At 71.7% G+C, this 115,017-nt stretch carries 102 protein-coding genes and 1 tRNA gene (1 of these 103 only partly in view); 33 read left to right on the top strand and 70 right to left on the bottom strand.

The genetic code is table 11. The annotated features are described in order from the left end of the window. The 3 genes from infB to nusA form a co-directional block, all read right to left on the bottom strand. Positions 1-1,022: the 5' portion of a translation initiation factor IF-2 gene (gene infB / locus ABIC29_RS16575; RefSeq protein WP_354247185.1), read on the bottom strand. The gene continues 1,801 nt to the left of window position 1, outside the view; 1,022 of the gene's 2,823 nt are visible here — the first part of the coding sequence; it begins with the start codon at positions 1,020-1,022; its stop codon lies off the left edge, out of view. 83 nt (positions 1,023-1,105) lie between these two features. Beyond that, on the bottom strand, positions 1,106-1,369 hold the full coding sequence (locus ABIC29_RS16570; protein ID WP_116082972.1) for a YlxR family protein: 264 nt from the start codon (positions 1,367-1,369) through the stop codon (positions 1,106-1,108). An 85-nt stretch (positions 1,370-1,454) separates the two neighbouring features. Further along, positions 1,455-2,453 (bottom strand): transcription termination factor NusA, encoded by a 999-nt coding sequence (gene nusA, locus ABIC29_RS16565; RefSeq protein ID WP_116082974.1) that lies wholly within the window; start codon positions 2,451-2,453, stop codon positions 1,455-1,457. A 214-nt stretch (positions 2,454-2,667) separates the two neighbouring features. On the opposite strand from nusA, the gene ABIC29_RS16560 reads away from it, so the two are divergent. Then, positions 2,668-3,477: a DUF1206 domain-containing protein gene (locus tag ABIC29_RS16560; protein WP_354247181.1), complete on the top strand. Its 810-nt coding sequence runs from the start codon at positions 2,668-2,670 to the stop codon at positions 3,475-3,477. Positions 3,478-3,562: 85 nt separating this feature from the next. Here the strand turns inward: ABIC29_RS16560 and ABIC29_RS16555 are convergent, their stop codons facing one another. The 3 genes from ABIC29_RS16555 to ABIC29_RS16545 form a co-directional block, all read right to left on the bottom strand. Beyond that, the gene (locus ABIC29_RS16555; protein ID WP_354247178.1) at positions 3,563-5,329 is read right to left on the bottom strand and encodes a proline--tRNA ligase; all 1,767 of its coding nucleotides are present in this window, start codon (positions 5,327-5,329) and stop codon (positions 3,563-3,565) included. Positions 5,330-5,439: 110 nt separating this feature from the next. Beyond that, complete coding sequence (locus ABIC29_RS16550; RefSeq protein ID WP_354247175.1) at positions 5,440-7,035, bottom strand: hypothetical protein; 1,596 nt, start codon at positions 7,033-7,035, stop codon at positions 5,440-5,442. 288 nt (positions 7,036-7,323) lie between these two features. Then, positions 7,324-7,911: a PadR family transcriptional regulator gene (locus tag ABIC29_RS16545; protein WP_116084706.1), complete on the bottom strand. Its 588-nt coding sequence runs from the start codon at positions 7,909-7,911 to the stop codon at positions 7,324-7,326. A 237-nt stretch (positions 7,912-8,148) separates the two neighbouring features. Between ABIC29_RS16545 and ABIC29_RS16540 the strand changes: the two genes are divergently transcribed. Beyond that, positions 8,149-9,408, top strand: a complete 1,260-nt coding sequence (locus tag ABIC29_RS16540) for an FAD-dependent oxidoreductase (RefSeq protein WP_354247169.1) — start codon at positions 8,149-8,151, stop codon at positions 9,406-9,408. A gap of 65 nt (positions 9,409-9,473) precedes the next feature. Here ABIC29_RS16540 and ispG read toward each other — a convergent pair whose 3' ends face one another. The 3 genes from ispG to ABIC29_RS16525 all read right to left on the bottom strand — a co-directional run bounded on the left by ispG (position 9,474) and on the right by ABIC29_RS16525 (position 12,103). Further along, positions 9,474-10,604 (bottom strand): flavodoxin-dependent (E)-4-hydroxy-3-methylbut-2-enyl-diphosphate synthase, encoded by a 1,131-nt coding sequence (gene ispG, locus ABIC29_RS16535; RefSeq protein ID WP_116082988.1) that lies wholly within the window; start codon positions 10,602-10,604, stop codon positions 9,474-9,476. Between the two features lie 94 nt (positions 10,605-10,698). After that, positions 10,699-11,328, bottom strand: coding sequence for a CoA transferase subunit B (locus ABIC29_RS16530; protein WP_354247166.1), 630 nt, complete (start codon positions 11,326-11,328; stop codon positions 10,699-10,701). A 1-nt stretch (position 11,329) separates the two neighbouring features. Then, positions 11,330-12,103: a CoA transferase subunit A gene (locus ABIC29_RS16525; protein ID WP_116082990.1), complete on the bottom strand. Its 774-nt coding sequence runs from the start codon at positions 12,101-12,103 to the stop codon at positions 11,330-11,332. A gap of 128 nt (positions 12,104-12,231) precedes the next feature. Between ABIC29_RS16525 and ABIC29_RS16520 the strand changes: the two genes are divergently transcribed. Further along, on the top strand, positions 12,232-13,416 hold the full coding sequence (locus tag ABIC29_RS16520) for an acetyl-CoA C-acetyltransferase (RefSeq protein WP_116082992.1): 1,185 nt from the start codon (positions 12,232-12,234) through the stop codon (positions 13,414-13,416). A 103-nt stretch (positions 13,417-13,519) separates the two neighbouring features. Next, positions 13,520-14,773: a low temperature requirement protein A gene (locus tag ABIC29_RS16515; protein WP_354247162.1), complete on the top strand. Its 1,254-nt coding sequence runs from the start codon at positions 13,520-13,522 to the stop codon at positions 14,771-14,773. Between the two features lie 82 nt (positions 14,774-14,855). Here the strand turns inward: ABIC29_RS16515 and ABIC29_RS16510 are convergent, their stop codons facing one another. The 6 genes from ABIC29_RS16510 to ABIC29_RS16485 form a co-directional block, all read right to left on the bottom strand. Then, positions 14,856-15,161, bottom strand: a complete 306-nt coding sequence (locus ABIC29_RS16510) for an SHOCT domain-containing protein (RefSeq protein WP_116082997.1) — start codon at positions 15,159-15,161, stop codon at positions 14,856-14,858. Positions 15,162-15,300: 139 nt separating this feature from the next. Further along, a complete protein-coding gene (locus tag ABIC29_RS16505) occupies positions 15,301-15,963 on the bottom strand; it encodes a response regulator (protein WP_354247497.1) in 663 nt (220 codons plus the stop codon). Further along, positions 15,960-17,228, bottom strand: a complete 1,269-nt coding sequence (locus ABIC29_RS16500) for a sensor histidine kinase (RefSeq protein ID WP_354247158.1) — start codon at positions 17,226-17,228, stop codon at positions 15,960-15,962. Before ABIC29_RS16500 ends, ABIC29_RS16505 begins: the two co-directional genes overlap by 4 nt. A 136-nt stretch (positions 17,229-17,364) precedes the next feature. Beyond that, positions 17,365-18,690 carry a M50 family metallopeptidase gene (locus ABIC29_RS16495; RefSeq protein WP_354247155.1) on the bottom strand — a complete coding sequence of 442 codons (1,326 nt, stop codon included), beginning with the start codon at positions 18,688-18,690 and terminating at the stop codon, positions 17,365-17,367. Positions 18,691-18,777: 87 nt separating this feature from the next. Beyond that, positions 18,778-19,863, bottom strand: a complete 1,086-nt coding sequence (gene dxr, locus ABIC29_RS16490) for a 1-deoxy-D-xylulose-5-phosphate reductoisomerase (protein ID WP_116083002.1) — start codon at positions 19,861-19,863, stop codon at positions 18,778-18,780. A gap of 46 nt (positions 19,864-19,909) precedes the next feature. Continuing rightward, positions 19,910-20,548: a 4'-phosphopantetheinyl transferase family protein gene (locus tag ABIC29_RS16485; protein WP_116083005.1), complete on the bottom strand. Its 639-nt coding sequence runs from the start codon at positions 20,546-20,548 to the stop codon at positions 19,910-19,912. A 74-nt stretch (positions 20,549-20,622) separates the two neighbouring features. On the opposite strand from ABIC29_RS16485, the gene ABIC29_RS16480 reads away from it, so the two are divergent. Together ABIC29_RS16480 and ABIC29_RS16475 are read left to right on the top strand one after the other, a co-directional pair. Continuing rightward, positions 20,623-21,390, top strand: a complete 768-nt coding sequence (locus tag ABIC29_RS16480; protein ID WP_116083008.1) for a lysophospholipid acyltransferase family protein — start codon at positions 20,623-20,625, stop codon at positions 21,388-21,390. 75 nt (positions 21,391-21,465) lie between these two features. After that, on the top strand, positions 21,466-22,365 hold the full coding sequence (locus tag ABIC29_RS16475; RefSeq protein WP_354247150.1) for a hypothetical protein: 900 nt from the start codon (positions 21,466-21,468) through the stop codon (positions 22,363-22,365). 48 nt (positions 22,366-22,413) lie between these two features. Here the strand turns inward: ABIC29_RS16475 and ABIC29_RS16470 are convergent, their stop codons facing one another. Then, entirely contained in the window at positions 22,414-22,893 is a 480-nt protein-coding gene (locus ABIC29_RS16470; RefSeq protein ID WP_116083013.1) for an OsmC family protein, read from the bottom strand. A 143-nt stretch (positions 22,894-23,036) separates the two neighbouring features. Between ABIC29_RS16470 and gabT the strand changes: the two genes are divergently transcribed. Both gabT and ABIC29_RS16460 read left to right on the top strand, forming a co-directional pair. Continuing rightward, on the top strand, positions 23,037-24,413 hold the full coding sequence (gene gabT / locus ABIC29_RS16465) for a 4-aminobutyrate--2-oxoglutarate transaminase (protein ID WP_116083015.1): 1,377 nt from the start codon (positions 23,037-23,039) through the stop codon (positions 24,411-24,413). Beyond that, positions 24,410-25,399, top strand: a complete 990-nt coding sequence (locus tag ABIC29_RS16460; protein ID WP_116083018.1) for an asparaginase — start codon at positions 24,410-24,412, stop codon at positions 25,397-25,399. Before gabT ends, ABIC29_RS16460 begins: the two co-directional genes overlap by 4 nt. 116 nt (positions 25,400-25,515) lie before the next feature. Here ABIC29_RS16460 and ABIC29_RS16455 read toward each other — a convergent pair whose 3' ends face one another. The 14 genes from ABIC29_RS16455 to ABIC29_RS16390 all read right to left on the bottom strand — a co-directional run bounded on the left by ABIC29_RS16455 (position 25,516) and on the right by ABIC29_RS16390 (position 49,227). Further along, positions 25,516-26,316, bottom strand: coding sequence for an ABC transporter permease (locus ABIC29_RS16455; protein ID WP_354247495.1), 801 nt, complete (start codon positions 26,314-26,316; stop codon positions 25,516-25,518). A 107-nt stretch (positions 26,317-26,423) separates the two neighbouring features. Then, positions 26,424-27,335 (bottom strand): ABC transporter permease, encoded by a 912-nt coding sequence (locus tag ABIC29_RS16450; protein WP_116083020.1) that lies wholly within the window; start codon positions 27,333-27,335, stop codon positions 26,424-26,426. A 2-nt stretch (positions 27,336-27,337) separates the two neighbouring features. Further along, a complete protein-coding gene (locus ABIC29_RS16445) occupies positions 27,338-28,537 on the bottom strand; it encodes an ABC transporter ATP-binding protein (protein WP_354247145.1) in 1,200 nt (399 codons plus the stop codon). A 14-nt stretch (positions 28,538-28,551) separates the two neighbouring features. Next, the gene (locus ABIC29_RS16440; RefSeq protein ID WP_354247492.1) at positions 28,552-29,736 is read right to left on the bottom strand and encodes an ABC transporter substrate-binding protein; all 1,185 of its coding nucleotides are present in this window, start codon (positions 29,734-29,736) and stop codon (positions 28,552-28,554) included. A 148-nt stretch (positions 29,737-29,884) separates the two neighbouring features. Then, complete coding sequence (locus ABIC29_RS16435; protein WP_354247142.1) at positions 29,885-32,932, bottom strand: FtsK/SpoIIIE domain-containing protein; 3,048 nt, start codon at positions 32,930-32,932, stop codon at positions 29,885-29,887. Positions 32,933-33,033: 101 nt separating this feature from the next. Continuing rightward, on the bottom strand, positions 33,034-33,702 hold the full coding sequence (locus tag ABIC29_RS16430) for a zinc-ribbon domain-containing protein (protein ID WP_116083030.1): 669 nt from the start codon (positions 33,700-33,702) through the stop codon (positions 33,034-33,036). Continuing rightward, a complete protein-coding gene (locus ABIC29_RS16425) occupies positions 33,699-36,026 on the bottom strand; it encodes a transglutaminase-like domain-containing protein (protein WP_116083032.1) in 2,328 nt (775 codons plus the stop codon). Before ABIC29_RS16425 ends, ABIC29_RS16430 begins: the two co-directional genes overlap by 4 nt. Next, a complete protein-coding gene (locus ABIC29_RS16420) occupies positions 36,023-37,471 on the bottom strand; it encodes a DUF58 domain-containing protein (protein ID WP_354247138.1) in 1,449 nt (482 codons plus the stop codon). Before ABIC29_RS16420 ends, ABIC29_RS16425 begins: the two co-directional genes overlap by 4 nt. After that, complete coding sequence (locus ABIC29_RS16415) at positions 37,468-38,439, bottom strand: AAA family ATPase (RefSeq protein WP_116083037.1); 972 nt, start codon at positions 38,437-38,439, stop codon at positions 37,468-37,470. The genes ABIC29_RS16420 and ABIC29_RS16415 overlap by 4 nt, the downstream gene beginning before the upstream one ends. Positions 38,440-38,456: 17 nt before the next feature. Further along, positions 38,457-44,303 carry an Ig-like domain-containing protein gene (locus ABIC29_RS16410; protein ID WP_354247135.1) on the bottom strand — a complete coding sequence of 1,949 codons (5,847 nt, stop codon included), beginning with the start codon at positions 44,301-44,303 and terminating at the stop codon, positions 38,457-38,459. Between the two features lie 17 nt (positions 44,304-44,320). Beyond that, positions 44,321-45,730 carry a serine/threonine-protein kinase gene (locus ABIC29_RS16405; protein ID WP_354247132.1) on the bottom strand — a complete coding sequence of 470 codons (1,410 nt, stop codon included), beginning with the start codon at positions 45,728-45,730 and terminating at the stop codon, positions 44,321-44,323. Between the two features lie 114 nt (positions 45,731-45,844). After that, positions 45,845-46,687: a PP2C family protein-serine/threonine phosphatase gene (locus ABIC29_RS16400; RefSeq protein ID WP_116083045.1), complete on the bottom strand. Its 843-nt coding sequence runs from the start codon at positions 46,685-46,687 to the stop codon at positions 45,845-45,847. After that, positions 46,684-47,769 (bottom strand): FHA domain-containing protein, encoded by a 1,086-nt coding sequence (locus ABIC29_RS16395; protein WP_116083047.1) that lies wholly within the window; start codon positions 47,767-47,769, stop codon positions 46,684-46,686. Before ABIC29_RS16395 ends, ABIC29_RS16400 begins: the two co-directional genes overlap by 4 nt. A gap of 24 nt (positions 47,770-47,793) precedes the next feature. After that, positions 47,794-49,227 carry an aminobutyraldehyde dehydrogenase gene (locus tag ABIC29_RS16390; RefSeq protein ID WP_116083050.1) on the bottom strand — a complete coding sequence of 478 codons (1,434 nt, stop codon included), beginning with the start codon at positions 49,225-49,227 and terminating at the stop codon, positions 47,794-47,796. Between the two features lie 209 nt (positions 49,228-49,436). Here ABIC29_RS16390 and ABIC29_RS16385 point away from each other — a divergent pair, with 209 nt between their 5' ends. Both ABIC29_RS16385 and ABIC29_RS16380 read left to right on the top strand, forming a co-directional pair. Next, on the top strand, positions 49,437-49,919 hold the full coding sequence (locus ABIC29_RS16385; RefSeq protein WP_092968222.1) for an Lrp/AsnC family transcriptional regulator: 483 nt from the start codon (positions 49,437-49,439) through the stop codon (positions 49,917-49,919). Positions 49,920-49,931: 12 nt separating this feature from the next. Continuing rightward, complete coding sequence (locus ABIC29_RS16380; RefSeq protein ID WP_116083052.1) at positions 49,932-51,320, top strand: aspartate aminotransferase family protein; 1,389 nt, start codon at positions 49,932-49,934, stop codon at positions 51,318-51,320. A gap of 134 nt (positions 51,321-51,454) precedes the next feature. Here the strand turns inward: ABIC29_RS16380 and ABIC29_RS16375 are convergent, their stop codons facing one another. After that, positions 51,455-52,639 (bottom strand): DUF4192 family protein, encoded by a 1,185-nt coding sequence (locus ABIC29_RS16375; RefSeq protein ID WP_354247126.1) that lies wholly within the window; start codon positions 52,637-52,639, stop codon positions 51,455-51,457. Positions 52,640-52,837: 198 nt separating this feature from the next. On the opposite strand from ABIC29_RS16375, the gene ABIC29_RS16370 reads away from it, so the two are divergent. Further along, positions 52,838-53,329, top strand: coding sequence for a methylated-DNA--[protein]-cysteine S-methyltransferase (locus tag ABIC29_RS16370; RefSeq protein WP_354247123.1), 492 nt, complete (start codon positions 52,838-52,840; stop codon positions 53,327-53,329). A gap of 5 nt (positions 53,330-53,334) precedes the next feature. Then, a complete protein-coding gene (locus tag ABIC29_RS16365; RefSeq protein ID WP_116084718.1) occupies positions 53,335-53,946 on the top strand; it encodes a DNA-3-methyladenine glycosylase I in 612 nt (203 codons plus the stop codon). Positions 53,947-54,082: 136 nt separating this feature from the next. On the opposite strand, the gene ABIC29_RS16360 is transcribed toward ABIC29_RS16365, so the two are convergent. From ABIC29_RS16360 to ABIC29_RS16290, 15 genes are all read right to left on the bottom strand, one after another. Beyond that, positions 54,083-54,841, bottom strand: coding sequence for a YaaA family protein (locus ABIC29_RS16360; RefSeq protein ID WP_354247120.1), 759 nt, complete (start codon positions 54,839-54,841; stop codon positions 54,083-54,085). After that, on the bottom strand, positions 54,842-55,414 hold the full coding sequence (locus ABIC29_RS16355) for a P-loop nucleotide/nucleoside kinase family protein (protein WP_116083061.1): 573 nt from the start codon (positions 55,412-55,414) through the stop codon (positions 54,842-54,844). 10 nt (positions 55,415-55,424) lie between these two features. Then, the gene (locus ABIC29_RS16350; RefSeq protein WP_116083063.1) at positions 55,425-55,685 is read right to left on the bottom strand and encodes a F0F1 ATP synthase subunit epsilon; all 261 of its coding nucleotides are present in this window, start codon (positions 55,683-55,685) and stop codon (positions 55,425-55,427) included. Between the two features lie 2 nt (positions 55,686-55,687). Next, the gene (gene atpD, locus ABIC29_RS16345) at positions 55,688-57,148 is read right to left on the bottom strand and encodes a F0F1 ATP synthase subunit beta (RefSeq protein ID WP_116083065.1); all 1,461 of its coding nucleotides are present in this window, start codon (positions 57,146-57,148) and stop codon (positions 55,688-55,690) included. 23 nt (positions 57,149-57,171) lie between these two features. Next, positions 57,172-58,065 carry a F0F1 ATP synthase subunit gamma gene (locus tag ABIC29_RS16340; protein ID WP_354247116.1) on the bottom strand — a complete coding sequence of 298 codons (894 nt, stop codon included), beginning with the start codon at positions 58,063-58,065 and terminating at the stop codon, positions 57,172-57,174. A gap of 47 nt (positions 58,066-58,112) precedes the next feature. After that, positions 58,113-59,753, bottom strand: coding sequence for a F0F1 ATP synthase subunit alpha (atpA, locus tag ABIC29_RS16335; protein WP_116083070.1), 1,641 nt, complete (start codon positions 59,751-59,753; stop codon positions 58,113-58,115). 77 nt (positions 59,754-59,830) lie between these two features. Continuing rightward, entirely contained in the window at positions 59,831-60,628 is a 798-nt protein-coding gene (locus tag ABIC29_RS16330; protein WP_116083073.1) for a F0F1 ATP synthase subunit delta, read from the bottom strand. Between the two features lie 3 nt (positions 60,629-60,631). Then, positions 60,632-61,198 (bottom strand): F0F1 ATP synthase subunit B, encoded by a 567-nt coding sequence (locus ABIC29_RS16325; protein ID WP_116083076.1) that lies wholly within the window; start codon positions 61,196-61,198, stop codon positions 60,632-60,634. Positions 61,199-61,226: 28 nt separating this feature from the next. Then, positions 61,227-61,460: an ATP synthase F0 subunit C gene (atpE, locus tag ABIC29_RS16320; protein ID WP_022888426.1), complete on the bottom strand. Its 234-nt coding sequence runs from the start codon at positions 61,458-61,460 to the stop codon at positions 61,227-61,229. A gap of 45 nt (positions 61,461-61,505) precedes the next feature. After that, positions 61,506-62,285, bottom strand: coding sequence for a F0F1 ATP synthase subunit A (gene atpB / locus ABIC29_RS16315; protein ID WP_354247111.1), 780 nt, complete (start codon positions 62,283-62,285; stop codon positions 61,506-61,508). Between the two features lie 213 nt (positions 62,286-62,498). Further along, complete coding sequence (locus tag ABIC29_RS16310) at positions 62,499-62,969, bottom strand: Cg1360 family ATP-synthase-associated protein (RefSeq protein ID WP_116083079.1); 471 nt, start codon at positions 62,967-62,969, stop codon at positions 62,499-62,501. Next, a complete protein-coding gene (locus tag ABIC29_RS16305; protein WP_354247108.1) occupies positions 62,950-64,344 on the bottom strand; it encodes an MraY family glycosyltransferase in 1,395 nt (464 codons plus the stop codon). The genes ABIC29_RS16310 and ABIC29_RS16305 overlap by 20 nt, the downstream gene beginning before the upstream one ends. Then, positions 64,341-65,162: an L-threonylcarbamoyladenylate synthase gene (locus ABIC29_RS16300; RefSeq protein WP_116083084.1), complete on the bottom strand. Its 822-nt coding sequence runs from the start codon at positions 65,160-65,162 to the stop codon at positions 64,341-64,343. The genes ABIC29_RS16305 and ABIC29_RS16300 overlap by 4 nt, the downstream gene beginning before the upstream one ends. A 124-nt stretch (positions 65,163-65,286) precedes the next feature. Beyond that, positions 65,287-66,126 (bottom strand): ABC transporter permease, encoded by an 840-nt coding sequence (locus tag ABIC29_RS16295; RefSeq protein WP_354247105.1) that lies wholly within the window; start codon positions 66,124-66,126, stop codon positions 65,287-65,289. Positions 66,127-66,131: 5 nt separating this feature from the next. Then, positions 66,132-67,082, bottom strand: coding sequence for an ATP-binding cassette domain-containing protein (locus ABIC29_RS16290; protein WP_354247102.1), 951 nt, complete (start codon positions 67,080-67,082; stop codon positions 66,132-66,134). A gap of 112 nt (positions 67,083-67,194) precedes the next feature. Between ABIC29_RS16290 and ABIC29_RS16285 the strand changes: the two genes are divergently transcribed. Then, the gene (locus ABIC29_RS16285) at positions 67,195-68,259 is read left to right on the top strand and encodes a TetR/AcrR family transcriptional regulator C-terminal domain-containing protein (protein WP_116084726.1); all 1,065 of its coding nucleotides are present in this window, start codon (positions 67,195-67,197) and stop codon (positions 68,257-68,259) included. A gap of 73 nt (positions 68,260-68,332) precedes the next feature. On the opposite strand, the gene prmC is transcribed toward ABIC29_RS16285, so the two are convergent. Continuing rightward, positions 68,333-69,205 carry a peptide chain release factor N(5)-glutamine methyltransferase gene (gene prmC / locus ABIC29_RS16280; protein WP_502915501.1) on the bottom strand — a complete coding sequence of 291 codons (873 nt, stop codon included), beginning with the start codon at positions 69,203-69,205 and terminating at the stop codon, positions 68,333-68,335. Between the two features lie 105 nt (positions 69,206-69,310). Here prmC and cysK point away from each other — a divergent pair, with 105 nt between their 5' ends. Further along, entirely contained in the window at positions 69,311-70,246 is a 936-nt protein-coding gene (gene cysK / locus ABIC29_RS16275) for a cysteine synthase A (RefSeq protein WP_116083092.1), read from the top strand. A 4-nt stretch (positions 70,247-70,250) separates the two neighbouring features. Next, on the top strand, positions 70,251-70,829 hold the full coding sequence (gene epsC / locus ABIC29_RS16270) for a serine O-acetyltransferase EpsC (RefSeq protein ID WP_116083094.1): 579 nt from the start codon (positions 70,251-70,253) through the stop codon (positions 70,827-70,829). A gap of 88 nt (positions 70,830-70,917) precedes the next feature. On the opposite strand, the gene prfA is transcribed toward epsC, so the two are convergent. From prfA to ABIC29_RS16230, 8 genes are all read right to left on the bottom strand, one after another. Then, entirely contained in the window at positions 70,918-71,994 is a 1,077-nt protein-coding gene (gene prfA / locus ABIC29_RS16265; protein WP_116084728.1) for a peptide chain release factor 1, read from the bottom strand. A gap of 7 nt (positions 71,995-72,001) precedes the next feature. Continuing rightward, on the bottom strand, positions 72,002-74,209 hold the full coding sequence (gene rho, locus ABIC29_RS16260; RefSeq protein ID WP_354247093.1) for a transcription termination factor Rho: 2,208 nt from the start codon (positions 74,207-74,209) through the stop codon (positions 72,002-72,004). Between the two features lie 258 nt (positions 74,210-74,467). Then, positions 74,468-75,427, bottom strand: coding sequence for a homoserine kinase (gene thrB, locus ABIC29_RS16255; RefSeq protein WP_116083099.1), 960 nt, complete (start codon positions 75,425-75,427; stop codon positions 74,468-74,470). After that, positions 75,424-76,521, bottom strand: a complete 1,098-nt coding sequence (thrC, locus tag ABIC29_RS16250) for a threonine synthase (protein ID WP_116083101.1) — start codon at positions 76,519-76,521, stop codon at positions 75,424-75,426. The genes thrB and thrC overlap by 4 nt, the downstream gene beginning before the upstream one ends. Then, positions 76,518-77,828 carry a homoserine dehydrogenase gene (locus tag ABIC29_RS16245; protein ID WP_116083103.1) on the bottom strand — a complete coding sequence of 437 codons (1,311 nt, stop codon included), beginning with the start codon at positions 77,826-77,828 and terminating at the stop codon, positions 76,518-76,520. Before ABIC29_RS16245 ends, thrC begins: the two co-directional genes overlap by 4 nt. Next, entirely contained in the window at positions 77,825-79,249 is a 1,425-nt protein-coding gene (gene lysA, locus ABIC29_RS16240; protein WP_354247088.1) for a diaminopimelate decarboxylase, read from the bottom strand. The genes ABIC29_RS16245 and lysA overlap by 4 nt, the downstream gene beginning before the upstream one ends. Before the next feature lie 197 nt (positions 79,250-79,446). Further along, positions 79,447-80,505, bottom strand: a complete 1,059-nt coding sequence (locus tag ABIC29_RS16235; RefSeq protein ID WP_116083107.1) for an LmeA family phospholipid-binding protein — start codon at positions 80,503-80,505, stop codon at positions 79,447-79,449. 52 nt (positions 80,506-80,557) lie between these two features. Continuing rightward, positions 80,558-82,231 (bottom strand): arginine--tRNA ligase, encoded by a 1,674-nt coding sequence (locus tag ABIC29_RS16230; protein ID WP_116083110.1) that lies wholly within the window; start codon positions 82,229-82,231, stop codon positions 80,558-80,560. A gap of 37 nt (positions 82,232-82,268) precedes the next feature. Between ABIC29_RS16230 and ABIC29_RS16225 the strand changes: the two genes are divergently transcribed. From ABIC29_RS16225 to ABIC29_RS16180, 10 genes are all read left to right on the top strand, one after another. Then, entirely contained in the window at positions 82,269-82,913 is a 645-nt protein-coding gene (locus ABIC29_RS16225; protein WP_354247084.1) for an iron ABC transporter ATP-binding protein, read from the top strand. A gap of 38 nt (positions 82,914-82,951) precedes the next feature. Next, positions 82,952-84,145: an ROK family transcriptional regulator gene (locus ABIC29_RS16220; RefSeq protein WP_116083114.1), complete on the top strand. Its 1,194-nt coding sequence runs from the start codon at positions 82,952-82,954 to the stop codon at positions 84,143-84,145. 175 nt (positions 84,146-84,320) lie between these two features. Further along, positions 84,321-84,393, top strand: a tRNA-Arg gene (locus tag ABIC29_RS16215). 97 nt (positions 84,394-84,490) lie between these two features. Then, the gene (locus ABIC29_RS16210; RefSeq protein ID WP_116083116.1) at positions 84,491-85,036 is read left to right on the top strand and encodes a sigma-70 family RNA polymerase sigma factor; all 546 of its coding nucleotides are present in this window, start codon (positions 84,491-84,493) and stop codon (positions 85,034-85,036) included. Beyond that, complete coding sequence (locus ABIC29_RS16205) at positions 85,026-85,928, top strand: hypothetical protein (protein ID WP_354247080.1); 903 nt, start codon at positions 85,026-85,028, stop codon at positions 85,926-85,928. Before ABIC29_RS16210 ends, ABIC29_RS16205 begins: the two co-directional genes overlap by 11 nt. A 106-nt stretch (positions 85,929-86,034) precedes the next feature. Further along, positions 86,035-88,071 carry a TPM domain-containing protein gene (locus tag ABIC29_RS16200; protein WP_354247077.1) on the top strand — a complete coding sequence of 679 codons (2,037 nt, stop codon included), beginning with the start codon at positions 86,035-86,037 and terminating at the stop codon, positions 88,069-88,071. 141 nt (positions 88,072-88,212) lie between these two features. Further along, entirely contained in the window at positions 88,213-88,947 is a 735-nt protein-coding gene (locus ABIC29_RS16195; protein ID WP_116083122.1) for a PspA/IM30 family protein, read from the top strand. A 96-nt stretch (positions 88,948-89,043) separates the two neighbouring features. Next, positions 89,044-89,919 carry an arginase family protein gene (locus ABIC29_RS16190; protein ID WP_116083124.1) on the top strand — a complete coding sequence of 292 codons (876 nt, stop codon included), beginning with the start codon at positions 89,044-89,046 and terminating at the stop codon, positions 89,917-89,919. Between the two features lie 87 nt (positions 89,920-90,006). Further along, entirely contained in the window at positions 90,007-91,479 is a 1,473-nt protein-coding gene (locus ABIC29_RS16185; protein WP_116083126.1) for a dihydrolipoyl dehydrogenase family protein, read from the top strand. Beyond that, positions 91,476-91,862, top strand: coding sequence for a Fe-S oxidoreductase (locus ABIC29_RS16180; RefSeq protein WP_354247073.1), 387 nt, complete (start codon positions 91,476-91,478; stop codon positions 91,860-91,862). Before ABIC29_RS16185 ends, ABIC29_RS16180 begins: the two co-directional genes overlap by 4 nt. Positions 91,863-91,920: 58 nt before the next feature. Here the strand turns inward: ABIC29_RS16180 and ABIC29_RS16175 are convergent, their stop codons facing one another. The 6 genes from ABIC29_RS16175 to ABIC29_RS16150 form a co-directional block, all read right to left on the bottom strand. Further along, on the bottom strand, positions 91,921-92,952 hold the full coding sequence (locus tag ABIC29_RS16175; protein ID WP_354247070.1) for an iron-siderophore ABC transporter substrate-binding protein: 1,032 nt from the start codon (positions 92,950-92,952) through the stop codon (positions 91,921-91,923). 84 nt (positions 92,953-93,036) lie between these two features. Continuing rightward, positions 93,037-93,909, bottom strand: coding sequence for an ABC transporter ATP-binding protein (locus ABIC29_RS16170; protein ID WP_116083133.1), 873 nt, complete (start codon positions 93,907-93,909; stop codon positions 93,037-93,039). Next, complete coding sequence (locus ABIC29_RS16165; protein ID WP_354247067.1) at positions 93,906-94,979, bottom strand: FecCD family ABC transporter permease; 1,074 nt, start codon at positions 94,977-94,979, stop codon at positions 93,906-93,908. Before ABIC29_RS16165 ends, ABIC29_RS16170 begins: the two co-directional genes overlap by 4 nt. Further along, positions 94,979-96,061: a FecCD family ABC transporter permease gene (locus ABIC29_RS16160; protein ID WP_354247065.1), complete on the bottom strand. Its 1,083-nt coding sequence runs from the start codon at positions 96,059-96,061 to the stop codon at positions 94,979-94,981. Before ABIC29_RS16160 ends, ABIC29_RS16165 begins: the two co-directional genes overlap by 1 nt. Further along, positions 96,058-97,038 (bottom strand): siderophore-interacting protein, encoded by a 981-nt coding sequence (locus tag ABIC29_RS16155; protein ID WP_354247062.1) that lies wholly within the window; start codon positions 97,036-97,038, stop codon positions 96,058-96,060. Before ABIC29_RS16155 ends, ABIC29_RS16160 begins: the two co-directional genes overlap by 4 nt. A gap of 47 nt (positions 97,039-97,085) precedes the next feature. Continuing rightward, positions 97,086-98,507 (bottom strand): amidase, encoded by a 1,422-nt coding sequence (locus ABIC29_RS16150; protein ID WP_116083140.1) that lies wholly within the window; start codon positions 98,505-98,507, stop codon positions 97,086-97,088. A gap of 97 nt (positions 98,508-98,604) precedes the next feature. Between ABIC29_RS16150 and ABIC29_RS16145 the strand changes: the two genes are divergently transcribed. Continuing rightward, positions 98,605-99,249 carry a hypothetical protein gene (locus ABIC29_RS16145; protein ID WP_147309180.1) on the top strand — a complete coding sequence of 215 codons (645 nt, stop codon included), beginning with the start codon at positions 98,605-98,607 and terminating at the stop codon, positions 99,247-99,249. Between the two features lie 56 nt (positions 99,250-99,305). Here the strand turns inward: ABIC29_RS16145 and ABIC29_RS16140 are convergent, their stop codons facing one another. The 6 genes from ABIC29_RS16140 to ABIC29_RS16115 form a co-directional block, all read right to left on the bottom strand. Beyond that, positions 99,306-99,884, bottom strand: a complete 579-nt coding sequence (locus ABIC29_RS16140; protein ID WP_116084733.1) for a GNAT family N-acetyltransferase — start codon at positions 99,882-99,884, stop codon at positions 99,306-99,308. Positions 99,885-99,971: 87 nt separating this feature from the next. After that, positions 99,972-100,661: a uracil-DNA glycosylase gene (locus ABIC29_RS16135; RefSeq protein WP_116083145.1), complete on the bottom strand. Its 690-nt coding sequence runs from the start codon at positions 100,659-100,661 to the stop codon at positions 99,972-99,974. A 1-nt stretch (position 100,662) separates the two neighbouring features. Continuing rightward, positions 100,663-101,379 carry a Type 1 glutamine amidotransferase-like domain-containing protein gene (locus ABIC29_RS16130; RefSeq protein WP_354247058.1) on the bottom strand — a complete coding sequence of 239 codons (717 nt, stop codon included), beginning with the start codon at positions 101,377-101,379 and terminating at the stop codon, positions 100,663-100,665. Further along, entirely contained in the window at positions 101,376-101,915 is a 540-nt protein-coding gene (locus ABIC29_RS16125) for a phosphoribosyltransferase (protein ID WP_116083150.1), read from the bottom strand. Before ABIC29_RS16125 ends, ABIC29_RS16130 begins: the two co-directional genes overlap by 4 nt. Positions 101,916-101,924: 9 nt before the next feature. Continuing rightward, positions 101,925-102,728, bottom strand: coding sequence for a potassium channel family protein (locus ABIC29_RS16120; RefSeq protein ID WP_116083153.1), 804 nt, complete (start codon positions 102,726-102,728; stop codon positions 101,925-101,927). After that, positions 102,728-103,510 (bottom strand): SDR family NAD(P)-dependent oxidoreductase, encoded by a 783-nt coding sequence (locus tag ABIC29_RS16115; protein ID WP_354247054.1) that lies wholly within the window; start codon positions 103,508-103,510, stop codon positions 102,728-102,730. Before ABIC29_RS16115 ends, ABIC29_RS16120 begins: the two co-directional genes overlap by 1 nt. A 135-nt stretch (positions 103,511-103,645) precedes the next feature. Between ABIC29_RS16115 and ABIC29_RS16110 the strand changes: the two genes are divergently transcribed. The 6 genes from ABIC29_RS16110 (at position 103,646) to ABIC29_RS16085 (ending at position 110,874) form a co-directional block, all read left to right on the top strand. Next, positions 103,646-104,746 (top strand): acyltransferase family protein, encoded by a 1,101-nt coding sequence (locus ABIC29_RS16110; RefSeq protein ID WP_116083156.1) that lies wholly within the window; start codon positions 103,646-103,648, stop codon positions 104,744-104,746. A gap of 123 nt (positions 104,747-104,869) precedes the next feature. Beyond that, entirely contained in the window at positions 104,870-106,195 is a 1,326-nt protein-coding gene (locus ABIC29_RS16105; RefSeq protein ID WP_116083159.1) for a bifunctional o-acetylhomoserine/o-acetylserine sulfhydrylase, read from the top strand. 245 nt (positions 106,196-106,440) lie between these two features. Then, a complete protein-coding gene (gene metX, locus ABIC29_RS16100) occupies positions 106,441-107,646 on the top strand; it encodes a homoserine O-acetyltransferase MetX (RefSeq protein ID WP_354247050.1) in 1,206 nt (401 codons plus the stop codon). Between the two features lie 123 nt (positions 107,647-107,769). Beyond that, entirely contained in the window at positions 107,770-108,930 is a 1,161-nt protein-coding gene (locus ABIC29_RS16095) for a sensor histidine kinase (protein WP_116083164.1), read from the top strand. After that, positions 108,927-110,231 (top strand): hypothetical protein, encoded by a 1,305-nt coding sequence (locus tag ABIC29_RS16090; protein WP_354247046.1) that lies wholly within the window; start codon positions 108,927-108,929, stop codon positions 110,229-110,231. Before ABIC29_RS16095 ends, ABIC29_RS16090 begins: the two co-directional genes overlap by 4 nt. After that, entirely contained in the window at positions 110,224-110,874 is a 651-nt protein-coding gene (locus ABIC29_RS16085; protein WP_116083170.1) for a response regulator, read from the top strand. The genes ABIC29_RS16090 and ABIC29_RS16085 overlap by 8 nt, the downstream gene beginning before the upstream one ends. 27 nt (positions 110,875-110,901) lie before the next feature. Here the strand turns inward: ABIC29_RS16085 and ABIC29_RS16080 are convergent, their stop codons facing one another. The 3 genes from ABIC29_RS16080 to ABIC29_RS16070 form a co-directional block, all read right to left on the bottom strand. Beyond that, positions 110,902-112,176 (bottom strand): MFS transporter, encoded by a 1,275-nt coding sequence (locus ABIC29_RS16080; protein ID WP_116083172.1) that lies wholly within the window; start codon positions 112,174-112,176, stop codon positions 110,902-110,904. A gap of 132 nt (positions 112,177-112,308) precedes the next feature. Then, positions 112,309-112,620, bottom strand: a complete 312-nt coding sequence (locus ABIC29_RS16075; protein ID WP_116083175.1) for a thiamine-binding protein — start codon at positions 112,618-112,620, stop codon at positions 112,309-112,311. 24 nt (positions 112,621-112,644) lie between these two features. After that, complete coding sequence (locus ABIC29_RS16070; protein WP_116083177.1) at positions 112,645-113,904, bottom strand: glycosyltransferase 87 family protein; 1,260 nt, start codon at positions 113,902-113,904, stop codon at positions 112,645-112,647. A gap of 96 nt (positions 113,905-114,000) precedes the next feature. Here ABIC29_RS16070 and ABIC29_RS16065 point away from each other — a divergent pair, with 96 nt between their 5' ends. After that, positions 114,001-114,840, top strand: a complete 840-nt coding sequence (locus tag ABIC29_RS16065; RefSeq protein WP_354247041.1) for an ABC transporter substrate-binding protein — start codon at positions 114,001-114,003, stop codon at positions 114,838-114,840. Positions 114,841-115,017 lie beyond the last annotated feature (177 nt).

The following is a 115,017-nucleotide window of genomic DNA, read 5'->3' as shown; positions in this document are numbered from 1 at the left end:
TTGCCGTCGCCACGGGGAACGCTCACGCCGCCGAGCGACGGGGCCTCCCGCATCTCGAATTCCTGGCGCTTCGTGCGCTTCGACTTGCGGGCCTTGCTCTTGCCGCCACCGCGACCGAAGGCACCTGCCGTGCCGCCGCCGGGGCCGCGACCACGGCCGCCGCCACCGCCCGCGGGACGCGGGCCGCCGAAGCCGCCTGCACCGGGGGCGCCGCCGCCGGGGCGCTGGAAGCCACCGCCGCCGCCGGGACGTGCGCCGGCGCCTGCACCGGCACCACCGGGACGCTGGAAGCCGCCGCCGGGGCGACCGCCTGCACCCGCCGGACGAGGAGCACCCGGACGGGGCGAACCCGGACGGGGCGCCTGCGGGCGCGGGATGTTGCCGGGGCTGGGCCGCTGGCCCATGCCCTGAGCGCTGGCGAAGGGGTTGTTGCCGGGACGCGGGGCAGCGGGCTTCTGGCCCATGCCCTGCGAGCTCGAGAACGGGTTGTTGCCCGGGCGCGGTGCGGGCGCGCCGGGGCGAGGAGCTCCGGGGCGCGGAGCCGAGCCGCCGGGCTTCGCCGCGGAGCCGGGCTTCACGGCGTCGGTCGGCGCAGCTGCCTGGGCGGCGGCGGGCGTCTCCGCGGCAGCCGCCTTCTCGGCAGCGGCCTGCGCGGCGCGCTCTTCAGCCTGGACCTGGCGCTCGGCCACGGTCAGCGGCACCTCGGCGGGTGCAGCGGCGGCGGGCGCCTCGGCCGGAGCCTCGGGCGCGACGACGGGCTTGGGGGCCGGCTTGGGGCCGGGCTTGACCGCGGCCGGACGTGCCGGTGCGGCGGGCGCAGCGGCGGCGGCGGCGGGTGCGGCGTTCTTCGCCGCAGCGCCTGCTGCTTCGAGCGCGGCCTTCAGGCGGCGCGCGACGGGGGGTTCGATGGACGACGAGGGTCCCTTGACGTACTCGCCCATCTCCTTGAGCTTCTCAAGGGCGATCTTGCTGTCGACGCCGAGTTCGGATGCGATCTCGTGTACGCGTGGTTTGGCAGCCACTTCTCTCCTGTTCCGGGTCTGACCCCGGACAGGGGCAGACCATCAATGGCGGACGGGACTCATTTCGAGCCGCTCATTAGTTGTCACTCATTGGTCATCACTTGGGTGTTCAGCCTGTTCTCTACGTTGCCGGTGTCCACTTCGCCGCGAATGCGGAGTGCGCGCCCGAAGGCGCGCTTCCGAACGGCGAGCCGGTAGCACTCGAGTGTCGGATGCAGCCACGCACCCCTCCCTGGAAGCACGGCCGAAGCATCAGCCACGACCTGCGATTGTTGGGAGACGACCCTCAGAAGTGAGGATCGTGGAGCGCGCGAACGGCATCCGATGCACGTTCTGACGGGTTCCATCCTACACCTCCGGGGCTGGGCGCCGCGGACGCCCTGATCTGGCTCGTGCCGACCGGGCCGGTGGAACCGGCCCGGTCGCGCCGACTCAGTTCGACTCGAGGACCGAGTCGGGCTGGATGTCGATCTTCGCGCCCGTGAGCTTGGCGGCGAGTCGGGCGTTCTGGCCCTCCTTGCCGATCGCGAGCGAGAGCTGGTAGTCGGGCACGAGGGCCCTGACGGCCCTGGTCGACTCGTCGATGACGAACGCGCTCGTGACCTTCGCCGGCGAGAGCGCGCTCGCGACGAACGTGGCGAGGTCGTCGGAGTAGTCGACGATGTCGATCTTCTCGGCGCCGAGCTCGGCCGTGACCGCGCGGACGCGCTGCCCCAGCTCGCCGATCGCCGCACCCTTGGCGTTGATGCCGGGCTGGTTGGCGCGCACCGCGATCTTGGTGCGGTGACCGGCCTCGCGGGCGAGCGAGACGATCTCGACGACGCCGTTCGCGATCTCGGGCACCTCGAGTGCGAAGAGCTTGCGCACGAGCGCCGGGTGGGTTCGCGACACCGTGATCGAGGGGCCCTTCGCGCCCTTCGCGACGCTCGTGACGTAGACGCGGATGCGCTGTCCGTGGGGGTACTCCTCGCCGGGCACCTGCTCCTCGGGAGGCAGGATCGCCTCGACCGAGCCGAGGTCGATGTGGATCATGCGGGGATTGGGACCCTGCTGGATCACACCGGCGACGATGTCGCCCTCGCGACCGCGGAACTCACCGAGCACCGCGTCGTCGGCCAGGTCGCGCAGGCGCTGGTTGATGACCTGCTTCGCGGCGAAGGCCGCGATGCGACCGAAGTCGCTCGGGCTGTCTTCAGCCTCGCCGATGACGTTGCCCTCTTCGTCGAGTTCGGGAACGTACACCGACACGTGACCGGTCTTGCGGTCAAGCTCGGCACGCGCGCCATCGGGGTTCGCGTGGCCGTGCTGGCCGGGGTTCGTGTGCTTCAGGTAGGCCATGAGGATGGCCTGCTCGATGATCTGCACCAGTTCATCGAACGGGATCTCTTTCTCGCGCTCCATCATGCGAAGCACGCTGAGGTCGATATCCATCGCCGGCCTCCTCTATTCAGCTCTCGTATTCAGTTGCGCCCGGAATGCCGGGCGATCTTCAAGGGTACCGGATGCCCGGCGCTGTCGAAATACCGAGCGTGGGGATGTCGTGCCGCAGAACGCCTCCGGAGGGGCGCTCAGGGCGCGTTACCCTCACGGGCGGTGCATGCGCAAGGGGGCGTCGGCCGGTCGAGCCCGTCGATACGCTGTGCCGATGACCCCCGACTCCATCAGATCGACCGCGAGCGCCGCCCAACGCTCGAGCACCTTCCGCATCCTGGCCCGCGCGGGCTACGTCGTGCTCGGCATCGTCCACATCATCATCGGCGCCATCGCCGTATCGGTCGCCGTCGGCGCAGGCGGGGGCGAGGCCGACCAGAGCGGCGCGATGGAGCAGATCTCTCGCGTGCCGTTCGGCGTGATCGTGCTCTGGATCATCGCGCTGGGCCTGACAGCGCTCGCGCTGTGGCAGATCGTCGAGGCGTTCCTCGAGCAGGATGCCGACGCCAAGAAGAAGTGGGGTCGTCGTGCGAAGGAGATCGGGACCGCCGGCGCCTACCTCGCGATCGCCTTCACCGCGCTCGTCTACGCGCTCGGCGGATCCTCCGACTCCTCGGAGTCGACGACGACCTTCAGCGCGAACCTGCTCTCGAGCCCCGGCGGCGTGTTCCTGCTCGTCCTGGTCGGGCTCGTCATCCTCGGCGTGGGCGTCGCGTTCGTCATCCGCGGCATCCGCAAGGACTTCGAGCGTCAGCTGTCGCTGCCCGCGGGCAAGCCCGGTCGGGGCATCAGCACGCTCGGCACGGTCGGCTACGTCGCGAAGGGCGTCGCCGTCGCGGTCGTCGGCGTGCTCTTCGTCGTCGCGGCCTTCACCCACGATCCCGAGAAGGCCGGCGGCCTGGACACCGCGCTGAAGAGCCTCGCGGAACTGCCGTTCGGCCAGATCATCCTGTGGCTCGTCGGAGCCGGCGTCATCGTCTACGGCGTCTACTGCTTCTTCCGGGCACGCTACGCCAAGATCTGACGCAGGACGCCGGACATGGCGATCGCCCGGGGGGACCCCCCGGGCGATCGCGCGCGACCCGTCGGCCTGCGCCGTCGAACCCGCGTCAGCCCTTCAGTGCCGCGACCGCGTCGGCCGCGGGGAGCGTCTGGCGCTCACCGGTGCGGCGGTCCCAGAGCTCGACCTCGCCGTCGGCCGCGCCGCGGCCCACGATGAGGATGCGCGGCACACCGATGAGCTCCGCATCGCCGAACTTCACGCCGGGCGAGACCTTGGGGCGGTCGTCGTAGAGCACCTCGAGGCGGGCCTGCTCGAGCTCGCCCGCGAGCTGCTCGGCGAGCTCGAAGGCGACGGCGTCCCGGCCGGTCGCGACGACGTGCACGTCGAACGGCGCGATCGACTCGGGCCACACGAGGCCCTTCTCGTCGTTGTTGCCCTCGGCGATGATCGCGAGGATGCGCGTGACGCCGATGCCGTACGAGCCCATGGTGACGGTCGCGAGCTTGCCGTTCTCGTCGAGCACCCTGAGGCCGAGCACCTCGGCGTACTTGCGGCCGAGCTGGAAGACGTGACCGATCTCCATGCCGCGCGCGAGTTCGACCGGGCCGGAGCCGTCGGGTGCCGGGTCGCCCGCGCGAACATTCGACGCCTCGACGGTGCCGTCGGCGACGAAGTCGCGGCCGGCGACGAGCCCGAAGACGTGCTTCTGGTCGAGGTTGGCGCCCGTGATCCACTCGGTGCCGTCGACGATGCGGGGGTCGACGAGGAAGCGGATGCCGGTGGCCGACGTCTCGCCGAGCACCGCGCCCTCGGGCGACCAGGGGCCGATGTACCCCTTGACGAGGCCCGGGTTCTTGGCGAAGTCGGCCTCGGTCGCGGGTTCGACCTCGGCGGGCGCGAAGGCGACCTCGACGCGCTTCATCTCGACCTCGCGGTCGCCGGGCAGGCCGACGACGACGATCTCCCGGGTGCCGTCGAGGTGGGTCAGCGCGAGCACGACGTTCTTCAGCGTGTCGGCGGCCGTCCACTCCCGACCGTCGGGCCGGGGGTGGTTCGCATTCGCGAGATCGACGAGGGTCGCGATGGTCGGCGTGTTGGGCGAGTCGAAGACCTCGGCCGCGGGCAGGCCCTCGATCGGGGTCGCCTCGGGCACCACGGTCGTGAACGCCTCCACGTTCGCCGCGTATCCGCCTGCGGAGCGCACGAACGTGTCCTCGCCGACGGGGGTCGGGTGCAGGAACTCTTCGCTCTTCGAGCCGCCCATGGCACCGGCATCCGCCTTGACGATGACGTACTCGAGGCCGAGGCGGGTGAAGATGCGCTCGTAGGCGTCGCGCTGGGCCTGGTAGCTGGCGTCGAGGCCCTCGTCGGAGATGTCGAACGAGTAGGCGTCCTTCATGGTGAACTCGCGGCCGCGCAGGAGGCCGGCCCGGGGGCGGGCCTCGTCGCGGTACTTGTCCTGGATCTGGTAGATCGAGAGCGGCAGGTCCTTGTACGAGTTGTAGAGGTCCTTCACGAGCAGCGTGAAGACCTCCTCGTGCGTGGGCGCGAGCAGGTAGTCGCCGCCCTTGCGGTCCTGCAGGCGGAACAGCCCGTCGCCGTACTCGGTCCAGCGGTTCGTGGCCTCGTAGGGCTCGCGCGGCAGCAGGGCCGGGAAGTGCACCTCGTGGGCGCCCGCGTTCGTCATCTCGTCGCGGACGACGGCCTCGATCTTGGCCTTGACGCGGAGCCCGAGCGGCAGCCACGCGAACACGCCCGGAGCCTGTCGGCGGATGTACCCCGCGCGCACGAGCAGGCGGTGGCTGGTCACCTCGGCGTCGGCGGGGTCTTCGCGGAGCGTGCGGAGGAAGTAGTTGGAAAGGCGTGTGGGCACCCGACGATTCTAGTGAGCGTCGGATGCCGCCATCGAAACCGCCTTCTGGACGGGCCGCGCGGCGAGGAGCGGGCGGGGCGCTCGGCCCCACCCGCTCCCCCGGTGTCGGATCAGGCGCTCCGGCGTCGCGCCATCGCGCCGGCCGCGACGGCGATGCCGCCGAGCAGGAGCGCGGAGAGCGCGAGCAGGCCGGGCAGCACGGGCTCCGTGCCCGTCGACGCGAGCACCGGCGCCGCGATCGTGTCGTCCGCGACGACGACGACCGCCGGCACCGCAGCGGGCACCGCGGCCGGTGCCGCGACCGGGCCGGCCTGAGTGGGCACCCCCTCGGGCGTGAACAACGGCACGCCGCCCACCTTGCCGAAGGCGAAGATGAACGTGTTCGGCGTGCCGGTCGCGGCATCGAGCGAGCTCTGGCCGAAGGAGTACGCCTCGGCCCCGACCGCGCCGAGCGCGAGCTGCGCCTCGGCCTCGGTCGCCGCCGCCCCGTAGAAGATCACGAACGAGAGCGAACCTCCGGGTGCGAGGCCGCCGAACCGGAAGTCGAACAGCGCGCCGATGTCACCCGGGCCCTGGTCGACGCCGTTGCCCTCGAAGAGGATGCTCGAGGGGCCGGACAGCGGGTTCGGACTGGCGAAGCCGTCGTCGCTCGTGTAGAACAGCGCGCTCGCCGATCCGCCGTCGATCGTGACGAACTCCTCGAAGGCGGTCGGCTCGATGTCCCAGTCCATCAGGCGGCGGTACTGCACCGTGGCGATGGCGGCACCCGAGACGTTCTCGATGGTGACGTTCACCTGGTAGAGGTTCGGCGTCGCCGTGGAGGGCACGTACTGATGGGTCACGCGGAACACGGGCGCGTCCGCGGCATCCTTGACGAGCACCACCGAGGTGGCGGTCGAGCCGGTGAACTCGAACGACTCGACCTCCAGGTTCGTGCCGCCGGGGCCCTCGGTGTCGAGATCGGCGCCGCCCCAGACACCGGATGCGGGATCCGCGACCCCCCAGCCCTCGCAGAGGCAACCGGGCGACGTCGAGTCGTACCCCGTCGGCAGGTACGCCAGGCCGGCGTCGCCGGGACCGGCGGCCGACCCCGTCGCGTCGGTCGTGTTCAGCTCGCCGGTCGGGTTCACCGCCAGGAGGATCGTGCCGTTGGTGATGCAGACCGCCGGGAAGCACGGACTGCCCGGCGTCGGCAGCGCCGCCACGATCGGGCCGGCGTCCGCAGCGGCGAACAGGGTCACCGTCGGCTCGGCGACGTCGGCGGCGAGCGTCTCCTCGACCGTGGTCTCGGGCGCCGCGACGACGACCTCCGGCGCCTCGACCGCGTCGACGATCTCGGATGCGGCGGCCTCGGACGACTCATCCGCGGCTGGTTCGGCGGCGGGTTCGCTCTCCGGCTCGACGGCCTCGCCGGCCGGCGCGGACGACTCGGGCTCGGCGGCCGGTTCCTCGGCGGCCGGTTCCTCGGCGGCCGGCTCCACCGCGGCGGGGTCCTCCGGCACGACGGTCGCCGCGGCATCCGGTGCCTCGACGGCCTCGGCGGGTGCGGTCGACTCCTCGGCGGCGACGGTGGCTGCCGGCGGATCGGGGATGGCGTCATCGGCGATCGCCGGCAGTGGTGCGAGCGCGAAGGCCAGCGCGGTCATCGTCGCGACAGCGCCGGCGGCGAGTCCGAATCGGGCTCGCGGGGACAGTTCGGTGGACATGTTCGCTCCGTTCGAGTGGGGCCCGGGGGGAACGGGTTGGCGGCGTCCAGTCCGCGTTTCGGAGCCGGACGGCCGTCACGATACCCCCGCATCGCCGAGGCCATGTCAGGGTCCGCCCTGACGTCCACCCCCGGCATGCCTCCAGTTCGGGGGACGCCCTCGAATCGGCTCGCGAGACGCCTCGAACGCAGAAGGGCACCCGCCGGGCTCGATGCCGGGGGTGCCCTTCAGGTGCTCGTGCGTCGACGCCGGCCGCCGCGGCTCACGTCGAGACGGGGCCGCGTCGTCTCACTCGGCGAGGATCAGGTAGAGCGCCTTGCGCGCTTCGTCGATCTTCGCGGCCGCGGCCGCGCGCTGCTCGTCGGTCGCGCCGTGGCGGAACTGGCCCGCGACGCCCATGAGCTTGCCGATCGCCTGGAAGAGCTCGGTGGCCGACTCGCTGGGCCGCGGCACGGATGCCCAGGCTCCCGCGATCTCGTCCTCGTGCTCGGCGATGTAGGCGCGCCCGTCGTCGGTGAGCTGGAACTCGGTCTTGCGACCCTCGCCGACGGCGACGATGAGCTCTTCGTCGACGAGCTGCTGCAGCGTCGGGTAGACCGAGCCCGGGCTCGGGCGCCAGGCGCCCTCGGTCTTCTCGGCGACGGCCTTGATGATCGCGTAGCCGTTGCTCGGGCTCTCGGCGAGCAGCGACAGGATCGCCGCGCGCACGTCGCCCTTCGAGCGGCGGCGCGGACCGCGGCCGCCGAAGCCGGGGCCGAAGCCCGGGCCGCCGGCGAATCCCGCGTCGCCCCAGGCGCCGGGCCCGTGGTGCGGGCGGCCGAAGCCGGGGTCGTGGTGGAAGCGGCCCTCGCCGCGCTGGGGGTGCTGGTGGGACATCCGGTCGTGTCGACGGGCGGCACCGCGGAAGTCTGCTTCGATGAAGTGTTCGCGTGACATGTGCGAACTCCTTTCGGTTCGTGTGGAAGATGACTCACAGAACTTCTGTGATGGGTCAACGATATATCGTTATAACGACGATGTCAACCCGTGGTCGCTTCGCGCCCGCCTGCCGCGCACCGCGGGCTAGGGTGAGCGCGTGAGTGAACGCCGCAGGTCAGCAGGGATTCCGCGCCCATGAGGGTCGCCGTCGTCGGCGGTGGGGCGGCGGGCCTCACGACCGCATGGCTGCTCGATCGGCACCACGAGGTGACGCTCCTGGAGCGCGACGATCGCCTCGGGGGCCACGCCGACACGCGCACGATCGACATCGACGGGCAGCCGCTCGAGGTCGACGCCGGCTTCCAGTTCTTCTCCCCCGGGCCCGCCTACTCGACGTTCAACCGGCTGCTCGACGCACTCGGCATCGACCGGGAGTCGTATCCGGCCACGCTCACGGTCGCCGACACGCGCTCCGGCCGGGCCGTCGCGATGCCTCCGGCGAGCGCGGGCCGCGTCGCCTGGCCGTCGCTCGCGCCCGAGCGACTCACGACCTTGCTGCGGTTCCGCTCGTTCCTGAGTCGGCTGCCGGCGTTCCTCGCTCGTCACGACGCATCGATCACGGTCGCCGAGTACCTCGAACGCGAACGGCTGCCGAAGGCGTTCACCGACGACTTCCTCGTGCCGCTGCTGCTCTCGTTCTGGTGCGTCGACCGCGACGAGTTCCTCGGCTTCTCGGCACGCAACGCGCTCTACTACCTCGGCATGAACGCCGGCAGCGGGCTGCGCGCACCCGTGCAGAGCGAGATCCCGGGCGGCCTGCGCGTCTACGTCGACGCCCTCGTCGGGTCACTCGAACGCACGCGGGTGCGAACGGATGCCGCGACCACCCGCATCTCGCGGGAGGACGGACGGTTCCTCGTCGAGTCATCCGACGGCAGCGTGCAGGAGTTCGATCGCGTCGTGCTCGCCTGCAACGCGCGGCAGGCGGCCGAACTCGTCGCCGACATCCCCGAGCTCGCCATGATGCGCGCGCAGCTCGACCGGTTCCGGACCTTCGAGACGCGCATCGCGATCCACGGCGACCGCAGGCTCATGCCGCGCGACGAGGCATCCTGGTCGGTCGTGAACGCCAGGTGGGACGGCGAGCACAGCTCCCTCACCGTCTGGAATCGGCGACGCGGGCTGCCCGTCTTCAAGAGCTGGGTCACCTACGACGACGAACTGCCCGATCCGCTCTACGCCGTGGCCGCATACGAGCACGGCATGATCACGCCCGAGTACTTCGACGCGCAGGCGACCCTGAAGGGCCTGAACGGGGCTCACGGGCTCTGGCTCGCCGGCCTGTACATGCACGACGTCGACTCGCACGAGAGCGCGATCCGGTCGGCCGTGACCGTCGCATACGCCCTCGCGCCGGACTCGCCGCGCCTGCGCGCGCTCGTCACACCCCGCTGACAGGGACCGAACCCCCGCTCGTCCGAATCGACGAGGCCAGCCCGACGGGCTCCTGAGGTTCCGACCTACGGGGTCAGGACCTGCGGGCTGCCGACCGGGGCATCCGCACCCATCTCGTCGGCGATGCGGTTCGCCTCTTCGATGAGCGTCGCGACGATCTCGGACTCGGGCACGGTCTTGATGACCTCGCCCTTGACGAAGATCTGCCCCTTGCCGTTGCCGGATGCCACGCCGAGGTCGGCCTCGCGCGCCTCGCCCGGGCCGTTGACGACGCAGCCCATGACGGCGACGCGGAGCGGCACGGTCATGCCCTCGAGTCCGTCGGTCACGTCGTTCGCGAGCTTGTAGACGTCGACCTGCGCGCGACCGCACGAGGGGCACGAGACGATCTCGAGCTTGCGCTCGCGCAGGTTGAGCGACTGCAGGATCTGCAGGCCGACCTTGACCTCCTGCGCCGGAGGAGCCGACAGCGAGACCCTGATGGTGTCGCCGATGCCCTCGCCGAGGAGGATGCCGAACGCCGTCGCCGACTTGATGGTGCCCTGGAACTCGGGGCCCGCCTCGGTGACGCCGAGGTGCAGGGGCCAGTCGCCGCGCTCCGCGAGCAGGCGGTAGGCCTTGACCATGACGATGGGGTCGTTGTGCTTGACCGAGATCTTGAAGTCGTGGAAGTCGTGCTCCTCGAAGAGGCTCGCCTCCCAGACGGCCGACTCGACGAGCGCCTCGGGCGTCGCCTTGCCGTACTTCTGCAGCAGGCGAGGGTCGAGCGACCCGGCGTTCACGCCGATGCGGAGCGAGACATCCGCCGCCTTCGCGCGCTTCGCGATCTCGGCGATCTGATCGTCGAACTTGCGGATGTTGCCGGGGTTCACGCGCACCGCTGCGCACCCCGCATCGATGGCCGCATAGACGTAGTTCGGCTGGAAGTGGATGTCGGCGATGACCGGGATCTGGCTCTTCTTCGCGATGATCGGCAGGGCCTCGGCGTCGTCGCGGCTCGGCACGGCGACGCGCACGATGTCGCAGCCGGACGCGGTGAGCTCGGCGATCTGCTGCAGGGTCGCGTTGATGTTCGTGGTCGGCGTCGTGGTCATCGACTGCACGGACACCTGGGCGTCGCCGCCGACGAGCACCTTGCCCACCTTGATCTGACGGGACTTGCGTCGCGGGGCCAGGACTTCGGGGATCTTCGGCATTCCGAGATTGACTGCAGGCACGTACTCAGTCTAGTTCCGGCTCGGCACACGACGCCTCGATGCACCGGATGCCTCGGCAACGCCCAGCCCGCGCTCAGGTGATCAGCGGCGGCTCGGTCGCCGCGATCACCTCGTCGACGCTCACCCCAGGCGCGCACTCGACGAGGCGCAGGCCCTCGGCCGTCACGTCGATGACCGCGAGGTCGGTGATGATGCGGTCGACGACGCCGCGCCCGGTGAGCGGCAGCGCGCACTCGTGCACGATCTTCGGCGAGCCGTCCTTCGCGACGTGCTCCATGAGCACGATCACGCGACGTGCACCGTGCACGAGGTCCATCGCGCCGCCCGGGCCCTTCACCATCTTGCCGGGGATCATCCAGTTCGCGAGGTCGCCGGTGGCGGAGACCTGCATGGCGCCGAGGATCGCGGCATCGATCTTGCCGCCCCGGATCATGCCGAAGCTCGTCGCCGAGTCGAAGTACGCGGCGCCGGGCAGCACGGTCACGGTCTCCTTGCCCGCGTTGATGAGGTCGGGATCGACGTCGGCCTCGCGCGGGTACGGCCCGACGCCGAGGATCCCGTTCTCGGACTGCAGCACGACGGTCACGCCGTCGGGCACGAAGTTCGGCACGAGCGTCGGCAGCCCGATGCCGAGGTTCACGTAGGAGCCGTCGGCGAGTTCGCGTGCCGCGCGCGCGGCCATCTCGAGCCTGGTCAGCGCCATCTCAGGCCTCCTCTCGCACGGTGCGGCGTTCGATGCGCTTCTCGATGTCGGGCCCGACCACGACGACCCGGTCGACGAAGACGCCGGGCAGGTGCACGGCATCCGGATCGAGGTCTCCGGGCTCGACGAGGTGCTCGACCTGGGCGATGCACACCCGCCCGGCCATGGCCGCGAGCGGTGAGAAGTTGCGGGCCGACTTGTCGAACACGAGGTTGCCGTGACGATCGCCGCGCAACGCGTGCACGAGCGCGAAGTCGGTCGTGATGGCCTCCTCGAGCACGAAGTCGCGCTCGCGCCCGGCGAACGTGAAGGACTGCACGGGCTTCGCGGGGCTGGCCACGGCGATCGCGCCGTCGGTGCCGTACCGTCGGGGCAGGCCTCCCTCGGCGACCTGCGTGCCGACGCCGGTCTGGGTGAAGAACGCGGCGATGCCGCTGCCGCCTGCGCGGAGCTTCTCGGCGAGCGTGCCCTGCGGCGTGAGCTCCAGCTCGAGTTCGCCCGAGAGGTACTGCCGTTCGAACTCCTTGTTCTCGCCCACGTACGACGAGGTCATCTTGCGGATGCGACGGGCGGCGAGCAGCACCCCGAGGCCCCAGTCGTCGACCCCGCAGTTGTTGCTCACGACGCTGAGCTCGTCGACGCCGCTCGCGAGGAGCGCATCGATCAGCACCATCGGGATGCCGCACAGCCCGAATCCGCCGACGGCAATGCTCGCCCCCGAACCGATGTCGGCGACCGCCGCCGATGCGCTCTGCACGACCTTGTCGAGTGCCATGTGCGACCTCCTCGTCGACTGGGAATGACGGATGCCTCGCACCGGACTTCGTGAATCCGGTGAATGCTCCCTAACCGAATCGTAGGATGGAAGCAGCGCACAGCCAACCCCCGACGAAGGAGTCCCCGATGCCCACCACCGATGTCGTCATCATCGCCGGAGCCCGCACGCCGTTCGGCCGCATGAGCGGCAACCTCGGCACCCGCTCCGCCGTCGAGCTCGGCGCGGTCGCGGTCCGTGGTGCGCTCGCGAAGGCCGGCGTCTCCCCCGACGACGTCGACCAGGTGATCCTGGGCCAGGTGCTGCAGGCCGGCGCCGGGCAGAACCCCGCCAAGCAGACGGCCGTCGCGGCCGGCATCCCGTGGCGGGTGCCGGCGATCACGATCAACAAGGTGTGCCTCTCGGGCCTCGTCGCGATCGCGGATGCCGCCCGGCTGATCCGCCTGGGCGAGGCATCCGTCGTCGTCGCCGGCGGCCAGGAGTCGATGACGCAGGCGCCCCTCGTGCTGCCCGGCTCCCGCAAGGGCTGGGCGTACGGCAGCGTCGAGATGCTCGACCACGCGGCCCACGACGGCCTCACCGACGCCTTCGACCAGGAGTCGATGGGTGCGTCGACCGAACGCGTGAACGGCCGCATCGGCCTCACCCGCGGCGAGCAGGACGAGATCGCCGCGGCCTCGCACGTGCGCGCCGGAGCCGCCGCCGCCGCCGGTCTCTTCGACGACGAGATCGTGCCCGTCGAGGTGCCGCAGCGCAAGGGCGACCCGATCGTCGTGTCCGCCGACGAGGGCGTCCGTCCCGATTCGACGGCCGAGGTGCTCGGTCGCCTCCGTCCGGCCTTCGCCGAGGGCGGCACGATCACGGCCGGCAACTCCTCGCCGATCTCCGACGGCGCCGCCGCGGTCGTCGTCGCGAGCCGCGACTGGGCGGAGTCCCGCGGACTCCCCTGGCTCGCGCTCGTGGGCGCATCCGGCCAGGTCGCCGGCCCCGACAACTCCCTGCACTCGCAGCCCTCGAACGCGATCGCCGCGGCCCTCGAGAAGCAGGGGCTCGCGGCATCCGACCTCGACCTCGTCGAGATCAACGAGGCGTTCGCCGCGGTCTCGCTGCAGTCGATGCGCGACCTCGACCTCGCCGCCGAGCGGGTCAACGTGCACGGCGGCGCGATCGCGCTCGGCCACCCCATCGGCGCGTCCGGCGCCAGGCTCGCGCTGCACGCCGCGCTCGAACTCTCCCGTCGCGGGGGCGGCCGCGCGGCCGTCGCCCTCTGCGGCGGCGGCGGCCAGGGCGAGGCGCTGCTGCTCTCCCGCTGACGCGGCTCCTCGACGGGCGGATGCCGCGGCGACGGGGTTCTCGCGCAGGTCGGATGCCGCGGCATCCGCTCGTCGTCGGCGCGAATCGTGCCACGATAACGCCATGAGCCAGACCGCCCAGCCGCCGCTGCACCACCGACTGCGTCGCATGGTGGGCCGCGACCCCGGTGAGATGCATCGCACGGCGACCCCGCTCGAGCTGCTCTACGACCTCACCTTCGTGGTCGCGTTCAGCCAGGCCGGCAGCCAGGCCGCGCACCTGCTCGAACTCGGCCACTTCGTGCCCGCGGCGCTCGCGTTCGGCTTCGCGGTGTTCGCGATCTGCTGGGCGTGGATCAACTACTCGTGGCTCGCCTCGGCCTATGACAACGACGGCGTCTTCGTGCGCATCGCGACGATGGTGCAGATGCTCGGCGTGCTCGTGCTGGCGCTCGGCCTGCCCGAGTTCTTCACCTCGATCGACGAGGGCCACCACGTCGACAACTCGGTGCTCATCGCCGGCTACGTGGTGATCCGCGTGTCCACGATCGCCCTGTGGCTGCGCATCGCGCGCGACGACCCGACGGCCCGGCGCACGGCGATCGGGTACGCGATCTCGCTCGGCATCATCCAGGTCGGATGGGTCGTGCTCATCTTCGTGAATCCGCCCTTCACGATGGCGCTCTGGCTCATGTTGCTCTTCGGGATCCTCGAGGTGATCGTGCCGCCGCTCGCGGAGCGGCGCGGAGGCACGACGCCGTGGCATCCGCATCACATCGCCGAACGCTACGGACTGCTCGTCATCATCACGCTCGGCGAGGTCGTGCTCGGCACGATCCTCGCGATCTCGGCGGTGGTCGAGGAGCAGAGCTGGTCGATCGAGGCGGCGGGCGTCGCGTTCGGCGGAACCCTGCTCGTGTTCGGCCTGTGGTGGAGCTACTTCACGATGCCCTCCGGCACGCTGCTCTCCGTGTTCCGAAACCGGTCGTACGTCTGGGGGTACGGTCACATCATCGTCTTCGGGTCGCTCGCCGCGACCGGCGCCGGCCTGCACGTCGCGGCGAACGTCATCGCCGGCGAGGCGCACATCGGCACGGTCGAGGCGCTCCTGACGATCGTGATCCCGGTCGCGGTCTTCCTCACCGCACTGTTCGTGCTCTACGCGCTGCTCATCGGCGGGTTCGATCCCTTCCACATCGCGCTCTTCCTCGCGAGCGCCGCGGTGCTCGCCGGGGCGGTCATCGCCGTCGCCTCCGGAGCCAGCCTGCCGACCGGCATCCTCATCACCGCGTTCGCCCCGGTCGTCGTCGTCATCGGCTACGAGACGGTCGGCCATCGCCACCAGGCCGCCGCCCTCGATCGGGCGCTCGGCGACTGACCGGCGCATGCGACGAGAGGCGGATGCCGCGGCATCCGCCCCTCGTCTGCGGCCGCTCAGCGGGCAGCCGGGTCTGGCCCGGTCAGGCGGTCGGCCGGTTCGAGCGCAGCACCTCGAGGCGGGCGCGGTATTCGACCTCGTCGATGTCGCCGTTCGCGAAGCGCTGGCCGAGGGTCTGCTCGGCGCTCGCGCCACGGGTCCACGGCGGTCCGTAGCCCTCGGCCGCGCCCTGGGCCCAGTAGCGACGCCGGCCGCGGCTCACGCCGAAGATGATGAGTCCGACCACGAGCAGCCAGAACAACGGGATGAGGAAGAAGACCCAGCCGAAGCCGGCCGCCCAGGGTCCGGCGTGGGCGACCACGGTTGCGGTGGCGAGGGTGGTGAGCATGGTGTGATCCCTTGATCGTGGCCTGCTGGTCAGGCCGTCGATCCGAGTCTCGTCACCGCACGCCGCGGGCGGATCCGCCCACGGGAGGCACTTCGGATGCTCCCGCGGGAGCACGACCGGCTCGGAGCGAGGGCCGCCGCTAGCGCCAGCCCGGCGCGACGAGCCCGGACTCGTACGCGACGACCACGAGGTGCACCCGGTCGCGGGCGTGGAGCTTCGACATGATGCGCGAGACGTGCGTCTTGGCTGTGAGCGGCGAGAGCACGAGCTCGGCGGCGATCTCGTCGTTCGTGAGGCCGAGGCCGACGAGGCGCAGCACCTCGCGCTCGCGGTCGGTGAGCCCCGCGAGCCGTTCGGCGTCGGGCGCGTCGCGGAGGCCCGTCGCCATGCGTTCGAGGAGGCGCTTCGTGACGCCGGGCGAGAGCAGCGCCTCGCCGGTCGCGACGACGCGCACGGCACGGATCAGGTCGACGGGCTCGGTGTCCTTGACGAGGAATCCGCTCGCGCCGGCGCGCACCGCGCGAGCCACGTACTCGTCGAGCTCGAAGGTCGTCACGATCACGACGTGCACGCCCGCCAGGGCGGGATCGGCGGCGATCTGCTCGGTCGCCCAGAGGCCGTCGCCGTCGGGCATGCGGATGTCCATGAGCACGACGTCGACCGGGTTCCGCCGCACGAGCTCGAGGAGCTCGGCTCCCGTCGAGGCCTCGCCGACTACTTCGATGCCGTCCTCGGCCGCGAGCAGCGCGCGGAAGCCCGCGCGCACGAGCACCTGGTCGTCGGCCAGCGCGACGCGGATCACGCCGTCGCCCTCCACGGCAGCCGCGCCTCGACGCGAGTGCCGGAGGTGGCCGTCACCGCACCCTCGGGCGCCGGCACGGGCAGCACCTGCACCGACCCGCCGAGGAGTGCGGCGCGTTCGCGCATGCCGAGGATCCCGCTGCCCTCACCGGATGCCGCAGGCAGGCCGCTGCCGTCGTCGTCGACGGTGACGCGCAGCACGTCGCCGACGCGCTCGAGCGTGACCTCCGCGTGGGCCGCCTCGGCGTGCCTGACGATGTTCGTGAGCGCCTCCTGCACGATGCGGTACGCCGCGAACTGCACGGCCCGTCCGGGAGCGTCGCCGTCGAGGCGGTCGACGAGGGTCGCCTCGAACTCGGCGGTCGTGACGCCGGCGAGCAGCCGCGGCAGTTCGGCGAGCTCGGCCTGCGGCGACAACGGCGCATCGGCGTCGGTGCGGATCGCGCCGAGCACGCTGCGCACCTCCTCGAGCGCGGTCTTCGACGTGTCCTTGATGTTCGCGAGCGCGGTGCGGGCCTGGTCGGCGTCGCGGTCCATGAGGTGCAGGCCGACGCTGGCCTGCACGTTGATCTGCGAGAGCGCGTGCCCGATCACGTCGTGCAGTTCGCGGGCGATGCGCACGCGCTCGCGCTCCTCGGCGGTCTGGCGTCGCTGCATCGCCTCGGCGCGGTAGCGGCGCATGCGCTCGTCGCGTCCCCTGACGACGGCGCCGATGCCGAAGCAGGCGGCGAGCGCGAGGGTCGTGAAGGCGACGCGCACCGGATGCCACGGCTCGCCCCATGCGGACACGAGCACGACCGCGGCGATCCAGCCCGTGACGACCGCCGAGACGGCCCACACGACGGCGCCGCGCGCGACGGAGATCACGATCGCGAACGCGAGGGCGAGGTACGGCGGGCCGACGACGGGGGCGAGCAGGAGGTCGGCGAGCGCCGCGGCCGTGACCGCGGCGACCGTGAGGCCGGGAAGGCGGCGCACGGCGAGCAGCATCAGCGGACCGGCGGCGGCCAGCAGCACCTGCAGGAGCCCCATGCCCCATGCGGCGTGGGTGCCGATCGCGATGCCGATCGCGGCCGGAACCTGCACGAGGAGGCTCAGCACGACGGGCGCGAGCAGGCGGAACGTCGACGACGGGCGGAACCGCGCCTCGCGGGGGTCGCGGCCGGGGTCGGCGCCCCAGCGCGGCGGGCCGGCCCAGCCGTGCGGGCCCGCCCATTCGGGCCGCCCGTCGGCACCCGGGCGGGGATCCCACGGCGGAACGGGCATTCCCTGATCGTATCGATCGGATGCCGCGCCGGAATCGTCCGCCCGGAGGCTCATCGCCTACTCCCCCGGGAGGAGCGGGAGCAGCGGGAGCACGCGGCGGAGGCCGTGGCGGCGGAGTCGGTGCGCGGCATGACGATCAGAACAGCTGCACCGGCTTCACGAGGTCGGCGTAGATGAGCAGCGCGCTCATCGCACCGAGCACGACGACGACCGCGAGCGTCACGGGCATGAGCTTGGCCATGTCGACGGGGCCCGGGTCGGGGCGGCGGAACAGCTTCGCGAACCCGCGGCGGATCGCCTCCCAGAGCGCACCGGCGATGTGCCCGCCGTCGAGCGGCAGCAGCGGGATCAGGTTGAACACGAAGAGGGCGATGTTCAGCGACCCGAGGATGCCGATGAGCCCGGCGACCTTGTCGGTCACCGCCAGCTGGTCGGTCGCGGCGACCTCGCCGGCGACGCGGCCGACGCCGACGACGCTGATCGGCCCGTTCGGGTCGCGATCCTCTGGGCCGAACGCGGCGTTGGCCACGTCGACCATGCGCTGCGGCAGGTTCACGACGATGCCGGCGACGCCCGCGATGTTCTCGCCGACGGTCGGCAGCACGACGGTCACCGGCTGCTGCACGCGTGCGGAGGTGGGGCCGATGCCGACGAATCCGACGTCGGTGGTGACCGGGGCGCCGGTCTCGTCCTCGACGACCTGCCCGTTCGCGTCGGTCACGTAGCGCTCGCTGAGCGCGGGCGTCACCGTGAGGGTCTGCTCGGCGCCGTCGCGCGAGATGACGACGGAGAGCGGGTCGCCCGGGTGCGAGCGGATGATCGCGGTCGACTGCTCCCACGACGTGATCGGCTCGCCCTCGATCGACACGATGACGTCGCCGGGCTGGAGGCCGGCCTCGGCGCCGGGCGCCGACGGGTCGCCGGCCTCGCAGGTCTGCCGCTCGCTCGTCGCGGGCAGCACGCACTCGTTGACCGAGGCGACGGTCGTCGTCGACTGCGGAACGCCGAAGCCCATGAGCAGCACGCCGAAGAGGAGCACCGCGAGCACGAGGTTCATGAACGGGCCGCCGAACATGATGATGATGCGCTTCCACACGGGAAGCAGGTAGAACGCGCGCTGCTCGTCGCCCGGCGTGATCGACTCCTGGCTCGCGTCGCGCGCATCCTGCGCGAGGCCCTTGAAGAATCCCGTGGAGTCGGCGTGCACCTGGCCGCCCTTGGCCGGCGGGAACATGCCGATCATCGAGATGTACCCGCCGAGCGGGATCGCCTTGACGCCGTACTCGGTCTCGCCGCGGCGGCGGGACCAGACGGTCGGCCCGAAGCCGATCATGTACTGGGTGACCTTGACCTTGAAGAGCTTGGCCGGAACGAGGTGCCCGATCTCGTGCAGCGCGATCGAGACGGCGAGGCCGAGGACGATGACGACCACGCCGAGGATGAACGGCAGCACGGAATCCATCCGATGAGCGTACTGCCAGAGGCTCGATGTCGCCTGACGCTCCGCTGTGAGGGGGCTATGGCCCCGCCAGGGGCCGGATGCCGCGACTCAGGCCCGCGCGATGCGCGCGTTCGCGGCGGCGCGCGCGGCCCGCTCCGACTCCGCGAGCGACCCCAGGGTGAGCACGCGCTCGGGCGGTTCGTGCGCCTCGACGACGGCCTGCACGGTGTCGACGATGTCGAGGAACCCGATGCGACCGGCGTGGAACGCGGCGACGGCCTCCTCGTTGGCCGCGTTGAAGACGGCCGGGTAGTCGCCGCCCGCGCGACCCACCTGCTTGGCCAGCCTGATCGCGGGGAATGCATCCTGGTCGAGCGGCTCGAAGGTCCACGACGACGCGACGGTCCAGTCGAGCGGGCGGCCGACCGCGGCGACGCGGTTCGGCCAGTCGAGGCCGAGCGAGATGGGCAGGCGCATGTCGGGCGGCGAGGCCTGCGCGATCGTCGACCCGTCGACGAACTCGACCATCGAGTGCACGATCGACTGCGGGTGCACGGTCACGTCGATGCGGTCGTAGGGCACGTCGAACAGCAGGTGCGCCTCGATGACCTCGAGGCCCTTGTTCACGAGCGTCGCCGAGTTCGTGGTGACGACGAGTCCCATGTCCCATGTGGGGTGCGCGAGTGCCTGCGCCGGCGTCACGTCGACGAGCTCCTCACGGCGGCGCCCGCGGAACGGCCCGCCCGAGGCGGTCAGCACGAGCCGACGGACCTCGTCTTCGGTGCCCGAGCGCAGCGCCTGCGCGATCGCCGAGTGCTCGGAGTCGACGGGCACGATCTGCCCGGGCGCCGCGATCCTCGTCACGAGGTCGCCGCCGACGATGAGGGACTCCTTGTTCGCGAGGGCGAGGGTCGTGCCGCGTTCGAGCGTCGCGAGGGTCGGACCGAGGCCCACCGACCCCGTGATGCCGTTCAACACGACGTCGGCATCGACATCCCGCACCAGCTGCACCGCCTCGTCGATGCCCACGGCGGTGTCCTCGACGCCGAACTCGGCCGCCTGTGCCGCGAGCGCCGCGCGGTTCGAGCCGACTGCGAGGCCGACGACCTCGAAGCGGCGCGGATTCGCGCGGATCACGTCGAGGGCCTGGGTGCCGATCGAACCGGTCGAGCCGAGGATGATGACTGAGCGCACGTGACCACTGTAGGCCGAGGGGCCGCCCCGTGCGCGTGCGCGCGGGTCAGCCGATGACCGCGACGGAGGCCACTCGCGGCCCCGGCACCGGCAGGTCGTGGAACACGACGCCCCTCCAGAACGACCCGAACTCGGGAACGCTCCGCTCGATGCGCCCGAGCCCGCCGTCGGCGCCGGGGATCGACAGGGCGAGCCGCGACGGCTCGATGAAGTCGGTGTGGCCGAGTGCCCGCAGCAGCGCGGTCTTGCGCGCCCACAGCATCGCCCGCACGAGGGCGCCCTGCTCGTCGCCGAGCGAGCGGAGCGCCTCGCGCTCGGAGGGGTGGAACGCGGCCTCGTCGATGAGCTCGCCGGTGTCGATCGCGGCGGGTTCGACCGCGACCCCGAGCGGATGCCTCGTGCCGGCCGCGGCGACGATCGTGTCGCCGTCGATCGCGACATCCGCGAACCAGGGCCCCCCCGACGCCGTGAGCGGGTAGACGACCGTGACCCGGCCGTGACGGGCGCCGCACTCCGAGCAGGCGTGCACGAGCTCCACGTCGTCGGCGGGAACGGACGAGGCGTGCGCGATCAGGCCCCGCAGCACCAGGTCGACGCCGGGCTGCCGCCGGGCACCGGCGTGCACCAGGGCGCGCGCGCCCGCGTCCCCGAGCTCGATGAGCCCGCCTTCGGCCGTGACATCCACGACTCCATCCTCCCGCACGGGACGCGCGTGCCCATATACCCCCCGCGGAATGACGGGCCGCCTAGGGTCGGAGGGTGACAGAGCACGACGCAGTCGAGAGCCCCGAAGACGCCGAACCCGTTCGGCAGGGGCCGGCGTACCGCATCATCCGCGGAATCCTGCGGCCGCTGGCGCTGGCCGTCTACCGCCCGAAGATCACGGGCACCGAGCATGTGCCCGCCACGGGGCGCGTCATCCTCGCGAGCAACCACCTCTCGTTCATCGACAGCGTCGTGATCCCGCTCGCCTCCCCCCGACCCGTGCAGTTCCTCGCCAAGAACGACTACTTCACCGGCACCGGCTTCCGCGGCTGGGTCTCACGCACGTTCTTCACGGCGATCGGCGCCGTCGGCGTCGAACGCGGTGCCGGTGCCGACGCGCAGGCCGCACTCGACGCCGGCCGAGGCATCCTCGAACACGACAACGCGTTCGCCATCTACCCCGAGGGCACGCGTTCCCTCGACGGCCGCCTCTACCGCGGACGCACGGGCGTGGCATGGCTCGCCCTGCAGACCGGCGCCGTCGTGGTGCCCGTCGGCCTCGTCGGAACCCAGGAGATCCAGCCCGTCGGCGCGAAGCTGCCGCGGGTGCGACCCGTGACCGTTCGATTCGGCGAGCCGATCGACGTCTCGCACCACGGGCCGGCGACCTCCGGGCGGGCCCGTCGCGCGGCGACCGACGAGATCATGGCGGGCATCCACGCCCTTTCGGAGCAGGAGCTCGCCGGGGTCTACAACGAGAAGCCGCCGGAGGGCACGCTGGCGAAGCTCGCCGACCGCGTCATCCCCCGCGAGCGTCGCTGATCGTCTGCCGTCAGGCCCCCGTGTTTCCGGTCGATTCCCAGCACCGTCGACGGACTCACCGGTAGGGTCGTGCCGATGAGCTCCCTCGGTCGACTCGCGCGCCTCACCGCTGCGGTCGCGACGATCCTGCTGCTGGCGTCGTGCGCCCCCGCCGACACCGCGCCGGTGCGAGTGGACCGCACGCTGCCCGAACCGCCGACGACCGAGTTCGATCCCGCGCTCATCGTCAGCGACGACGCGTTCTACGACAGCGCGGCCATGAGCGAACGGCAGATCCAGCAGTTCCTCGAGGACGTCTCGTGCCGCGCAGACGAGGGCGTCCCGTGCCTCGCCGACTTCATGCAGACGACCACCACCCAGCCGGCGGTCGGCGGCGCGCACTGCGCCGAGTACCGAGGAGGCGTCGACGAGCCCGCGAGCCGCATCATCGCGAAGACGGCGGTCGCCTGCGGCATCAGCCCGAAGGCACTGCTCGTGCTCCTGCAGAAGGAGCAGTCGCTGCTGACCCGTCCGACCCTCTCGGGCTACGAGCGGGCGACCGGATACGCATGCCCCGACACCGCCGACTGCGACCAGAAGTACTTCGGCTTCTTCAACCAGGTCTACAACGCCGCCTGGCAGTTCCGGCAGTACACCGAGAACCCCGAGCGCCGGTACAAGATCGGCGAGACGTCGATCGGATACCACCCCGACGCGGCGTGCGGGGCGAGCACCGTGCGCATCCGCAACCAGGCCACGGCGAACCTCTACAACTACACGCCGTACCAGCCGAATCCCGCGACCCTCGCCGATCCCGAGGGCGGCGACACCTGCGGCGCGTACGGCAACCTCAACTTCTGGCGGCTCTGGAACCGCTGGTTCGGCGACCCGACGCTCGAGCGGTATCCCGCGTTCTTCCCGGCGTGCACCCGACTCGTCGGCGGGCACCCGTGCGCGACCGAGCCGACGCTCCCCGCGGTTGCCGTCCGCCCCTGAGGCCCTGCCGCGCAGCACCGCGGCGCCCGACGGCCGGCCGAGCGAGGCTCAGCGCCCGACGACCGCGATCGGCTCGTGGTGCACCGGAAACGCGACGGATGCCGCGATGAAGCACTTCGCCGCCGCCTCGGCGTGGATCTCGTCGGCGAGCGCCAGCATCGCGGCATCCGCCACCGTCACGCGCGGATGCAGCGTCGCCTCGCGGAACGAGCCGCCGCCCCGGCCGTCCTCGACCATGACGCCGGTCGCGGCATCCGTATAGCCCGTGACGACCACGCCGTGCATGGTCGCGACGTGGAGGTACGAGAGCATGTGGCACTGGCTGAGCGCCGCGAGCAGGAGCTCCTCCGGATTCCATCGCTCGGCGTCGCCGTGGAACACCCGATCGCTCGAGCCCGCGAGCTCGTGGGCCTTGCCGGCGGCGCGCACGACGTGATCGCGCCCGTACGCGCGGTAGCCGGTCGTCCCGGCCTCGCGGGCGCCCGTCCATTCGACCTCGATCGCGTACGCGTGTTCGCCGAGCCGCACGATGCCCCCTCTCGACGCGCCGACGGCGCGATCGGGTCAACGGTAGCCGAACGCGCCGACGGTGCGGCAGGGCCGTCCGCGGCCGATGGACCCACCGGTGCCCCCTTCGACCGTCATCCCTCGGCGCTAGTCTGGAAGGCATCATGACTGACACCCAGACACCCGCAGAGACCTCGGCCGCCCCCGTCTACACGGTGCCGCAGGAGCGCCGCATCGTGACGGCGATCCCCGGCCCCAAGTCACAGGCACTGCACGCGCGACGTGCCGCGGTCGTCTCCGCCGGTGTCTCGTCGGCACTGCCGGTGTACATCGAACGCGCCAACGGCGCCGTGCTCGTCGACGTCGACGGCAACCAGTTCATCGACTTCGGCGCCGGCATCGGCGTGACCACCATCGGCCACACCGAGGAGAACGTCGTGCGCGCCGCGGCCTCGCAGCTGCAGGACGTGATCCACACGCTCTTCACGATCACGCCCTACGAGGAGTACGTGCGCGTCGCCGAGCTGCTCGCCGAGCACACGCCCGGCGCGCACGCCAAGCGCACGGTGCTCGTGAACTCCGGAGCCGAGGCCGTCGAGAACGGCGTCAAGATCGCCCGCAAGCACACCGGCCGCCGTGCCGTCGCCGTGCTCGACCACGCGTACCACGGTCGCACCAACCTCACGATGGCGATGAACTACAAGGCCCACCCCTACGCGACCGGATTCGGCCCGTTCGCGGGCGACGTCTACCACGCCCCGAACTCCTACCCCTACCGCGACGGGCTCTCGGGCGCCGAGGCCGCGGCGCGGACCATCGCCTACCTCGAGAAGGTCGTCGGCGCGAGCGACCTCGCCTGCCTCGTCGTCGAACCCGTGCAGGGCGAGGGCGGCTTCATCGTGCCGGCCGAGGGCTACCTGACGATCCTGCAGACGTGGTGCACCGAGCACGGCGTCGTCATGATCGCCGATGAGATCCAGTCGGGCATGGCCCGCACCGGCACCTACTTCGCGAGCGAGCACTTCGGCTGGGTCCCCGACCTCGTGCTCTCGGCGAAGGGCATCGCGGGCGGCCTCCCGCTCGCGGGCGTCACGGGCCGCGCCGAGATCATGGATGCCGCGCACGCAGGCGGCCTCGGCGGAACGTTCGGCGGCAACCCCGTGGCCTGCGCCGCGGCGGTCGCGGTCTTCGAGTCGATCGAGCAGCACGACCTGCTCGGCGAGGCCGCACGCATCGAGGCGACCCTCAGGGCGGGCCTCGAGCGGCTCGCCGGACGCTACGACGTGATCGGCGACATCCGCGGCATCGGCGCGATGATCGCGATCGAGCTCGTGCAACCGGGCACGGGGCGCACCACGAAGACACCCAACCCCGAGGCCGTGAACGCGCTCGTCGCGTTCGCCGCGCAGCACGGCGTGCTCCTGCTGAATGCCGGAACGTACGGCAACGTGCTCAGGTTCCTCCCGAGTCTCGCCGTGACCGACGCCCTCATCGACGATGCCCTCCAGGTGCTCGACGACGGCCTCGCGGCACTCGGATGACCGGCACCTTCTCCGCAGCAGACGCCGTCGAACTCGCCGTGGTCGAACGCAATGGTTTCACCGAGTCCAGGCACGCCGGTTCCGCCGTCGTGCTCTCCCCCGAGGGCGAGCTCCTGCGCTCCCTCGGAGACGTGGCGACGCCCGTCCTCCCCAGATCGGCCCTGAAGCCGTTCATCGCCGTCGCCGTCATGTCCTCTGGCGTGACGCTCCGCGGCGAGGACGCGGCCATCGCCACCGCGAGCCACTCGGGCACCGCCGCGCACGTCGCGCTCGTCCGCGGACTGCTCGCCCGCGCCTCGCTGCCCGAGTCCGCGCTCGGCTGCCCGCCGGCCGCACCCGGCGATCGCACGGCGTACGAAGACCTGGTGCGCAGCGGCGGTCAGCGCGAACGCGTCTACATGACCTGCTCGGGCAAGCACGCGGCCATGCTCCTCGCGTGCGTCGCGAACGGCTGGCCGCTCGAGGGCTACCTCGATCCGGCCCACCCGCTGCAGCGTCGGATCCTCGACGTGCTCGAGCGGCTCACGGGCGAACGCGCCACGGCGACCGCGGTCGACGGCTGCGGCGCCCCCGTCCACGCGATCAGCCTGACGGGCCTCGCGCGCGGCATCCAGAAGATCACGACCGCGTCCTCGTCGTCGCCGTTCGCCCTCTTCCGCGAGGGCGCTGCGCTCACCGAGGGCGTGCGCGAGAACCCGTGGGCGATCGCCGGTCCCGGACAGCCGGACACGATCGCGATCGAGCGTGTCGGCGTCTTCGCGAAGTTCGGCGCCGAGGGCGTCATGGTCATGACCGCACCCGACGGCACGACGACCGCGCTGAAGGTGCTCGACGGCTCGTCGCGCGCCTCGACGATCATCGGGCTGCGCCTGCTCGCGAGCACGGGCGCGATCGACGACTCCGAGATCGACCGGGTCGCCACCGAGCTCGACCTCTGGGTCATGGGCGGCGAGCGTCGCGTCGGCGAGATCCGCGCCACGATCTGACCCGTCGACGCGACCTCGTCGCACCCGTCGCACCCGTCGCACCCGTCGCACCGAGACGACGGATGCCGCACCGGAACCCTCCCGGTGCGGCATCCGCTGGGTTCGCTCGGTTCAGGTCAGCCGAGCTTCGCAAGCCGTTTCGCGCGCGCCGCACGGGACACCTGTGCGCCGATCACGAGAACGAGTGCGAAGAGGAACACCGCCGAGGCGATGACGTTGGCCTCGGCGGGGATGCCACGCGACGCCGAGATGTACACGTACTTCGGGAACGTCGAGACCGAGCCCGAGTTGAAGTTCGTGATGATGAAGTCGTCGAAGCTCAGGGCGAACGACAGCAGTGCGGCCGCGATGATGCCGGGCGTCAGCAACGGGAACGTGACCCGCCAGAACACCTGGGCCGGCGACCCGTAGAGGTCGCGGCCGGCCTCCTCGAGCGCCGGGTCGAGGCTCGCGACGCGCGCCTTCACCGTCACGACGACGAAGCTGATGCAGAACATCGTGTGCGCCAGGATGATCGTCGTCATGTCCTTCGGCACGCCGACCGCGAGGAACTGCGCAGCCAGGCCCGCGCCGAGCACGACCTCGGGCGTTGCCATCGGCAGGAACAGCAGCAGGCTGATGACCGAGCGGGCCCGGAACCGGTAGCGCACGAGCGCGATCGCGATCATGGTGCCGAGCGTCGTGGCGATGATCGTGGCGACGACGCCGATGATGACGCTGTTCGCGAAGGCCTCGCACACGGCGCCGCCCTCGACGTTGCAGACGTTCAGCCACTTGTCGAAGGTGAACCCGCGCCAGGCGATGTTCGACTTCACCGAGTCGTTGAACGAGAACACGAACGTGTAGGCGATCGGGATCAGCAGGAAGACGAACGCGAGCACCGTGTAGGTCGGGAGCAGCCAGGAGCCGAGCCCGATGCGACGCGGACGCACCGGCCCGCCGGTCCGTCGGCCCCGCCCGGCCAGCTCGCTCTGCTCGCTCTCGGCGAGCCCGCCGAGCACGGCGGCCGCCTGGACTTCTCCGCTCACAGCAGGTCCTCCGTTCCGGAACGCTTCACGTAGATGCCGACGAGCACGAGGATCGCGGCCATCAGGATGATCGACAGGGCCGCTGCCGCCGGGTAGTTCAGCAGGACGAGGAAGTTCGCCTCGATCACGTTGCCCATCATCTGCGTGTCGGGACCGCCGAGGAAGTCCCGGCTGGCGTTGACGTAGTCACCGGCCGCCGGGATGAACGTGAGCAGCGTTCCCGCGACGATGCCCGGCATCGACAGCGGGATCGTGATCTTGCGGAACACCGTGAACGGGTTCGCGTACAGGTCGCTGCCCGCCTCGAGGTACCGGAGGTCGAGACGCTCGAGCGTCGTGTACAGCGGCAAGGTCATGAACGGGATGAAGTTGTACGTCAGGCCGAAGATGACCGCGAACGGCGTGCCCGTGAAGTGCGCGTCGGGCCCGAGGAGCGAGAGCGCCTTGAGCGAGGTGATCACGAACGACTCGTCGGAGAGGATCTGCTTCCATGCGAGCGTGCGCAGCAGGAAGCTGATGAAGAACGGGGCGATGACCAGCACGAGCATGAGGCTCTGCAGCAGCGGCCACCGCCTGGCCGTCACCCCGATGAAGTACGCCAGCGGGTAGCTGAACAGCAGCGCGAAGACCGTCGCCGCGAGCGCGTACCCGAACGAGCGCACGATGTGCGGCCAGTACGCGGTCATGACGTCGACGTAGTTCTGCCAGTTGAACGCGTACTGGTACTGGCCGATGTCGCCGTATTCGAGCGGCGCCTGCAGCGAGGTCAGCAGCAGCGAGACGAGCGGCGTCAGGAAGAACAGCACCAGGTAGAGGATGCCGGGCAGCAGGAGGAGGAGCGCGATGCGGCTCGACTTGCGTGGTGCCTGGGGCTGGGCCTCCGCGGTCGTGAACGCGGCGAAGGCCATGCTCAGCCCTCCCCGAGCTCGGCGACGAGGTCGTCGCGACGCTGCGCGGCGATCGAGGTCGTCGAGTCGTCGGAGGAGAACCGTTCGGTCTCGACCGCGGCGTCCTCGAGTCCGAAGCCGTGCTCGACGAGCCAGCTCGACCAGACCTCGGCGCCGACGCCGACGCTCGGCCCCGCGCCGGTGTTCTGGGCGAAGACGAGGAGTGTGCCGTGGCCGGGGACGTCGACGAGGTACTGCGTGCTCACGCCCGAGAACGACACGTCGAGCACCCGACCCGGGCCGACGACGTTGCGCTCGGGGGACGGCGAGGGCGCCTCGGTGTGCAGGCTCACCTTCTCGGGGCGGACGCCCACGGTGATCGCCCCGTTGTGCCGGTGCGCCCTCGCCTTGGGCACGATGAGTCGCGTGCCACCGGCATCGACCGCGATGGCCGTGTCGGTCGAACCTGCGACCTCACCAGCGAACAGGTTCGACTGGCCGAGGAAGTTCGCGACGAACGCGGTTCGCGGCAGGTCGTACAGCTCTGCGGGAGCGCCCATCTGCTCGATGGCGCCCTTGTTCATGACGGCCACGGTGTCGGCCATGGTCATGGCCTCCTCCTGGTCGTGCGTGACATGCAGGAAGGTGAGGCCGACCTCCTCCTGGATCGTCTTCAACTCGAGCTGCATCTGTCGGCGCAGCTTGAGGTCGAGCGCGCCGAGCGGCTCGTCGAGGAGGAGCAGGGCGGGACGGTTCACGATCGCCCGGGCGAGCGCGACGCGCTGCTGCTGGCCACCCGAGAGCTGCTGCGGCCGACGCTGTGCGAGGTGGTCGAGCTCGACCAGCCGGAGCGCCTCGTGCGCCTTGCCCACCGGGTCGGCGATGCGACGGCGCTTGAGCCCGAACGCGACGTTCTCGATGATGCTCATGTGCGGGAACAGCGCGTAGCTCTGGAACACGGTGTTGACGGGTCGCTCGTGGGACCTCGTCGAGGTCACGTCCTTGCCGCCGATGAGGATCCGGCCCTGGGTGGGCTCCTCGAGCCCCGCGACGAGACGCAGCGTGGTGGTCTTTCCGCACCCCGACGGCCCGAGGAGGGCGAAGAAGGATCCGGCCGGGATCTTGAGGTCGAGGTCCTGGATCGCGGTGAACCCGGGGAACCGCTTCTGGATGCCGACCAGTTCGAGGTCGGCGCCCCGCTCGGCGAATTCGCGCACAGCCATGGTCTGGATCTCCCTCAGGCGCCGAGCAGGATGCTCTGGAACTGGGCCTGGTACTTCTGCTCCTCGGCGCCCGAGAGCGACCGGAAGATGTGGGCCTTGGACAGCGTCTCCTCGTTGGGGAAGATGAGCTGGTTCTCGGCGAGCTCGGGGTCGATCGCCGCGGCCGCCTCCTTCGCGCCCACGACGGGCGTGATGTAGTTCACCCAGGCGGCCACCTCGGCCGCGACCTCGGGCTCGTAGTAGTAGTTCATGAGGGTCTCGGCGTTGGTCTTGCGCGTCGAGCCGATCGGCACGAGGAAGTTGTCGTTCCAGAGCGTGCCGCCGGCGTCGGGGATCGCGAACTCCCACTTGTCGCCGGCCTCGGCGTTGATGACCGTGATGTCGCCCGACCAGCAGATCGCCGCGAGGGTGTCGCCGCTCTTGAGGTCTTCGAGGTAGGCGTTGCCCTTGATGTTTCGGACCTGGCCGCTCTCGACCTGCTCGGTGAGCACGTCGATGGCCGCGTCGTACTCCTCGTCGCCCCAGTCGCCGGCGATGTCGACACCGTTCTGCAGCATGATCAGGCCCATCGTGTCGCGCATCTCGGAGAGCACGCCGACCCGGCCCTTGAGCTCGGACGACCAGAGGTCGTCGACCGAGGCGAGGCCGTCGGGGAAGGCCTCCTTGTTCCAGCAGATGCCGGCGAAACCGCCCTGCCAGGGCAGCGAGAACTTGCGGCCCTTGTCGAAGTCGGGGTCCTGGAGCGCGGGGTTGAGGTTGGCGAGGTTCGGGATGTTGTCGTGGTTCAACTCCTGGGTGTAGCCGAACCGGATCCACCGGGCGACCATCCAGTCGGTGAGGCACACGGTGTCGGCGCCGATGTCCTGGCCGAGCGCGAGCTGGTCCTTCACCTTGCCGTAGTACGTGTTGTTGTCGTCGACGGCGACCTCGTAGTTGACCTTGATGCCGGTCTGCTCCTCGAACGCCTGGAGCGTCGGGTAGTTGCCCGAGTCGTCTTCGTCGATGTAGGCGGCCCAGTTCGCCCAGTTGAGCGTCTTGTCGTTCGCCGATTTGTCCGCCGCCGGGGTGGGCTTCGCGGCTGCGCCGCCGGTCGAGCACGCCGCGAGCGCGAGGGCGGATGCCCCGGCGCCGGCGCCGGCGAGCATCGTGCGACGGCTCATCTGCGAGGCGCGGGCGCGGGCGATCAGCGAACGGATCATCGGATCCTGGGGAAGGGGCCGAGAGTTCACGGGTGCTCCATTCGGGTTCAGCGACGTTGCCATGGGTGCGTCGATAGTGCCACACTGCGGGGTGAATTTCACGGAACGATGTCCGAATCGTTAATTTCTGCGAACAGAACGTGCGGATTCAGTGCTCGACGACGTGATAGGCGATGTTTTCCGTCGTCGGCCATGCTCGACGAACGACCGTCTCTCCCGGGTGGACGACCCAGCACTCGCCGCCCCCGTCATCGAGCAGCGGCGGCAGCGCGGCCGCCCCGGAACGACCGGCGGCGGCCGGCGCCAGCGCTCGGAACTCGCGCAGGCCGCCGCGGACGACGATCGTCGCGGCGTCCCGTGCACGGGCGACCAGCGCGTACGACGCCGACCAGGCCTCCGCATCGCCGACGGCGAGCACGGGTGAGCGCCCGAGCTCGGCGAGCACCTCACGCTCGCCTCCCGGCACGAGCCGGACCGGCGTGCGCCCGGTCGCGCGAAGCCGCTCGGCGTCGAGGTGCGCCGTCGCCGAGACCACGGCCGTGAACTCCGCATCGAGCGGGGCCGGCGGCGCGGCGACGGTGATCGGCGTCGGCGGCAGCGGCGCATCGACCACTTGCAGCCGACGCGCCCGCCACTGGCCCGCCCCGGGCGGAGCCTCGCGCTGCCAGAGGTCGCCGAGCCCCCCGGCGTGCGCGAGCTCGGCCCGACTCGGATGCCGCAGGTGGACCACCGCGCCGAAGAGGTCGCGCAAGCCGCCGCCGAGCCGATGGGCGAGCGTCGCCGAGGCGGCGACCGCGAGGCCGAGGCGGCGCCCCTCGTGCAGGAGCTCGCCGAGCATGGCCGTCGCGGCGTGCCGGTACTCCTCGGGCCACGAGGCGAACCGCGTATCGAGGTCGTCGACCACGAGCAGCCGCTGTTCGAGTGATCCGGCCCGGGCCGCGACGACCAGGTCGACCAGCACCTGCCAGTCCGCGGGCTGCCCGCGTCCGAGGCGGAGCACGGCGGTCGGCCCGGAACCGGCCAGCGCCTCGGCTTCGATCGCGGCCAGCGCCGTCGACCTGCCGCTGCCGGGAGCGCCGAGCACCAGGAGGTGCCCGTCGGTCGCCGGCGACCACGTGGCGAGGCTCCGGCGCTGCAGGTCGGGCTCGTCGAGCAGCCCGAACACGACGGAGGGCCCGGCGCCGGTCGGGCCGCCCAGAGCTGCGACGGGATCCACCTCGGCGACCGGCGCCGCACGCCGGGCGGCATCGAGGTCCGCGAGCGTGAGCCGTGCCGGCAGCGCGTCGAGCCAGGGCCGCCGCACGGCGGGCGATGCCGCGAACCGGTGTCGCACCTCGTCGATGGCCTGCGCATCGACCATGGCGGACTGGAACGGCACCGCGACGCCGTCGCCCCGATCGATGACCCCGCGCCCCGGCCGGTCGGCGGCGATGCGTGCGGCCGCCTCGGTGCCGACGACGGCGAGGCTGTCGGCACGGTGCATCACGCGCAGCGAGACGCGGATGGGGGCGTTCGCGGTGACCTGCTCGCCGAGCACGCCGTTCGGTCGCTGCGACGCGAGCACGAGGTGCACGCCCAGCGAACGCCCGCGCGCGGCGATGTCGGCGATCACCGCGCCGAGCTCGCGGAACCGCTGGACCATCGCCTGGAACTCGTCGATCACGACGACCAGTCGACCGAGTGGCGCATCGTCTGGCAGGTGCGCGACGTCGCGAACGCCCGCGTGCCTGAGGACCCGCTCGCGATGCCGGAGCTCGGCGGCGAGGCTCTGCACCGCTCGCTCGGCCTCGGACTCGTCGAGGTCGGTGACGATGCCCGCGACGTGCGGCAGACCAGCGATCGGCTCGAACGCCGACCCGCCCTTGAAGTCGACGAGGAGGAACGCGACCCGCTCCGGCGGGTGGGCGGCGGCCATCTGCAGGATCCAGGCGAGGAGGAACTCGCTCTTGCCGCTGCCGGTCGTGCCCGCGACGATCGCGTGCGGTCCGTCGGCGACGAGATCGAGGTCGAGCACTCCCCCGGCGACTGCACCGACGGACGCCCTCAGGGTCGACCGCCGCAGCTCGGGCCCGCTCGTCGGGGGCAGGTCGCGCACGGCGACGACCTCGGGCAGCGCAGATTGGCGGATGCCGAGTCCCGCGCGCTCGGCGAACGAGACCGCGAGGGCGGCCCATGCACTCGCCTCCTCGATGCCCAGGAGGTCGGGCACGAGGGCCGTGCCGACCACGGCGCCGCGCTGTCGGAGCATCGCCGTGCGCGGTCCGACGATGTGCACCACGATCGCGAGTCCGGGCGGGAGGTGCTCGGGCTCGTCCGCCAGGACGATCGCGAGCTCGGCCCCGTGCTCGACACTCCGGTCACCGGGGTCGCCCAGGTCCGGCACGGCCCCCGGCTGCGGGGCGGCCCACGATCGCGAGGACCCGCCCGAGGGCGAGGGCGGGAGCATCCGGCCCGACGGCGACGTCAGGTCGCGGAGGACGACCGTCGCCCCCTCGCCCACCCCTGCGCCCGCGTGCGGAAGCTCGCGCACCCACCGCCACGGAGCAGTGTCGGGCACCTCGAAGGCGACCGCGTCCGGCCGCGTGAGCTGTGCGCAGTGCAACAGGGCGGACCGAGAGGCGGCACGGACGAGCGGAGCCGGGCCGGCGAAGCCGACACCTCCGGCGAGATCGACCACGACGGGAGCCCGTTCGAGTCGACGCGAGTGATCGAGCGCGTCGCGATCCTGCTCGTCGGCCGGCGAACCCTCGACGCGGAGCGTGCTCTCGACCGTCGCCGCGCCGAGGACGATCGGGCCGACGCCCGCCGATCGCCAGTCGGGCGCATCACCGCCGGTCGCGATCCGGGCCGCGGACGGATGCCGCTGCCACGCGGCCTCGACCTCGAGCCCATGCCGCGCCTCGACCTCCGCTCGCAGCCGCGCGAACGCGGCCTCGCGCTCGGCACGTTCCCGCTTGGCCCTGCGTCGGGCCTGACGGCGACCGTCGAGCACCGTCGCGATCGCGAGGACCGGCCCGAGCACGGCGAACGCGAGCGAGACCACGGACCCGGTGACCAGCCACAGCACCACCGCGCCGATGACCGGGGCGATCGCCGCGATGAACGGGAACCCGGGCGGAGCAGGCTCGGACACCGCCGCGGGCAACGAGAGCGGCAGCCGCAGGTCGTCGGGCGGCGCGAACAGGCGGGTCGGCATCCCGACATCCGATCACCCCGCGTGGCCCGCAGCCGCGCCGAGCCGGGAGCACCCGCCCGCCCGCGGCATCCGCCGTGCTGTGGAGGAGCGGTGCGTCGGCGTCAGGCGACGGTGAAGGACTGGTCCGCGAGCTCGACGACGGTGCCGGAGGCGACCAGGTACCGCCGCCCCGGCTCGCAGCGGATCACGTCGTCGGAGCGGCGCACGATCGTGCCGTTGGCCGAGAATCGGTCGGCGATCCAGAGCGTGCCGTCGTGCGTGCCGAACTCGAGGTGGGTCTTGGACACCGAGCGGCTCGGGTCGTCGACGTGCACGAGATGGTCGAAATGCTCGCCCGGCTGCGGCAGCGGCCGGCGGCCGATCAGCCCGGTGCCGAACACCACGCGCACCTCGCCCGTGCCGAATCGCAGCACGAACCGCGGGGGCGTCGCGTCGGCCCGCGCCGAGGCACCCGATCCTGCGTCGCCCGTCTCGGGACCGCCGGAGCTCCCGGCGCCGTCGAGGGCGCCGACGTCATCGGCGCCGCCGTTCGCCTCGCCGACGCCCGTTCCGGCAGGAGCTGCGGACTCGGCATCCGCGACCTCGCCCTGGAGCCCGACCGCAACGCTCACGACACCGCTGCGCCGGAATCCGGGACCGAGCGAGGTCGTGTCGCCCGGCCTCGGATCGGGTCGGCGTCGAGACTCGGGGGTCGCGCTCGTCGAACTGCCGCAGTGCCCGCAGAACATCGCGCCGTCGGGCAGCGCGGCACCGCAGATGCGACATCTCATCGTCGACCCCCTCTCCGGCTGACAGCGTACCCGCCGAGGGAGGTGAGCGAGATCGCCGCCCGCCACCGTTCGAACCGCGTGCGCGGAGCTGCGAGGCGTCGCTGCAACTCGTCGACCGACCGCCACACCCGCTCGTCATCGCCCTGTTCGGGACCGCCGGGAGCGTACACGGCGCGATCGACCACCGAGGCGAGCACGAGCGGCGCGAGGCCGCCGACCATGACCGCCTGCTCGGCTCGCGTCGAATTCGGCTTGATCGGGTACCCGTAGTCCGCGGCGGTGTCAGCGAACTCCCGCCACCCGCCCTCGATGCGATCGACCGGTGAATCGGCGTTGCGGCGCACGCGACGCCGCCGGATCTTCGCCACGATCACCGCGAGGAACGGGCTCGCGAGCAGCGCGAGCACGAGCACGGTGAGACCGGCGATCGTGGCGACGGTCGTGAGCACCCCCAGCCAGCGGCCGAGGTCGTCCTGCGGTCGTTCGTCGGAATGGTCGGCCGGCGAGTCGTTCTCGTCGACCTGCGTGCGCTCGGGCGGCGGGGGCAGTGCCGACTCCGGGCGCGAGACCACCTCCGGCTGCTCCGGCTCGCGATCGGGGATCTCGCGCGGCACGGGATTGGGGTCGAGTGCGATCCAGGCGCCGTCGTCGCGCTGCACCTCGATCCACGCCTGCAGGTCGCTGCGGCGGAGCACCGTCAGCTCCGGGACGGCGGCCGCGCCGCCCGCCTCGCCCGCTGCGAGATCCGCCGCCGTGTACCCGACGACGACGCGCGCGGGGAAGCCGATCCTGCGCGCCATGAGGGCGGCGGCCACGGCGTACTGCTCGCCGTCGCCGACCATCGGCTGGTCGGCCGCGAGTTGCGCGAGGCGGTCGAGCGCGTGGCCGGAGCGGCTCGGCACCGCGTCGGCGGCCGTGCCGTGGCTGACGTACCCGGTGCGGTGGAAGCCGTCGATGATCGCCGCGAGGCGGCGGCCGGGCGCCTCGGTCACGGGTGCCCACCGCTCGAGCAGTTCGGCGAGCTCGGGCGGCAGCTCGGGCGCGGTCGGGACCACGCTCGTGCCCGGCTGCATGGTGTCGAGCTCGGACGGGTCGAGCATCGCGACCGACCACGCCACGTACGCGTCGTTGCGCTGGAGCCCGGTCGTGACCGCCCCCGTGCCGGTCGTGTCGTTGTAGACGAAGCCGTCGGCCAGGGTCTCCGCCCGCGGTCCGCTGAAGTCGATGCGCTCGAGCTGGCCGACGCCGGGCACCCAGACGTCGTCGTACGCGGCGACCTGCACCGAGATGCGCACGTCGTCGCCGCGCACGTCCGTCTGGTCGAGGCGGTACGGCAGTCGGGTGAAGCTGCCGGAGAGCGAGGTGCCGTCGGCCCCGCCCACCGAGTAGACGATGCCGTCGTAGGTGTCGAGCGTGGCCAGCGCGAGCCCGGCCCCGGGCGGGAGGCCGCGGACCTCGAGCATGACGTCGTCGGCGATGAGCGGGTCGAACGCGGCACGGAACGATGCGAGCGGGCTCTCGTGGGCGCGCGGCTCGAACGGCTGCTGCACCTCCGAACGCACGACCGTGCGCGCCGGCACGGGCGTGATCAGTGCTGCCGCGGTGGCGCCGGCCAGGGCGACGGCGAGGATCGCGGATGCTCCGAGCACGCGTCGCGCATCGGCGAGCGCGCGTTCGACCCCGGCGCGTCCGCCGAGCGCCTGCCGATCGCGGATCGCGACGCTCACGAGCCAGGCGACGACCGCGACGAGGAACGCGAGCCCGGCCGGCAGGGCGAGCGCGCCGTGCACGACGCCGAGCAGGATGCCCGCCGTCAGGAGCAACGCCGGCGGCACGATCGCGGCGACCGGATGCCGCGTGCGGAACGCGATGGTGACGGTCGCCGCCGAGGCGAGCAGGGCGAGCAGGAACGGCGGCACGAGGAGCGCCTGGTACGAGCCGACCGGCACGGCGATCGTGACGAGCTGCTTCCACGACAGGGCCGTCGCGGTCACGAGGTCGAGGATGCCCTGCGCCGTCGGCAGCACCCCGACGTAGGCGCGCGACGGCACCGCCGCCGGGACGCCGAGCACGAGGAAGGCCGACGCCAGTGCGACGAGGACCGCCCACGCCGGCCATCTCCGCCACGCGCCGATCAGGCCGATTCCCAGGCCCGCCACGACGGCGACGGCCACCGCGACGAGGAACTCCGGGCTCTCGTACACCGGCCACCACGGGATCAGCGCTGCCGCGAGGAGGAGCACGAGCAGGGCGACCGACACGATGATCGACCACCGCGAGCGGCCGGATCCTCCGCCCTCGCCACCGTCGACGGGCCTGCTCATCCGACCGACGCCGTTCGCGCGAGCATCGCCCGCAGGTCCTCGAGGTAGCCGATGCCGAAGACGGTGAGTCCGGCGATCGTGCGCACCGACGCATCGCCTTCCGGCGCGCACTGCACGGCGATCGCGTCGACGCCCATCGGCAGGCGCGACGCTGCGGCCCGCAGCGGCGCCGGTCCACGGGCCGTCCCGGTCACGAGGAAGGCGAGCGAGACGCCGGGCAGGGACTCGGCTGCGGCGGCCGCGACATCCGCGATCATGGCCGCGTGCTCGTCGCGCTCGATCAGGCACAGCGCGTCGAGCAATCGGTCGCGCGTCACCGTCGGCAGTTCGCGGACGATGCCGGCCGGACCGTGGACCGTCGCGCGCCTGGTGGTGCCCGCGATCCGCGCCGACGCGCCGGACGGACGCACCAGGATCCCGGGCTGCCTGGCCGGGGCGCCCGCCTGCCGGGCGAGCGCGCCGGGCTGCGGCGCCGGACCGCGTGCTGCGCTCGCGCCCGACACGACGAACGACACCGTGCGAGCGTCGCGGATCGCCCTCGCGCCGACGGATGCCGCCGCGCTCACCGCGAGCTCGAACTCGGCGTCGTCTCGGTACGCCTCGGGGTCGAGGTCGAGCACGACCATGAGGCGGCTGCGCCGCGTCTCCTCGAACTGGCGCACCATGAAGGTGCCCGTCTTCGCCGTGCTCTTCCAGTGGATGAACCGCCGGTCGTCGCCGGGCAGGTACTCCCTGAGCGCGTGGAACGAGATGTCGCTCGACGTGAGGTCGCGGGTGGGCGACCCCTCGAGATCGCGGACGAACCCCGAACTGAGTGCGGCGATCGCCGCGGTGCGCGGATGCACGTGGAGTTCGGCGACCTCCGACCACACGATCTCGCGACGGACGAGGCCGAGCGGGTCGGCGCGCACCGTCCTCGCGGGGCCGACCTGCACGACGCCGCGATGATCGGTCGGCACCCGGAACGATCGGTCGAACGAGCCGCCCCGCGCGAGGCCGGGCAGCACCCATTCCAGGACCTGCCGGCCGACGGGCACCTCGAGCTTGACGCCGCCCCACCTGCGGCGACCGGGATTCTCGGCGACGAGCCGCGCCTGCGCCGGTTCGCCGACGACGACGCGCGAGATCGGCACCGAGAGCCCGATCGTCGACGCGCCGCGGCCGAGCAGCCAGACGGATGCCGCGACCGCGACGACCGCGAGGCCCCACGCGAGGGCGATGAACTCGATCCACCCGAACGTCGACCCCACCGCGAACGCGGCCACGGCCGCGACGATCACCGCCCATCCGCGCCACGTCACGACGGACCCGACCACCCGGCTCCATTCCTGGAGCGTGCCGAGGACCCGGCCGACCAGCCGCACGAGATGCGCGATCAGGGCCGCGAGGATCCCCTCCCGGCGGGCGTCCTCCGGCATCGTGGTGCGCGTCTCGGCGAGGCTCACACTGCTTGCCTCGAGGACGGCGGCGGGGTCTCGATGAGCACCTGCGCGATGAGGTTCGATGCGGTCACGCCGTCGAACTCGGCCTCGGCATCGAGGATCAGGCGGTGCGCGAGCACGGGCTCGGCGAGGGCCTTGACGTCGTCGGGCACGACGTAGTGCCGCCCCCGCCCGGCGGCGTGCGTCTTGGCCGCCCGGATGAGCGCGAGGGCCCCGCGCACGCTCACGCCGAGCCGCACCTCCCGCGTCGTCCTGGTGGCGTCGACGAGGCGCGAGACGTAGTCGTGGATCGTCGGGTCGACGTGCACGGTGCGCGCCGCGGCCGCCATCTCCACGATCTCGGCGGCCGCGAGCTGCGGCTCGACCTGCACGCCGTGCGCCCGATGATCGGCGCCCTCGAGGATCCGGATCGTCGACGCGTGATCGGGATACCCGATCGAGGTGCGCATGAGGAAGCGGTCGAGCTGCGCCTCGGGCAGGCGGTACGTGCCCGCCTGCTCGACCGGGTTCTGGGTCGCGATCACCATGAACGGATGCCCGACGGGGTGGGTCTGGCCGTCGACCGTGACCTGCCCCTCCTCCATGACCTCGAGCAGCGCGGACTGGGTCTTCGGGCTCGCCCGGTTGATCTCGTCGGCGAGCACGATGTTCGCGAAGACCGGACCGGGGTGGAACTCGAAGGCACCCGACCGCTGGTCGTAGACGGTCACGCCCGTGATGTCGCCGGGCAGCAGGTCGGGCGTGAACTGCACGCGGTTGCTCGTGCCGTGCACCGACTGCGCCATCGCCCGGGCGAGCGACGTCTTGCCGGTTCCGGGCACGTCGTCGAGCAGCAGGTGGCCCTCGCTGAGGAAGGCCGTGAAGGCGAGCCGCACGACCCGGTTCTTGCCGAGCAGCACGGTCTCGACCGCACCGACCAGCCGGTCGAGGTTCGATGCGAATCTCGATGCCTCTTCTGGGGTCATCGTCATACGGGCTCCATCGGTGATCACGGGTTCTGATACCTCACTTTCACGCCGGCGACCTCAACATCCAACCAGACACGGTCGCCGGGCTGGGCGCCGGGGACCTGGCAGCTCGTGCGCCGCTGGGCTCGCACGCCCACGTCGTCGCCCACGACGCCGCACCGGAACTCCGCGGGGATGCCCGAGTTGTCGGGCTCGGAGTCCCACGACCAGCTTCCCAGTTCGGGATCCCACACCCGCGAGGGCAGGGCGAACGTGAGCGACGGCTCCGCGTCGGCCGGCAGGATCTCCGACCACGGCCCGCAACTGCCCCATGGCGAGCACGTGCGCAGTTGGAAGCGGGCCGTCTCGCCGAAGGGCCTGCCGAGGACGGCCCGGAGCCATCCCGAACCGGCGAAGTCCCTGGGGGCGCCGAGTTGCGCGCCGTTCGCGTCGACCGCGACGATCTGCAGGCGCTGGTTCGGATCGACTCTGGAGATGTACCGGTCCCATGCATCCTGCGTCATCCAGTCCATGCCGCTCTCCACCGAGGTGATCGGTCCGGGAGGCTCTCGCACCACGACGGTGCCCACCCCGGTGCTCACGCACGCCGAACGGTTGTAGCCCCAGACCACGAAGGAGTACCTGGCGGCCTCGGCCGTCGTGCCCGTGAACTGGACGCTCGAGGCATCCGGCCCCACCTGGACCATGTCGGAGACGGTGCCGCCGCGCGACGGAGCGACGACGGTGCCAGGGGCGGGAGAGGTCACCATGCAGCTCTGCGGGCCGGAGGGCGGTGCGGTCGAGCCGTCGGCGAGCCGCTGCACGAAGTATCCACCGATGGGGTCTCCATTGCCGCCGAACGGGGTCCAGGACACCGTCACGGTTCCGGCGATGGCATCGCCGACGACGCTGATGCCGCCCGCGACCGGCGGACCGAACGGCGTGCCGGAGCCCCGGGCATCGGCCCACACCGCCATGGCCGGATACGCCTCGTTGCGCGCGCTCACCGAGAACTCGACGAGGCTGCCGTTCTCGAGCGCCCTCGAGTCCACCTCGCACCGCGACGCCGTGCACACCGCTGCCGCATCGACCTCGACCGGGACGCCGCCGACCACCAGGACGTACGAGTGGACCGGGCTTCCGGCACCTGCCGAGACCGGCGACCACCCCAGGCGGAGGCGGCCGTCCAGCGGACCCGCGGCGAGGTCGCGCGGTGCCGGCGGCACGACGTCCGACCAGATCGGACCCGGCGCATCGACCGGGTCGGAGAGGCCGATGGCGTTGCGCGCCTGGACGCGGAGCACGACGCCGTTCGCCCGGCCGTTGCCGAGGGTCGGCACGAGGCAGGTCGTCGCGGTGCACTCGGTCTTCGCGAGCACCTCTGACGAGCCCGGCTCGACGAGGCTGATCTCGTAGGCGGTGATCGGGGAGTTGTTGAACGCACCGGCCCCGAAGACGAGGTCGAGCCTGCGATCGCCGAATCCGGTCACCCGCGGGGCGGTCACCGGATCGGGGCGGTCCTGCACCGAGACGGTCACCGTTCCCCACGCGTACCGGTCGGGGTCGTCGGTCGCGTCGGCGACCTGGTACTGCAGCGTGGCGTTCACGGGCTCGGCATCCTCCGAGACCTTCACGAGGAGGGTCGAGCGGTCGGCGTCGGGCGTGACCGAGACGCCGGCGGGCAGCGTGTCGAGGCCCCTGAGCGCCACGACGCGCAGCGGCGTGTCGGGGAACGGGTTCGTGGTGTCATCGTTGGCGAGCACGTCGACGCTCGTCGTCGTTCCACGCTGGGCGACGGCCCGATCCGAGATCGGGCGGGCGAGCGGCCTCGTCGAGGCCACGACCTGCAGGTCGATGCGGCCGGGTTCGCCATCGCCCGATCCGTCGATGACCGAGACGGCGACCGAGCCGCGCGTGCCGGAGGGCGTCGCCGCCGACGGGGTGATCGTGAGCCGGTGCTCGTCGAGCTCGAATCCGAAGCCGTCCGGAAGCGGCTCGAGCAGCCGGTACTCCAATTCGTCGGCCTGCTCCTTGTCGGGGTAGGTCGTGAGCTTCACGAGGTCGATCGTCTTCGCCACGCCCTGCTCGAAGTCGATCGAACCGCCGGCGAACGCCGGAGCCTGGTTGCGCGTCGGCCGCACGTCGATGGGGATGACGATGGTGGCGGTGCGTCCGGTCGGGTCGGACGCCGACTCGCCGTCGGTCGCCGTGAACGAGATCGACGCCGGCCCGAAGTATCCCGCCTCGCTCCGGAACCGCAGGGTCCGCTCATCGACCCACGGATCGGTGCCGTCGCTGTGGGCGGCCCGCACGCTCGCGGCGTCGAGGATGCTGACCGGGCGCCCGGATGCCGCGATCACGTAATCCTCGATGTGGAGCTCGACGCTCTCGCCGCTCCGCACCTCGACGTCGGGCGCGTCGCGCCGAAGCTGCGGGATCGCGTCGTCGCGGCCCGGCACGCGGATGAACGCGTACGAGACCACGTCCGCATCGTCGGGGCGCGTCAGCGAGAACGGGATGATCCGGCGACGATCCTCGACCGCGACCCGGATGCTCCCGTCGCGGAGCACCTCGGCACCCTCGTCGAAGCCGGGAACGAGTCCGACCTCGAGGTCGGCCACGTCGGCATCGGCGAGGAACGCGTCGGCCAGGACGTCCACGTCGACACGGTCGCGGTCGAGGATGTCGGTCAGGTTCAGGACGACGTCGTCGACCTCTGGCCGTGCGAGCGGCGCGTCCTCGCGCGCGACGACCGTGAGGAAGCTCGAGTCCGAGCCGAGCCGCTCGTTCTCGATGGCGTACTGGAAGCCGTACTCCCCATCGCCCTCGGGAACCACGACATCGATCCGATCGCCGACGACCTCGGCCGAGGCACCGCCGTTCTGCGGTGTCACGTCGGTCAGCGTCAGGCTGCCGCCGTCGGGGTCGGAGTCGTTCTCGAGCACCCGGGCCGAGAGCGTGCGGCCCGGTCGCACGAGCACGCTGTCCTCGACGGCGACGGGATTCCTCGCCCCGTCCGGACGCGCGGCGATGCCGACCCGGATCGTGCCCATCGCCTTCGCACCGAGCGCATCCACGACCGCGTACGTGAACGTGTCGGTTCCGGCCGAGTACTCGCCGGCCCGGTAGTCGAGCCAGTCCGGTCCCGTCTCGCTGACGCTGCCGAGCTCGGGGTTGGACTCCTGGCCGACGAGCAGCACGGAGTCCCCGTCGGGGTCGGTTCCGCCGAGTGCGACGGAGATGCGCACCGTGTCGCCGGCGAGGGCGCGCGCGGTGACTTCGGGCGGCACCGGCGGCGAGTTGGTCTCCGGGTCGGTCGGCCGCACGGAGAAGTGCACCGTCGCCGTGGCCGACTGCCCTGCGGCGCGGATCCGGTACTGCGCGTCGTACTCCCCTGGCTTCTCGGGCGCGAAGTACCGCAGGCGGTCGCCGCTGACGAAGAGCAGGCCGTCGAGGGGATCCTCGACCGGCACGGGGTCGAGGGTGAGCGGCAGTCCGTCGGGGTGCTCGTCATTGGCGAGCACGGGCACGTCGATGACGTCCCCGGTGCGCACCGATGCCGTGTCGGGGTTCGCGACCGGCGGCTGTGCGACGGGCGGCGACGGCACCTCCACGACGGTGACGGCGCCCTCGGCATCTCCGAGGCCGTTGCTGACGCGATAGCCGAACGTCAGCGATCCGAGCGGCAACGGCCCGAGCAGCTGGACCCTGAGGATGCGATGGTCGATGACCTCGACGCGCAGGTCGTTCGACTCGGCGTCGATGAGGTCGGTGAGCACGAGCACGCCGCCGGTCGGGTCGATGTCGGTCGCGAGCACGTCGACGTCCATCGGCTGCTGGGCACGGAGGAAGGCGGTGTGCGGCACCGTGATCGGCATCGTGTCACGGTCGGATCCCGCCTCGACCTCGACGCGGATCAGGCCCGTGACCGGCGGCGAGCTCTCGTCGGTGACGACGTACTCGAGGTAGTGGGTGCGCTCGGCCGAGCTCTTGAAGCGGAAGGTCCCGCCGTCGTAGTCGGGCGTGATGAGCACGTCCTGCTTCGCGGGGACGCTCGTGAGCACGACGTTGCCCGTTCCCCCGTGCACGTGCCGGAGCGGGTCGATGCGCACCTCCTCGCCCGCGGTGGCGAGCACCACGAACGATTCGGCGATCAGGGGCACGGTCCCGGGGGCCCGCACGTCGATCTCGAGGGACCCCGCGCCCTCGTCGCGCCCGTCGTGCGCGACCAGCGCGACCCGGCGCGTCGCCTGCTGGCCCTGCCGCTCGTCGAACACGACGGATCCTTCGGGCGTGAACGACGCCGTGTCGCCTTCCGGGGGCGTGGCGGAGTACAGGAAGAACGGGTCGCCGTCGGGGTCGACCCAGTCGCCGAGGACGGCCGTCGTCGAGCGCCCGCCGAGCGCGACCGTCGCCGTGCGGTCCCGCACCTGCTCCGGCGGGCCGTTCTCATCGTCGGTGCGCACCTGCACGGTGACGGATGCCGTCGCACTGCCGCCGCGTCCGTCGTCGACCGTGTATCCGAATGAGAAGCCCTCGGTCACCGTGTCGTCGACGGTCACCTGCACCTGCTGGCGGTCGGACACGAGATCGAGTCTGACTCCGGGCGGAGGCACGGCGACGAGCTCCTCGATCACGAGCACGTCGCCGTTCGGGTCGTAGTCGTTCATCAGCACCGGCAGCATCGAAGCGCGGCCAGGTCGCGCACCGAACGCGTCGGCGACGGCGATCGGATCGGCCTGGCTGCGTTCGATCGGCGCGGGGGCGTCGGCATCCTGCCGTTCGACGATCTCGTCGTCGGTCTCGGTCGCGAGCAGCTCATCCCAGTTGTCGATCACGCCGTAGTCGGTCGAGGCCGCCCAGCTTCGACCCGACGCGCGGTCGCTGAGCACCAGGGAGCGGCCGTTCGCGAGGTACGCGAGGTCGGCGCTGGTCGCCATCTCATCGAGCGGGAACGACCTCGGCGCCTCGCCGGCGCACGCCCGCCAGGCGGTGCCGTTCGACCACGCCGCATGCAGGCAGTCGCCGTGCCGAACGGGCGCCGTCGCGATCCCGCCGGCTTGCCGGACCTCCATCTCGCGAATGCCGCCGTCGGTCAGGTCGACCATGACGAGGCCCGCGCGCGACGCGATGGCGATCGCATCGCCGTCGACGGCGGGCTCCTGGAGCCTCGGATCGTCCGCGATATCCATGACGTCGCCGAGGTCGACCGCCCGGTCGGCGAGGAGCAGCGTCATGCTCCGCTCGTCGAGCACCGCCCATCGGCCGTCGACCGACGTGATCTGCACCTCGGCCGCCGGGTCGGAGGGCTCGGTCTGCCACTGCTCGACGACCGACTCGGAATCGTCGACGTCGACTCGCTGCACGATGCCCGCCAACGGCGCATAGGAGAAGAGGCGCCCGTCGGGCGCGACCGACACCACGGCGCCGGGTCCGAACCGGAAGGTGGGGTCGGAGTCGACCTGCAGGTCGACGATCTGGTCGGACGGCATCGTCCAGACATCGCCGTCGGAGGCGACGACCACCTTCGACTCGGTGATCGCGATGCTGCTCGAGGGCGGCACCGCGACCGTCTCCGCGACGGTCGAGTTCATGGGATCGATCACGGAGACCGTCGCGCGTTCCTCGTCGAGCGCGAGCACCGTCTGACCGCGCTGCGCGATCTGCCCTGCCGATCCGCCCGTCTCGACGATCGTGTTCAACTCGTGCACGGCGGTGTTCGCCCGGCCCACCGATTCGAGGTCGTCGTTCGCGACCCAGACGGCCGCATCGCCGAGGTCGACCCGCTCCGCCGAGTAGCCGCCGGATGCCACGGCCACCGCCACGATCGTCGACACGACGCCCATGCAGACGGCCGCCGTCACGACGGCGGATCGATGTCGGGACACGACCGAGCGGAGCCTCATCAGTCCCCCGCGTCGATGTCCACGCAGCGTTCCTCGCTCGGACGCCCCGTCTTGCCGTTGCGAGTGACCGTGACACTCGCGCAGACGTGGTCGCCGTCGTCGGCGACGACGTCCGCGCGCTCATCGCGCTGCACGGGGCGAGCGGCTCCGTCGACGGTCACGAGGTACGCGTCGCCGCCCTGCAGTCCGGGGTCGTCCCAGGTGAAGGTCACGGAGACGCCGTCGACGTCGGCTCGCACGTCGGTCACGACCGGGATCGGGGCGGTCGTCGAGGCGACGAGGTACGAGCCGGCGAGCGCGACCCCGACGAGCAGCACGGCGATCGCGGAGAGCGCCAAGAGTGCGCGGCGCGGGGCGCGGGGCGGCGCCGGTCGGGAGCCGGTCGCGCCCGAGGACGTGTCCGAACGCAGCGTGGTCGCCGCCATGCGGTCGTTGGGCCGCCTGGTACGGCGGGCACGGCGGTCCGGCGCGCTCGCGGCCGCCGGGACGGAGATGATGCGCGTGCGCTCGTCGAGGTCGACGGCGACGGCGAGCGCCCAGTCCTCCGTGACGACCTCGAGCGGCGTCTGCGGCAGGGCGAGCTCCTCCTCGATCGCCTGCAGGTCGCGCACGAACTCGAGGGCGCTCGACTGACGGTCGGCGGGTCGCTTCGACATCGCGCGGGCGAGCACGCGCTCGAGCGAGTCCGGCACGTCGTTGCGGCCCGTGGGCGGCAGCTTCGCCGTGCGGATGCGAGCTGAGACACGGCCGACGGTGTTGTCGCCGCCCGACTGCTCGAAGGGGCTGCGACCGGCGAGCAGCGAGTAGACCGTCGCGCCCAGCGACCAGACCTCGCTCGCGACGGTGCCGGCATCGTCGACGAGCACCTCGGGGGCCGACCACGGCACCGAGAGGCCGACCGTATCGGTGGGGTGCATCGCGCCCAGCCTCGCCGCGATGCCGAAGTCGGACAGCACCGGATGCCCGTACGCGGTCGTGAGGATGTTCGACGGCTTGATGTCGCGGTGCAGCACGCCGTTGCGGTGCGCGGTCTCGACGGCGCTCGCGATGCGCACGCCGACCGCGAGCACCTCGGCGAGCGGCAGCGACGTGCTGCGGTAGCGCTGGCCGAGCGTGGACGGGCAGAACTCCATGACGAGGTAGGGACGCCCGTCGGCGGCGACGCTCGCCTGGTACACCGTGAGGATCGACGGGTGCGACGAGAGTTGCGCCATGACGTCGGCCTCGGCCTGGAACATCTGCCTCGCCGCGTCGTCGACGACCTCGGCGAGCAGCACCTTGACCGCCACGAGTCGGCGCGGCATGTTCTGCTCGTAGAGGAACACGTCGGCGAATCCGCCCGACCCGAGCACCCTGACGAACGAGAAGCCCGGAAGGTTCGGTGCGGTTGACGGCAGTCGTCTCGACACGATCCTCCTTGACCTCGAGTGGGGCGAGGGTGCCGTCGCTGGTCGATGCCGGCGGCATCCGGTCTGCTCATTGTAGGTCGACGCGACCCACGCTCGAAGCTCTCTTCGACGCGCTCAGGATGCCGCGGGCGAGTCGATCGCGCCGTCGGCGCCCACTTGCTCGGGTCGCGGTTCCGGCCTGCTCACCTCGTGCACGTCGACCACGAGCACGGTGACGTTGTCGCGGCCGCCGTTGCCGAGCGCGGCGTCGAGGAGGTGCTCGGTGACGCGTTCGGCCGACCGGTCGGCCATCAGGAAGTGCCGGATGCCGTACGACGTGAGCTCCTTCGTGAGCCCGTCTGAGCAGATCAGCAGGCGCATGCCCGGTTCGACGGCGATCGCCCGGTAGTCGGGGATCGGCGACTCGTGGAAGCCGACGGCTCGCGTGATCACGTTCGAATGCGGGTGGGTGTCGGCCTCGTCGCGGGTGATCTGCCCGGCGTCCACGAGCTCCTGCACGATCGAGTGGTCGACCGTCAGCTGTTCGAGGATGCCGCCGACGAGTCGGTAGACCCTCGAATCGCCGATGTTGAACACGATCCAGGCGGGCTCGTCGGAGATGAGGCCGAGCGCGACCCCCGTGACGGTCGTGCCGCTGCCCTCGTCGGTGACCCCCGTGCCGCGTTCCATGTCCTGCACGGCGAGCCGCAGCGACTGGTCGATCTCGGCCGTGCCGATGACGGTCTTACCGCCGTGCTCTGCGAGGCGGGTCACCACGGCTGCGCTCGCGAAGTCGCCGGCGGCGTGGCCGCCCATGCCGTCGGCGACCGCGAAGACCGGTGCCTGCGCGACGAAGCTGTCTTCATTGACCTGCCGACGATGGCCCGTGTCGGTCGCGGCGGCCCACGAGATCGTGATCCTCGTGCCGTCGGGCAGCACGACCGGATGACGGGTGTTGCCGTTTCCGATCTGTGTCACGAGGGGGGCCTGTCGGTTCGGGTCGGATGGGGAGCGTCGTCGCTGGCTGGGAGGACCTCGATGATCGTACCGTCTCCGAGGTCGAGGGAACTTCCCGGCATCACCACGATCGACTCGCCGGCGCGCATGCGGCGCATGCCGGTCGTCGTGCGGATCACGGTGCCGTTCGTCGACCGGAGGTCGGTCGCGACGAGTCGCTCCCCCTCGATGCGGAGCTCGAGGTGGGTGCCGGAGATCACGCCGGTGGGCGAGCGCACGGGAACGAGCTCGGGCGCGGCGGCGGCCGCGGAGGGTGCCCGCGGCGCGAGCGGGCGCCGCCCGACGAGGATCGGCACGGTGACGGATCTGGCGGCTCCGGCACCGATCCGCACCCGCGGCGGCGCGCCCGGCGCGAAGGTGCTCGGGGCGAACGTGCTCGTGGCATGCGGCGTCAGCACGTCGGGCCGCCGATCGTCGTCGGGATCGTGCACGGCCTCGGGATCTGACGCGACGGCCACCGTGGCGTCGAGCACGTTGTCGCGGAGCACCGTGTCGGCGTCGTCCGTCGGCCGGCCGGCGGCATCCGGCCGGCGCTCGAGGACCCGCTCGACGGGCGACCAGACGACGTCGGAGGCCCTGAGGCCGACCCGGGCCGGCGCGACGGCGCCGACCGCGACGCCGATCGCGGTGCCGCTCGCCTGCACCGGGGCGTCCGCGCCCGTGAGCCGCACCCCCGTCACGTCGCGGAACTCGGCGAGATGCCACGGGCGGATGCCGCGGGCGTCGAACCGCCGCGACCCTCCTGGCGAGTCGAGGTCGACGACGGCGTCGCCGCGGACGACGGCCGTGACGTCCGGCGCGCCTCGCAGCGGCCAGAGCACCACGGCGAAGCCCTGATCGTCGGGGTCGGAGGCGCTCGCCGCCGGCATCGCCTGCACGAGTTGCTCGATCCTCACCTCGGCGTCGTCCATGACCGCGGCGAGCGCGGTGAGCGCTCGGACATCTGCGGGGGCGGCGATGGCGGCGATGAACCGGTCGCCGATCACGACGTCCCAGTCCATCGCCCCGACACGAGACGCGCTCGTCACGGTTCCGGCGACCATGTGCCCAGTCTGCACCAGACCCGGTCAGCCGATCGCGCTCATCACGTGCTTGATGCGCGTGTAGTCCTCGAATCCGTAGTTCGAGAGGTCCTTGCCGTACCCGGAGTGCTTGAAGCCGCCGTGCGGCATGTCCGACACGAACGGGATGTGGGTGTTGATCCACACGCAGCCGAAGTCCAGGTGCTTGGCGAACCGCATGGCCCGCGTGTGCTCGGTCGTCCAGACCGACGCGGCGAGCGCGTAGTCGACGCCGTTCGCCTTCGCCAGCGCGTCGGCATCGTCGGTGAACGGCTGCACGGTCAGCACGGGTCCGAAGATCTCGCGTTGCACGGCCTCGTCGTGCTGCTCGAGGCCGGCGACGATCGTGGCCTCCCAGAAGTAGCCCCGATCACCCTGACGACGCCCGCCCGCGACGATCTCGGCATGGGCGGGCAGCCGGTCGATGAACCCGGCGACCTGCGCGAGCTGGTTCGCGTTGTTGAGCGGCCCGTAGAGCACGCCCTCCTCGTGCGGACCGCCGGTGCGGGCCCCGGATGCGGCGTGCGCGACGAGGAGCTCCACGAACCGGTCGTGCACCGACTCGTGCACGAGCACGCGCGTGGCGGCGGTGCAGTCCTGGCCGCCGTTGAAGTACGCGGCCGTGACGATTCCCGCGGCCGCCTGCTCGAGGTCGGCGTCGGCGAAGACGATCGCCGGGGCCTTGCCGCCGAGCTCGAGGTGGACGCGCTTGAGGTCGGATGCCGCGGCGCGGGCGACCTCCATGCCGGCGCGCACCGATCCGGTGATCGCCACCATCTGGGCGCGTTCGTGGCCGAGCACGGCGGCGCCGGTGGTGCGGTCGCCCGTGACGACGTTCAGCACGCCCTTCGGGAGGAACTCCGCGGCGACCTCGGCGAGCAGGAGCGTGGCGAGGGGCGTCGTGTCCGAAGGCTTCAGCACGACGGTGTTGCCCGCGGCGATCGCCGGCGCGACCTTCCAGACCGCCATGTTGAGCGGGTAGTTCCACGGCGTGACCTGGCCGATGACGCCGATCGGCTCGCGGCGGATGAACGAGGTGTGCCCGGCGAGGTACTCGGCGGACGCACGTCCTTCGAGGTTGCGTGCCGCGCCGGCGAAGAATCGCAGCTGGTCGACGGACTGCAGGATCTCGTCCGCGACGAGGGTGGCGCGGGGCTTGCCCGTGTCCTGCGACTCGAGGTCGGCGAACTCCTCGGCGCGATCGGCCATGGCGTCGGCGATGCGGAACAGGGCGAGCTGGCGTTCCGCCGGCGTCGTCTCGCCCCAGACCTCGAACGCGTCGGATGCCGCACGGTAGGCGTCGCGGACGTCCTCGTCGTTCGAGATCGGCGAGGTCGCGTAGACCTCCTCGGTGGCCGGATCGATGAGATCCAGCGTGGCGTCCCCGTGCGCCTCGGCGTACGCGCCGTCGATGAAGTTCCGAACGGGTGCTGTCGTCATGATGCTCTCCTCGTCGCGATGCGCGAACGTCTGCGTGCCGTCTCCGGCGGGCGCCGGGATCCGGGCGCGGCGGACCGCGCGACACTGCCCGCCATGCTAATCGGATCCCGTGGTGTTTCGCGAGCGATTGAGTGGGAATCCGTTGCGTATGGCATGAATTTCGACGGAATCCCTTGCCGAAGGGCGTACTCGCTGACACAATCGGTCGCATGACGAACACGGCACGAACGGCTTCGGCGCGGCCCGTGCACCTCGACGAGGTCTCGAAGGCGATCATCGAGCAGTTGCAGGCCGACGGACGCCGCTCGTACGCCGACATCGGCAAGGCGGTCGGACTCTCCGAGGCCGCGGTGCGACAGCGCGTGCAGCGCCTGACCGAGTCCGGCGTGATGCAGATCGTGGCGGTGACCGATCCGATGCAGCTCGGTTTCACGCGCCAGGCGATGATCGGCATCCGCGCCTCCGGCGACACGCGGGAGCTGGCGGCGAGCCTCGCCGAGCTGGCCGAGATCGACTACGTCGTGCTCACCGCCGGCAGCTTCGACGTGCTGGCCGAGGTGGTGTGCGAGAACGACGACGAACTCATCACGCTGCTGAACTCGCGCATCCGCAACCTCCCGGGGGTGCGCTCGACCGAGACGTTCGTCTATCTCAAACTCCAGAAGCAGTTCTACAACTGGGGCACTCGCTAGAAGGGATCGATCATGACCGATCGTGTACGGGACAATGCCACGCTGCAGCAGATGGCCAACGACCACCTGTGGATGCACTTCGCCAGGCAGTCGACGCTGCACTCCTCCGGGGTGCCGATCATCACGAGGGGCGAGGGCCACCACGTCTTCGACATCGAGGGCCGCAAGTACTTCGACGGCCTCGCCGGCCTGTTCACGGTGAACGCCGGTCACGGGCGTAAGCGCCTCGCCGAGGTCGCCGCGCGTCAGGCCGAGGAACTCGCGTTCTTCCCGATCTGGTCGTATGCGCACCCTGCGGCCATCGAACTGGCCGACCGGCTGGCGACGCACGCGCCCGGCGACCTGAACCGCGTATTCTTCTCGACCGGCGGCGGCGAGGCGGTCGAGACCGCGTTCAAGCTCGCCAAGTACTACTGGAAGCTGCAGGGTCGCCCGACCAAGCACAAGGTGATCTCGCGCTCGGTCGCCTACCACGGCACCCCACAGGGCGCCCTGGCCATCACGGGCATCCCGGCCATCAAGGAGATGTTCGAGCCGGTCACTCCCGGCGGCTTCCGCGTGCCGAACACGAACTTCTACCGCGCGGCCGAGATGGGCGCCCCGTCCGAGGACATCGAGGCGTTCGGCCTCTGGGCGGCGAACCGCATCGAGGAGCAGATCCTCTTCGAGGGCCCCGAGACGGTCGCCGCGGTCTTCCTCGAGCCCGTGCAGAACTCCGGCGGCTGCTTCCCGCCTCCCCCCGGCTACTTCACGCGCGTGCGCGAGATCTGCGACCAGTACGACGTGCTGCTCGTCTCCGACGAGGTCATCTGCGCGTTCGGCCGCATCGGCCACATGTTCGCGTGCGACGCCTACGGCTACGTGCCCGACATGATCACCTGCGCGAAGGCGATGACCTCGGGCTACGCCCCCATCGGCGCGACCATCATCTCCGAGAAGCTCTACGAGCCGTTCGCGACCGGCGAGACCTCGTTCTACCACGGGTACACCTTCGGCGGGCACCCCGTCTCGGCCGCGGTCGCGCTCGAGAACCTCGACATCTTCGAGGAGGAGGGCCTGAACGAGCGCGTGCGCGAGAACTCGCCGCTGTTCCGCGCCGAACTCGAGAAGCTGCTCGACCTGCCGATCGTCGGCGACGTCCGCGGCGACGGGTACTTCTTCGGCATCGAACTCGTGAAGGACAAGGGCACGAAGGAGACCTTCAACGACGACGAGGCCGAGCGCCTGCTCCGCGGGTTCCTCTCGAAGGCGCTCTTCGACGCGGGCCTCTACTGCCGCGCCGACGACCGCGGAGACCCCGTGATCCAACTCGCGCCGCCGCTCACCATCGGTCCCGCGGAGTTCCAGGAGATCGAGCAGATCCTCCGGGGAGTGCTGACCGAGGCGGCGACGAAGATCTGACACCTCGACCACGGTGTGCCGCCACGGATGGATCCATGGCGGCACACCGGTCGAGGGGATCGGCGTGCAGATCGGCGACCTCGAGGACCGCATGGCCGGGCGACCGTCGCCCGACGCCTGGGCGGCCGCACGCTTCACGGGCCGCTGACCGCCCCGTGGTGTTCGTCGGCATGCGGCGGGCGGACGAACACCCATTCGGGCAGGGCCCCCGACCCGATGTGACCCTCGAGCAGCTGCGCCATCGTGTGGCCTGGATCGATCGAGAGCGCCGCATCGAGGAAGGCGCCCGCGACCGACCCGCGACCCAACGACCAGGCGAGCCACGCCGCGATGCAGAGCGGCCCGGGTCGAAGCGCCTCCGGAGCGTGCGCGATCGCCTCGCGCAGCACGGACAATCCCCGCTCGACCCGCCCCGGATCCGGTCGGAGCATCGACCTGCCGACGATGAGCCGGGCGAGGACGTCGTCGAGCGCTCCGTCGTCGGGCTCTCCGTCGGCGCGCGCGGTGTGGTCCTCCGTCGCGACGCCGCCCGCATTCCCGCATGCGCCTCCGCTCGAGACGTCGTGCGCCAGCTCGCCCACCATGCGGCCGAACGCGATCTGCAGCATCATCGCGTCCCTGAGCGCCGGCCGCGATGCGAGGTGCAGGAGCCACGCGAGCCGTCGTGCGTCCACCGGGCGGCGCCTCGGCCCGGAGACCAGCGCCTCGACGAGTTCGACGGGATCCGCGTCGCGCGCGAGGCCCGCCATCGCCGACTCGAGGGTCGGCAACTCGCGGAACTCCGCGATGGCGGTGGAGACGGCCGCCGCGCGCGCCGCATCCGCCGGTGGGAGCGCCGCGGCATCCGAGACGTCCGCGTGCCGTTCCTCGTCGGGCAGCTCGCGCAGCGCGCGACTCGATGCGACCCGCGAGAGCGGATGCCCGATGGCGGGCGCGGTGGGGTCGAGCGCCGAACTCCATCCGTCGGCCGCGTGGCAGAGCACGTCGCGCACGACGAAGCCGGCGTGCCCCGCACGGTCAGCGACGAGTTCGAGCAACTCGCGCCGCGGCATCCGCCCGGCATCGGCGTACCGTTCATCGGTGTAGACGATCGGCACGATCGCGTCGACGTCGGGGATGCGGCAGATCGTGCCGATGACGGCGGTGACGAGTCGCTCGTGGTCGTCCGCGCCGGTGGGCAGGTCGTGGCGGAGCACCCCGACGGTGCGGTTGCCGACGAAGACGACGCAGAGGAGCGAACGCTCCGGCTCGAACCCCGCCAGGGCGGGTACGAGGGCGAGGAAGTCGTGCGCCGATGCGGCGCGGATGATGGCGGTCATGAGGCCAGCGTCGGGCACGGCGACCGGGTCGCCGACGTCGCGGATCCACGCTCGGGTGGATCCGCCGACGACCGCGCTTGTCGAGGACGAGTCGCCCGAACGCCGACCACCCGTCCTCGACACCTCGCCCTCGACGGCGGTTCCACCCATGTCCGATTTCCGCGAGTCGATGTCGGATGTCGAGGCTACGCTCGAATCATGACCGACCTGTTCCTCGCACGACTCGAGACCCCCATCGGGCGGCTCGAACTGCTCGCAGACGACGACGCCGTGACCTCCCTCACCATCGAGCGCGACGGCGCGCTCCCCCACGATGACGACGCCGAGCGCCGCAATGCCGTGCTCGAGTTGGCGCTCGCCCAACTCCGCGAATACTTCGCCGGCGAACGCACCGACTTCGACGTCCCCGTTCGCCTGCACGGCACGGAGTTCCAACTCGCCGTCTGGGGCAGGCTGCAGCAGCTCCGCTGGGGCGATGCGACCTCCTACGGCGCGCTGGCCGCGGCAGTGGGCAAGCCCGGCTCCGCTCGGGCGATCGGTGCTGCCGTCGGCGCCAACCCCGTGCCGATCCTCGTCGGGTGCCACCGCGTCCTGGCGTCCGACGGCCGCATCACCGGGTACTCGGCGGGCGAGGGCGTGCCGACCAAGCTCTGGCTCCTCGGCCACGAGCGCATCGGATTCGCCGCGTGAGCGTGATTCCCCGACCCGAGCTCATCCGCGGCGACGACGGTGCGGTGCGCTGCGGGTGGAGCGGCGCCGATCCCGAATACCGGCGGTATCACGATGAGGAGTGGGGTACACCCCAGCACGATTCCGTGCGGCTGTTCGAGAAGGTCTGCCTCGAGGGGTTCCAGGCGGGACTCTCCTGGATCACGATCCTGCGCCGCCGCCCCGCGTTCCGCGAGGTGTTCCACGAGTTCGATGTCGAGCGAGTCGCCGCCATGGGCGAGCCAGACGTCCTGCGCCTGCTCGGCGACGAGCGCATCATCCGGCACCGGGGCAAGATCGAGGCGACCATCCAGAACGCTCGAGCCACCCTCGAACTCGACGAGCCGATCGAACGGCTGATCTGGTCGTTCGCTCCCGCGCGACGCGAAACGCCGCCGGCCACGTTCGCCGAGGTGCCTGCTCTGACGACCGAATCGACCGCTCTCAGCAAGGAGCTGCGGGCCCGTGGATTCCGGTTCGTGGGCCCGACCACGATGTACGCGCTGATGCAGGCCGCGGGGCTCGTCGACGATCATCTCGGTGGGTGCTTCCGGTCGCCTGGGAACGCACTCGACGTCCCCTTCCAGCCGGTCGAGTAGCCGCTGTCGCCCGCCCTGAGGCGAGGCGGTGCCGAGTGACCCTGTGCCGGGTGACCCTGTGCCGGGCGACCCTGCGGGCCGAGGCACTGCGCTCAAGAAGCGTCGAGCTCAGGAGGGGCAGCGCACGGACCTCTGCTCAGGCGACGAGATCGAGCTCGACCACGGAGCCCGCCTTCGAGGCGCCGAGCGCCATGCGGAATCCCTCATCGGCAGCCCAGCGCACGAGCTCGTCGACCGAGTCGAGCTGGGGCCGGGTCTCGAGCAGACGGCGGGTGAAGCGGCCCTTGGCCTGCTTGTTGAAGTGGTTGAGGGCGCGCCGGCGTCCGCCGTCGTCGACGGCCACGACACGTACGAACACGCTGTCGTCGCGCACGGGCGCCTGGCCGAGGTCCGCGTACGCCTCCGAACGGAGATCCACGACGAGGCCGTCATGCGAGGCGATGCGCTGCGCGATCGCCTCCCGCCAGAACCGCTTCAGCGCGACGCCCGGAATCCTGGAGTCGTGCGACAGGCGATACGCCGGGATCGGGTCCATCGCACCGACGAGGCCGAACAACGCCGAGTGCACGACGACCCTGTCTGCGCCGAACGATCGCGCGTGCGCATCGAGGGTTCCGGCGTCGAGGGCGTCGAAGAGCACTCCCGTGAAGCGGTCCAATGCCGGCATCGTGGCCGACGTCTGGAGCTCGCGATTGTGCTGGACCTCGCCCGCCAAACGCGGACCGAGCTTCAGCGCGCGCATCGCGGCGGCCTCGTCGGCGCTCAGCGCCACGAGGCGATCGGCGAGATCGCGTCGGAGCGGCGCGAGATCGGCGAAGGAGAGCCGGGACAGGTCGAGCGGGGCGCCATCGCCGCCCGCGCGCTTCGTCTCCGAAGGCGGCAGGAGGAACAGCATCTACGACGCGAGGAACGCGAGCGTGGCGTCGACGTTCGCGCCGAGGGACTCGATGCTGTCGATCGTCACGCGCGGCAGCGCCGACGACGGGCCGGTCCAGGGCGCGTAGCCCTCGAGGCTCTGCTCAACGGCGCGCCACGTCGTCTCTTCGAGATGCGGCAGGTTGCGCTCGCGCTTGGCGAGCCTCGAACGGTGCAGCGCCTCGTCGGAGCAGACGACCTCGACGACACGGAGCCGCACCTCGGTGCGGACGGCGAGGTCGCGCCACTGCAGCCGGGCCGCCTCGGCGGCGTTCACGGCGTCGACGATGACCGTGCGACCGGACGAGAGTTCCTTCTCGGCGATCTCTTCGGCCACGAGATAGGCCGCGAGACCGGTGGGCTCGTCGGCATCGATTCCGGCACGCAGAATGGCGGACTCGATCGGATCGACCGACACGACGGTCGCCCCGAGCCGGGCGCCGACGATCTCAGCGATCGTCGACTTCCCGGCTCCGGGCAGACCCGCCATGACGACGAGTTGTGTGATCGACAGTTCTCCGAACTGCCGATCAAGCGGCTGCTCCCCCGGCATCCGCTGAACCTCAGGCCAATTCGGCGCGGGACGCGACGATCTGGACCGTGTTCGACTGGACCGAGAGGAAGCCGTCTTCGGCATTCGCGGCGATCTTCTCACCGTCGGGCAGGGACACCCGAACCTCACCGGCGGCCAGGACCGCGAGCATCGGCTCGTGGCCCGGCAGGATGCCGATCTGCCCCTCGACCGTGCGAGCGACCACCATGGACGCCTCGCCCGACCAGATCTCCCGGTCGGCCGAGACGACGCTCACCTTGAGTGCGGCCATGCTCAGCCGTTCTCCTTCTGGATGCGAGCCCAGTTCTCCTCGACGTCGGTGATCGGGCCGACGTTGAAGAAGGCCTGCTCAGCGACGTGGTCGAAGTCACCGCGGGCGATCGCGTCGAACGACTCGATCGTGTCCTTGAGCGGAACCGTCGATCCCTCGACACCCGTGAACTTCTTCGCCATGTAGGTGTTCTGCGAGAGGAACTGCTGGATCCGGCGCGCACGCGACACCGTGATCTTGTCCTCTTCGGAGAGCTCGTCGACACCGAGGATGGCGATGATCTCCTGGAGTTCCTTGTTCTTCTGCAGGATCTGCTTGACCGTGGTCGCGACGCGGTAGTGGTCGGCGCCCAGGTAGCGGGGGTCCATGATGCGCGACGTCGAGGTCAGCGGGTCGATGGCCGGGTACAGACCCTTCGACGCGATCTCACGCGAGAGCTCGGTGGTTGCGTCGAGGTGCGCGAACGTGGTCGCGGGCGCCGGGTCGGTGTAGTCATCGGCCGGCACGTAGATCGCCTGCAGCGAGGTGATCGAGTGACCACGCGTCGACGTGATGCGCTCCTGGAGGACGCCCATCTCGTCGGCGAGGTTCGGCTGGTAGCCCACGGCGGACGGCATGCGGCCGAGCAGCGTGGAGACCTCGGAACCGGCCTGCGTGAAGCGGAAGATGTTGTCGATGAAGAGCAGCACGTCCTGCTTCTGCACGTCGCGGAAGTACTCCGCCATCGTGAGCGCGGAGAGGGCGACGCGAAGACGCGTTCCCGGCGGCTCGTCCATCTGGCCGAAGACGAGGGCCGTCTTGTCGAAGACGCCCGCCTCCTCCATCTCGTGGATGAGGTCGTTGCCCTCACGGGTGCGCTCGCCGACACCGGCGAAGACCGACACACCACCGTGATCCTGCGCGACGCGCTGGATCATCTCCTGGATGAGGACGGTCTTGCCGACACCGGCACCACCGAAGAGGCCGATCTTTCCACCCTGCACGTACGGCGTGAGGAGGTCGATCGACTTGATGCCGGTCTCGAAGAGCTGCGTCTTCGACTCGAGCTGGTCGAATGCCGGCGGCTTGCGGTGGATCGGCCAGCGCTCGGTGATCTCGAGCTGCTCGCCGGGCTCGCCGTTCAGCACATCGCCGATGACGTTGAAGACCTTGCCCTTGGTGACGTCGCCGACGGGCACCGAGATGGCTTCGCCGGTGTCGGTGACCTCCTGGCCGCGCACGAGGCCGTCGGTGGGGTTCAGTGCGATGGCGCGGACGAGGTCGTCGCCGAGGTGCTGCGCGACCTCGAGGGTCAGGACCGTGGTCGAGTCACCGATGGTGACGGTGGTCTTCAGCGCGTTGTAGATCTCGGGAATCGAGTCGTGCGGGAACTCGATGTCGACGACGGGGCCGGTGACGCGTGCGATGCGCCCGACGGTGCCGGCGGCACGCTCGGCGACCGGCGCGGTTGCGGTGTCAGTCATTCTGCTCTCTCTTTTCTGAGTTGCTACTTGGCGGCGACGAGCGCATCGGCGCCGCCCACGATCTCGGAGATCTGCTGCGTGATCTCGGCCTGGCGTGCGTTGTTCGCAAGGCGGGTGTAGTCGGTGATGAGGTTGTCGGCATTGTCGCTCGCCGACTTCATCGCCTTCTGGGTCGCCGCATGCTTGGCCGCGGACGACTGCAGCAGCGCGTTGAAGATGCGGCTCTCGATGTAGACCGGCAGCAGCGCGTCGAGGACGGTCTCGGCGTCGGGCTCGAACTCGTAGAGCGGCTCGATCGACGCGGGCTCCTCGACGCCTTCGACGACCTCGAGCGGCAGGAGCCGCACGACCGAGGGGGTCTGCGTCATCATGCTGACGAACCGGTTGTACACCACGAAGATCTCGTCGACGCCGCCGTCGGCTGCATCGCGGAGGAAGGCCTCGAGCACGGCGTCGGAGATCTCCTTCGCGAGCTCGAAGTCGGGGTTCTCCGAGCTGCCCGTCCACTGCTGCTCGGACTCGCGACGCCGGAACGCGAAGTACCCGACGGCCTTGCGGCCGACGAGGAAGTAGCTGACTTCCTTGCCCTCCGAACGGAGCAGCTCGCTGAGCTGCTCCGCTTCACGGAGCACCTGCGAGTTGAACGCGCCGGCGAGACCGCGGTCGGACGTGAGGATCACGACCGCCGCGCGCTCGATGCGCTCGGGTTCGGTGGTCAGCACGTGCTCGACGTTCGAGTGCGTCGCGACCGCCGAGACGGCACGCGTGATGGCTCGCGAGTAGGGCGACGATGCGGCCACACGAGCCTGCGCCTTCTGGATGCGCGAGGCGGCGATGAGCTCCATCGCCTTCGTGATCTTCTTCGTCGTCTGGGCAGACTTGATCTTCTGCCGGTAGACCCGAAGTTGCGCTCCCATGTCTCTCCTGTAGTCCTAGAGTCGATCGATCAGTCGTGTCGAGGCGCTCAGCGCTTCGACTTGACGACCTGCTCCTGGTTGACGGATTCGGCGTCGATCGGCTCGAACTGCTCCGAACCGACGGACGCGAGCGGCTTGCCCTCGCCCGTCTGGAACTCGAGCTTGAACTTGTCGACCGAGGACTCGAGCGTCGCGACGGTCTCGTCGGAGAGCACGTTCGTCTCGCGCAGGTCGGACAGCACCGAGGTGTTGCGACCCAGGAAGTCGAGCAGCTCGCGCTCGAAGCGCAGGATGTCCTCGACCGGAACCTCGTCGAGCTTGCCGTTCGTTCCGGCCCAGATCGAGACGACCTGCTCCTCGACCGGGTACGGCGAGTACTGCGGCTGCTTCAGGAGCTCGGTGAGGCGTGCGCCACGAGCGAGCTGGCGACGGCTCGCCGCGTCGAGGTCGGACGCGAACATCGCGAACGCCTCGAGCGAGCGGTACTGCGCGAGCTCGAGCTTCAGCGTGCCCGAGACCTTCTTGATCGACTTCACCTGGGCGTCGCCACCGACACGCGAGACCGAGATGCCCACGTCGACGGCGGGACGCTGGTTGGCGTTGAAGAGGTCGGACTGGAGGAAGATCTGGCCGTCGGTGATCGAGATCACGTTGGTCGGGATGTACGCCGACACGTCGTTGGCCTTGGTCTCGATGATCGGCAGGCCGGTCATCGAGCCCGCGCCGAGCTCGTCGGAGAGCTTCGCGCAACGCTCGAGCAGACGCGAGTGCAGGTAGAAGACGTCACCGGGGTACGCCTCGCGTCCCGGCGGACGACGCAGCAGGAGCGACACGGCACGGTAGGCCTCGGCCTGCTTCGACAGGTCGTCGAAGATGATGAGGACGTGCTTGGAGTCGTACATCCAGTGCTGGCCGATGGCCGAGCCGGTGTACGGAGCCAGGTACTTGAAGCCGGCGGGGTCGGAGGCCGGAGCCGCGACGATCGTCGTGTACTCCATCGCACCGGCGTCTTCGAGCGCGCCCTTCACCGAGGCGATGGTCGAGCCCTTCTGGCCGATCGCGACGTAAATGCAGCGGACCTGCTTGTTGACGTCGCCGGACTCCCAGTTGGCCTTCTGGTTGATGATCGTGTCGATCGCGATGGCGGTCTTGCCGGTCTGGCGGTCGCCGATGATCAGCTGACGCTGGCCGCGCCCGACGGGGATCATGGCGTCGATGGCCTTGATGCCGGTCTGGAGCGGCTCGTGGACCGACTTGCGCTGCATGACACCGGGAGCCTGGAGCTCGAGCGCACGGCGGCCCTCGAGGCCCGTGATCTCGCCGAGGCCGTCGATCGGGTTGCCGAGCGGGTCGACGACACGGCCGAGGTAGCCCTCACCGACGGGAACGGAGAGGACCTCGCCCGTGCGGGTCACCTCCATGCCTGCCTCGATGCCGGTGAACTCGCCGAGGACGACGACGCCGATCACGTCTTCCTCGAGGTTCAGCGCGAGACCGAGCGTGCCGTCCGCGAAGCGGATGAGCTCGTTGGCCATGACCGAGGGCAGTCCCTCGACGTGCGCGATGCCGTCGGCGGCATCGGTGACGTATCCGACCTCGGTCTTCTGCGCCGTGCCCGGCTCGTAGGCCGAGGCGAACTCCGTGAGAGCCGTGCGGATCTCATCGGGGCTGATGGAGAGTTCTGCCATTGTCTTTCCCTTTTCTGTACCGGTTGTACAGCTACTGGTGTGTCACGGCGCAGGACGCCGGTCGTTGTCGTCCGGCGTCAGCCGGCAAGCTTCTGCCTCAGCGAGCTGAGGCGCGAGGCGACGCTGCCGTCGATGACGTCGTCGCCGATCTGCACGCGGACCCCGCCGAGCACGGCGGGATCGACGATGGTGTCGAAACGGATGCGGCGACCCGCCTGGATGGCGAGTCCCTGCTCGAGTCGTGCCAGCTGCGCGTCGCTCAGCGGCACGGCGGTCGTGACCGTCGCGACGTCGAATCCGCGCTGGTCGGCGATGACGGATGCCGCGGCGCGGAGCATGCCGCCGATGCGACGACCGCGCGGCGAGAGCACCAGGTGCCGCACGACCACGAGGGTCGCGGGGTCGGACTTGCCCGCGCCGAGCAAACGCTCGACGAGGCGCGCCTTGGGCTCGTTCGCCCCGAGCTTGGAGCCGAGCACGAGCTCGAGCTCCGAGTCGGATGCCACGGCGCGCTCGAACGCGAACAGCTCGGCGTCGAGGTCGACGCCATCGCCCGCCGTGTCGGCCGCGACCCGGAGGCCGAGCTCCTCGACGCCGTCGAGGAAGTCGGCCTGGCTCGACCACCGCTGCGAAGCCGCCGCCGTGAGCAGCGACACCGCTCCGGGAGCGATGCGTCCGTTGAACACGCTGGAGACCAGCGCGCTCTTCTGTGCGCCATCGGCTTCGTTGTCGGTGAGCGCGGTGCGCAGCTGACCGGAACCGGCGATGAGTCGCACCGCGGCGAGGAGGTCCTCGGCGACCGACAGGTCGGCCCGGCCCGACGACGCGAGCACTGCCCGTGACGCCGCCAGGGCCTCTCTCGTTGCGCTACCCATGGATTACTTCGTCTCCCCTGCGGCGGCCTTCTCGGACGCCTCGAGGTCGGCGAGGAACCGGTCGACCACGGCCTGGGCCTTCTGGTCGTCGGTCAGCGACTCGCCGATGACGCCCGAAGCCAGGTCGATCGCGATGGTGCCGACCTCGGAGCGGAGCGAGACGAGCGCGGACTGGCGCTCGGCCTCGATCTGCGCCTGCGCGCTCGCGGTGACGCGAGCGGCCTCGGACACCGCGGTGTCCTTGGCCTCGGCGACGATCTTCTTGCCGTCTTCACGGGCGGTCTCGCGGATCTGGCCGGCCTCTGCGCGCGCTTCGGCGAGCTGGGCGGTGTACTCCTCGAGGGCGGCCTCGGCCTTTCGCTGGGCCTCGTCGGCCTTCGCGATGTTGCCTTCGATCGCCTCGGCACGCTCATCGAGCATCGTCTGGACGCGCGGCAGCACGTACTTCCAGAAGAAGATGAGGATGATGATGAAGCAGACCGACGACCAGAGGATGTCGTAACCCTCGGGAAGGACCGGGCTGTGGGTCTCGCCACCCTCGGTTGCAGCGCTCAGTACTGCATGAAGCACGTTGGCCTCCTCAGTTGCGGCGGGTGGATCAGACGAAGATGAAGTAGGTCGCGATACCGATGAAGGCGAGCGCCTCGGTGAACGCGATACCGATCCACATCAGGACCTGGAGGCGGCCGGCCAGCTCGGGCTGACGAGCGACGCCCTCGATGGTCTTGCCGACGACGATGCCCACGCCGATGGCCGGGCCGATGGCTGCGAGGCCGTAGCCGACCGTCGCGATGTTGCCGTTGATCTCAGCGAGAACGGTGGTTGCGTCCACGTTGGGTTTCCTTTCCTAGGGATGTTTCTGGGCGGGTGCCCGGGCTCAGTGCTCTTCGGCGACCGCGAGCTGGATGTAGACCGCGGTGAGAAGGGTGAAGACGTATGCCTGCAGGAAGGCGACGAGGATCTCGAACAGCGTGAACGCGAACCCGAAGGCCAGCGTTCCGGCACCGAGGAGGGTCCACCATCCGCCGAGGGTGAAGACGAAGAACTGCGTGGCTGCGAAGAAGAGCACGAGCAGGAGGTGACCGACGATCATGTTCATCATGAGTCGAAGGGTCAGCGTGATGGGCCGGATCACGAAGGTCGAGAGGAGCTCGATCGGCGTGACGATGATGTAGACCGGCCACGGGACACCCGAGGGGAAGAGCGAGTTCTTGAAGAAGTTCTTCGGGCTCTTCTTGACACCCGCGTAGATGAAGGTGATGTAGGAGACGATCGCGAGGACCAGCGGCACGCCGATGACGGAGGTGCCGGCGATGTTCAGGAACGGGATGATGCCCGTGATGTTCATGAACAGGATCATGAAGAACATCGTCGTGAGGATCGGCAGGAACCGCTTGGCGTCCTTCTTGCCGAGCAGGTCTTCGGCGACGTTGACGCGCACCAGGTCGAGACCCATCTCGAGCAGGCTCTGGAACCTGCCTGGCACGAGGCGCATGTGGCGCGTGCCGAGCCAGAAGACCAGGAGCAGTGCCACGACCGCGACGAAGCGGACGAGCATGATGCGGTTGATCTCGAAGTTGGTGCCTTCGAAGAGGAGTGCCCCCGGGAAGAACTCGTCGATCGACGGCCCGTGGAATTCACCATCGTTGGTTGACATCGGAACCAGAAGGTTCAGAGCGTTAGCTAGCAGCGCTATCTCCTGTTTCGGGGCGTGGAGCTCTGCTCTCGCGACGACGAACATCGGAACGGTTTCACGCACATGCCGAAGCAGGCGTTTACCGGGGGGATCTCCAATACTCTAGCAAGACTTCGGGCATCGGACGAATCGCCGACGAACTCTCGTGCGACGAATTCGACAACGCGTCGAAAATCAGTCGTCGTGAGGCGCCGCGGGCAGCTCGACGTCGCTGACATGCGGCATCCGGGACTTCGTGATGACGATCACGTCGACCACGAGCGACGCGAGCACGCCCGCCACCAGGCTGAGGAACAGCACGGTCGTGTCGAGCCACGCGGCATCGCGCAGCAGCACGACGAGCACGATGAAGACGATGAACTTCAGCAGCCATCCGCCGAGGACGATGCCGAAGAAGGCGCCGACGAACAGGTCGCTCGAGGCGAAGCGGTTCGCGATGAGGATCGTCGCGGCCGTGATGCCCATGAACACGACGGCCATGGCGGTGCCGACCAGCGCTCCGACGAGCCCCGCTCCCCCGGCGAAGACGAAGCCGAGCACCGCGCTGACCACGAGCAGCGCCGCGGCGACGATGCCGCCCCAGACGAGCGCCTGGCGCAGGACGGGGTTCGAGGTGGGCGTGTTGTCAGGTCGTGCGTCGTTCATCAGGCTCCAGTCGTGGGTCGCCCGATTCTACCGAGGCGGCCTGTGCCGGGCCTGACTGCGCCGAGCCCGCCTGCGCTGAGCCTGCCGGTGCCGGGCCCACGGGTGCCGCGGCATCCGTCGGCTGCGATGCGACGGCGTTCGCCGCGGCATCCGTCTCGGGCCGCGGTGCGGTCGCGACGCTCTCGAGCTCGTCGAGGTGGGGGGCGACGGGCGCGGCGGTCGTCGCCTCTGCGGCGACGGTGAGGCGCTTGCGACGGCCGAGCGGCGCGAGCGTGACGATGGCGCAGGCCACGAATCCGAGGCCGAGCAGCAGGAACGCCCATCGCGCGCTGATGCCGAGGTACACCGGGAAGACATACGTCAGGAGGCATCCGATGGAGGCGACCGCGGTCCAGCTGTAGAAGATCAGCACGGCGTTGAGGTGCGAGTGCCCCATGTCGAGCAGGCGGTGGTGCAGGTGCTTGCGGTCGGCCGCGAACGGCGACTTGCCGGCGCGCAGGCGGCGCACCACGGCGAGGCCGAAGTCGAGCAGCGGGATGAGCAGCACGATGACCGGCAGGATGATCGGGATGAACGCGGCGAAGAGCTGATTGAAGCCGACGCCGGCGGGGTTCAGCTGGCCGGTGACGGCGATCGCCGAGGTCGCCATCAGCAGGCCGACGAGCAGGGCACCGGCGTCGCCCATGAACAGCTTGGCCGGACGCCAGTTCAGGGGCAGGAAGCCCGCGCAGGCACCCACGAGGATGATGGCGATCATCGACGCGAGGTTGAAGTAGTTCGTCGGCGAGGTCTGCTGCACGAGCAGGTAGGTGTAGACGAAGAACACGCCGTTGGAGATGAGCGAGACGCCCGCGACCAGGCCGTCGAGCCCGTCGATGAAGTTGACCGCGTTCATGACGAGCACGATGACGAAGACCGTGAGCGTCGCGAACATCCACGACGAGCCCACCAGGATGCCGCCGATGGGCAGCGAGACGATCGAGACGCCCTGCCAGGCGATGAGGCCGGCGGCGATGAACTGCCCCGCGAGCTTCGTGGTCCAGTCGAGGTCCCAGATGTCGTCGGCGACGCCGATGAGCACGATGAGCAGCGCTGCCCCCAGGATCGCGAGCACCTGCGTCGGGTCCTGGAAGATGATCGCGACGTTGGCGAATCGCGTGGGGCCGAGACTTGAGACGAACCAGGCGGCGCCGAAGGCGACGAGGATGCCGACGAACATCGCGATGCCGCCGAGTCGGGGCGTCGGACGGGTGTGCACGTCGCGCTCGCGGATCTTCGGGTACAGCCGGTACTTCAGGCTGAGCTTCCAGACGACGTAGGACCCGACGAGGGTCACGAGCGCGGCGATGATCGCGAGCGCGATGAACAGGGTCATGAGGCGGCGGCACCGGACTGGTCGGATGCCGCGGGCGCACCGTCCGCTGTGGGCTCGGCGAGCTCCGCAGCAGCGAGCTCCGCAGCAGCGGACTCCGCAGCAGCGGGCTGGGCCGGAGCATCGACCGCGGGCGCGAGCAGATCCTCGCCCACCACGGCGGCGATGCGCTCGCGCGAGATGACCCCGGCCCGCACGATGCGGATGACGCCGCCATCGGCGGAGAGGCCGGTCGCGTCGATGATGGTCGAGGACGTGTCGCCCGCCCGCTCGCCGATCGCGTCGTAGCCGGTGCCCGCCGACCCGCCGTCGAGGTAGACGGCGACCGAGTCGCCGAGCATGTCGGAGGCCTCGGCCGCGGTCGTCGCGGCCGGCTCGCCGCTCAGGTTCGCCGACGAGACCGCGAGCGGTCCGGTCTCGGCGAGCAACTCGAGCGCGAACCGGTTGTCCGGCATGCGCAGGGCGACCGTGCCGCGGGTCTCGCCGAGGTCCCAGGTGAGCGACGGCTGCGCGTGCAGGATGACCGTGAGGCCGCCCGGCCAGAACTCCGCGACGAGCGCCCGCACGGGTTCGGGCACTTCGCGCGCGAGCGCGTCGAGCGTGGGGATGCCCGGGATCAGCACGGGCGGAGGCGACGTGCGCTCGCGCCCCTTGGCCTCGAGCAGCCGCGTGACGGCGGCCGGGTCGAACGCATCGGCGGCGAGGCCGTAGACGGTGTCGGTGGGGATCACGACGAGCTGGCCGCGGCCGATCGCTCCGCGTGCGAGGCGCATGCCCGTGAGCAGCTGGGATTCGACCGAACAGTCGTAGATGGCAGTCATGACCTGCCGATTCTAGACCAGCGGCGGCATGGCATCCGGGGCACGGCGGGCGCGAGGACGGCGGATGCCGCGCGCCACGCCGGGCACGCGGCATCCGCCGTTCGCGTCGTCGCGCGCCTCGCGGTCAGCGACGACCCGCCTTGCGCGAGAACAGCCACGCGCCCCAGATCGCCGCGACGGCGATGATCGCGACGCACCAGCCGAGCGCCCACCATCCCTCGTCGCCGAGCGGCGCGTCGGTGAGCAGGGCCCGGATGGTCTCGATGACGGGCGTGATCGGCTGGTTCTCTGCGATGGGCTGCAGCCAGTCGGGCATCGTCGAGACGGGCACGAACGCGCTCGAGATGTACGGCAGGAACAGCAGGATGAAGCCGTAGCCGCTCGCGGCCTCCGGTGTGCCGGCCGCGAGCCCGATCGCCGCGAACAGGTACGTGATCGCGAGGATGTAGAGCGCCACGATGCCGAACACGGCGAGCCACTCGAGCGGGGTCGCCGACGGGCGGAAGCCGACGAGGAGGCCGACGCCGATCACGACCGCGGTCGCGAAGAGGTTGCGCACGAGGCTCGCGACGACGTGGCCCGTGAGCACGGCCCCACTTCGGATCGGCATGGTGCGGAACCGGTCGATGACGCCGGTGGTCATGTCGCGCGAGACCGAGACGGCGGTCGACGACGCCCCGAACCCCGCGCAGAGCAGGATGATGCCGGGCACGACGTAGTCGACGTAACCACCGGACGGGTCGATCGCGTTGCCGAAGATCCACGTGAACATCAGCATGAGCATGACCGGGAGCATCACGGACATGAGCATGGATTCGACGTCGCGCACGGAATGCCGGAAGCTGCGCCCGATGAACACGGACTCGGCCGTGAGGGCGCCGACGCGGGGGCGGGCGCCCACGGTGCCGACGGTGCGCGCGCTCCCCGCGGCGCTCGGGGTGACGGTGACGGTGACGGTGCTCATGCTGCTCACTTCGCTTCCTGCAGTTCGGGAGTGGTCTCGGGTTCGGTGCCGGTGCCGATATCGGTGCCGGTGCCGGATGCCGCGTCGCGGCCGGTGATCGCGAGGAACACGTCGTCGAGGCTCGGCCGGCGGATCGCGACCGTCGCCCCGGCGGCGGCCGCAGCGGGGAGCCGGTCGAGCTGGTCGACGGCGGCGCGGAGTCCGTGCACGGTGCCGTCGGTCGGCAATTCGGCGAGGACCGCCCCCGACTCGTCGCGGAGCTCGACGACCTCTCCCCCGATGCGCGCCTTGAGCTCGTCGGCCGTGCCCTCCGCGGCGATGCGACCGCGGTCGAGCACGGCGATGCGGTCGGCCAGGCGGTCGGCCTCCTCGAGGTACTGGGTCGTCAGGAACACGGTCGCCCCGTCGTCGGCGAGCGAGCGGATGACGGCCCAGAGCTCCTGCCTGCTGCGGGTGTCCAGTCCGGTCGTCGGCTCGTCGAGGAAGATCACGGGCACGGCGACGACGAGGCTGAGCGCGAGGTCGAGTCGTCGCCGCATGCCGCCCGAGTACGTGCCGACGCGGCGGCCCGCGGCATCCGTCAGGTCGAACCGCTCGAGGAGTTCGGCGGCGCGCGCTCCGGCGTCGCGCGCGCTCAGGCCGGAGAGGCGGCCGAGCATGACGAGGTTCTCGGTGCCGGTGAGCACCTCGTCGACCGCGGCGGACTGCCCTGTGAGGCTGATGCGGCGGCGCACCTCGTCCGGCCTGGTGAGCACGTCGTGGCCGGCGACGGACACCGCGCCCTCGTCGGGCCGCACGAGGGTCGTGAGGATGTTGATGGTCGTCGTCTTGCCCGCGCCGTTCGGCCCGAGCAGCGCGAAGATCGTGCCGGCGGGCACGGCGAGGTCGAGGCCCGCGAGCACGTCGGTGCGGCCGAAGCGCTTGCGGAGCCCGTGGGCTTCGATGGCGAGTGGCATGGCTTCTCCGATCCGTTCTGTCTGTGTATGGCGCAAACTGTTTATGTGATCCACAGTTGTTTAACCTATACACAGTTCTAGACTGTCGTCAACACCGATCGAACGGATGTCCATGACCGAGCCGAAACCCGACCCGGAACTCCCCCGCGGCGTCGCACTCGCCTGGGGCGTCGCCGCGCACCCGCAACGCGGGCCGAAGCGCGAGCTCTCGATCGAGCGCATCGTCGAGGTCGCCATCGAGATCGCGGATGCCGAGGGCCTCGGCGCCGTCTCGATGAGCCGCGTCGCCTCGACGCTGGGGTTCACGACGATGTCGCTCTACCGCTACGTCACGAGCAAGGACGACCTGATCCTGCTCATGCAGGAGGCCGCGAGCGAGCTGCCCGTGCCCGACGCGGCGATCGAGCATGGATGGCGCGAGGGCGTGACCTCGTGGGTGCTCGGCATCCGCGCGGGGTACCAGGCGCACCCGTGGCTCGTCGACATCCCCATCTCGGGCGCCCCGCTCACGCCGAACTCGCTCATGATCGTCGACTGGTTCCTGCGCGAGGTGCGCACACTCCCTCTCGACGACGGCGAGAAGATGGCGACCCTGCTGCTCTGCACGAGCTATGCGCGCGCCACCAGCGCCCAGGATCGCGACATCGCCCGCGCGGTCGAGGCCGGTGCGATCGCCGCGGCCACCGCCGAGCAGTCGCTCAGCGCGCTCATGGAGCTCGTGACGCCCGAGCGCTTCCCCGACCTCAGCCCGCTGTTCCGCGCGGGCTCGTACGCGGAGCCGAGCGGTGTCGACGCCGTCGCGCCCGACACCGCGACCGACTTCGTCTTCGGGCTCGAGCGGATCCTCGACGGCATCGAGACCTACGTGGCCCGGCACGCGACGGGCGCACCGGGTGCCGGCGGCTCGGCCGAGCGCGCTGCCGACCTCGCGGGCGACGACGTCGCGTCGATCCTCGCCCTCGAGCCCCCTCGCGACAAGGACGTGCGCGAGGCGGCCAAGGCCCGCCGCGAAGCCGAGAAGGCCGTGCGCGAAGCCGAGAAGGCGCTCCGCGAGGCGCAGAAGCGCGAACGCGACGCGGTCAAGCGCGCCCGCGAACGCAGCGAACGCGAGCAGGACCGCGAGTCGCGCGAGCGCGAACGCGAGCAGCGCGAGCAGGAGCGCCTGCAGCGGGGCTGAGCCGAGCGGATGCCGCGGGCCGGCGACAGCACGTCCGCGGGCCGGCCGGCTTGCGCGGCCGTCGCGGCCTGCGTCAGCGCGTCGCGGTGGTCGCCCGGTCGCGTCCGGTGAGGTCGCGGTGGTGCGAGATCGCCCGCCAGCCGTCGGCCCGCAGCAGGTCCGCGATCGCCGCCGACTGCGTCTCGAAGTGCTCGAACACGAGCGTGCCGCCCGGGTGCAGCAGCGCGGACGCGCGCACCGACAGCGCCCGGATCACGTCGAGCCCGTCTGCGCCGCCGTAGAGCGCGACATCCGGATCGTGCACGAGCACCTCGACGTCGCGCGGCAGCTCGGCAGCGGGGACGTACGGCGGGTTCGACACGACGACCGAGACCGTGCCGTCGAGCTCGGGCAGCGCGTCGGCGAGGTCGCCGACGACGAGGTCGACCTCGACGCCCACCTCGTCGATGTTGCGCCGGGCCCAGACGGCGGCCTCCGGCGAGAGCTCGACGGCATGGACCCTGGCATGCGACACCTCGGTCGCGAGCGCGAGCGCGAGCGCACCGCTGCCAGTGCCGAGGTCGACGGCGACCGGCGATGCGGCCGGCACCGCCCGCAACGCGTCGATCGCGAGCTGGGCGACGGTCTCGGTCTCGGGCCTCGGCACCAGCACGCCGGGGCCGACGAGGAGGTCGAGGCTGCGGAACGGCGCACGGCCCGTGATGTGCTGCAACGGCTCGCGCGCGGCGCGGCGCTCGACGAGCGCCTCGAGCTCCGCGGCATCCGACTCGCCGAGGTCGCCGCCCAGGATGAGCCAGGCCTGCACCCCGCCGCGCGACAGCCCGAGCACATGGCCCATGAGCAGTTCGGCGTCGACCTCGGCGTCGGGGACGCCCGCAGACGTCAGCCGTGCGGCGATCGCCTCGCGCGCGGCCCTGATCGAGCGATCGTCGGCGGGCCGCGGCATCCGTGCATCCATGAAATGGAATGTAATGCACGTGACCGTGAGAGAGCCCCGCCCTAGGCTTGGCGACGGCGTTCGCTGCCGCACCCACACCCGAGAGGAAGCCCCATGGCCCAGATCTTCGACAACATCACCGAGGCCTTCGGTCGGACGCCGCTCGTGCGCCTGAACCGCGTCACCGAGGGTGCGGGCGCCACCGTGCTCGGCAAGCTCGAGTTCTACAACCCCTCCGCGAGCGTCAAGGACCGCCTCGGCATCGCCATCGTCGACGCCGCAGAGGCCTCGGGCGAGCTCACGCCCGGCGGCACCATCGTCGAGGGCACCAGCGGCAACACCGGCATCGCGCTCGCGATGGTCGGCGCGGCGCGCGGCTACAAGGTCATCCTCGCGATGCCCGAGACCATGTCGAAGGAGCGCAAGTCGCTGCTGAAGGCCTATGGCGCCGAGCTCGTGCTCACGCCCGGCTCCGAGGGCATGAAGGGCGCGGTCGCCCGCGCCGAGCAGATCGTCGCCGAGACCCCCGGCGCGGTGCTCGCGAAGCAGTTCGCGAACCAGGCCAACGTCGAGATCCACCGCCGCACGACGGCCGAGGAGATCTGGGCCGACACCGACGGCGGTGTCGACATCTTCATCTCCGGCATCGGCACCGGCGGCACCATCTCGGGCGTCGGCCAGATCCTCAAGGAGCGCAAGCCCGAGGTGCAGATCATCGGCGTCGAGCCCGAGGAATCCCCCATCCTCAACGGCGGCGCGCCCGGCCCGCACAAGATCCAGGGCATCGGCGCGAACTTCGTGCCCGAGATCCTCGACCGCGAGGTCTACGACGAGATCTTCGACGTCAACATCGACCAGGCGGTCGCCACCGCGCGCCGCCTCGGCACCGAGGAGGGCATCCTCGGCGGCATCTCGTCCGGCGCGACGGTGTACGCCGCGATCGAGGTCGCGAAGCGCCCCGAGAACGCCGGCAAGACCATCGTCGTGATCCTCGCGAGCTACGGTGAGCGCTACCTGTCCACGGTGCTGTACGAAGGTCTGCTTGACTGACCGGGTGAGCTTCTTCTCCCGACTGAAGGAAGACCTCGCGACCGCTCGTGTGCACGACCCCGCCGCACGCAGCGATCTCGAGGTCTTCCTCGTGTACTCCGGCCTGCACGCGGTGTGGGCCTCACGCCTGACGCATCGGCTGTGGGTCGCCGGATTCCGGTTCCCGGCCCGCGTGGTCTCCCAGCTCGCCCGGTTCCTCACCGGCATCGAGATCCACCCCGGTGCGACCATCGGCCGGCGCTTCTTCATCGACCACGGCATGGGCGTCGTCATCGGCGAGACCGCGGTCATCGGCGACGACTGCATGCTCTACCACGGGGTCACGCTCGGCGGAAAGGCACCGCGGCACACGCCGCCCGGCACGAAGCGGCATCCGACCCTCGGCGACGGAGTGACCATCGGCGCCGGCGCGAAGGTGCTCGGCGACATCACGATCGGCGAGTGGAGCGCGGTGGGCGCCAACGCCGTCGTCACGCGCAGCGCTCCCCCGCACTCGCTGCTCGTCGGCGTGCCCGCGACCGCGCGTCCGCTGACCGCCGCGGCCGCCGACTCCTCGCGCGGCGTGCACGACTGGCACATCTGACCACACCGGGTACGACGAAGGGGCGGATGCCGCGGCATCCGCCCCTTCGTTCGTTCGCCGCTGGTGCGGCGGAGACCGTTCGGCCCGCTCAGTCCTCGGCGAGGCCCGCGAGCTGCGCCTCTTCATCGGCCTGGATGGCCGACTCGATGATCGGCTCGAGCGCGCCGTTCATCACCTGGTCGAGGTTGTAGGCCTTGTAGCCGGTGCGGTGATCGGCGATGCGGTTCTCGGGGAAGTTGTACGTGCGGATGCGCTCCGAACGGTCCATCGAGCGGATCTGCGACTTGCGGGCATCGGATGCCGCGGCGTCGAGCTCCTCCTGCTGGCGCGCGAGGATGCGGGCGCGGAGCACGCGCATGGCGGCCTCGCGGTTCTGCAGCTGCGACTTCTCGTTCTGCATCGACACCACGATGCCCGTGGGCAGGTGGGTGATGCGCACGGCCGAGTCGGTCGTGTTCACCGACTGGCCGCCGGGACCCGACGAACGGTAGACGTCGATCTTGAGGTCGTTCTGGTTGATCTCGACCTCTTCGGGCTCGTCGACCTCGGGGAAGACGAGCACGCCGGTGGTCGACGTGTGGATGCGGCCCTGCGTCTCGGTGACGGGCACGCGTTGCACGCGGTGCACGCCGCCCTCGTACTTCAGGTGCGCCCAGACGCCCTGCGACGGGTCGGTCGCGTTCGACTTGATCGCGACCTGCACGTCCTTGTAGCCGCCGAGGTCGGACTCGTTCTGGTCGAGGAGCTCGACCTTCCAGCCCTTCGACTGCGCGTACTGCATGTACATGCGAAGGAGGTCGCCGGCGAAGAGGGCGCTCTCGGCGCCGCCTTCACCGCCCTTGATCTCCATGATGACGTCGCGGCCGTCGTCGGGGTCGCGCGGGATCAGGAGTCGCCGGAGCTTCTCCTGAGCATGCGCGAGACCCTCTTCGAGCGACGGCACCTCTTCGGCGAACGCCTCGTCGTCCTTCGCGAGTTCACGCGCGGCGGCGAGGTCGTCCTGCGCCTGGTGCCATGCCGTGTTCGCGGCGACGATGCGGCTGAGCTCGGCGTAGCGCCGGTTCACCTTCTTCGCGCGCGCGGCGTCGGCATGCAGCGCCGGGTCGGCGAGCGCCTCCTGGAGCTCGCCGTGCTCGACGAGCAGACTCTTGACGGATTCGAACACGGACGACTCAGCGGTGGTCGTGCTCGTTCGCGTGCGATGCGCCGTGGCCGTTGGCACCGACGGGCATCGACTTCTGCATGAGCATCAGGAACTCGACGTTCGACTGCGTCTCCTTCAGGCGACCGAGCACGGCCTCGAGCGCCGGCTGCTGGTCGAGGCCCGCGAGGGCGCGACGCAGCTTCCAGGTGATCTTGACCTCGTCGGGCGAGAGCAGCATCTCTTCACGACGCGTCGACGACGCGTTGACGTCGACGGCCGGGAAGATGCGCTTGTCGGCGAGCTGGCGCGAGAGGCGCAGCTCCGAGTTGCCGGTGCCCTTGAACTCCTCGAAGATCACCTCGTCCATCTTCGAGCCGGTCTCGACGAGCGCGGTCGCGAGGATCGTGAGCGAACCGCCGTTCTCGATGTTGCGCGCAGCACCGAAGAAGCGCTTCGGCGGGTAGAGCGCCGAGGCGTCGACACCGCCCGAGAGGATGCGGCCGGAGGTGGGCGCGGCCAGGTTGTAGGCGCGGCCCAGGCGGGTGATCGAGTCGAGCAGCACGACGACGTCGTGACCGAGCTCGACGAGGCGCTTCGCACGCTCGATGGCGAGCTCGGCGACCGTCGTGTGGTCTTCGGCCGGACGGTCGAAGGTCGAGGCGATGACCTCGCCCTTGACCGTGCGCTGCATGTCGGTGACCTCTTCGGGGCGCTCGTCGACGAGCACGACCATGAGGTGGACCTCGGGGTTGTTGATCGAGATGGCGTTCGCGATCTGCTGCAGCACGATCGTCTTGCCCGCCTTCGGGGGCGCGACGATGAGGCCGCGCTGGCCCTTGCCGATGGGAGCGACGAGGTCGATGATGCGCTGGGTGAGCTTGGTGGGCTCGGTCTCGAGGCGCAGGCGCTCCTGCGGGTAGAGCGGCGTGAGCTTCTGGAACTCGACGCGGGCGCCCGACTCCTCGATCGTCTGGCCGTTGACCGAGTCGGCCTTGACCAGTGCGTTGTACTTCTGGCGGCTGTTCGACTCGCCGTCGCGCGGCTGCTTGATGGAGCCGACGACCGCGTCGCCCTTGCGCAGGTTGTACTTCTTCACCTGGCCGAGCGAGACGTAGACGTCGCTCGGGCCGGGCAGGTAGCCCGTGGTGCGGACGAACGCGTAGTTGTCGAGCACGTCGAGGATGCCCGCGATCGGCACGAGCACGTCGTCGTCGAGGATCTCGGGCTCGAGCTCGTCGCCGCCGGCCTGGCCACGACGCTTGCGGTCGCGGTAGCGGTTGCGACGGCCGCCGTCGGCGTCGAGCGGGAGCTGGTCGCCGCCGCGGTTCTGCTGGCCCTGCTGGCGGTTCTCGCCCTGCTTGGCCTCGGCCTCGCCGCCCTGGCGCTCGCGCGCCTGACGGCCGCCCTGCTCGTCGCCCTTGCGCGCGTCGGCGGTGCCGCCCTGGGCGTTGCCGTTCTGGGCGTTCTGCCCGTTCTGGGCGTTCTGCCCGTTCTGGCGGCCCTGGGCCTCTGCACCCTTCTGGGCGTCGTCGCCGGTGCGCTCGGCGCGCTCGCGCTCGCCGCCACGGCGGCCGCGGTTGCGGCTGCGGCCCTGGCGGGGCTGCTCGGCGGGCTGCTCGCCCTCGGCGTCGGCCTGGGGCGCGCGGCCGGCCTCGCCGGTCGCCGCGGCGAGCTCCTCGCGCACGGCGGCACGAGCGGCCTCGCGGGCCTCTTCGGTGTCGGCGGATGCCGCGGGCACGAGGTCGACGCCGGAGGCGCCGGCGTTCGTGTGCTGGGCTGCCGCGGTCGTCGCGCTCGTCGCGCGGCGGGGCTGACGGCCCTGGCGGGTGCGGGCCGGGGCGGCGGGTGCCTCGGCCGCGGGGGCATCGACTGCGGGCGCTTCGACTGCGGGCGCTTCGGCCGCGGGGGCCTCGGCGGCGGGCGCCTCGGCGACCGGTGCGGCCGGAGCCTCGGGGGCCTCGGCGACGGGTGCGACGTCGACGGCGGGGGCTGGGTCGGCGGCGGGCGCCTCGGCCGGGGCCGCCGGTGCGGCGTCGGCCGTGACGGCGGCCTCGGCCTCGGGGGCCTCGCCCACCTGGTGGGCGGAGATGAGGTCCACGAGCTCGCCCTTGCGGCGCTTGGAGGCGCCGGCGATGCCGAGCGAGGACGCGAGCTCCTGGAGCTCTGCGACCTTCAGCGTGGAGAGTCGGGTGCGGTTCGCCGCGCTCAGTTCAGCGTGGTCGGTTGCGTTGGTCACTGGGTATGTTCCTTTCCCCTGGTCGCAAGAGCTGCAGACCCAGAAGAGCTGGTCGCTGACACGTCAGAGGTCATGCGCGGAGGCGCAGACGTGCGCGAGCGAGAAAAGCAATGATTGCCGGGAATCGCACGATGCGATGTTGAACGCGAACGGTGCGTCGCTCATCGGGTGCACTCTCATGATATCACCAGACGAGGCGTGCTCCGACTCGCAACGCGCCCTGTGGAGAACGAAACGGAGAACGGGCTCCCCGCCGGGTCAGTCGGCCAACGGCGTGACGGTCGCTCCGAGGAAGTCGACGGCGAGCGGCAGCGGCTGCCACGCGGTCTCGGCGGACTCCTCGACGAGGCGCACCGCCTCGGCACGTGCACTCGGGTCGCTCGCGAGCACCAGGATCGACGGCCCGGCCCCAGACACCACGGCCGGGTGGCCGGCGGCGCGGAGCACGCGGATCAGGCGATCGGTCTCGGGCATGGCCTGCGCCCGGTAGTTCTGGTGCAGCTTGTCTTCGGTGGCCTGCAGGAGGAGCTCGGGACTCTGGATGAGCGCCGCGATGAGCAGGGCCGAGCGCGACACGTTGAACACGGCGTCCTCGTGCGGCACCGAGTCGGGCTGCAGCGAGCGCGCGAGCGCGGTCGACATCTCGTGCTCGGGAACGAGCACGAGCGGCGAGACGCCCCGGTGCACGATGAGCTTCTTGTGGCGAGGGCCCTCTGGCGTCACCCAGGCGATGGTCAAGCCGCCGAAGAGCGCGGGCGCCACGTTGTCGGGGTGGCCTTCGAGCTCGGTCGCGATCTCGAGCAGGTCGTCGGCGCTGAGGTCGACGACACCGGCCAGCAGTCCGGACGCCGCGACGACGCCGGCGACGATCGCCGCCCCGGACGAGCCGAGGCCACGGCCGTGCGGGATGCTGTTGTGCGCGACGAGCCGGATCGACGGCAGTTCGACGCCCGCATGCGCGAACGTGTGCGCGATGGCGCGCACCACGAGGTGCGTCTCGTCGAGCGGCACCTCGCCCTCGCCGACGCCGTGCACCTCGATCTCGTGGGTCGGGCCGTTCGTCGCCTCGACCTCGAGCTCGTCGTACCGCGCGAGCGCGAGGCCGAGCGTGTCGAAGCCGGGGCCGAGGTTCGCGCTCGTCGCGGGCACCTTGACGTGCACGCGGCGGCCGACGAGGTCGACGGCGCCGACCGTCGCCTCGGGTGCGGACGTGCTCATGAGGTGAGTCCGAGCACCGCGGCGATCTGGGCCGTGTCGACGGGCACGATCGTGGGCTGCACGTCGGAGCCGTCGGCCGTGCGAAGCGCCCACTGGGGGTCCTTCAGGCCGTGGCCGGTGACCGTGAGCACGACGCGGGCGCCGGCGGGGATGACGCCGGCCGCCGAGCGCTCGAGCAGGCCGGCGACCGAGATCGCCGACGCGGGCTCGACGAAGATGCCGACCTCGGCCGAGAGGATGCGCTGGGCCTCGAGGATCTTGTCGTCGTCGATGGCGCCGAAGTAGCCGTCGGTCTCGTCGCGCGCGGCGAGTGCGAGTTCCCACGATGCGGGGTTGCCGATGCGGATCGCGCTCGCGATGGTCTCGGGGTTCTTCACCGGCTCGCCGCGCACGATCGGAGCCGAGCCGGAGGCCTGGAAGCCGAACATGCGGGGCATGCGCGTGGCGTTGCCCGCGGCGATGTCCTCGCGGTAGCCGCGCGTGTATGCGGTGTAGTTGCCCGCGTTGCCGACGGGGATGAAGTGGAAGTCGGGGGCGTCGCCGTGCGCCTCGACGATCTCGAACGCGGCGGTCTTCTGGCCCTCGATGCGGTCGTTGTTGACCGAGTTCACGAGGTGCACCGGGTAGTTCGCCGCGAGGTCGCGGGCGATGTCGAGGCAGTCGTCGAAGTTGCCCTGCACCTGGAGGAGCTCGCCGTTGTGCGCGATCGCCTGGCTGAGCTTGCCCATGGCGATCTTGCCCTCCGGCACGAGCACGGCGGCCTTGATGCCGGCGTGCGTCGCGTAGGCCGCGGCGGATGCGGACGTGTTGCCGGTGGAGGCGCAGATGACGACCTTCGCACCGCGCTCGACGGCCTTCGTGACGGCCATGGTCATGCCGCGGTCCTTGAAGGACCCGGTCGGGTTCATGCCCTCGTACTTGACCCACACGTCAGCGCCCGTGCGGCGTGAGAGCGCCGGAGCGGGCAGGAGCGGCGTGCCGCCCTCGCCGAGGGTGACGACCGGCGTGGCATCCGTGACGTCGAGGCGATCGGCGTACTCGCGGATGACGCCTCGCCACTGGCGGGACGTGGCCTTGGGGCTGGGCTGGTTCACAGTGTTCCTTCGACTCGGAGGACGGACGCGACGGATGCGACGACGGGATTCTCGGCGAGGGAGGTGACGGTCTCGGCGAGCGCGGACTCCGTCGCCTCGTGCGTCCCGATCACCAGCGTAGCCCGCTCGGAGCCACTGCTCACCGTCTGCTGGAGCTGCTCGACCGACACGCCGTGCTCGCTGAAGACGTGCGCGATGCGTTCGAGCACGCCGGGCTCGTCGACGACCTCGAGCGTGATCGCGTAGCGCGTGGTGATGCGGCCGATGTCGAACATCGGCAGTTCGGCGTGCGTGGATTCGGCCATGCCCGGGCCGCCGATGACGTGGCGGCGGGCGATGGCCACGAGGTCGCCGAGCACCGCGGACGCGGTCTGCACTCCCCCGGCGCCGGCGCCGTAGAACATGAGCGGACCGGCGGCGGAGGCCTCGACGAAGACGGCGTTGTTCGCGCCGCGCACCGAGGCGAGCGGGTGCTCGCGGGGCACGAGCGCCGGGTAGACGCGTGCGGAGACGCCCTCTTCGCCGGTCTCGGCGTCGACGAGGCGCTCGCAGATCGCCAGGAGCTTCACGACGAATCCGGCGCGACGTGCCGAGTCGACCTGCGCGGCGCTCACCTCGGTGATGCCCTCGCGGTGCACCGCCTCGACGGGCACGTTGGTGTGGAAGGCGATGCTCGCGAGGATGGCGGCCTTCTGCGCGGCGTCGTAGCCGCCGATGTCGGCGGTGGGGTCGGCTTCGGCGTAGCCGAGCTCGGTCGCGGTCGCGAGGGCGTCCTCGAGGGACGCGCCGGTGGTGTCCATGCGGTCGAGGATGAAGTTCGTGGTGCCGTTCACGATGCCGAGGATGCGCTCGATCCGGTCTCCGGCGAGGCTCTCGCGGAGCGGACGCAGGATGGGGATCGCGCCGCCGACGGCCGCTTCGTAGGACAGCTGCGCGCCGACCTGCTCCGCCGCGGCGAACAGCTCGGGCCCGTGCGTCGCGAGCAGCGCCTTGTTGCCGGTGACGACGTCGGCGCCCGAGGCGATCGCCTGCAGCACGAGCGTGCGTGCGGGCTCGAGGCCGCCCATGAGCTCGATGACGATGTCGGAGCCGAGGATCAGCGCGTCGGCGTCGGTGGTGAGGAGTTCGCGGGGCAGGTCGACGTCGCGCCTGGCGTCGAGGTCGCGCACCGCGATGCCGACGAGCTCGATGCGCGCGCCGATGCGCTGGGCGAGCTCGTCGCCGTGCTCGAGCAGGAGCCGGGCGACCTGGGAGCCGACGGAGCCGGCTCCGAGCAGGCCGACCCGGATGGAGCGGTACTCGATCATGCGGTGGTTCCTCCGGTGGAGTTCGGTGCGGGATGCGATGGTGCGAGCCCCGCGTCACGGGCGAGCAGGTCGTCGACCGTCTCGCCGTGCACGATCACGCGCGCGATGCCGTCGCGCACGGCGACGACCGGCGGACGCGGCACGTGGTTGTAGTTGTTCGCCAGCGACCAGCAGTAGGCGCCGGTGGCCGCGACCGCGACGAGGTCGCCGGGCGCGACGTCGTGGGGCAGGTAGTCGGCGTCGACGACGATGTCGCCCGATTCGCAGTGCTTGCCGGCGACGCGCACGAGGGCCGGCGGTTCGTCGGACACGCGGCCGGCGAGGCGCACCGTGTAGTCGGCGCCGTAGAGGGCGGTGCGGGCGTTGTCGCTCATGCCGCCGTCGACCGACACGTAGTGGCGCCAGCCGCCCTCGATCGGCACGGGCTTGACCGTGCCGACGGTGTACAGCGTGATGCCGGCGGGGCCGATGATCGAGCGGCCGGGCTCGAAGGCCAGCTTCGGCACGGGCACCCCGTGATCGGCGCAGGCGCGCGCGACGGCGTCGGCGATGCCCTGGGAGATCTGCTCGATGGGGGTCGGATCGTCGGCCGAGGTGTACGCGATGCCGAAGCCGCCGCCGAGGTTGAGTTCGGGCAGCGGGGCGATGCGCGCCAGTTCGGCGTGCGCGGCCAGCAGGCGCTCCGCCGACTCGGCGAAGCCCGCCGAGTCGAAGATCTGCGACCCGATGTGGCAGTGCAGCCCGAGGAAGTCGAGCGAGGCGTGCGAGCGGATGCGCGTGCCGAGCTCGACCGCGCGGTCGAGCGAGACGCCGAACTTCTGGTCTTCGTGGGCCGTGGCGAGGAACTCGTGGGTTGAGGCGTGCACGCCGCTGTTCACGCGAAGGCGCACGCGCTGGACGCGACCGGCCCGCGCTGCGGCATCCGCCACCCGCTCGATCTCGATCTCGGAGTCGAGGATGATCGCGCCGACGCCGACGCCGACCGCCCGCTCGATCTCGGCGGTCGACTTGTTGTTGCCGTGGAACCCGATGCGCGCGGGGTCCGCACCCGCGGCGAGCGCGACGGCGAGCTCGCCGCCGCTGCACACGTCGACCGAGAGGCCCTCGTCGACGACCCAGCGCACGATCTCGCTCGAGAGGAACGCCTTGCCCGCGTAGTAGACCGACACCTCGGTGCCGACGGATGCCGCGGCGGACTCGAATGCGGCGCGCAGGCGCCTGGCCCGTGCTCGGGCGTCGGCCTCGTCGACCACGTAGAGCGGGGTGCCGTAGGTCGCGACGAGCGCCTCGGCGTCGACGCCGCCGACCACGAGGCGGCCCGCGTCGTCGCGGTGCGCGCCGATCGGCCAGACCTGCTCGGCGAGGGCGTTCGCATCGGCGGGCGCATGCAGCCATCCGGGGGCTGCGGTGGTCGTTGCCACGGGGAAACCTTCGGGGACGTGATGGATCGAGAACCTCGCTCGAGGCGAGCGAACCCGGATCGATTCGGCGAAGCCTGCTGCGAACCGCCCTTGTGGGGCGACCTCCCGGGAGTCTACCGAGTGCTCAGGCAGCGACCGAATCGGTGACGTCCCGCGCGATGCGGCGTCGCGTCCACGCCGCGAGGGCGCGTCGGAGGTCACTCGCAGGTGCCGAGCACCTGCAGTGCCTCCTCGCTGAACGCGAGGTCGCTCGCCTGGAACGACACCGTGGCCTCGCCGGGCGTGAGCTCGATGCCGTCGACCTGGGCGCCTTCGGGGAGGTACTTGGCGACGCACACGTCGAGCGGGGTGCGCAGCAGGTTCGGCATGTTGTCGAGCGCGAGCTTGCGTTCGCCCGTGCCGAGTTCGACGCCGACCGGGGTGAGCACGACCGAGGTCCCCGCAGCCTCGGCCTCGGCGGTGACCGAGTAGTGGATCGGGAGCCCGAGCACCTCGAACTGCCCCTTGTAGCCCACGGTCCCGTCGCCGAACACGATCTCGCCGTCGACGCCGGGCACGTCGACGAGCGCGTTGAGGGATGCCGCGTCGGCCGTCACCTCGCCCTCGACGAAGTCGATCGTGCCGCCCTGGCTGACCGGCACGCCGTGCGCGACCAGGTGCACGGCGATCGGGTTGCCGTCGACCGTCAGCTGCGGCGCGTCGGCCGTGATCTGGGCGAGGGACCCGGTGAGCAGCTGTGCGAGCACCGAGAATCCGCCGACCTGGACGTCGACGTCCCCGTCGACGTTCTCGGGGAGGGACGACTCGGCCTCTGCGGCGATGCCCTGCTCGATCGCCGAGCGCGTCAGCAGGTCGGCGACGACGAGCAGTGCCGCGACGACGAGCACGATCGCCCCGGCGATGAGCCAGCGGCGGCGTGTGCGACGGCGGTCAGGATCGGCCGGAGCCTGATCGACCGGCGGCGTGGCGGCCGGGGCCTCGGCGGGCGGCGTCCCGGCGGCGACGGGCGCGACGGCCGGAGCGACGCCGTCGTGGATCACCTCGGTCGGCTGGTGGTCGGCGGGCAGCGGGTCGAGCACCGCGGTGGGCGCCAGCTCGTCGTCGGGCACGACGGCCTCGTCGGGCGCAACCGCGTCGGGCGCGACAGCCTCGGCCGGCGCCGCACCATCGGGCGCCGCACCGGGCACGACGGCCTCATCGGGCTCACGGCCGCCTGCGGCATCCGTCTCGTCGAACCCATCGCGGGGTGTGCTCATCGGGGGCCTCCGTGCTCGTCATTGCGTGCCGTGCCGAAGCAGCGTACCGAAGTCACATGCGCTCGGGCGCGGACACTCCCAGCAGTGCGAGGCCGTTGCGGATGACCTGGCCGGTCGCGTCGTTCAGCCACAGGCGCGTGCGGTGCAGGTCGCCGATGGGCTCCTCGCCGAGGGGCAGCACGCGGCAGTTGTCGTACCAGCGGTGGTACAGGCCCGCCAGCTCCTCGATGTAGCGCGCGACGCGGTGCGGTTCGCGCAGTTCGGCGGCCTGCGCCACGATGCGCGGGAACTCCTGCAGGGCGCCGAGCAGCGCCGACTCGGTCTCGTGCTCGAGCAGCTCGGGCGCGAAGCTCGAGCGGTCGACGCCCACGGATGCCGCGTTGCGGTCGACCGCGGAGGTGCGGGCATGCGCGTACTGCACGTAGAAGACGGGGTTGTCGTTCGTGCGACGCGTGAGGATCTCGGGATCGATCGTGAGCGGCGAGTCGGCGGGATAGCGCGCGAGCGTGTAGCGCAGCGCGTCGGTGCCGAGCCACGCCTGCAGGTCGTCGAGCTCGATGATGTTGCCGGCGCGCTTGGAGAGCTTCGCGCCGTTGATCGACACGAGCTGGCCGATGAGCACCTCGATGTCGCGCTCGGGGTCGTCGCCCGCGGCGCCGGCGAGCGCCTTGAGGCGGTGCACGTAGCCGTGGTGGTCGGCGCCGAGCAGGTAGATCTTGTGGCCGAAGCCGCGGTCGCCCTTGTCGAGGTAGTAGGCGGCGTCGGCCGCGAAGTACGTGTAGACGCCGTTGCCGCGGCGGATCACGCGGTCCTTGTCGTCGCCGAAGTCGGTCGTGCGAACCCAGACCGCGTCGTCCTCGTCGTAGACGTGGCCCTGCGCGCGGAGGCGCTCGACGGCCGTGTCGACGTCGGAGAGCCCGTCGTCGTTCTTCGCATGCAAGCGGCGCTCGCTGCTCCAGACGTCGAAGTGCACGTTGAAGCGCTCGAGCGAGGCGCGGATCTCGCCGAGCTGGAGCTCGTAGGCGATCTCCTTCGCCGTGTGCAGCGCGACGTCGTCGGCGAGCGCGAGCAGGTTCGGCTCGCGCTCGAGCACGCGCGTCGCGAGGTCGGCGATGTAGCTGCCGGGGTACCCGCCCTCGGGCGTGGGCTCGCCCTTGGCCGCGGCGAGCACGGAGCGGCCGAAGGTGTCCATCTGGTTGCCGGCGTCGTTGATGTAGTACTCGTTGGCAACGTCGGCGCCCGCGGCGCGGAGCACGCGGGAGATCGCGTCGCCGAGCGCCGCCCACCGGGTGTGCCCGATGTGCAGCGGGCCCGTGGGGTTCGCCGAGACGAACTCGAGGTTGATGCGCTGGCCCGCGAGCTTGTCGCTGCGACCGTAGTCGGCGCCGGCGTCGACGATGGCCTTCGCCAACGCGCCGGCGGCCGCCGCGTCGAGGCGCACGTTGATGAAGCCGGGGCCGGCGACCTCGGCGCTCGTCACGCCGTCGACGCCGGCGAGTCCGGCGGCGAGCTCGGTCGCGATCTCGCGCGGGTTCGAGCCGAGCGGCTTCGCGAGGCGCATCGCGATGTTCGAGGCCCAGTCGCCGTGATCGCGGTTCTTGGGGCGCTCGAGCACGATCTGCTCGGCCGAGATGGCGAGCTCGACCTCGGTGCCGGCTTGCCGACGTCGTTCGACCATGGCGGTCACGAGGTCGAACAGGGCACGCGAGAGGTCGTCGGGAGTCACCCGCAAATCCTACCGTTCGACGTTGTACAGTCTGTCCATGCCCCGCCCCGCCCTGCGCCGTCCTGCCCGAAGCCTCCGCTCCGCCGTCGGCTCGACCCTGCTCGTCGTGGCATCGGCGGTGCTGTTGAGCGGGTGCGGCCCGGCGGGCGCCGACCCCACCCCGTCGGCCTCCGACCCGGCCCAGTCCGGATCGCCCGCGGCATCCGACCCCGCGGCGTCGCCAGAGCCCACCGAGACCGTCGAGCCGCCCACGCCGTTCGCGATCGCCTGCGATGCGCTCGTCACGCCCGACCAGCTCTACGCGTTCAACCCGAACGTCGGGGCGGCGCCCGACTACGAGCCGCAGGCGGACACCGTCGTCGCGGTCGCGACGGATGCCGCGGGCACCGCGTGCGGATACCTCAACCAGACGAGCGGGGCCCTCATCGAGGTCGCGGTGGCGACGCCGTCCGCCACGGCGCTCGAGACCGCGGCGAACGACGCCGCCGCCTCGAGCACGGCCGTGCCCACCTACGGCACGCCGCCAGAGGTGACCGGCTTCTTCGACCACAGCGGCTCGCACGGGCAGGTGCAGGTCTTCACCGGCCCCTACTGGGTCGTGGTCGACTCGACCGAGTTCTTCGAGCCCGGCGACGCGCAGCGGCTCGTCGATTCCGTGCTCTCCAACCTGCCGGCGAGCTGACCCGCCCGGCCCGACCGACCGACCAGAGGAGCGACGCGGTGGCGCCGAACACACCTGGAACCCCGTCCTGGCTCGGTGCCGTCAACGACCGGGCCGGCCTCGCCGTGCTGCTCGACCACGGCCCGCTCACGCGCAACCGCATCTGCGAGCTCGTCGGCGTCTCGAAGCCGACCGCCTCGCAGATGATGAGCCGCCTGCTGCAGCTGGGCGCCATCGAGGAGCAGGGCCTGCTCGCGGGCAGCGCCGGCCGCGCGGCCGTCGTCTACGCGGCGCGCACCGATCGTCGCGTCGGCGTCGCGCTCGACCTCGACGCGTTCGAGTTGCGCGCGACCGTCGTCGACGCGGCCGGCACCGACCGCCCCATGGTGCGGATGCCGCTCCCCCGCGACCCGACCGCCCGATCCGCGGTCGACGAGGTGCGCCGGGCGATCGACGCCGCGAGCGAGGCCGCCGGCACCTCGCCGGATGCCGTGCACACGATCTGCATCGGCATCCCCGGATACGTCGACCCCGGGTCCGGCGGCGAGCTGTTCAGCGAGACCCTGCCCGGCTGGCCCGTGCGGGCCCTTCGCCAGATCCTCGAGGACGACCTCGGCCGCACCGTGCTCATCGAGAACGACGTGAACCTGGCGGCCCTCGCCGAGCGCGAGGTCGGCGCCGCCGCCGGACGCGACGTGTTCGCGCTGCTCTGGCTCGGCAACGGCGTCGGCGCCTCGTTCGACGTCGCCGGCGACCTGCACCGCGGGTCGTTCGGCGGTGCGGGCGAGATCGGCTTCCTCCCCGTGTCGGCCGAGGCGGCCGTCATCGACCCGGCCGCGCGCACCGTGCAGGACCTCGTCGGCGGGCGCGCCGTCGCGCTGCTCGCGAAGCGCCACGGCATCGACGCCGACGGCTTCCACGCCGCGCGCGAGGCGCTCGCCGAGCCCGGTGCCGACGACGCGAGGCGCGCCGTCTTCGACGACCTCGCCGAACGCGTCGCGCACGTCGCGCTCCCCGTGATCGCGACGCTCGACCCCGGCCTGATCGTGCTCGCGGGCCCGACGGCCAACCTCGGCGGCGAGGCGTTCGCACAGGCGGTGGCGGCCGGCATCCGTCGCATCAGCCGGTGGTACCCCGAGGTGCGCGCGACGACCGTCGAGGGCGATTCGGTGCTGCGCGGCGCGAGGAGCCTGCTCGGCAGCCGCGTGCGCGAGGAGCTGCTCGACTCGGTCGCCGCGCTCGGTCGAGCCTGACCGCAGCGGCCGCCCGGCGGTGACCGCTGCGGGCGCGCCGGCACCTCGAGCGGGCGCGCCCCGGCAGCGCACCGGCGCCCGACGGACGGCGGAACGAGCGCCGCACGGGCGGCGCACGGGCGGCTGACGGGCGGCTGAACGCCCTCGCAAACGGTGCTAGTGTTGACGGCTGTGCGCCTCCGTAGCTCAGGGGATAGAGCGCCGGTTTCCGGTACCGTAGGTCGGGGGTTCGAATCCCTCCGGGGGCACAAAATCCCGTCGTCTTCGACGGTCACCCAACGAAACGCGTCATCCGTTCGTCTCTTCAAGTGACGGCGGACCCTCCGCCGTCGGGAGGAGCCGGTCTTGGCCCGCACCTGGGACGACGTCGCGACTCGGCTGGTCGCCGAGCGCGGTGACGCGCTCACGCGCTACGCGTACCTGCTGACCGGCAACGTCGACGACGCCGCCGACCTCGTGCAGGACGCCCTCGTGCGCACCTTCGGCACGCCGAGGTTCCACCTCGAGCTGCCGCGCGCCGAGGCCTACGTGCGACGGGCGATCCTGAACGCGGTGATCGACCGCTCGCGCCGCGACGGCACCTGGCGGCGAGTCCGCCACCTGGCGGTCGCCCCTGCGAGCACCGAGGCCGAGTCGACGGGAACCGACGAACGCCTCGACCTCATGCGCCGCATCCGCGCGCTCGCGCCGCGCCAGGCCGCGTGCATCGTGCTGCGGTACTACGAGGACCTCACGGTCGACCAGGTCGCGGCGACGCTCGGGCTCAGCTCCGGCGCCGTGAAGCGGTACCTGAGCGACGCGCTGCGGGCGCTCTCCTCCTCGATCCGGGCCTCCGACGCCGCCCTGCTGCGCCAGGCCCCCACCCGGACGGAGGGTGACCATGTCGCCTGACCCCACCGACTCGCCCGACCCCGCCGAGCCGATCGACCCCCGAGTGCCGCCGGACGCCGCCGTGCCGTCCGACGCGCGCAGCCTCGCCGAGGCGCTCGCCGACGAGGCGGACGCCGCGGACGCCGCCGGCCGCCGCCCGGTCGACCTCGAGGCGGTGCTGCGCGGCAGCCGTGCGCTCCGGCGACGTCGGCGCCGGGCCGTGGTCGGCGTCACGGCGTCGGTCGCGGGCCTGCTCGTCGTGGGCGCGCTCGCGCTCGGCGTCGGATCGCTGGGCGAGCGCACGGCGACCACCGCGGGCTCGACCGCGGCCGACGGCCCGGCCGAGTCGGAGGCCGAGCTCGGCGACGACGCGGCATCCGGGCAGCAGGAGGCCGTCGCCCCGCAGGACGGGGCCCAGTTCGGCGACGATGCCCTCGTCGTCGGCCCCGACGCCGTGAACCGCTGCGGCGAGCGGATCGCCTCGGCGACGGATGCCGCGGACGGCCCCCTCACGGCCGCGATCGTCGCGCCCACCGGGCCGGTCGCCTCCGGCTCAGACGCGGTCGTGCGCGTGCGCATCGTGAACGAGGGCCCGACGGTCGTCGAGGGGTCGCTGCGGTCGGCCCCGTCGGTCACCGTGTCGGATGACGGCACGACCGTCTGGCACCCGGCCGCCCTCGACGCCGGGCTCGTTCCGGTGCGGCTCGCGCCGGGCGGGCAGCTCGAGCTCGAGGGGGCGTTCACCGCCGAGGCCTGCACGGCGGCCGACGAGCAGGACGGTGCGCTCGCGGCCGACCTGCCCGCCCTCTCGCCGGGCGCCTACGAGCTCTCGGCCGCGATCGGGTTCGTCGGGGCGACGGGCTCGAGCCCCGTGCTCATCGTGTCGCCGACCGTGCCGGTGACGATCGGCTGACCGCGGCCGGGGACGTCGGCGCGCCGGGTGCCGATCGTGGACGGCGACGGCGGCGCGCCATAGACTCGAACTCGGTCCGTTTCCGGGGTCTGGAAGGCATTGGTGCATGGCGTCGAACCGTCGTAGTGCGACGATCATCGCGAGCCTTCTCGGCCTCGCCCTCGCCCTCGCCGGGGCCGCTCCGGCCTGGGCCGAAGACCCCGTCGAGTTCGGGCAGAGTCCGATCGTGGACACGGTCGGCGCCCTCGACGGCCGAACCGACGACGTGCTCGCGGCGATCTCGAAGACCGCCGACGACACCGGTCGCCAGCTCTTCGTCGCCTACGTGGGCGAGTTCACGAACCCCGAGACGGCCGACACCTGGGCCAACGACACCGCGGTCGCGAACAACATGGGCGACGAGGACTACCTGCTCGCGGTCGCCGTCGACGGTCGCGCCTACTACCTCTCCGCCGCCGACGACGCGCAGGTCCCGGCCGACGAGATCCAGCGCATCAGCCTCGAGGTCATCGAGCCCGAGCTCGTCGACGAGGACTGGGCGGGGGCCGCCATCGCCGCTGCGGAGGCGCTCGACACGGGCGGCTCGGGCTCGGGCTCCGGCTCCGGCTGGGGCTGGGTGTGGTTCCTCGTCATCGGCGCGGCCGTGGTCGCGGTCATCGCGATCCTGCTGGCGCGGCGCGCGAAGAAGGGCGGAGCGACGGATGCCGCGGCCGGCCCCGGTGCGGCACCCCCCGTGCCGCTCGACGACCTCCGACGCAGCGCCGGATCCGCCCTCGTGCAGGCCGACGACGCCATGAAGACGAGCGAGGAGGAGCTCGGCTTCGCGACCGCCTCGTACGGCGACGAGGCGACCGCGGCCTTCCGCGGCGCACTGGCCGAGGCCAAGGCGAAGGTCGCCGAGGCGTTCTCGCTGCAGCAGCGGCTCGACGACGACACCCCCGACACCGACGCCGACCGGCGCGCCGCCTACGAGGGCATCATCCGGCTCACGGGCGAGGCCGACGCGCTGCTCGACGAGCAGGCCGAGGCCTTCGACGCGCTCCGCGACCTCGAGCGCAACGCGCCGGCCGAACTCGAGCGCGTCGCCGCCGAGGCCGCCGCCGCCGAGGCCTCGATCGCGCCGGCGGCCGAACGCCTGCGGGCGCTCGGCCAGCAGTACGCGGCATCCGCACTCACCGCCGTCGCCGACAACCCCGCCCAGGCCGCGTCGCGCCTCTCGTTCGCGAGCGAGGAGCTCGGCCGGGCGAGGCAGGCCGTCGCCGCCACGCCCGCGCAGAGCGCCGATGCGGCCGTCGCGATCCGGGCGGCCGAGGAGGCGGTCGACCAGGCGGTGCTGCTCACCGGTGCCGTCGACCGGCTGGCGGCCGACCTCGCGCAGGCCGATCGTGCGATCGCGGCGGGCGTCGCCGACCTCGAGGCCGATGTGCTCACCGCACGCCCCCTCGGCGGCGAGGCCGCGCAGACGGCCGAGCGTACGGCGGCCGTCGCCGCGGAACTCCGCGCGGGCGTCGGCATCGCCGGCCGCGATCCGCTCGCCGCGAGCGCACGCCTCACGCAGGCGAACCACGAGATCGACTCCGTCATCGCCGCGGCGCGAGACGCCGCGGAGCAGGCCGCGAGGACCCAGGCGCTTCGCGAACGCGCCGTCGCCAACGCGCGCGTGCAGGTGCAGACCGCAGAGGACTACCTCGTCGCGCGCCGCGGCGCGGTCGGAACCGACGCGCGCACCCGCCTCGCCTCGGCGGCCCAGCTGCTGCAGCAGGCCCAGACCAGCACGGACTCCGCGGTCGCGGTCGAGTCGGCGCAGCGCGCCGAGCGACTGGCGGCCGAGGCGCTCTCGCTCGCCCGCAACGACGTCGAGGGGTTCGGCGGCGGCTTCGGCAACGCCGGGTACGGCGGCGCGGCCGGCCGCGGCGGATCGAGCGGCGGCGACATCATGGGCGCCGTGCTCGGCGGCATCCTCATCGACTCGATGCTCGGCAGCGGCCGGCGCTCGTCCGGGGGTTCCGGCGGGTTCGGCGGGTTCGGCGGCGGGTCATCGGGCGGGTTCGGGGGCGGAGGCCGCTCCGGCGGGGGCCGCTCGGCCGGAAGCTTCGGCGGAAGCGCGACGCGCGGTCGTCGCGGAAGCGGAGGCCGATTCTGACCGGCCCGGACCCTTCTCATCGCACCCGCCCCGACCGACCGCGGGTCGCACGGCCTCCCGCACGACGACCGCACTGACGCAGACCGGCAGACCCGCATCCGCAGACCTGTCCGCGACGAGCACCTGACGAAAGGAAACACCATGACCAAGCAGTCCATCTTCGGGAGGATCTCCACCCTCCTCCGCGCGAACGTGAACGCGCTCATCGACCAGGCCGAGGACCCCCAGAAGATGCTCGACCAGATGGTCCGCGACTTCACGAACAGCATCGCCGACGCCGAGGCCGCGATCGCCGAGACCATCGGCAACCTGCGCCTGCTCGAGGACGACCACCGCGAAGACGTCGAGGCCGCCCGCACGTGGGGCGAGAAGGCCATCGCCGCGAGCCGCAAGGGCGACGAGCTGCGCACGGCCGGCGACACGGCCGGGGCCGACAAGTTCGACAACCTCGCCAAGGTCGCCCTCAGCCGCCAGATCTCGGCCGAGAACGAGGCGAAGGCCGCCGAGCCGCAGATCGCCGCGCAGACCGACGTCGTCGAGAAGCTGAAGTCGGGCCTGAACGGCATGAAGGAGAAGCTGGTCCAGCTGAAGAACAAGCGGTCCGAGCTCGTCGCCCGCGCCAAGACCGCCGAGGCCCAGCGCCAGGTGCACGACGCGGTGAAGTCGATCGACATCCTCGACCCCACGAGCGAACTCGGTCGCTTCGAGGACAAGATCCGCCGCGAGGAGGCGGTCGTGCGCGGTCAGGCCGAGCTCTCCGCGTCGAGCCTCGACGCCCAGTTCAACGAGCTCGACGACCTCGGCGAGCTCACCGAGGTCGACGCCCGACTCGCAGCGCTGAAGGCCGGCGGCGCCCCGAACGCGATCTCGGGCTGAGTCCCGGCTGATCAGCGGGCAGTTCCGCTGCTCGGAACGACCTCGCGCGATCGGAACGGCTGGCACCAGCCGTTCCGATCGCGCGATACTTGGCACATGCCCGCAACGTTCGTCGTCGTCCCCCTCTGGCAGGGTTCGGTCTCCTCACGCGCGATGAGCCTCGCCGACGGCGCCGCGGCCATCCTCGGAGACCTGCCGGCCGCCGCCACCGTGAGCATCGACGTGCCGATCGAGGCCGGCGAGTCACTGGGCACCGGCATCCGCCGATACAGCGCCGTGCGCCGAACGCGCGAGCGCACCGAAGAGGCGCTGGCCGCCGTCACCGGCACGGCGATCACCATCGGCGGCGACTGCGGTGCGGCGCTGCCGGGCGTGGCCCATGCCGCGAGGAGCTCCGACGGTGGACTCGCGGTGCTCTGGCTCGACGCCCACCCCGATCTGAACACGCCCGACTCCTCCCCCTCCGGCGGGTTCGGGGGCATGACCCTGCGGCACATCGCGGGCGACGGCGCCGACGGGCTCGCCCTCGAAGGCGAGAGCCGGGTCGACCCGCAGCGGATCGTGCTCGGCGGCATCCGCGCCATCGACGCCGAGGAGCACCGCTTCATCGACGAGCACGGCATCGACGTGCTCACGGTCGAGGACCTCTCCGACCCGTCCATCGTCATCGCCTCGCTGGAGGCCACCGGCGCCTCCCACGTCTTCGTGCACGTCGACCTCGACGTCCTCGACCCCTCGGCCCTCGCGGGGCTCTCGTACCCGATGCCGTTCGGCGTCGACGCGTCGACGCTCGTCGCACTCGTGAAGGCGGTCGTCGCACGGTTCCCGCTCGCCGGCGCGGCGATCACCGGGTTCGCGCCGAACTCCCCCGGCGCCGCAGACGACGACCTGCCCACCATCCTCCGGCTCGTCGGCGCACTCGCGAGCGGCGCGACCGCCGACCCCGCGGCATCCGCGACGCCCGCACGCTGACCCGGCCGCGCAAGGGGGTGCCGTCCCCCGTTCGCCGTGCCTAGGCTTGGGCCATCCGCCGGCACAGGCGGGTGCGAGAGGAGACCGATGCAACGCGAAGTCGACGTCGTCGTCCTCGGCGCAGGACCGGTCGGCGAGAACATCGCCGACCGCGTGCGCGCCGCCGGACTCGAGGTGGTGGTCGTCGAACACGAACTCGTCGGCGGCGAGTGCTCGTACTGGGCGTGCGTGCCCTCGAAGGTCCTGCTGCGCAGCGCCGCCGCGCTGCGCGCCGCGAAGCGCGTTCCCGGCGCGGCCGAGGCCGTCACGGGCGGGCTCGACGTCGAGGCCGTGCTGCGCCGACGCGACGAGTGGGTCTCCGGCTGGAGCGACGCGGGCGCCGTGTCCTGGCTTGAAGGCGCCGGCATCGGCCTCGAACGCGGGCACGGGCGGCTCGACGGGCCCCGCCGCGTGATCGTGTCGCGGGACGGCACCGATTCCGACGCCGCCGACACCATGACGCTCGTCGCGAGGCACGCGGTCGTCGTGGCGACCGGCTCGGACCCCGTGGTGCCGCCGATCCCCGGGCTCGCCGAGGCATCGCCCTGGACGAGCCGCGAGGCCACGAGCGTCGAACGCCCACCTGCCCGGCTCGCGATCATCGGCGGCGGCGTGGTCGCCTGCGAGATGGCGACCGTGTTCGCCGGGTTCGGCACCGAGGTCGTCGTGCTCGCCCGCAGCGGGCTGCTGGGCGGCATGGAGCCGTTCGTCGGCGACGCCGTGGCGGCCGGGCTCCGCGGGCTCGGTGCGACGGTGCGAACGGGCGTGCAGACCACGAAGGTCGAGCGCACCGACGCCGGCGAGGTCGTGCTCACGCTCGACGACGGATCGACCGTGGTCGCCGACGAGGTGCTCGTCGCGACCGGACGCAAGCCGCGCACCGACGCGATCGGCCTCGAGACCGTCGGCCTCGAGGCGGGCGACTGGCTGCACGTCGACGACGGCCTGCAGGTCGAGGGCCTCGATGCCCCCGCAGCGGGCGACGACGGTCCGTGGCTCTACGCCGCGGGCGACGTGAACCATCGCGCGCTGCTCACCCACCAGGGCAAGTACCAGGGCCGCGCCGTGGGCGACCTGGTCGCGGCCCGCGCCACGGGACATCCGAGCGACCTGAGCGCATGGGGAGTGCACGCGGCCACAGCCGACCACTCGGCCGTTCCGCAGGTGGTCTTCGCCGAGCCGGAGGCCGTCGCGGTCGGGCTCACGGAGGCCGAGGCGAAGAAGGCGGGGCGCACCGTTCGCGCGGTCGAGGTGTCGATGACCTCGGCGAGCGGCGCCGGCATCCTCGCCGACGGCTACGAAGGGCGAGCGAAGCTCGTCGTCGACGAGGAGCTCGGCACCGTGATCGGTGCGACCTTCACGGGCCAGGATGTCGCCGAGCTGCTGCACTCGGCGACCATCGCGATCGTCGGCGAGGTGCCCGTCGACCGGCTCTGGCACGCCGTCCCGGCGTTCCCGACGATGAGCGAGGTATGGCTGCGGCTGCTCGAGGCGCTCGGCCGGCCGGAGACGCAGGCGTGAGCCGGCTGACGATCCGGTCCACCGATTCGCCCATCAGCCGCGCGGGGTTCTGGTGGGCGACGTGCGTCGGATTCGTGTGGGGCTCGCTCTGGAGCACGGGCCGGGTCGAGCGGCGGAACGGCCTGTTCGTGTTCACCGGCATGCCGAGCTGGACCTTCGGTCGTGGCGGCTCGTGCGTCGGCATGTGCTACCTCACGAACCGCAACGACTCCGACACGGTGCTCGGCCACGAGGCCGTGCACAAGCAGCAGTGGCTGAAGTACGGCATGCTGCTGCCGTTCCTGTACCTGCTCGCCGGGCGGAACCCGTTGAAGAACCGCTTCGAGATCGAAGCCGGGCTCGAGGCGGGCGGCTACCTGCCGAGGCGTCGCACCGCTCGGTGAGATGCCGACGGCCGGCGCCCCGTTCTCACGGGGCACCGGCCGTCGGCCGTGGTGCGTCCTACTCGGCGAGGACGCCCGCGATCGCCTCGATGAGGGCCGGCATGCCGCCCTCCCACTTGAAGCTGAGGGCGGTGGGCGGGGAGACCGACGAGACCGTGACCGGGTCGTAGACCTGGGCGACCTTGCCGGCCGCGACCGCGGGGATCGCCTGGGTCTCGGGCTTCGTGAGGAGCGCCTCGGCGTCCTCCTTCGAGTTGGAGTAGTTCACGATGAAGTCGGCGTCGAGCTTGTCGAGCTGCTCGTAGCTCAGGTCGTAGTAGAACCCGCCGTCGCTCGTGTCGAGTTCGGCGACGCTCGGGGCGACCTCGAGGCCGAGCTCGGTCAGCACCGCGATGCGCGGGTCGGCCTCGGTGTAGACGGAGACGACGCCATCGCCGTCCCAGATGCCGGCGAAGGTCTTGCCTGCGAACTCGGGGTGCGCGGCCGCCTCGTCTGCGAGGTACGCGTCGATGTCGTCGAGCACGGCCTCGCCCTCGGCCTCGAGGCCGAGTGCGCGGGTCGTGATCTCGATGGTCTCGTCCCAGTCGGTGGTCCACGGGGCCTCGGGGTAGGCGACGACCGGCGCGATGTCGCTCAGCGTGTCGTACTGCTCCTCGGTGAGGCCGGAGTACGGCGCGATGATGAGGTCGGGCGCAGCCGCGATGAACTCCTCGTAGGGCACGCTCGCGCCGCCCTCGTCGTCGTTCAGCACGACGGGGTGCTCCACGCCCGCCTCGTCGTAGGCGTCCTCGACCCAGGGCAGGAGGTTGCCCTCGCCGACGGTCCAGCTCTGCTCGGCGACGGCGACCGGGTAGACGCCGACGGAGATCGCGGCCTCGGTGGAGCCCCAGCCCCAGGTCGCGACGCGCTCGGGCGCCTCCTCGATGACGGTCTCGCCGAACGCGTGCTCGATCGTGATCGGGAAGCCCGTGCCCACGGCCGCCTCGGGTGCCGACGTGGGCTCCTCGGTGGTGCCGGATGCGCAGGCGGTCAAGGTCAGTGCCGTGGCGGCGAGGCCGGCCAGGGCGATGAGCGGACGTCGAAGACGCACGGAGAACTCCTCGGTTCGTGGGTGGGGATAAGGCAAGGCTAACCTAAGGGCAACCGAGGGCGAAACCGCCAGGTCACGGCCCGGTCACGATTCCTCGGACACCGGTGACGTGGTCGGCGCCCGGTCGGCCATCGCGCCCGTGTGGTAGCGACCGACCGGCACGATCATCGGCGTTCCGGCGACCGGGTCGGGGATCACGGACGCCTCGAGCGCGAACGCGCTCAGCACCGTCTCGGGCGTGAGGATCGCCGACGGCGTCCCCTCGGCGATGATCGAGCCCGCCGACATGACGACGAGGTGGTCGGCGTAGCGCGCGGCGAGGTTCAGCTCGTGCAGCACCATGACGACGGTCGTGCCGCGCTCCCGGTTGAGCTCGGTGAGCAGGTCGAGCAGCTCGAGCTGGTGCGTCACGTCGAGGTAGGTCGTCGGCTCGTCGAGCAGCACGATGTCGGTCTGCTGGGCGAGCACCATGGCGATCCACACGCGCTGGCGCTGGCCGCCGGAGAGCTCCTCGAGGCGCCGGGTCGCAAGGTCGGAGATGCCGGTGGCGGCGAGTGCCTCGGCGACGAACCGGTCGTCGTCGCTCGAGTGGCGTCCGAACCAGCCCTGGTGGGGATAGCGGCCACGGCCGACGAGCTCGGCGACCCGCACGCCGTCGGGGGCGATCGAGGACTGCGGCAGCACGCCGACCCGGCGCGCGAGGTCTCGACGCGGCATGTCGGCGACGTCGCGGCCGTCGAGCGTGACCCGGCCGCCGTCGAGCTGGTGGAGCCTGGCGAACCCGCGAAGCAGGGTCGACTTGCCGCAGGCGTTCGGGCCGACGATGGCCGTGATGCGGCCGCTCGGGATCACGAGGTCGAGGCCGTCGATCACGCGTCGGCCGTCGTAGCCGAGGCTGACGCCCTCGGCGGCGAGGCCGACGGACGGCGTCTGGGCGACGGGTGCCGGTGCGGTCATGCGCGGGACTTCCTCTCGGTGCGGGCCAGCAGCCACAACAGGTACGGGGCGCCGATGAGGCCCGTCACGATGCCGACGGGCGCAGTGAATTGGGGCAGGGCGAACTGGCCGAGCACGTCGGCGCCGAGCGTGAGCACGGCCCCCGTCACGACCGACGCGGTGAGCGCGGCGCTCCCGTCGTCGACGAGCCGGCGCGCGATCGCCGGGGCGATGAGGGCGACGAACGCGATGGGACCGGCGACCGAGGTCCCGACCGCGATGAGCAGCACCGCGATGAGCAGCAGGATGCCGCGGCGAACGTGCGTGCGCATGCCGAGGGAGATCGCGTGGTCGTCGCCGAGCGCGAGCACCGAGAGGCCTCTGGCGAAGACGGCGACGAGGACGCATCCGATCACGACCCCGAGCATGAGGAGCACGAGCGCCTCGCCACGCACGTCGGAGACGCTGCCGACGGTCCAGAGCAGGGCCGCCTGCGCCTGCCGGATCTCGGCGCGGGCCAGGAGCCACGCGATGAGCGAGGCGCCCACGTACGCGAGCCCGACGCCGACGAGGACGAAGCGGATGCCGTGCAGGCCCTGCCGCCACGCGGTCGCCCAGATGATCGCGGCGACCGCGAGGCCGCCGGCGAGCGCGAAGCCCGACACGACCGCGCCGCCGAGGCCGAGCCCGAGGATCGCCCACACCGCGCCGAGGCTCGCGCCCGTCGAGACGCCGAGGATGTCGGGGCTCGCGAGCGGGTTGCGCAGCACGGCCTGGAAGATCGCTCCGGCGAGGCCGAACGCGGCGCCGACGAACACGGCGGCGAGGATGCGCGGAAGCCGCAGCGTGAAGACCACGAGCTGCTCGGTGCGGTCGCCCTGCCCGAAGAGCGTGGCGAGCACGCGGTCGGGAGCGACGCTCGCGGCGCCCGAGGAGATCGCGATCATCGCGAACACGAGCGCGAGGGCGGCACCGACCGCGAGCGTCACGAGCAGTCGCCGGCGGCTGCGTCGACGCACCGCGCCGACGGCGAGCCGCACGTCGTCGACCGACGCGCCCGGCCGCGTCGCGGCATCCGTCACGATCGCCATCAGAGTCCCGCCACGTTCCGGCTGCGCGCGATGGCGATGAGCACGGGCGCCCCCAGGAAGGCGGCCACGACACCCGCCTCGAGCTCGGCGTTCGGCACGATGAGGCGGCCGATGACATCGGCGGCGAGCAGCATCACGGGGCCGAGCAGGAGCGCGGTCGGCATGATCCACCGGTAGTCGGTGCCGACGAGGCGGCGTGCCGCGTGCGGCACCACGAGGCCGACGAGCGCGATCGGCCCGGCGAGCGAGGTGGCCGTTCCGCAGAGCAGGACGAGGCCGATACCGGCCGCGAGCCGCGTGGTGCCGACCCGTTGCCCGAGCGAGTTGGCCACGTCGTCGCCGAGCGCGATGAGGTTGAGCCGGTTGGCGAGCACGAAGGCGATGATCGCGCCGACGAGGATGAACGGCCAGAGCAGGGCGGCGACGTCGAGGCCGCGGCCCGTGAGCGAGCCGACGGCCCAGAACCGGTACTGGTTGAAGGTCTCGGTGTCACGCAGGAGCACGAGCGCGATGAGCGGGGTGATGAACGCGGTGACGGCGGCACCGACGAGCGCGAGGCGCACCGGCTGGCCTCGGCCGATCGAGAAGACGATCGCGGCCGCGGCGGCCGCGCCGGCGAACGCGAACCAGATGTACCCGAGCGGCGAGCTCACGCCGAGCAAGGCGATGCAGAGCACGACGGCGAGCGAGGCGCCCGCGTTCAGGCCGAGCAGGCCGGGGTCGGCGATCGGGTTGCGCGTGACGCCCTGGATGAGCGTGCCGGCGAGGCCGAGGGCGACCCCCGCCAGCAGGCCGATGACGGTTCGGGGAACGCGGAGCTGCCAGACCACGTTGTGATCGGCGTTCGCGGGGTCGGGCCCGACGATGGCCTGCCACACGACGCCGGGGTCGATCGAGCGCACGCCGAACACGAGGCTCGCCGCGACGATCGCCAGGAGCGCGAGCGTGCAGGCGGCGAGCACGACGACGGCCCGCCCCGAGCCGACCCGACGCGCGCGTCGCCGATCCGGGCCGACGCGGGCGGCGGAGGACGTGCCGACGGTCTGCGCCGCGAGGCCGACCACGGCGGACGGCCCGCTCACTCGAGTTCGGCGCGCCCGCGGCGCCAGTAGCCCATGAACGCGACCTGGCGGCGGTCGAGCCCGGCTTCGCGCACGAGGAATCGGCGCAGGCCCGTGATGACGGATGCCTCGCCCGCGAGCCAGGCGTAGCAGGCGCCGTCGAGGCTGTGGCCTGCCGGCACGTCCCAGAGCGGCGTGTCGGGCAGGTCGGCCCGCTCGGCCGCGGCGAGCGCGGCGGCGGACTCGTCGGTGCCGGCGCGGGTGACGCCGAGGTCGGCGAGGTGTCGCACGACCCAGTCGCGCACGGCGGGTGCGAGGAGGGAGCCGTGCTCGGCCGCAGGGTGGTCGCCCTCGGCCTGGCCGGCCCCGCGCGCGAGCCATCGCACCTCGACGCCGTCGGGCGCGCGCACGTCGAGGCGGTCGCCCTCCTCGGGCACCTCGAGGAACGCGGCACCGGTGGCGTCGGCGGGCAGCGACTCGAGGATCGCGCAGATCGCCGGAGTCGCGGTCTCGTCGCCGACGAGGAGCAGGGTGTCGACGTCGCCGGGGCGCCAGTCGATGCCGACCGTGCGGCCCGCGCCGAACTCGTCGGGACCGATGAGCACGATCTCGTCGCCCGGCGTCGCGCGCGCGGCCCAGGCCGACGCGGGTCCGGCGTCGCCATGGGAGGCGAACACGATGTCGACCTCACGCTGTTCGGGGCGCACGGCGCGCACCGTGTACGTGCGGAACGGGTTGCGCAGGTCGCCGGGCAGCTCACGCCACTGCGTGTACCAGTCCAGGCCGTCGGGGAACGACGCGAAGCCGTTCGCCGCGAGCGGCAGCACGACCTTCACACGCTGGTCGAGCCCCGCGGTGCCGAAGTCGGCCAGGTCGTCTCCGGTGAATGTCACGTTCACGAAGGTCGGCGAGAGCCGCTCGACGCGCGCCACCGCGACGCGGAAGTTGCGGTATGCGGGTCGCTCGCGCCGAGGGGGTTCGACCACTGAGGTAAGCATTACCTAAGTCTGACACACGGCCCCGCGGCCTCCGAACCGGCGGCCGTTCACCAGACGGGCGGATGCCGCGGCGCACGCCGCAGCCGGCGCTCGAGCTGGGCGGCGAGCGCGAAGAGCGTCGCCTCGCCGCCTGGCCGACCGATGAGCTGCACGCCCATCGGCACGCCGGACTCCGTGAACTCGACCGGCACCGTGATCGCCGGCAGCCCCGCGACGTTCACGAAGGAGGTGAACGGCGTCACCTGCACCTGCTGCGCGAAGTTGTGCTCGCCGTCGTCGGCGTCGTACCAGCCGACGGGCGGCGGCGTGAGCGCGAGCGCGGGCGTGAGCACGGCGTCGTAGGAGGCGAAGCGCGCGATCACGCGCCGTTCGAAGTCGGACAGCCACGAGAGCGCCTCGGCGAGCTGCCTGGCCGGCAGCGCGCGCCCGCGCTCGACGAGCCACTGCGTGAGCGGCTCGAGCAGCGCGAGGCGCTCGCCGTCGACGGGGACCGTCGCGGCTCCGGCCTGCCAGATCGTGCGGAACGCGGCGGGATACCCCGGTTCGGGTGCGTCGGGGACCCGCTCGATGCCGTGCCGACCGCCGTCGAGCACCGCGATCGCCCGGTCGAGCGCGGAACGGGCCTCTGGCGCGACCGAGATCTCGTACGCGTCGTCCCAGGGGGTCTCGGTCATCACGCCGATCTGGAACCTCCCCTCGCCGCGGATCGCCTCGCCCAGGTACGGCCCGTCATCGCCCGGCGCCCGCACCGCGAAGGCGTGCGCCGCCGGATACCCCGTCGGAGCGATCAGGCCGTCGAGCAGCAACGCGGCGTCGGCGACGGTGCGGGCGATCGCCCCGACGACGCCGAGGCCGGCGAGGCCGCCGAGCCCGGATCCGGAGGGCACGCGACCGCGGGAGGGCTTGATGCCGACGAGGCCGCACACCGCGGCGGGGATCCGGATCGATCCACCGCCGTCGGAGCCGGGTGCGAACGGCAGCATGCCGGAGGCGACGGCCGCCGCCGCTCCCCCGCTCGACCCGCCGGCGCCGAGCCTCGGGTCCCACGGGTTGCGGGTCGGGCGTCCGATGAGCGCCTCGGTGTAGGACGGCAGCCCGAACTCGGGCGTCGCGGTCTTGCCGAGGCTGATCGCCCCGGCGGCGTCGACCGCCTGCACGAGGTCGTCCGAGGCATCCGGGACGAAGCCCTCGAACGCGCGCGATCCGAACGACGCCGGCACGCCGGCGCGGGGATGCAGGTCCTTGTCGGCGAGGGGCAGCCCCCAGAGCGGCGCGGTCTTCGGCACGTTCCGCATGACGGACTCGGCGCGCTCGAGCGCCCGTTCGGGCGTCAGCGTCGCGAAGGCCGCGAGTTCGGGGTCGAGGCGCTCGGCACGCGAGAGGTAGTGGCGGGTGACCTCGACCGGCGACACCTCCCCGCGTTGCAGCGACTGGTGCAGTTCGAGGGCGGTGAGCTCGTGCAGGTCCACGCCTCGAGCCTACGACGCGAGTGCGACCGCACCGCCACGCCGGACGCCCGCAGGCGAAGACGCCGCCGGAGCTGGGCCTGCCGCTAGCATGGCGCCCGTGGGCAGCACTCCGGGCACGGCCAGGATCACGACCTCGATCACGCGGCATCCGCTGGTCTGGGGCGTGGGCTGGAGCGTCGTGTTCGGGGCCGTGCTCCTCATCGCCGTCTCGCTCGATTGGCACGGGCTGGTCGACTGGCTCCTGATCGGGCTGCTCGTGCTGCCGTCGACGATCGCCACCGTGCTCGTGCTCGCGTCGACCCCACGAGCCAGCTTCGAGTCGATGAGCTCGGTGTTCTCGCACTTCTTCGTGCGCTACCTGGCCCTCGTCTTCGGCCTCGCCGCGTGGGGCCTGTCGGTCGTGGTCGGTGCGGCGATCTCGCAGTCGATCCAGCTCGCCGCCGAGCAGCGGGAGGACGAGATCCTCGGCATCGGGATCGACGTCATGCTCGTCGTGGTGCCCGTCGTGGCCGCCCTGCTCTGGGCGGCGTTCGTGCTGCGCTGCGCCTGGTTCCTCGTGCGGGTGCGCGGCTGGGCCGAGGTTCCCGGTGCCGACCGGGTGCCGTCGCACCTGTTCGAGGCGAATCCGGCACTGCGCCGGGTCGTGGTCGGGCTCGCGCATCCCGCGCTCTTCGCGGCGACCGGCCTCGTCGTGGCGATCGCGGGTCCGTCATCGGTCGGCACCCTCGAGATCACCTTCTGAGCATCGGTCCGGCGCGCGCCTGCAGCCGGCCGCGGCGGCGGGTGTTCGGCGCGGACCTACTTCAACGAGCGCTGCAGCAGCACCGTGCCGAGCCAGCGGTCGAACTTGAACCCGACGCGGCCCATGCGGCCGATCTCGGTGAAGCCGAACTTCTCGTGCAGCGCGATCGAGGCGTCGGCGCCCTGGTCGGCGATGACCGCGAGCATCTCCTTCAGCCCGGCGGCCTTCGACCGCTCGATGAGTTCCCCGAGCAGCGCCCGGCCGAGCCCCTTTCCCGCCGCGGCCGGGCCGAGGTAGATCGAGTTCTCGACCGTGAACCGGTAGGCGCGCTTGGGCTTCCACGGCGCGACGAGCGCGTAGCCGAGCAACTGGCCCGACGGCGCCTCGGCGACGATGAACGGCATGCCGAGCTTCGTCAGGTGGGCGAACTTCGCCTTCCACTCCTTGAGCGTCATCGCGTCCTCATCGAAGGTGACCGTGGAGTTGGCGACGTAGTAGTTGTAGATCTCGCGCACCGCGGGCAGGTCGGCGGCCACGGCGTCTCGGAGTTCGTACGTGAACGGCGCCTCGGGTTGCGGGGCCCTCCGCAGGTGCTTCGGCAGTTCGCGGCGCGGCTGGTATTCCTCCTCGAGCATGCCGACCACCCTACGCCGCGGAGATCACGTGCGGATGTCACGCTGCGGGGCGCGCACGGGCGGATGCCGCGGCATCCGCCCGTGCGGTCAGGCGAGCGACCAGTCGACCGGCGCCGCGCCCTGCGCCGCGAGCAGGTCGTTCGCGCGGCTGAAGGGCTTCGAGCCGAAGAACCCGCGCCTGGCCGACAGCGGACTGGGATGCGCGGACTCGATGACCGGTGTGTCCCCGAGCAGCGGCCTCAGCTGCTGCGCATCGCGCCCCCACAGGATCGCGACGAGCGGGGTTCCACGGGCCGCGAGCGTGCGGATGGCGTGGTCGGTGACCAGCTCCCACCCCCTGCCCCGATGCGAGCCCGCCTCGCCGGGGCGCACCGTGAGCACGCGATTCAGCAGCATGACGCCGTTGCGGGCCCATGGCGTCAGGTCGCCGTGCGCGGGCGGCACGACGCCGAGGTCGGCGGCGAGCTCGGCGTAGACGTTGCCGAGGCTCCGCGGCAGGGGGCGCACGTCCCGGTCGACCGCGAAGGAGAGGCCGATCGGATGCCCCGGCGTCGGGTACGGGTCCTGGCCGACGATGAGCACGCGGACCTCGTCGAGCGGCGTCGCGAACGCCCGCAGCACGCGGTCGCCGTCTGGCAGGAAGCCGCGCCCGGCGGCCGCCTCCCCGCGGAGGAACGCGCCCAGCTGCGCGAGGTCCGGGGCGACCGGGGCGAGCGCCTGCGCCCATGCCGGGTCGACGAGCCCCGCCTCGACGAGCTCGTCGAGGGTCTGCACCACGTCAGGCGCCGAGGGTCGAGACGAGCACGCCTCCGTCGGCCGGGAGCACGCGCCAGACGCTTCCCGAGCCCAGGACCCGCAGTCCGCCCTCGCCGACGATCAGGGCCGTGCGCTCGTCGATGCCGAGCGCGCTCTCGATGAGCCCGGATTCGACGGCCGCGACGAGCCGCGAGAGGTTGCCGCGCTGGGCGACGTGGGCATCGACCGCGACGTCGACGAGCCCGAGGCCCGCCTCGACCTCGAACTCGACGCCCGGCTCCGAGGGGTCTTCCGGCGACACGAGGACGCCGTCGATGCGCGCGCCTCCGCCGAGCGAGGCCTCCGCGGCGATCATCGCCCCGGCCGAGACGCCCAGGTACGGCACGCCGGACGCGACCTGACGCCTGACCTCGCCGAAGACCGGCTCGACGCCCGCCCGGACCTGCTCGACGATGCCCCCGCCGACGACGATGCCGTCGACATCGACGATCGCCGTCGGCTCGACGGATCCGCCGCTCTCGACCACGGTCACGTGCGCCTCGAAGTCGTCGGCGGCCGAGAGCACGGCGATCAGGGTCTCCGCGGCCCTGGCCCCGGCCGGATGCACGGAGAGCACGGCGATCCGAGGCCGGGTCCGACCGGCCGAGCGTCCGTGGGCGGCCGCCTCGGCGAGGAACGGGGCGTACAGCGGGGCGTCCTCGGCGGTCAATGCGCCGCCGCCCACGAGATGCACGCTCATGCGACCGACCCCGCAGCCGCGGCATCCGCGACCTGCACCGGCGGCAGCGCCGACCACGGGAACACGATCCAGTCGTCGGTGCGCTTGTAGTCGAAGTCGGGCGCGAGCACGGTGTGGGACTTCGTGTAGAGCGTCGCGCTGCGCACCTCGGCACCGGCATCGCCCAGGATGCCGACGACCTTGGCCAGCGTGCGGCCCGAATCGGAGACGTCGTCGACGAGGAGCACGCGCTTGCCGTTCAGGGCCGGCGCATCGAGCATCGGCGGGTGCAGCACGGGCTCCGGCAGGCGCTCGTCGACGCCGGAGTAGAACTCCACGTTGATCGAGCCGCAGGCCTTGGTGCCGAGCGCGTACGCGATCGCGCCCGCGAACAGCAGGCCGCCGCGGGCGATCGCGATCACCACGTCGGGGCGGAAGCCCGAGCCGAGCACGTCGGCCGCGACCCGGCGCGAGGCGTCGGCGAAGTCGTCCCAGGTCAGGATCTCGCGGCGGATCCCGTCGTCGGCCGTGCCGGCGTCATTCGCATCGAAGGTCATGCCCCAAGGCTAGCCGTCGTCGGCGCTCCGCCCGTCGGCGCCGTCCGCGCCAGTGCGACGCCCGTCGGTGCCGGCCCCGTTCGCCGACGGCTCGTCCGCGGCGTCCGGTGCCGACAGCCCCTCGATGATCGCGGCCGTGTCGCCGCCCTGGCCGGTCCCGCGCACCGTGCGCACCTTGTCGCCGATGTACGAGATGACCGTCGCCGAGGCGGTGCCCACGATGACCACGCCGCCGGCCATGAGGAACACGGCGTAGAAGCGCCCCTCGGTCGTGACCGGGTACATGTCGCCGTAGCCGACCGTCGCGATCGTCACGATGGCCCACCACACGGCATCGCCGAACGTCGTGATGGTGGCGCCGGCGGCATCGCGCTCGGCCTGCAGCGTCGCGAGCGCGATGAAGTAGACGAAGACGGCCGCGTACGTCGCCGCGTAGATGATGATGTTCGCGCGGACCGCGTCGCCGCTGCGCCGCTGCAGGTACGGGATCTCGCGCAGCAGCGCCAATACCCGGAACGCCCGGAACAACGGGATGAGCGCCGAGAGCACGTCGATCGGGTGCGTGCGCGCGAACGCCCACCGGCCGCCGCGCGGCGTGAGCGAGATGCGCACGACGACGTCGACGACGAAGACCAGCCAGGCCGCGATCAGGGTGATGAACAGCGGGGAGCCGGGCCCGCGCGGGATCCACGGCGCGAGCACGTAGATCGTGTACGCGAAGATGTAGCCGACGCCGAGCACCACGAGCGGCACCGTCGTGACCCGCTCCCATGCCTCGCGGCGGGGAGCCGGCACCGCTCGCGCTGCGGCCATCAGTCCTCCGCCCGCACGACCAGCGGCCCCTTGGCGACGAGGTGCGGCGCCGACTGCGCCACCGGCTTCACGACGATGAGGTCGAGGTCGACGTGCCCGGGCTTCGTGATCGCGTCGACGATGACCTCGGCGATGTCCTCGGCCACGAGCGGCTCGGGCACGCTGCTGTAGACGGCGTCGGCCCTCGCCCGGTCGCCGCCGAAGCGCACGAGCGCGAACTCGTCGGTCTTCACCATGCCCGGCGCGACCTCGATCACGCGGAGCGGTTCGCCGTTCAGCTCGAGCCGGAGCACCTCGGTGAGCGCATGGGCGGCGAACTTCGCCGCGTTGTACCCGCCGCCGCCGACGTACGCCGTGTGACCGGCGATGGAGGTCACGTTCAGGATGTCGGCGACGCCGCGTTCGACCGCGCCCCGCCGCAGCAGCGGCAGCAGGGCCGAGACCACCCGCTTGACGGCGAGCACGTTGACCTCGAACATCCACGCCCAGTCGTCGGTCGAGGAGCCCTCGACGCTGTCGAGGCCCTTCGCGCCGCCCGCGTTGTTCACGAGGGCGTGCACGCCGCCCGTCGCCTCGAGGTGGTCGCGCAGCGCGTCGACGTCGGCCTGCACGGTCAGGTCGGCGACGAACACGGACGCCCCGGTCTCGGCGGCGAGCGCCCGCAGGCGGTCCTCGCGGCGCGCGACGCCGACGACGTCCCAGCCCGCGGCCCGGAACGCGCGCACGGTGGCCGCTCCGATGCCGGAACTCGCACCCGTCACGACCACACGCAGTTCGCTCATGCGCCCATTCTGCCGTGCGAGGGGCGGATGCCGCGCGCATGCGCCGTGCGTGCCGGAGCGTCTCCCCGGGCGCCGCGCTCGCGTCGGGGCGCACGCCGACCTGCGACATCCGATGCTCTGCGCTTGAATGGAGCGATGCACCGCACCGGCACGCCTCGACCGACGACCAGGCGACGCGTTCCGCTCTGGGACAACGCCCGCTGGATCGCCATCACGCTCGTCGTGATCGGACACGGCATCCTGCCGCTGATCGCCGAGTCCGACAGCGCGTACAGCGTGTACCTGTTCATCTACTCGTTCCACGTCGCCGTGTTCATCACGGTGAGCGGGTACTTCGCGAAGTCCGGGCCGCCGAACGCGAAGGCGCTGCGGCAGATCCTGACCGACATCGTCTTCCCCTTCTTCATCTTCGAGACGATCTGGAGCCTCATCAAGTGGCTCCTCGGCGGCGGGTTCGCGCTCGACTTCACGACCGCGTCGTGGACCCTCTGGTTCCTCATCGCGCTCGCCGTGTGGCGCATCGTGCTGCCCTACCTCGTGCTGCTGCGGTATCCGCTGGTCATCGCGATCCTCATCTCGATCGGCGCGGGGTACACCGAGACCATCGACTCGACGCTCGCGCTCTCGCGCACGCTCGGCATGCTGCCGTTCTTCGTGTTCGGCTGGAAGCTGCGGCAGTGGCAGGTGACCGATCGCTGGCTCGACCTCCGCCCGGCGGTCGCCTGGCGGTGGCGGGCGGGCGCGATCGCGCTGCTCGGCACCGTGCTCGCGATCATGCCCGTCACGATCGAGACCCTCCGCGACCTGAAGCTGCGCCGGTTCATGCTGTACGACGAGTCGTACCAGGCGATCGGCTACGACGAGCCGTGGTCCGGTGCCATCCGGCTCGTGCTGCTGCTGACGGCGATGCTGCTCACGGTCGCGTTCCTGGTGCTGATGCCGCGCGGCAAGCACTGGTTCACGGCCTTCGGCGGGGCGACGATGTACATCTACCTCCTGCACACGTTCGTGCTCTACCCGTTCCGCGAGACGCCGGTGCTCGCGGGCGACCAGCCGTTCTGGGTGCTGCCGGCGATGATGCTGTTCTGCATCGGACTCTCGATCGTGCTCGCGCTGAAACCGGTGCGTCGGGTGTTCCGCCCGCTCGTGCAGCCGCGCGCGCGCTGGCTGTTCCGGCCGGAGCCGTCGACCGCGACGGGCACGATCGTGCTGCCCCCGCTGCCCGACGAACGCTGACCGGCCACGGCGCTCGACCGGCCGTGACGCCGTGTTTCGGCGCCCGTTGCCGCCCGTCCGGCGCGAACGTAGCGTGGCTGCATCGCGGCGAGCCCGCGCCACGATCCAGAAGGAGAGACCACGATGAGCGAACGCGCAGCCGACTGGCGTTTCGAGACCAAGCAGGTGCACTCCGGCGCCGCGCCCGACCCGGTGACCCACGCCAGGGCGACCCCGATCTACCAGACCACGTCGTACGTGTTCGACAACGCCCAGCACGCGCAGAACCTGTTCGCCCTCGCCGAGTTCGGCAACATCTACACGCGCATCATGAACCCGACGCAGGCCGTCGTCGAGGAGCGCCTCGCCGCGCTCGAAGGGGGCACCGGCGCCCTCCTCGTCGCCTCGGGCCAGGCGGCCGAGACGTTCGCGGTGCTGAACATCGCGCAGGCGGGCGACCACATCGTCTCGTCGAGCTCGATCTACGGCGGCACCTACAACCTCTTCAAGTACACGCTCGGCAAGCTCGGCATCGAGACCACGTTCGTCGAGAACCAGGACGACGCCGAGGAATGGCGCCGCGCCGTGCGCCCGAACACGAAGCTCTTCTTCGCCGAGACCATCGGCAACCCGAAGATCAACGTGCTCGACATCGAGCTCGTCGCGGACATCGCGCACGAGGCGGGCATCCCGCTCATCGTCGACAACACCATCGCGACGCCGTACCTGATCCGCCCGTTCGAGCACGGCGCCGACATCGTCGTGCACTCGGCGACGAAGTTCCTCGGCGGCCACGGCACGGTCATCGGCGGCATCATCGTCGACGGCGGCACCTTCGAGTGGTCGAAGAACGTCGAGAAGTTCCCCGGCCTGACCGAGCCCGACCCGTCGTACCACGGCGCGAGCTACACGGCCGCGGTCGGCGACCCGCTCGCGTACATCATCAAGGCGCGCGTGCAGCTGCTCCGCGACCTCGGCGCCTCGATCGCCCCCGCGAGCGCATGGCAGCTGATCCAGGGCATCGAGACGCTCTCGCTCCGCATCGAGCGTCACGTGCAGAACACGCAGGAGATCGCGGAGTGGCTCGACAACCACCCCGACGTCGCGAGCGTGAACTACTCGGGCCTGCCCTCGAGCCCGTGGTACGCCGCCGCCAACAAGTACGCCCCCAAGGGCGTCGGCGCGGTGCTGTCGTTCGAGCTCAAGGGCGGGGTCGACGCCGGTCGCGCACTCGTCGACAACCTCGACCTGTTCAGCCACCTGGCCAACATCGGCGACGTCCGCTCGCTCGTGATCCACCCGGCGTCGACGACGCACTCGCAGCTCACGCCCGAGCAGCAGCTCACGACCGGCGTCACGCCCGGCCTCGTGCGCCTCTCGGTGGGCATCGAGAACGTCGAGGACCTCAAGGGCGACCTCGAGGCCGGCTTCGCGGCGGCACGCGCCGCGACGGCGGCCGCCCGCCTCTGACCCACCGGGTCTCGGGCACCAGCACGAGCACGGCGGATGCCGCGGACCACGTTCGCCTGCGGCATCCGCCGTTCTGCTGCCCCGCCGCCGGGCGGCATCCGCCGTTCCGCGCTCGCACGCGCCTGCGCGTCGAGTCGCCCGTTCCGCACGACGTCGGGCGGCTCGACGGGCCGACCGACGGGTCCCGACGAGCCGTTCGTGTAACAAAACCCCGAGGCGCCTCGGCATTCGGGAGAATCGAGACCATGGACTGGCAGACCACGGCACCCGCAGCACCGGCGCCGATCATCCCCGAGGCGCACACGCCGGCGGTGACCGGTCGCGCGCCCGTGACCGGCGCATGGCGCGCCGGAGACCCGGTCGGCGACCGCCGCTTCGTGCAGATCGGAGACCTGGCGCTCGAGTCCGGTCGCGCGCTGCCCGACATCCGCATCGCGTACGAGTCATGGGGCGAGCTCTCCCCCGCGCGCGACAATGCCGTGCTCGTGCTGCACGCGCTCACGGGCGACAGCCACGTGGTCGGTCCGGCGGGCGCCGCGCACGCGAGCGCCGGGTGGTGGCCCGGGGTCGTCGGCCCCGGCCTCGCGATCGACACCGACCGGTGGTTCGTGGTCGCCCCGAACGTGCTCGGCGGGTGCCAGGGCTCCACGGGTCCGGCCTCGCTCGCGCCCGACGGCACCGAGTGGGGCTCGCGATTCCCGCTCGTCACGATCCGCGACCAGGTGCGCGCCCAGATCGCGTTCGCGCGCGAACTCGGCCTCGAGCGCTTCGCCGCCGTCGTCGGCGGCTCGATGGGCGCCATGCACGTGCTCGAGTGGGCCATCGAGGCACCGGCCGCCGTCGAGCGCATCGCCGTGCTCGCCGCCCCCGCCGCGACGACCGCGGACCAGATCGCGCTGAACTCGGTGCAGCTCGAGGCCGTGCGCTCCGATCCCGCGTTCCGCGACGGCGACTACTACGACGCCGCAGACGGCGTCGGCCCGACCCGCGGGCTCGCGCTCGCCCGGCGCATGGCGATGCTCAACTACCGCACCGCGGCCGAGCTCAACGATCGATTCGAGCGCAGCTGGCAGAGCGACCTCGACCCGCTCGGCGGCGGCGGCCGGTTCGCGGTGGAGTCCTACCTCGACTTCCACGGCAACAAGTTCACCCGCCGGTTCGACGCGAACAGCTACCTCGTGCTCACCGAGGCGATGAACTCCCACGACCTCGCGCGCGGGCGGGGCAGCGTCGCCGCGGCACTCGCCCGCGTCGAGGCGAGGAGCCTCGTGCTCGGCATCGACAGCGACCGGTACTTCCCGCTCGCCGGCCAGGTCGAACTCGCCGCGGGGCTGCCGCGCAGCATCCACGGCCGGGAGCCAGTGGTCGTGCACTCCGAATACGGTCATGACGCGTTCCTCATCGAGCACGAGGTCGTCGGTGCCGCGCTCGCCGAGCTCCTCGCCACCTGACCTCGGACTCGACACTCCGGTACAGTTCGAGGAGACGGCGCGACTCCGGGGCGCGAGCCCCGCGCGGCGCGCCCACCGGCTCCTGCCGGTTCCGACCGTGACGCACACCGACGAGGGGGTGCCGTGAAGCGCATCCACAAGGAACGCGATCGCCTGCTGCGACGCCTCACGCGCATCACGGGCCTCGCAGGAGCCACGGGCGCATTCCTCTGCCTCCTCGTCCCGGGCGCGGCGACCGCACCGGAGTTCGCGATCGCGATGGCCCTCTCGGTCGTCGTCGCCGGGCTGCTCTTCGTGCACACCACCCGCGGGTCGGTCGCGGCCGCACTCGGCGTCGTCGCGGCATCCGTCGCCCTCGTGCTGACGCTCGGCGCCGCACCCGTGCTCGACCCGGCGACGGCCACGGCCCTCGCCGTGACGGGCGGCGTCACCTCGGCATCCGTCGCCGCGCCGCTCGTCGTCCGCCGTCGTGGGGTGCTGCTCGTGATCGTCCTGGCGGCGATCCTCGTCGCCTCAATCGCCGCGGCGGCCGTCATGTCGCACCATTCGATGACCGAGGTCCTCCTGACCACCGTGGTCGGCTGGACGGTGCTCGGGGTGCTCGGCGCCTGGCTCGACAACGGCGTCCTCATCGCGGAGGCGCGCATCGGCGAGGTCGGCCGCGCGCACGAGGCCGAACGCATCGCGAGCGAGCTCGAGGCGCAGCAGCGCCAGGACGCGCGCGTGCTGCACGACACCGTGCTCGCCACGCTCTCGCTGCTCGCGCACTCGGGCGTCGGCGTCAGCGCGAACGCCCTCAGGGACCAGGCCGGCGACGACGCCCGCCTCCTCCGGCAGCTCCGCCTCGGGGTGCCGCTCGACAACGGGTCGAACGCGATCTTCTCGCCGGGCTCCGACGACGACCTGCTGAGCACCACGTTCGAGTCGGTGCGCCAGCGGTTCGTGCGCATGGGCCTCGACGTGAGCTGGCACGGCGCCGGGCAGCTGGTGCTGCCGAGGGAGACGCTCGACGCGCTCGTCGGCGCGCTCGGCGAATGCCTCGAGAACGTGCGTCGCCACTCGGGCGTCACCGAGGCCGACGTCACGATCACCGACGACGAGCACACGGTGCGCGCGATGGTCACCGATGCGGGCGACGGCTTCGAGCCCGACGCCGTCGACCCCGCCCGCCTGGGCTACGCCGAATCCGTCGTCGGCCGGCTGAACGCGGTCGGCGGGCGGGCGCGGGTCTTCTCGTCACCCGGCTCCGGCACCACCGTCATGCTGGAGGTGCCGAAGCCGTGAGCACGAGATCCCCGAAGATCGCCACCACCATCGGCGAGCACTCGTTCCTCCGACCCGCGCGCTCGGCGACGGCGGCGAGCAACATCCGCTCGAGCCACGGCGGGCGCAGGCTCGCCATCGGCGCGACGATCGCTGCGGGCCTGCTCGTCCTCGGGCACCTCGCACGCGCCGTCCTCATGGCCCCCTACTTCCCACCGGGGCTCGGGCCGTGGCCCGGCTGGCTCGCCCTCCTCGCCGTCGTGGCCGTCGGGTGCATCGGATGGCAGGTGTTCCGCGGCATGCCCGACTGGTTCTACGTGCTCCTGCTGGCCGGCCTCATCGCCCCCGTCTGGCTCGACCTGCAGGCCACCTCCGGCCTGGCGGCGATCGGCGTCACGCCGACGGCGGCGCCCGCGATCGGCGCGGTGCTCATGCCCGTCTCCACGATCCGCTCGCGCACGCTGCCGATCGCCGTGGCCTGCGGCGTCGCGGTCGCGCTCCTCGCCGATGCCGTCATGCAGGTCGGCACCGCCGGGTCCGCGGTCGTTCCGCTGCTCGCGCTCGCCGGCGGCGCGGTGCTGCCCGTCGTGCTCACGGTCGCGATGCTGAGCGGGTTCAGCCGCCTCGTGCGCCACGAGGCCGACCTGTCGCTCGTGCAGAGCACGGTCGGCACGGCGCGCTCGGCCGTCGGCATGCGCGCCTCCGAGGAGCTCGCGAAGCTCGATTTCGACGCCGAGACCCTGCTCGAGGACGTCGCGGCGGGACGCATCGGCCTGCCGCTCTCCGACGACGACGCCGCCCGTGCGGGCGAGCTCGCCGCCGGCCTTCGGGTCCGGCTCATCGAGGGCCGCAACGACACCTGGCTCAAGCATGCGGTCGCGGAGTCGCAGTACCTCAGCGGCCGGGTGCAGGTCGACGACCCGACCGGCCTCGCCGGCCCGTTGTCGGCCGCGCAGCGCGAGGGCCTGCTGCTCGCGCTCTGGCTGCTCGTCGCCGACCCGGCCAAGCCCTCCGCGGTGCCGGCCTCGGTCATCGTCGGCTGCCGCGAGCTCGACGAGGCCGGCCTCGACGACGTCGAGGTCGACGCCGACGACCTGCACGTCGCGACATCCGTCGGGATCACGATCGAGGTGGACGGCGTCATTCACCGTCGCGTCGACCCCGCGACATGGGACGCAGTCGCTAATGTCGGAGTGCACCAAGTGGTTTCCGCTGCATCGGGGTTCCGAATCGAGATCACCTGTCGCATCGAACCCGAGGCGCTCGCGCCAGGCCAGCGACACCCGGCTGGCCGACCGATAGAGGAGAAGTCTCATGGCTGACACCGATGAACCGATCCGTCTGGCGATCGTCGACGATCACCGCATGCTGCTCGGTGCACTCTCCGAGTGGCTGCGCGGCACGGCGTCCGACATCGACCTGGTCGCGGCGGTGCCCTCGTGGTCCGAGCTGCTGGCCCACCCCGAGTTCCCCGTCGACGTGGTGCTGCTCGACCTCGACCTGCGCGACAACATCCCCATCTCGCTGAAGCTGTCGATGCTGAAGTCCGCCGGCGTGCAGACCATGCTCATGAGCACGTACTCCGAGCCGGCCGTCGTGCGCGAGGCGCTCGGCTCCGGCGCGCTCGGCTACCTCGTCAAGTCCGAGCCGGTCGAGAACATCATCGAGGCGATCCGTGCCGCACGCAACGGCGAGACGTACCTCACGCACGAGCTCGAGGTCGCCCTCGCGGCCGAGGGCACGGTGCCCAAGCTCTCGGCGCAGGAACGTCGGGTCATGGCGCTCTACGGCGCCGGCCAACCGGTCAAGGCGGTCGCCTTCCAGCTCGGCATCTCCGAGGAGACCGCGAAGAGCTACCTCAAGCGCATCCGCGAGAAGTACCGCCTGTCGGGGTTCGACGTGGGCACGAAGGTCGCGCTGCGCAAGCGTGCGATCCTCGACGGCATCCTCCTCCAGTCCGACTGAGCGGATGCCGCGGCCCTGCGTCGCGGGTCAGACCTCGACGGCCTCCATGGCGCCCGTCGCGTAGGGCACGACGACCCCGCGGCGACCGCGCGACCGGTCGATCGCGAACGAGGTGATCGCCAGGGCGATGCCGGCGAACGTGAGCGCGAGGCCGATCCAGATCGGCGCGACGTAGCCGAGTCCGCCGGCGATGGCCAGGCCGCCGAGCAGCGCGCCGAGGCTGTTGCCGATGTTCAGCGCCGAGTGGTTCAGCGCGGCGGCGATCGACTGGCTGTCGCGCGCGACATCCATGAGCCGTGCCTGGATCGTGGGCGAGAGCGCGGCCGAGGATCCGCCGATGAGGAAGACGCCGACGAACAGGCCGACCGGGTGCGCCGCAGTGAGGCCGAGCACGAAGAGCGCGATCGCGAGCACCGCGAAGAAGATGTACATGCTCCGGCGCACGCTCCAGTCGGCGAGTCGCCCGCCGACGAAGTTGCCGATCGTCATGCCGAGGCCGAAGGCGACGAGCACGAGGGGCACGAGCGAGGCGGGCAGCCCGGTCACCTCGGTCGCGAGCGGGGCGACGTAGCTGTAGACCGCGAAGAGCCCGCCGAACCCGATGGCGCCGATCGCGAGTGCGAACCAGACCTGTGCGCGCGAGAATGCGCCGAGCTCGCGCTTGAGCGTCGCACCGGGGTCCCCCGCCTGCCACGGCACGGCGATCGCGACGGCGACGAAGGTGAGCGCGAAGATGCCGGCCACGGCGAGGTAGGCGGTGCGCCAGCCCTGCGCCTGGCCGAGCCAGGTGATGAGCGGCACGCCGATGACGTTGGCGATCGTGAGTCCGGAGAGCACGAGTGCGACGCCGCGGGCGCGCTTGCCGGGCCCCATGAGGCTCGCGGCGACGAGCGAGGCGATGCCGAAGTACGCGCCGTGCGGCAGCGCCGAGAGGAACCGGGCGGCGAGCACGAGCTCGAACGTGGGCAGCACGGCCGATGCGATCGTGCCCAGCGTGAAGGCGGTCAGCAGCGCGAGGAGCAGGCGCTTGCGCGGCCAGCGGGCGGCGACGGCGGCGATGGTGGGCGCACCGACGACGACGCCGAGCGCATAGGCGGAGATGATCCATCCGGCCTGCGCGTTCGCGTCGTCGGGCGAGCTCGCGGCGAGCGCCGGCAGGAGGTCGCGACCGATCTCGGGCAGCAGGCCCATGGCGACGAACTCGGTCGAGCCGATGCCGAACCCGCCGAGCGCGAGGGCGAGCAGCGCGAGGCGCACGCGGGTCGGCGACAGGGTCGACGTCTGGTCGGTGCGCGTGGTCATCCGACGATTGTCGCACAAGTGTCGAATCGATTCGACCCGGCGGTCGGAACGCGATGCCGGGGCCCGGGTTCACCGCAGGGCGACGCTGCGACCGGAGGGCGGCGCGCCCGGATGGCGACGATGCGACCGGTGCTACGCGTCGGCGTCGTCGATCGCGGACTCGAGCCGCTCGATCTTCGCGTCGAGCTCGCCCGAGTAGCCGGGGCGGATGTCGGCCTTCAGCACGAGCGACACGCGGGACCCGTACTCGCCGACCGCCTCGGTCGCGCGGCGCACGACGTCGAACACCTCGTCCCACTCGCCCTCGAGCTCGGTGAACATCGACGTCGTGCGGTTCGGGAGCCCCGACTCGCGCACGATCCTGACGGCCGCCGCGACCGCGTCGTGCACGCTGCCGTCGCTCCGACCGGTTCCGCTCGGCGCGACCGAGAATGCCACCAGCATGAGTCCTCCTCGCAGGCTGCCGCATCACCCCGTGCGGAGCGCGGGTTCCCGCCTGGTGCCAGCCTGCCACACTGCCGCGACGCCCCACCCGAGCAGCGCGACGAGGAGCGCGACCTTCGTCGTCAGCAGCAGCACGAACGCGGGGTTCGCGGCGAGCAGCCACCCGTACCAGTAGGGATAGATGAGCTGCGTGCAGAGCGCGACCGAGGCCGCGAGCACGGCGGGCACGGCGAACCGCCTCGTGCGGTAGACGAGGCCGAGCACGACGGGCGCCGCGAGCCAGGCGACGAACTGCGGCGAGCCGACCTTGTTCGCGAGCATCAGCACGACGACGAGCGACATCGCGAGCGGCGGCATCACGCGCGCGAAGGTGCCGCCGCGGCGCACGGCCCGCACGCCCAGCAGCACGACGGCGAGCACGCCGACCGCCATGGCCGGCGTCGTGAGTGCCGCCGCGGCATCCGCCCCGGGTCCGTCGATCTGGAACGTGAGGATGTCCCTCGAGTACACGACGCCGACGCCATGCGAGCCCGCGACGATCTGCCAGAGCCAGGCGACCGCGAGCGGGGCCTCGACCTGCAGGCCGCGCCCCGCCTGCTCCTCGACGAAGCCGAGCGCGTTCAGGCCGGATCCGGCGAGCAGGCTCACGCCGAGGATGCCGATGCTGAGCGCCACGGCGATGCCCGCGACCTCGGCGCGCCGCCGCGACGCGATCACGAGCGCCGCGACGAGCGCGGCCGGCCAGACCTTCACCCAGGCGCCGACCGTGAGCAGCACCGCGGCCACGCGGGGACGTCCGGCGGCCATCAGCAGGCCGACCATCGCGATCGGCACGGTGACGGCGTCGATGCGCCCGAGCGCGATCGGCCCGAGCAGGACGAGGAATCCGAGCCACCACCAGGCCGCCGCACGGCGCGTGCGCGAGAGCGTCGCCGAGCCGAGCAGCACCGCGAACGCGACCGCGTCCAGCAGGGTCACGAGCACGAGCCACGTCTGGGCGTACCACGCCGAGCCGAACGCGAGCGAGGCCGCCATCGGCACGAACGCGAGGATCGGGTACACCCACGCGGCATCGATGCCCATGCGCAGCCAGCCGCTCGCCGCGTTCTCGGCCCAGACCCGGTAGACGCCGGTGACGTCGCCCATGGGCTGCCCCGGCGCCGCGAGGTTCAGCCAGGCGAGCCAGGCGTGCACGAGTGCGAACGCGATCCACGGGGCCACGCGACCGCCGACGAGGCGGACGACGGATGCCGCGGGCGCCGCACGCTCGCCTGCTTCCGTCATGACGGCGAGCCTATCCGAGTGTCACATTCCGCCACGCGCCGTCGTGCACGCGCCGGAATCGGCGAAGCTGGGAGCACGACCCCCACGGAGGCACCCATGACCCGACGCCCACTCGCCGCGATCCTCATCGCGGCGACCGCAACCCTCGCCCTCGCCGCCTGCGCGTCCGGCTCCGGCGACACCGGTTCGAGCGACTCCGGTTCGGCCGACGGCTACGTCACCGAGGGCAAGTTCACGGTCGGCACCGGCGAGCCCGCCTACTACCCGTGGGTCATCGACGACGCCCCCGAGTCCGGCGAGGGCTTCGAGTCCGCCGTCGCGTACGCGGTCGCCGAGCAGCTCGGCTTCGCCGCCGACGACGTCGTCTGGGTTCGCAGCACCTTCGACCAGGCCATCGCGCCGGGCCCCAAGGACTTCGACGTCAACCTGCAGCAGTTCTCGATCACGCCCGAGCGCGCCGAGAACGTCGACTTCTCGTCGCCGTACTACGAGACCACGCAGGTCGTCATCACCGTCGAGGGCTCCCCCGCGGCATCCGCCACGTCGATCGCCGACCTGAAGGACCTCCTGATCGGCGCGCAGACCGGCACCACGAGCTTCGACGCGATCGAGGAGCAGATCGCCCCGACGGCCGGCGCGCAGGTGTTCAACACGAACGACGACGCGAAGCTCGCGCTGCAGAACGGCACGGTCGACGCGATCGTCGTCGACCTGCCGACGGCCTTCTACCTGACGGGGGTGGAGCTCGACGGCGGCAAGATCGTCGGCCAGCTGCCGGCGACCTCCGGCGGCGACGAGTTCGGTCTCGTGCTCGCCAAGGACTCGCCGCTCACCGCCGACGTCACCGCGGCGGTCGACGCCCTGCGCGAGGACGGCACGCTCGACGAGCTCGCCACCACCTGGCTCGGCGGCGACGCGGCTCCGCTGCTCGGCTGACGCCGAGACCGACCCGATCGAACCGATCGAACCGACGAGATCGGCGGCGTGGGGGGGGGGGGCCCCCCCCCCCCCCCCCCCCCCCCCGGGGGGCCCCCCCCCCCCCCGGGGCCCCCCCCGCCCCCCCCCCCCCCCCCGCGGCGGGGGCGCCCCCGGGGGGGCCCCGCGCCCGCGCGC

It is taken from the genome of Agromyces sp. PvR057, assembly GCF_040547485.1.
Taxonomy (GTDB): Bacteria; Actinomycetota; Actinomycetes; order Actinomycetales; family Microbacteriaceae; genus Agromyces.
The sequence above is the reverse complement of the archived record's forward strand: the minus strand, read 5'-3'. Positions and strand labels throughout refer to the sequence as shown.

Bases quoted from the DNA above. Each gene is read 5' to 3' on its own strand.
- ABIC29_RS16170 (WP_116083133.1), bottom strand. From the start codon at position 93,909: ATGACCGCACCGGCACCCGTCGCCCAGACGCCGTCCGTCGGCCTCGCC.
- ABIC29_RS16525 (WP_116082990.1), bottom strand. From the start codon at position 12,103: ATGGCACTCGACAAGGTCGTGCAGAGCGCATCGGCGGCGGTCGCCGAC.
- ABIC29_RS16300 (WP_116083084.1), bottom strand. From the start codon at position 65,162: ATGACTGCCATCTACGACTGTTCGGTCGAATCCCAGCTGCTCACGGGC.
- atpA (WP_116083070.1), bottom strand. From the start codon at position 59,753: ATGGCAGAACTCTCCATCAGCCCCGATGAGATCCGCACGGCTCTCACG.
- ABIC29_RS16065 (WP_354247041.1), top strand. From the start codon at position 114,001: ATGACCCGACGCCCACTCGCCGCGATCCTCATCGCGGCGACCGCAACC.
- ABIC29_RS16310 (WP_116083079.1), bottom strand. From the start codon at position 62,969: ATGAACGACGCACGACCTGACAACACGCCCACCTCGAACCCCGTCCTG.
- ABIC29_RS16355 (WP_116083061.1), bottom strand. From the start codon at position 55,414: ATGCCGGGGGAGCAGCCGCTTGATCGGCAGTTCGGAGAACTGTCGATC.
- ABIC29_RS16440 (WP_354247492.1), bottom strand. From the start codon at position 29,736: ATGATCCGTTCGCTGATCGCCCGCGCCCGCGCCTCGCAGATGAGCCGT.
- ABIC29_RS16515 (WP_354247162.1), top strand. From the start codon at position 13,520: ATGAGCCAGACCGCCCAGCCGCCGCTGCACCACCGACTGCGTCGCATG.
- ABIC29_RS16190 (WP_116083124.1), top strand. From the start codon at position 89,044: ATGCCCGCAACGTTCGTCGTCGTCCCCCTCTGGCAGGGTTCGGTCTCC.
- ABIC29_RS16435 (WP_354247142.1), bottom strand. From the start codon at position 32,932: ATGCCGACCCGCCTGTTCGCGCCGCCCGACGACCTGCGGCTGCCGCTC.
- ABIC29_RS16235 (WP_116083107.1), bottom strand. From the start codon at position 80,505: ATGAGCACACCCCGCGATGGGTTCGACGAGACGGATGCCGCAGGCGGC.
- ABIC29_RS16080 (WP_116083172.1), bottom strand. From the start codon at position 112,176: ATGACCACGCGCACCGACCAGACGTCGACCCTGTCGCCGACCCGCGTG.
- ABIC29_RS16330 (WP_116083073.1), bottom strand. From the start codon at position 60,628: ATGGGTAGCGCAACGAGAGAGGCCCTGGCGGCGTCACGGGCAGTGCTC.
- ABIC29_RS16450 (WP_116083020.1), bottom strand. From the start codon at position 27,335: ATGGCCTTCGCCGCGTTCACGACCGCGGAGGCCCAGCCCCAGGCACCA.
- ABIC29_RS16225 (WP_354247084.1), top strand. From the start codon at position 82,269: ATGCCCCGCCCCGCCCTGCGCCGTCCTGCCCGAAGCCTCCGCTCCGCC.
- ABIC29_RS16155 (WP_354247062.1), bottom strand. From the start codon at position 97,038: ATGCTTACCTCAGTGGTCGAACCCCCTCGGCGCGAGCGACCCGCATAC.
- ABIC29_RS16385 (WP_092968222.1), top strand. From the start codon at position 49,437: ATGACGAACACGGCACGAACGGCTTCGGCGCGGCCCGTGCACCTCGAC.
- ABIC29_RS16195 (WP_116083122.1), top strand. From the start codon at position 88,213: ATGACCAAGCAGTCCATCTTCGGGAGGATCTCCACCCTCCTCCGCGCG.
- ABIC29_RS16350 (WP_116083063.1), bottom strand. From the start codon at position 55,685: ATGGCCGCACTCAAGGTGAGCGTCGTCTCGGCCGACCGGGAGATCTGG.
- ABIC29_RS16395 (WP_116083047.1), bottom strand. From the start codon at position 47,769: ATGGTCGCCGGAACCGTGACGAGCGCGTCTCGTGTCGGGGCGATGGAC.
- prmC (WP_502915501.1), bottom strand. From the start codon at position 69,205: ATGCCGCGGCCCGCCGACGATCGCTCGATCAGGGCCGCGCGCGAGGCG.
- ABIC29_RS16510 (WP_116082997.1), bottom strand. From the start codon at position 15,161: ATGCTCACCACCCTCGCCACCGCAACCGTGGTCGCCCACGCCGGACCC.
- ABIC29_RS16070 (WP_116083177.1), bottom strand. From the start codon at position 113,904: ATGACGGAAGCAGGCGAGCGTGCGGCGCCCGCGGCATCCGTCGTCCGC.
- ABIC29_RS16285 (WP_116084726.1), top strand. From the start codon at position 67,195: ATGACCGAGCCGAAACCCGACCCGGAACTCCCCCGCGGCGTCGCACTC.
- ABIC29_RS16305 (WP_354247108.1), bottom strand. From the start codon at position 64,344: ATGACCCTGTTCATCGCGCTCGCGATCATCGCCGCGCTCGTGACCCTC.
- ABIC29_RS16340 (WP_354247116.1), bottom strand. From the start codon at position 58,065: ATGGGAGCGCAACTTCGGGTCTACCGGCAGAAGATCAAGTCTGCCCAG.
- ABIC29_RS16530 (WP_354247166.1), bottom strand. From the start codon at position 11,328: ATGGCGCTGACCAGGCTCGAGATGGCCGCGCGCGCGGCACGCGAACTC.
- nusA (WP_116082974.1), bottom strand. From the start codon at position 2,453: ATGGATATCGACCTCAGCGTGCTTCGCATGATGGAGCGCGAGAAAGAG.
- ABIC29_RS16500 (WP_354247158.1), bottom strand. From the start codon at position 17,228: ATGCCCGTTCCGCCGTGGGATCCCCGCCCGGGTGCCGACGGGCGGCCC.
- ABIC29_RS16245 (WP_116083103.1), bottom strand. From the start codon at position 77,828: ATGATCGAGTACCGCTCCATCCGGGTCGGCCTGCTCGGAGCCGGCTCC.
- atpD (WP_116083065.1), bottom strand. From the start codon at position 57,148: ATGACTGACACCGCAACCGCGCCGGTCGCCGAGCGTGCCGCCGGCACC.
- ABIC29_RS16295 (WP_354247105.1), bottom strand. From the start codon at position 66,126: ATGAGCACCGTCACCGTCACCGTCACCCCGAGCGCCGCGGGGAGCGCG.
- ABIC29_RS16105 (WP_116083159.1), top strand. From the start codon at position 104,870: ATGAGCGAACGCGCAGCCGACTGGCGTTTCGAGACCAAGCAGGTGCAC.
- ABIC29_RS16540 (WP_354247169.1), top strand. From the start codon at position 8,149: ATGAGGGTCGCCGTCGTCGGCGGTGGGGCGGCGGGCCTCACGACCGCA.
- ABIC29_RS16380 (WP_116083052.1), top strand. From the start codon at position 49,932: ATGACCGATCGTGTACGGGACAATGCCACGCTGCAGCAGATGGCCAAC.
- atpB (WP_354247111.1), bottom strand. From the start codon at position 62,285: ATGTCAACCAACGATGGTGAATTCCACGGGCCGTCGATCGACGAGTTC.
- ABIC29_RS16545 (WP_116084706.1), bottom strand. From the start codon at position 7,911: ATGTCCCACCAGCACCCCCAGCGCGGCGAGGGCCGCTTCCACCACGAC.
- gabT (WP_116083015.1), top strand. From the start codon at position 23,037: ATGACTGACACCCAGACACCCGCAGAGACCTCGGCCGCCCCCGTCTAC.
- ABIC29_RS16360 (WP_354247120.1), bottom strand. From the start codon at position 54,841: ATGCTGTTCCTCCTGCCGCCTTCGGAGACGAAGCGCGCGGGCGGCGAT.
- ABIC29_RS16085 (WP_116083170.1), top strand. From the start codon at position 110,224: ATGGCTGACACCGATGAACCGATCCGTCTGGCGATCGTCGACGATCAC.
- ABIC29_RS16475 (WP_354247150.1), top strand. From the start codon at position 21,466: ATGAGCTCCCTCGGTCGACTCGCGCGCCTCACCGCTGCGGTCGCGACG.
- ABIC29_RS16140 (WP_116084733.1), bottom strand. From the start codon at position 99,884: ATGCTCGAGGAGGAATACCAGCCGCGCCGCGAACTGCCGAAGCACCTG.
- ABIC29_RS16520 (WP_116082992.1), top strand. From the start codon at position 12,232: ATGCCCACCACCGATGTCGTCATCATCGCCGGAGCCCGCACGCCGTTC.
- ABIC29_RS16390 (WP_116083050.1), bottom strand. From the start codon at position 49,227: ATGACGACAGCACCCGTTCGGAACTTCATCGACGGCGCGTACGCCGAG.
- ABIC29_RS16415 (WP_116083037.1), bottom strand. From the start codon at position 38,439: ATGACGATGACCCCAGAAGAGGCATCGAGATTCGCATCGAACCTCGAC.
- ABIC29_RS16445 (WP_354247145.1), bottom strand. From the start codon at position 28,537: ATGGCTGTGCGCGAATTCGCCGAGCGGGGCGCCGACCTCGAACTGGTC.
- ABIC29_RS16460 (WP_116083018.1), top strand. From the start codon at position 24,410: ATGACCGGCACCTTCTCCGCAGCAGACGCCGTCGAACTCGCCGTGGTC.
- ABIC29_RS16115 (WP_354247054.1), bottom strand. From the start codon at position 103,510: ATGAGCGAACTGCGTGTGGTCGTGACGGGTGCGAGTTCCGGCATCGGA.
- metX (WP_354247050.1), top strand. From the start codon at position 106,441: ATGGACTGGCAGACCACGGCACCCGCAGCACCGGCGCCGATCATCCCC.
- ABIC29_RS16205 (WP_354247080.1), top strand. From the start codon at position 85,026: ATGTCGCCTGACCCCACCGACTCGCCCGACCCCGCCGAGCCGATCGAC.
- ABIC29_RS16495 (WP_354247155.1), bottom strand. From the start codon at position 18,690: ATGGATTCCGTGCTGCCGTTCATCCTCGGCGTGGTCGTCATCGTCCTC.
- thrB (WP_116083099.1), bottom strand. From the start codon at position 75,427: ATGAGCACGTCCGCACCCGAGGCGACGGTCGGCGCCGTCGACCTCGTC.
- ABIC29_RS16110 (WP_116083156.1), top strand. From the start codon at position 103,646: ATGCACCGCACCGGCACGCCTCGACCGACGACCAGGCGACGCGTTCCG.
- ABIC29_RS16165 (WP_354247067.1), bottom strand. From the start codon at position 94,979: ATGGCGATCGTGACGGATGCCGCGACGCGGCCGGGCGCGTCGGTCGAC.
- ABIC29_RS16375 (WP_354247126.1), bottom strand. From the start codon at position 52,639: ATGACCGCCATCATCCGCGCCGCATCGGCGCACGACTTCCTCGCCCTC.
- ABIC29_RS16425 (WP_116083032.1), bottom strand. From the start codon at position 36,026: ATGAGCAGGCCCGTCGACGGTGGCGAGGGCGGAGGATCCGGCCGCTCG.
- ABIC29_RS16200 (WP_354247077.1), top strand. From the start codon at position 86,035: ATGGCGTCGAACCGTCGTAGTGCGACGATCATCGCGAGCCTTCTCGGC.
- ABIC29_RS16430 (WP_116083030.1), bottom strand. From the start codon at position 33,702: ATGAGATGTCGCATCTGCGGTGCCGCGCTGCCCGACGGCGCGATGTTC.
- ABIC29_RS16290 (WP_354247102.1), bottom strand. From the start codon at position 67,082: ATGCCACTCGCCATCGAAGCCCACGGGCTCCGCAAGCGCTTCGGCCGC.
- ABIC29_RS16550 (WP_354247175.1), bottom strand. From the start codon at position 7,035: ATGTCCACCGAACTGTCCCCGCGAGCCCGATTCGGACTCGCCGCCGGC.
- ABIC29_RS16130 (WP_354247058.1), bottom strand. From the start codon at position 101,379: ATGAGCGTGCATCTCGTGGGCGGCGGCGCATTGACCGCCGAGGACGCC.
- cysK (WP_116083092.1), top strand. From the start codon at position 69,311: ATGGCCCAGATCTTCGACAACATCACCGAGGCCTTCGGTCGGACGCCG.
- ABIC29_RS16075 (WP_116083175.1), bottom strand. From the start codon at position 112,620: ATGCTGGTGGCATTCTCGGTCGCGCCGAGCGGAACCGGTCGGAGCGAC.
- ABIC29_RS16370 (WP_354247123.1), top strand. From the start codon at position 52,838: ATGACCGACCTGTTCCTCGCACGACTCGAGACCCCCATCGGGCGGCTC.
- ABIC29_RS16560 (WP_354247181.1), top strand. From the start codon at position 2,668: ATGACCCCCGACTCCATCAGATCGACCGCGAGCGCCGCCCAACGCTCG.
- ABIC29_RS16185 (WP_116083126.1), top strand. From the start codon at position 90,007: ATGCAACGCGAAGTCGACGTCGTCGTCCTCGGCGCAGGACCGGTCGGC.
- ispG (WP_116082988.1), bottom strand. From the start codon at position 10,604: ATGCCGAAGATCCCCGAAGTCCTGGCCCCGCGACGCAAGTCCCGTCAG.
- ABIC29_RS16570 (WP_116082972.1), bottom strand. From the start codon at position 1,369: ATGGAACCCGTCAGAACGTGCATCGGATGCCGTTCGCGCGCTCCACGA.
- ABIC29_RS16120 (WP_116083153.1), bottom strand. From the start codon at position 102,728: ATGGCCGCAGCGCGAGCGGTGCCGGCTCCCCGCCGCGAGGCATGGGAG.
- ABIC29_RS16125 (WP_116083150.1), bottom strand. From the start codon at position 101,915: ATGACCTTCGATGCGAATGACGCCGGCACGGCCGACGACGGGATCCGC.